Annotated in this window: 103 protein-coding genes, 4 tRNA genes and 2 pseudogenes (2 of these 109 only partly in view); 61 read left to right on the top strand and 48 right to left on the bottom strand. The window is 71.3% G+C overall.

The features are described 5' to 3' along the window. Positions 1-42, top strand: partial view of a DUF3151 domain-containing protein gene (locus F6W97_RS06110; protein ID WP_155369142.1) — the 3' end only. The gene continues 366 nt to the left of window position 1, outside the view; 42 of the gene's 408 nt are visible here — the last part of the coding sequence; its start codon lies beyond the left edge, outside the window; it ends in the stop codon at positions 40-42. Between the two features lie 10 nt (positions 43-52). Here F6W97_RS06110 and F6W97_RS06105 read toward each other — a convergent pair whose 3' ends face one another. The 3 genes from F6W97_RS06105 to F6W97_RS06095 form a co-directional block, all read right to left on the bottom strand. Beyond that, positions 53-1,453 carry a hypothetical protein gene (locus F6W97_RS06105; protein WP_155369141.1) on the bottom strand — a complete coding sequence of 467 codons (1,401 nt, stop codon included), beginning with the start codon at positions 1,451-1,453 and terminating at the stop codon, positions 53-55. 92 nt (positions 1,454-1,545) lie between these two features. Further along, positions 1,546-3,363: a MinD/ParA family ATP-binding protein gene (locus F6W97_RS40485; protein ID WP_230686447.1), complete on the bottom strand. Its 1,818-nt coding sequence runs from the start codon at positions 3,361-3,363 to the stop codon at positions 1,546-1,548. Between the two features lie 78 nt (positions 3,364-3,441). Further along, positions 3,442-4,401, bottom strand: a complete 960-nt coding sequence (locus tag F6W97_RS06095) for a diacylglycerol kinase family protein (RefSeq protein ID WP_155369140.1) — start codon at positions 4,399-4,401, stop codon at positions 3,442-3,444. Between the two features lie 126 nt (positions 4,402-4,527). Here F6W97_RS06095 and F6W97_RS06090 point away from each other — a divergent pair, with 126 nt between their 5' ends. The 3 genes from F6W97_RS06090 (at position 4,528) to purD (ending at position 8,327) form a co-directional block, all read left to right on the top strand. Further along, on the top strand, positions 4,528-5,820 hold the full coding sequence (locus F6W97_RS06090; protein ID WP_155369139.1) for an adenylosuccinate synthase: 1,293 nt from the start codon (positions 4,528-4,530) through the stop codon (positions 5,818-5,820). Positions 5,821-5,970: 150 nt separating this feature from the next. Beyond that, positions 5,971-6,912 (top strand): type IV toxin-antitoxin system AbiEi family antitoxin domain-containing protein, encoded by a 942-nt coding sequence (locus tag F6W97_RS06085; protein ID WP_230686446.1) that lies wholly within the window; start codon positions 5,971-5,973, stop codon positions 6,910-6,912. A gap of 167 nt (positions 6,913-7,079) precedes the next feature. Then, on the top strand, positions 7,080-8,327 hold the full coding sequence (purD, locus tag F6W97_RS06080; RefSeq protein ID WP_155369137.1) for a phosphoribosylamine--glycine ligase: 1,248 nt from the start codon (positions 7,080-7,082) through the stop codon (positions 8,325-8,327). Between the two features lie 193 nt (positions 8,328-8,520). Here purD and F6W97_RS06075 read toward each other — a convergent pair whose 3' ends face one another. The 3 genes from F6W97_RS06075 to F6W97_RS06065 form a co-directional block, all read right to left on the bottom strand. Next, a complete protein-coding gene (locus tag F6W97_RS06075) occupies positions 8,521-10,086 on the bottom strand; it encodes an AMP-binding protein (RefSeq protein WP_155369136.1) in 1,566 nt (521 codons plus the stop codon). Positions 10,087-10,404: 318 nt separating this feature from the next. After that, positions 10,405-11,616: an acyl-CoA dehydrogenase family protein gene (locus F6W97_RS06070; RefSeq protein ID WP_155369135.1), complete on the bottom strand. Its 1,212-nt coding sequence runs from the start codon at positions 11,614-11,616 to the stop codon at positions 10,405-10,407. Positions 11,617-11,666: 50 nt separating this feature from the next. Then, positions 11,667-12,119, bottom strand: coding sequence for an SCP2 sterol-binding domain-containing protein (locus tag F6W97_RS06065; RefSeq protein ID WP_155369134.1), 453 nt, complete (start codon positions 12,117-12,119; stop codon positions 11,667-11,669). Positions 12,120-12,288: 169 nt separating this feature from the next. Between F6W97_RS06065 and F6W97_RS06060 the strand changes: the two genes are divergently transcribed. Beyond that, positions 12,289-12,870 (top strand): TetR/AcrR family transcriptional regulator, encoded by a 582-nt coding sequence (locus tag F6W97_RS06060; RefSeq protein ID WP_155369556.1) that lies wholly within the window; start codon positions 12,289-12,291, stop codon positions 12,868-12,870. A gap of 140 nt (positions 12,871-13,010) precedes the next feature. Here the strand turns inward: F6W97_RS06060 and F6W97_RS06055 are convergent, their stop codons facing one another. After that, positions 13,011-13,583: a hypothetical protein gene (locus F6W97_RS06055; protein ID WP_155369133.1), complete on the bottom strand. Its 573-nt coding sequence runs from the start codon at positions 13,581-13,583 to the stop codon at positions 13,011-13,013. Between the two features lie 144 nt (positions 13,584-13,727). Between F6W97_RS06055 and F6W97_RS06050 the strand changes: the two genes are divergently transcribed. From F6W97_RS06050 to F6W97_RS06020, 7 genes are all read left to right on the top strand, one after another. After that, positions 13,728-15,029, top strand: a complete 1,302-nt coding sequence (locus F6W97_RS06050) for an efflux RND transporter periplasmic adaptor subunit (protein ID WP_155369132.1) — start codon at positions 13,728-13,730, stop codon at positions 15,027-15,029. Between the two features lie 128 nt (positions 15,030-15,157). After that, on the top strand, positions 15,158-15,895 hold the full coding sequence (locus F6W97_RS06045) for a response regulator transcription factor (RefSeq protein ID WP_155369131.1): 738 nt from the start codon (positions 15,158-15,160) through the stop codon (positions 15,893-15,895). Next, entirely contained in the window at positions 15,892-17,616 is a 1,725-nt protein-coding gene (locus tag F6W97_RS06040) for a sensor histidine kinase (RefSeq protein ID WP_230686445.1), read from the top strand. The genes F6W97_RS06045 and F6W97_RS06040 overlap by 4 nt, the downstream gene beginning before the upstream one ends. Before the next feature lie 199 nt (positions 17,617-17,815). Continuing rightward, complete coding sequence (locus tag F6W97_RS06035; protein WP_155369130.1) at positions 17,816-18,979, top strand: efflux RND transporter periplasmic adaptor subunit; 1,164 nt, start codon at positions 17,816-17,818, stop codon at positions 18,977-18,979. Next, the gene (locus F6W97_RS06030) at positions 18,976-19,713 is read left to right on the top strand and encodes an ABC transporter ATP-binding protein (protein ID WP_155369129.1); all 738 of its coding nucleotides are present in this window, start codon (positions 18,976-18,978) and stop codon (positions 19,711-19,713) included. The genes F6W97_RS06035 and F6W97_RS06030 overlap by 4 nt, the downstream gene beginning before the upstream one ends. Next, a complete protein-coding gene (locus tag F6W97_RS06025; protein WP_155369128.1) occupies positions 19,710-20,915 on the top strand; it encodes an ABC transporter permease in 1,206 nt (401 codons plus the stop codon). Before F6W97_RS06030 ends, F6W97_RS06025 begins: the two co-directional genes overlap by 4 nt. Before the next feature lie 14 nt (positions 20,916-20,929). Further along, a complete protein-coding gene (locus F6W97_RS06020) occupies positions 20,930-21,499 on the top strand; it encodes a hypothetical protein (RefSeq protein WP_155369127.1) in 570 nt (189 codons plus the stop codon). Between the two features lie 164 nt (positions 21,500-21,663). Here the strand turns inward: F6W97_RS06020 and F6W97_RS06015 are convergent, their stop codons facing one another. Both F6W97_RS06015 and F6W97_RS06010 read right to left on the bottom strand, forming a co-directional pair. Further along, the gene (locus F6W97_RS06015) at positions 21,664-22,791 is read right to left on the bottom strand and encodes a sensor histidine kinase (RefSeq protein ID WP_155369126.1); all 1,128 of its coding nucleotides are present in this window, start codon (positions 22,789-22,791) and stop codon (positions 21,664-21,666) included. After that, complete coding sequence (locus F6W97_RS06010) at positions 22,788-23,444, bottom strand: response regulator transcription factor (protein ID WP_196278995.1); 657 nt, start codon at positions 23,442-23,444, stop codon at positions 22,788-22,790. The genes F6W97_RS06015 and F6W97_RS06010 overlap by 4 nt, the downstream gene beginning before the upstream one ends. A gap of 95 nt (positions 23,445-23,539) precedes the next feature. Here F6W97_RS06010 and F6W97_RS06005 point away from each other — a divergent pair, with 95 nt between their 5' ends. From F6W97_RS06005 to F6W97_RS05990, 4 genes are read left to right on the top strand one after another with little or no spacing between them, the layout of a single operon-like run. Beyond that, on the top strand, positions 23,540-24,064 hold the full coding sequence (locus tag F6W97_RS06005; protein WP_155369125.1) for a hypothetical protein: 525 nt from the start codon (positions 23,540-23,542) through the stop codon (positions 24,062-24,064). After that, a complete protein-coding gene (locus F6W97_RS06000) occupies positions 24,061-25,110 on the top strand; it encodes an efflux RND transporter periplasmic adaptor subunit (protein WP_155369124.1) in 1,050 nt (349 codons plus the stop codon). Before F6W97_RS06005 ends, F6W97_RS06000 begins: the two co-directional genes overlap by 4 nt. 14 nt (positions 25,111-25,124) lie before the next feature. Beyond that, positions 25,125-25,790, top strand: coding sequence for an ABC transporter ATP-binding protein (locus F6W97_RS05995; RefSeq protein WP_155369552.1), 666 nt, complete (start codon positions 25,125-25,127; stop codon positions 25,788-25,790). Continuing rightward, positions 25,787-27,013 (top strand): ABC transporter permease, encoded by a 1,227-nt coding sequence (locus F6W97_RS05990; protein ID WP_407924546.1) that lies wholly within the window; start codon positions 25,787-25,789, stop codon positions 27,011-27,013. The genes F6W97_RS05995 and F6W97_RS05990 overlap by 4 nt, the downstream gene beginning before the upstream one ends. A 71-nt stretch (positions 27,014-27,084) precedes the next feature. On the opposite strand, the gene F6W97_RS05985 is transcribed toward F6W97_RS05990, so the two are convergent. Continuing rightward, positions 27,085-28,755 (bottom strand): DUF885 domain-containing protein, encoded by a 1,671-nt coding sequence (locus tag F6W97_RS05985; RefSeq protein ID WP_155369123.1) that lies wholly within the window; start codon positions 28,753-28,755, stop codon positions 27,085-27,087. 121 nt (positions 28,756-28,876) lie between these two features. On the opposite strand from F6W97_RS05985, the gene F6W97_RS05980 reads away from it, so the two are divergent. Next, on the top strand, positions 28,877-29,824 hold the full coding sequence (locus F6W97_RS05980) for a DMT family transporter (protein WP_230686444.1): 948 nt from the start codon (positions 28,877-28,879) through the stop codon (positions 29,822-29,824). Between the two features lie 37 nt (positions 29,825-29,861). Here F6W97_RS05980 and F6W97_RS05975 read toward each other — a convergent pair. Next, positions 29,862-30,644: pseudogene (locus F6W97_RS05975) on the bottom strand (PHP domain-containing protein); the annotation flags it as partial. Between the two features lie 167 nt (positions 30,645-30,811). On the opposite strand from F6W97_RS05975, the gene F6W97_RS05970 reads away from it, so the two are divergent. Continuing rightward, positions 30,812-32,662 (top strand): M48 family metalloprotease, encoded by a 1,851-nt coding sequence (locus F6W97_RS05970; RefSeq protein WP_155369121.1) that lies wholly within the window; start codon positions 30,812-30,814, stop codon positions 32,660-32,662. Between the two features lie 40 nt (positions 32,663-32,702). Continuing rightward, on the top strand, positions 32,703-33,695 hold the full coding sequence (locus F6W97_RS05965; protein WP_155369120.1) for a hypothetical protein: 993 nt from the start codon (positions 32,703-32,705) through the stop codon (positions 33,693-33,695). A 64-nt stretch (positions 33,696-33,759) separates the two neighbouring features. On the opposite strand, the gene F6W97_RS05960 is transcribed toward F6W97_RS05965, so the two are convergent. Further along, the gene (locus tag F6W97_RS05960; protein WP_155369119.1) at positions 33,760-34,917 is read right to left on the bottom strand and encodes a PQQ-binding-like beta-propeller repeat protein; all 1,158 of its coding nucleotides are present in this window, start codon (positions 34,915-34,917) and stop codon (positions 33,760-33,762) included. A 74-nt stretch (positions 34,918-34,991) separates the two neighbouring features. Here F6W97_RS05960 and F6W97_RS05955 point away from each other — a divergent pair, with 74 nt between their 5' ends. From F6W97_RS05955 to tadA, 4 genes are all read left to right on the top strand, one after another. Next, complete coding sequence (locus F6W97_RS05955) at positions 34,992-36,005, top strand: prephenate dehydrogenase/arogenate dehydrogenase family protein (protein WP_330164954.1); 1,014 nt, start codon at positions 34,992-34,994, stop codon at positions 36,003-36,005. Then, positions 36,002-36,310 (top strand): hypothetical protein, encoded by a 309-nt coding sequence (locus F6W97_RS05950; RefSeq protein WP_155369117.1) that lies wholly within the window; start codon positions 36,002-36,004, stop codon positions 36,308-36,310. Before F6W97_RS05955 ends, F6W97_RS05950 begins: the two co-directional genes overlap by 4 nt. Before the next feature lie 454 nt (positions 36,311-36,764). Further along, complete coding sequence (locus tag F6W97_RS05945; RefSeq protein ID WP_155369116.1) at positions 36,765-37,274, top strand: tRNA adenosine deaminase-associated protein; 510 nt, start codon at positions 36,765-36,767, stop codon at positions 37,272-37,274. After that, positions 37,271-37,756 carry a tRNA adenosine(34) deaminase TadA gene (tadA, locus tag F6W97_RS05940; RefSeq protein ID WP_269059666.1) on the top strand — a complete coding sequence of 162 codons (486 nt, stop codon included), beginning with the start codon at positions 37,271-37,273 and terminating at the stop codon, positions 37,754-37,756. Before F6W97_RS05945 ends, tadA begins: the two co-directional genes overlap by 4 nt. Before the next feature lie 116 nt (positions 37,757-37,872). Here tadA and F6W97_RS05935 read toward each other — a convergent pair whose 3' ends face one another. Continuing rightward, the gene (locus F6W97_RS05935) at positions 37,873-38,673 is read right to left on the bottom strand and encodes a MaoC family dehydratase (RefSeq protein ID WP_155369115.1); all 801 of its coding nucleotides are present in this window, start codon (positions 38,671-38,673) and stop codon (positions 37,873-37,875) included. Beyond that, a complete protein-coding gene (locus tag F6W97_RS05930; protein WP_155369114.1) occupies positions 38,673-39,974 on the bottom strand; it encodes a 3-oxoacyl-ACP reductase in 1,302 nt (433 codons plus the stop codon). Before F6W97_RS05930 ends, F6W97_RS05935 begins: the two co-directional genes overlap by 1 nt. 46 nt (positions 39,975-40,020) lie before the next feature. Between F6W97_RS05930 and F6W97_RS05925 the strand changes: the two genes are divergently transcribed. From F6W97_RS05925 to F6W97_RS05915, 3 genes are all read left to right on the top strand, one after another. After that, positions 40,021-41,283, top strand: coding sequence for an acetyl-CoA C-acetyltransferase (locus F6W97_RS05925; RefSeq protein WP_155369113.1), 1,263 nt, complete (start codon positions 40,021-40,023; stop codon positions 41,281-41,283). A gap of 158 nt (positions 41,284-41,441) precedes the next feature. Continuing rightward, the gene (locus F6W97_RS05920) at positions 41,442-41,939 is read left to right on the top strand and encodes a SigE family RNA polymerase sigma factor (RefSeq protein WP_155369112.1); all 498 of its coding nucleotides are present in this window, start codon (positions 41,442-41,444) and stop codon (positions 41,937-41,939) included. Further along, positions 41,936-42,694, top strand: coding sequence for a hypothetical protein (locus F6W97_RS05915; RefSeq protein ID WP_155369111.1), 759 nt, complete (start codon positions 41,936-41,938; stop codon positions 42,692-42,694). The genes F6W97_RS05920 and F6W97_RS05915 overlap by 4 nt, the downstream gene beginning before the upstream one ends. Here the strand turns inward: F6W97_RS05915 and F6W97_RS05910 are convergent. Both F6W97_RS05910 and F6W97_RS05905 read right to left on the bottom strand, forming a co-directional pair. After that, positions 42,691-43,113 carry a PIN domain nuclease gene (locus F6W97_RS05910; protein WP_155369110.1) on the bottom strand — a complete coding sequence of 141 codons (423 nt, stop codon included), beginning with the start codon at positions 43,111-43,113 and terminating at the stop codon, positions 42,691-42,693. The genes F6W97_RS05915 and F6W97_RS05910 overlap by 4 nt on opposite strands. Beyond that, the gene (locus F6W97_RS05905; RefSeq protein WP_196278994.1) at positions 43,110-43,325 is read right to left on the bottom strand and encodes a type II toxin-antitoxin system VapB family antitoxin; all 216 of its coding nucleotides are present in this window, start codon (positions 43,323-43,325) and stop codon (positions 43,110-43,112) included. Before F6W97_RS05905 ends, F6W97_RS05910 begins: the two co-directional genes overlap by 4 nt. Before the next feature lie 94 nt (positions 43,326-43,419). On the opposite strand from F6W97_RS05905, the gene purB reads away from it, so the two are divergent. The 7 genes from purB (at position 43,420) to F6W97_RS05870 (ending at position 51,030) form a co-directional block, all read left to right on the top strand. Then, a complete protein-coding gene (gene purB, locus F6W97_RS05900) occupies positions 43,420-44,862 on the top strand; it encodes an adenylosuccinate lyase (RefSeq protein WP_155369109.1) in 1,443 nt (480 codons plus the stop codon). Positions 44,863-45,037: 175 nt separating this feature from the next. Continuing rightward, positions 45,038-45,640, top strand: coding sequence for a TMEM165/GDT1 family protein (locus F6W97_RS05895; protein WP_155369108.1), 603 nt, complete (start codon positions 45,038-45,040; stop codon positions 45,638-45,640). 119 nt (positions 45,641-45,759) lie between these two features. After that, positions 45,760-46,002, top strand: coding sequence for a phosphoribosylformylglycinamidine synthase subunit PurS (gene purS / locus F6W97_RS05890; RefSeq protein WP_120317757.1), 243 nt, complete (start codon positions 45,760-45,762; stop codon positions 46,000-46,002). Then, entirely contained in the window at positions 45,999-46,685 is a 687-nt protein-coding gene (purQ, locus tag F6W97_RS05885) for a phosphoribosylformylglycinamidine synthase subunit PurQ (RefSeq protein WP_155369107.1), read from the top strand. Before purS ends, purQ begins: the two co-directional genes overlap by 4 nt. Then, positions 46,682-49,156: a phosphoribosylformylglycinamidine synthase subunit PurL gene (gene purL / locus F6W97_RS05880; RefSeq protein ID WP_155369106.1), complete on the top strand. Its 2,475-nt coding sequence runs from the start codon at positions 46,682-46,684 to the stop codon at positions 49,154-49,156. The genes purQ and purL overlap by 4 nt, the downstream gene beginning before the upstream one ends. Before the next feature lie 193 nt (positions 49,157-49,349). Further along, positions 49,350-49,868 (top strand): sigma-70 family RNA polymerase sigma factor, encoded by a 519-nt coding sequence (locus F6W97_RS05875; RefSeq protein WP_155369105.1) that lies wholly within the window; start codon positions 49,350-49,352, stop codon positions 49,866-49,868. Beyond that, positions 49,861-51,030 carry a hypothetical protein gene (locus F6W97_RS05870; protein ID WP_155369104.1) on the top strand — a complete coding sequence of 390 codons (1,170 nt, stop codon included), beginning with the start codon at positions 49,861-49,863 and terminating at the stop codon, positions 51,028-51,030. The genes F6W97_RS05875 and F6W97_RS05870 overlap by 8 nt, the downstream gene beginning before the upstream one ends. Positions 51,031-51,072: 42 nt before the next feature. Here F6W97_RS05870 and F6W97_RS05865 read toward each other — a convergent pair whose 3' ends face one another. After that, entirely contained in the window at positions 51,073-51,729 is a 657-nt protein-coding gene (locus F6W97_RS05865) for a transglycosylase domain-containing protein (protein WP_155369103.1), read from the bottom strand. 80 nt (positions 51,730-51,809) lie between these two features. After that, positions 51,810-52,247: a redox-sensitive transcriptional activator SoxR gene (gene soxR / locus F6W97_RS05860; RefSeq protein ID WP_155369102.1), complete on the bottom strand. Its 438-nt coding sequence runs from the start codon at positions 52,245-52,247 to the stop codon at positions 51,810-51,812. A 50-nt stretch (positions 52,248-52,297) separates the two neighbouring features. On the opposite strand from soxR, the gene F6W97_RS05855 reads away from it, so the two are divergent. Together F6W97_RS05855 and F6W97_RS05850 are read left to right on the top strand one after the other, a co-directional pair. Next, complete coding sequence (locus tag F6W97_RS05855) at positions 52,298-52,975, top strand: transketolase (RefSeq protein ID WP_155369101.1); 678 nt, start codon at positions 52,298-52,300, stop codon at positions 52,973-52,975. Between the two features lie 2 nt (positions 52,976-52,977). After that, the gene (locus F6W97_RS05850) at positions 52,978-53,853 is read left to right on the top strand and encodes a transketolase family protein (protein WP_155369100.1); all 876 of its coding nucleotides are present in this window, start codon (positions 52,978-52,980) and stop codon (positions 53,851-53,853) included. A 171-nt stretch (positions 53,854-54,024) separates the two neighbouring features. Here the strand turns inward: F6W97_RS05850 and purM are convergent, their stop codons facing one another. The 3 genes from purM to F6W97_RS39990 all read right to left on the bottom strand — a co-directional run bounded on the left by purM (position 54,025) and on the right by F6W97_RS39990 (position 57,302). Further along, positions 54,025-55,167: a phosphoribosylformylglycinamidine cyclo-ligase gene (gene purM / locus F6W97_RS05845; RefSeq protein WP_155369099.1), complete on the bottom strand. Its 1,143-nt coding sequence runs from the start codon at positions 55,165-55,167 to the stop codon at positions 54,025-54,027. A gap of 65 nt (positions 55,168-55,232) precedes the next feature. Further along, positions 55,233-56,753 (bottom strand): amidophosphoribosyltransferase, encoded by a 1,521-nt coding sequence (purF, locus tag F6W97_RS05840; RefSeq protein WP_155369098.1) that lies wholly within the window; start codon positions 56,751-56,753, stop codon positions 55,233-55,235. A 192-nt stretch (positions 56,754-56,945) separates the two neighbouring features. Then, positions 56,946-57,302: a sterol carrier family protein gene (locus tag F6W97_RS39990; RefSeq protein ID WP_196278993.1), complete on the bottom strand. Its 357-nt coding sequence runs from the start codon at positions 57,300-57,302 to the stop codon at positions 56,946-56,948. 326 nt (positions 57,303-57,628) lie between these two features. Here F6W97_RS39990 and F6W97_RS05835 point away from each other — a divergent pair, with 326 nt between their 5' ends. From F6W97_RS05835 to amcA, 3 genes are all read left to right on the top strand, one after another. Continuing rightward, the gene (locus tag F6W97_RS05835; protein ID WP_196278992.1) at positions 57,629-59,479 is read left to right on the top strand and encodes a carboxypeptidase-like regulatory domain-containing protein; all 1,851 of its coding nucleotides are present in this window, start codon (positions 57,629-57,631) and stop codon (positions 59,477-59,479) included. Positions 59,480-59,639: 160 nt separating this feature from the next. Beyond that, the gene (gene amcB / locus F6W97_RS05830; RefSeq protein ID WP_155369548.1) at positions 59,640-60,731 is read left to right on the top strand and encodes a cyclophane-forming radical SAM peptide maturase AmcB; all 1,092 of its coding nucleotides are present in this window, start codon (positions 59,640-59,642) and stop codon (positions 60,729-60,731) included. After that, entirely contained in the window at positions 60,712-60,897 is a 186-nt protein-coding gene (amcA, locus tag F6W97_RS05825; RefSeq protein WP_230686442.1) for a multiple cyclophane-containing RiPP AmcA, read from the top strand. Before amcB ends, amcA begins: the two co-directional genes overlap by 20 nt. Before the next feature lie 20 nt (positions 60,898-60,917). On the opposite strand, the gene F6W97_RS05820 is transcribed toward amcA, so the two are convergent. After that, positions 60,918-61,166: a DUF3073 domain-containing protein gene (locus tag F6W97_RS05820; protein ID WP_155369095.1), complete on the bottom strand. Its 249-nt coding sequence runs from the start codon at positions 61,164-61,166 to the stop codon at positions 60,918-60,920. 319 nt (positions 61,167-61,485) lie between these two features. Next, positions 61,486-62,547 (bottom strand): Glu/Leu/Phe/Val family dehydrogenase, encoded by a 1,062-nt coding sequence (locus F6W97_RS05815; RefSeq protein WP_196278991.1) that lies wholly within the window; start codon positions 62,545-62,547, stop codon positions 61,486-61,488. 124 nt (positions 62,548-62,671) lie between these two features. Between F6W97_RS05815 and F6W97_RS05810 the strand changes: the two genes are divergently transcribed. Both F6W97_RS05810 and F6W97_RS05805 read left to right on the top strand, forming a co-directional pair. Then, the gene (locus F6W97_RS05810) at positions 62,672-63,499 is read left to right on the top strand and encodes a hypothetical protein (RefSeq protein ID WP_155369093.1); all 828 of its coding nucleotides are present in this window, start codon (positions 62,672-62,674) and stop codon (positions 63,497-63,499) included. Positions 63,500-63,716: 217 nt separating this feature from the next. Beyond that, complete coding sequence (locus F6W97_RS05805; RefSeq protein WP_020522548.1) at positions 63,717-63,926, top strand: BldC family transcriptional regulator; 210 nt, start codon at positions 63,717-63,719, stop codon at positions 63,924-63,926. Positions 63,927-64,089: 163 nt separating this feature from the next. On the opposite strand, the gene F6W97_RS05800 is transcribed toward F6W97_RS05805, so the two are convergent. The 5 genes from F6W97_RS05800 to F6W97_RS05780 form a co-directional block, all read right to left on the bottom strand. Beyond that, positions 64,090-64,782: an ABC transporter ATP-binding protein gene (locus F6W97_RS05800; protein ID WP_155369092.1), complete on the bottom strand. Its 693-nt coding sequence runs from the start codon at positions 64,780-64,782 to the stop codon at positions 64,090-64,092. Further along, positions 64,760-65,719, bottom strand: a complete 960-nt coding sequence (locus tag F6W97_RS05795) for an ABC transporter ATP-binding protein (protein ID WP_155369091.1) — start codon at positions 65,717-65,719, stop codon at positions 64,760-64,762. The genes F6W97_RS05800 and F6W97_RS05795 overlap by 23 nt, the downstream gene beginning before the upstream one ends. Further along, positions 65,719-68,367, bottom strand: a complete 2,649-nt coding sequence (locus tag F6W97_RS05790; RefSeq protein ID WP_155369090.1) for an FtsX-like permease family protein — start codon at positions 68,365-68,367, stop codon at positions 65,719-65,721. Before F6W97_RS05790 ends, F6W97_RS05795 begins: the two co-directional genes overlap by 1 nt. Beyond that, positions 68,364-71,597: an FtsX-like permease family protein gene (locus F6W97_RS05785; RefSeq protein WP_155369089.1), complete on the bottom strand. Its 3,234-nt coding sequence runs from the start codon at positions 71,595-71,597 to the stop codon at positions 68,364-68,366. The genes F6W97_RS05790 and F6W97_RS05785 overlap by 4 nt, the downstream gene beginning before the upstream one ends. 119 nt (positions 71,598-71,716) lie before the next feature. Next, positions 71,717-72,319 carry an acyl-CoA-like ligand-binding transcription factor gene (locus F6W97_RS05780; RefSeq protein ID WP_155369088.1) on the bottom strand — a complete coding sequence of 201 codons (603 nt, stop codon included), beginning with the start codon at positions 72,317-72,319 and terminating at the stop codon, positions 71,717-71,719. 108 nt (positions 72,320-72,427) lie between these two features. Here F6W97_RS05780 and F6W97_RS05775 point away from each other — a divergent pair, with 108 nt between their 5' ends. Both F6W97_RS05775 and F6W97_RS05770 read left to right on the top strand, forming a co-directional pair. Then, positions 72,428-72,982 (top strand): hypothetical protein, encoded by a 555-nt coding sequence (locus F6W97_RS05775; protein WP_155369087.1) that lies wholly within the window; start codon positions 72,428-72,430, stop codon positions 72,980-72,982. Further along, positions 72,979-74,304 carry a PrsW family intramembrane metalloprotease gene (locus tag F6W97_RS05770; protein ID WP_155369086.1) on the top strand — a complete coding sequence of 442 codons (1,326 nt, stop codon included), beginning with the start codon at positions 72,979-72,981 and terminating at the stop codon, positions 74,302-74,304. The genes F6W97_RS05775 and F6W97_RS05770 overlap by 4 nt, the downstream gene beginning before the upstream one ends. Positions 74,305-74,433: 129 nt before the next feature. On the opposite strand, the gene F6W97_RS05765 is transcribed toward F6W97_RS05770, so the two are convergent. Both F6W97_RS05765 and F6W97_RS05760 read right to left on the bottom strand, forming a co-directional pair. Next, positions 74,434-74,670: a hypothetical protein gene (locus tag F6W97_RS05765; protein ID WP_155369085.1), complete on the bottom strand. Its 237-nt coding sequence runs from the start codon at positions 74,668-74,670 to the stop codon at positions 74,434-74,436. A 34-nt stretch (positions 74,671-74,704) separates the two neighbouring features. After that, a complete protein-coding gene (locus F6W97_RS05760; protein ID WP_155369084.1) occupies positions 74,705-76,033 on the bottom strand; it encodes an ABC transporter substrate-binding protein in 1,329 nt (442 codons plus the stop codon). 128 nt (positions 76,034-76,161) lie between these two features. On the opposite strand from F6W97_RS05760, the gene F6W97_RS05755 reads away from it, so the two are divergent. Next, on the top strand, positions 76,162-76,551 hold the full coding sequence (locus F6W97_RS05755; protein ID WP_155369083.1) for a hypothetical protein: 390 nt from the start codon (positions 76,162-76,164) through the stop codon (positions 76,549-76,551). Between the two features lie 15 nt (positions 76,552-76,566). Here F6W97_RS05755 and F6W97_RS05750 read toward each other — a convergent pair whose 3' ends face one another. The 13 genes and pseudogenes from F6W97_RS05750 to F6W97_RS05690 form a co-directional block, all read right to left on the bottom strand. Further along, positions 76,567-77,094 carry a GNAT family N-acetyltransferase gene (locus F6W97_RS05750; protein ID WP_155369082.1) on the bottom strand — a complete coding sequence of 176 codons (528 nt, stop codon included), beginning with the start codon at positions 77,092-77,094 and terminating at the stop codon, positions 76,567-76,569. Positions 77,095-77,152: 58 nt separating this feature from the next. Beyond that, entirely contained in the window at positions 77,153-77,851 is a 699-nt protein-coding gene (locus tag F6W97_RS05745) for a class I SAM-dependent DNA methyltransferase (protein ID WP_155369081.1), read from the bottom strand. 209 nt (positions 77,852-78,060) lie between these two features. Next, a complete protein-coding gene (locus F6W97_RS05740; protein WP_155369080.1) occupies positions 78,061-79,026 on the bottom strand; it encodes a hypothetical protein in 966 nt (321 codons plus the stop codon). A gap of 199 nt (positions 79,027-79,225) precedes the next feature. Continuing rightward, entirely contained in the window at positions 79,226-79,549 is a 324-nt protein-coding gene (locus F6W97_RS05735) for a hypothetical protein (RefSeq protein ID WP_155369079.1), read from the bottom strand. A gap of 72 nt (positions 79,550-79,621) precedes the next feature. Continuing rightward, a pseudogene (locus F6W97_RS05730) lies at positions 79,622-79,762 on the bottom strand (IS256 family transposase); the annotation flags it as partial. Between the two features lie 306 nt (positions 79,763-80,068). Beyond that, positions 80,069-80,145 (bottom strand) — tRNA-Phe (locus tag F6W97_RS05725). 27 nt (positions 80,146-80,172) lie between these two features. Beyond that, a tRNA-Asp gene (locus tag F6W97_RS05720) sits at positions 80,173-80,249 on the bottom strand. Between the two features lie 56 nt (positions 80,250-80,305). After that, positions 80,306-80,378, bottom strand: a tRNA-Glu gene (locus F6W97_RS05715). A 129-nt stretch (positions 80,379-80,507) separates the two neighbouring features. After that, on the bottom strand, positions 80,508-81,329 hold the full coding sequence (locus tag F6W97_RS05710; RefSeq protein ID WP_155369078.1) for a polysaccharide deacetylase family protein: 822 nt from the start codon (positions 81,327-81,329) through the stop codon (positions 80,508-80,510). Between the two features lie 86 nt (positions 81,330-81,415). Continuing rightward, positions 81,416-81,967, bottom strand: coding sequence for an isopentenyl-diphosphate Delta-isomerase (gene idi / locus F6W97_RS05705; RefSeq protein WP_155369077.1), 552 nt, complete (start codon positions 81,965-81,967; stop codon positions 81,416-81,418). Next, positions 81,964-83,391, bottom strand: coding sequence for a phytoene desaturase family protein (gene crtI, locus F6W97_RS05700; protein WP_155369076.1), 1,428 nt, complete (start codon positions 83,389-83,391; stop codon positions 81,964-81,966). The genes idi and crtI overlap by 4 nt, the downstream gene beginning before the upstream one ends. Positions 83,392-83,560: 169 nt before the next feature. Further along, positions 83,561-85,834, bottom strand: coding sequence for a WD40/YVTN/BNR-like repeat-containing protein (locus tag F6W97_RS05695; RefSeq protein WP_155369075.1), 2,274 nt, complete (start codon positions 85,832-85,834; stop codon positions 83,561-83,563). Positions 85,835-85,906: 72 nt separating this feature from the next. Beyond that, complete coding sequence (locus F6W97_RS05690; protein ID WP_155369074.1) at positions 85,907-88,648, bottom strand: cellulose binding domain-containing protein; 2,742 nt, start codon at positions 88,646-88,648, stop codon at positions 85,907-85,909. Between the two features lie 347 nt (positions 88,649-88,995). On the opposite strand from F6W97_RS05690, the gene F6W97_RS05685 reads away from it, so the two are divergent. Then, positions 88,996-89,541 carry a hypothetical protein gene (locus F6W97_RS05685; RefSeq protein WP_155369073.1) on the top strand — a complete coding sequence of 182 codons (546 nt, stop codon included), beginning with the start codon at positions 88,996-88,998 and terminating at the stop codon, positions 89,539-89,541. 75 nt (positions 89,542-89,616) lie between these two features. Here F6W97_RS05685 and F6W97_RS05680 read toward each other — a convergent pair whose 3' ends face one another. Both F6W97_RS05680 and F6W97_RS05675 read right to left on the bottom strand, forming a co-directional pair. Further along, positions 89,617-89,820, bottom strand: a complete 204-nt coding sequence (locus tag F6W97_RS05680; RefSeq protein WP_155369072.1) for a hypothetical protein — start codon at positions 89,818-89,820, stop codon at positions 89,617-89,619. Between the two features lie 96 nt (positions 89,821-89,916). Then, positions 89,917-90,906, bottom strand: coding sequence for a response regulator transcription factor (locus tag F6W97_RS05675; RefSeq protein WP_155369071.1), 990 nt, complete (start codon positions 90,904-90,906; stop codon positions 89,917-89,919). A 339-nt stretch (positions 90,907-91,245) separates the two neighbouring features. Here F6W97_RS05675 and F6W97_RS05670 point away from each other — a divergent pair, with 339 nt between their 5' ends. Then, entirely contained in the window at positions 91,246-91,968 is a 723-nt protein-coding gene (locus F6W97_RS05670) for a PP2C family protein-serine/threonine phosphatase (RefSeq protein ID WP_155369070.1), read from the top strand. Between the two features lie 3 nt (positions 91,969-91,971). Here the strand turns inward: F6W97_RS05670 and F6W97_RS05665 are convergent, their stop codons facing one another. Beyond that, a complete protein-coding gene (locus tag F6W97_RS05665) occupies positions 91,972-92,499 on the bottom strand; it encodes a hypothetical protein (protein WP_155369069.1) in 528 nt (175 codons plus the stop codon). 97 nt (positions 92,500-92,596) lie between these two features. Between F6W97_RS05665 and F6W97_RS05660 the strand changes: the two genes are divergently transcribed. Beyond that, positions 92,597-93,043: a hypothetical protein gene (locus tag F6W97_RS05660; protein ID WP_155369068.1), complete on the top strand. Its 447-nt coding sequence runs from the start codon at positions 92,597-92,599 to the stop codon at positions 93,041-93,043. 95 nt (positions 93,044-93,138) lie between these two features. Here F6W97_RS05660 and F6W97_RS05655 read toward each other — a convergent pair. Then, a tRNA-Lys gene (locus F6W97_RS05655) sits at positions 93,139-93,213 on the bottom strand. 594 nt (positions 93,214-93,807) lie between these two features. Between F6W97_RS05655 and F6W97_RS05650 the strand changes: the two genes are divergently transcribed. The 14 genes from F6W97_RS05650 (at position 93,808) to F6W97_RS05585 (ending at position 109,918) form a co-directional block, all read left to right on the top strand. Beyond that, positions 93,808-94,182 (top strand): PadR family transcriptional regulator, encoded by a 375-nt coding sequence (locus tag F6W97_RS05650; protein WP_155369067.1) that lies wholly within the window; start codon positions 93,808-93,810, stop codon positions 94,180-94,182. After that, entirely contained in the window at positions 94,179-95,117 is a 939-nt protein-coding gene (locus F6W97_RS05645) for a hypothetical protein (RefSeq protein WP_155369066.1), read from the top strand. The genes F6W97_RS05650 and F6W97_RS05645 overlap by 4 nt, the downstream gene beginning before the upstream one ends. A 699-nt stretch (positions 95,118-95,816) precedes the next feature. Continuing rightward, positions 95,817-96,188 carry a hypothetical protein gene (locus F6W97_RS05640; RefSeq protein WP_155369065.1) on the top strand — a complete coding sequence of 124 codons (372 nt, stop codon included), beginning with the start codon at positions 95,817-95,819 and terminating at the stop codon, positions 96,186-96,188. Between the two features lie 289 nt (positions 96,189-96,477). Then, complete coding sequence (locus tag F6W97_RS05635; RefSeq protein WP_155369064.1) at positions 96,478-97,377, top strand: hypothetical protein; 900 nt, start codon at positions 96,478-96,480, stop codon at positions 97,375-97,377. Then, positions 97,374-98,549: an efflux RND transporter periplasmic adaptor subunit gene (locus F6W97_RS05630; RefSeq protein WP_155369063.1), complete on the top strand. Its 1,176-nt coding sequence runs from the start codon at positions 97,374-97,376 to the stop codon at positions 98,547-98,549. The genes F6W97_RS05635 and F6W97_RS05630 overlap by 4 nt, the downstream gene beginning before the upstream one ends. A 7-nt stretch (positions 98,550-98,556) precedes the next feature. Next, positions 98,557-99,210, top strand: coding sequence for an ABC transporter ATP-binding protein (locus F6W97_RS05625; protein WP_230686441.1), 654 nt, complete (start codon positions 98,557-98,559; stop codon positions 99,208-99,210). An 88-nt stretch (positions 99,211-99,298) separates the two neighbouring features. Next, the gene (locus F6W97_RS05620) at positions 99,299-100,420 is read left to right on the top strand and encodes an ABC transporter permease (RefSeq protein ID WP_196278990.1); all 1,122 of its coding nucleotides are present in this window, start codon (positions 99,299-99,301) and stop codon (positions 100,418-100,420) included. 613 nt (positions 100,421-101,033) lie between these two features. Beyond that, entirely contained in the window at positions 101,034-102,890 is a 1,857-nt protein-coding gene (locus tag F6W97_RS05615; protein WP_155369060.1) for a glycoside hydrolase family 6 protein, read from the top strand. A gap of 686 nt (positions 102,891-103,576) precedes the next feature. Beyond that, entirely contained in the window at positions 103,577-103,945 is a 369-nt protein-coding gene (locus tag F6W97_RS05610) for a hypothetical protein (protein ID WP_155369059.1), read from the top strand. Positions 103,946-103,975: 30 nt separating this feature from the next. After that, on the top strand, positions 103,976-104,692 hold the full coding sequence (locus F6W97_RS05605; protein ID WP_155369058.1) for a Crp/Fnr family transcriptional regulator: 717 nt from the start codon (positions 103,976-103,978) through the stop codon (positions 104,690-104,692). A 166-nt stretch (positions 104,693-104,858) separates the two neighbouring features. Then, positions 104,859-105,515, top strand: a complete 657-nt coding sequence (locus tag F6W97_RS05600; RefSeq protein WP_155369057.1) for a hypothetical protein — start codon at positions 104,859-104,861, stop codon at positions 105,513-105,515. Further along, a complete protein-coding gene (locus F6W97_RS05595) occupies positions 105,512-107,563 on the top strand; it encodes a hypothetical protein (protein ID WP_155369056.1) in 2,052 nt (683 codons plus the stop codon). Before F6W97_RS05600 ends, F6W97_RS05595 begins: the two co-directional genes overlap by 4 nt. A gap of 29 nt (positions 107,564-107,592) precedes the next feature. Further along, a complete protein-coding gene (locus tag F6W97_RS05590; protein ID WP_155369055.1) occupies positions 107,593-108,585 on the top strand; it encodes a hypothetical protein in 993 nt (330 codons plus the stop codon). Further along, entirely contained in the window at positions 108,554-109,918 is a 1,365-nt protein-coding gene (locus tag F6W97_RS05585) for a DUF4407 domain-containing protein (RefSeq protein WP_196278989.1), read from the top strand. The genes F6W97_RS05590 and F6W97_RS05585 overlap by 32 nt, the downstream gene beginning before the upstream one ends. A gap of 75 nt (positions 109,919-109,993) precedes the next feature. Here F6W97_RS05585 and F6W97_RS05580 read toward each other — a convergent pair whose 3' ends face one another. Continuing rightward, entirely contained in the window at positions 109,994-112,135 is a 2,142-nt protein-coding gene (locus F6W97_RS05580; RefSeq protein ID WP_155369053.1) for a S9 family peptidase, read from the bottom strand. A 193-nt stretch (positions 112,136-112,328) separates the two neighbouring features. Here F6W97_RS05580 and F6W97_RS05575 point away from each other — a divergent pair, with 193 nt between their 5' ends. Further along, positions 112,329-113,261, top strand: the 5' portion of a protein-coding gene (locus F6W97_RS05575; protein ID WP_155369052.1) for an FAD-binding oxidoreductase. The gene runs 264 nt beyond the window's last position; the window shows 933 of its 1,197 coding nt (coding positions 1-933); its start codon is at positions 112,329-112,331; its stop codon lies off the right edge, out of view.

Here is a 113,261-nt window from a genome sequence, read left to right as displayed (position 1 = left end):
CGCGACTGCGACCCCTCGGCGTTCGACGCGCTGAACTCCTGACCGCTCAGGTTCAACCGGCGGCGGGTGTGGACTCCGGTGCGGCCGGACCCGCCCGCCGCCGTCTACGCAGGCGCTCCAGTGCCGTGTCCAGCGCTGCCGCCGCGATCAGCCACACCGCCACCCGGAACCAGATCGCCTCCTGGATGCCGAACCGTCCGTACTCCCCGGCCGCGAACAGCAGCTCGGCGAGGATCGCGGCGATGCTGACCAGCGCGAGCACCGCCCCGGTCGCGACGAGCAGGCGGCGGCGCCGCCACGCGCCGGTCGCGACCGCGGCGGCCAGGGCCAGCGCGAGGCCGCCGAACAGCCGGGGCAGCACCCGGGCGGGCTCGGCGGGGAAGGCGGCCCCGGTCACGGCCGGGGGCAGCAGGACCCCGCTGCGGCCGTACGTGGCGCCGCCGAGCGCCAGCGGCAGCGTGCGCATCGTCTCGCGGGCGTACAGGCCCGGCGCGGCCCGCGCGAACCGCCAGCCGGAACTGCGAGCGTTCTCCTTCCCCCACGCGACCAGCTCCGGGCAGGTCAGGTAGGCCGAGATGATCCGGGTCATCCGCCAGCCGCCCAGCTTCGCGGTCTCCTCCAGCGCGGTGCAGCGCGGCATGCCCAGCTGTTCCCGGTACACCGTGGCGATCTCGGGATTCGGCAGCACCTGCATCCGCAGGCGGTAGTTGAACGTCGCCTCCTCCAGCGTCAGCCCGAAGCTGCGGTCGGCGTACGTCTGGCTCATGGTGGGCGTGATCAGGTTGACCCAGGTGATCGCCACCAGCAGCGCCCCGTACGCCAGCGCCGGGGGCCGCCGGTGTGCCCGGTCCCGCCAGGCGCGCACCACCAGCACGAGCGCGACGACGGCGACCACGAGCCACAGCTCGGGCCGGACGAAGACGAGCCAGAAGGCGGTGGCGGTCAGCCCGACCAGAGCGGCCCGCGAGCCGGTGGCCAGCCACTGCAGCAGCAGCGCGAGGGTCGACACGCCGAGCGTGATCGACAGCGGCTCGGACAGGATGGTGAAGTCCCAGGCGGCGACCTGCGGCATCAGGGCCAGCAGCAGGATGCCTGCCGCGCCGACGATCTTGCCGGGCCCGGTGCGCAGGCGCGCGGCGACCACCCACGCCAGCAGCCCCCAGGCGAGGGTGCCCAGCGCCCACTGCGCGAAAACGCGTGCCGGGTCGCCGGGCAGCAGCGCGTACAGCAGGGGTGTGCCCCACAGCCGGGGCGCGTGGCCGGTCAGCGACAGCAGCGGTCCGCGGTCGAAGCCGCGCCCGCCGTGCCAGACGTAGGAGCCTGCGTCGTTGGTGACGAAGACCACGCCGCGGGACCAGATCACGAACCGCGCCACCAGGAACGCCCCGAGCAGCCCGGCGAGCACCCAGGCCACCGGACGTGACCTGCCGCCGGGCTGCGGACCGTCGCCCATCACCACTTCCGATCACGAGGCGCGGTGCCACCATATCGAGGCGGCGCCGGCCCTCGTGACCGTTTCACCAGGGGCTTACGGGCAGGTCCGGTTCAGAGTCCCTCGGCGACGGAGGCGGCGATACGCAGCCAGGCGTCCTGCGACTCCTCGGTGAGCCGGCCGTAGTCGATCGGCTCGCCGGAGTCGAGCATGCGCTCGTACGGCGCGATGAGCACGGCCCGGGTGCGCGCCGCGAAGTGCCGCTCGATGGCGGGGATGTCCAGCTCGCGGCGGCTCGGCGGCAGGGAGACGATGGTGACGGCCTGCCGGACCAGGCGGCTGCGGCCGGTCTGCTCCAGATGGTCGAGCATCCGGGCGGCGGTCTCCGCCGAGTCGTTGCGGGCGGACATGGTGACCACGAGCTGGTCGGTCGCGTCGATGGCGGCCTGCCAGTTCTCGGCCCGCACGTTGTTGCCGGTGTCCACCATGATCAGCTTGTAGAAGCGGCTGACCACCTCGCGGATCTCGGCGAAGGCGTGCGCGGTGAGCATCTCGCCCGCGGTCGCGGACTCGTCCGAAGCGAGCACCTCGAACATGCCGTCGCCCTGCGAGCGCACGTACTGCGACAGGTCGCCGACGCGGCTCTGCGAACCCTGGAACTGGTGCAGGTCGCGCATCAGATCGCGCACCGTACGCGAATGGAAGTCCTGCTGGGAACGCATACCGAGGGTGCCCTGGGTCTCGTTGTTGTCCCAGGCCAGCACGTACCCGCCGCGCTTGCGGCCGAAGGTCATCGCCAGCAGCAGCACGGCCACCGTCTTGCCCGCGCCGCCCTTCGGGTTGACCACGGTGATCTGCCGCAGGCCGCCGAAGTTGCGCCGGACCAGGTCGGTGGCGCGGCGGATCTCCTGCTCACGCTGGCCGGGGCTCAGGTTGAGCAGGCCGAACGTGGACTTGCGCAGCGCCGCCTGGATGCCCATGTGCGCGACCGGATCGGCGGGGCGGGTGGCGCGGCGGCGGGCGAACTCCTCGGCCGTCGGCAGGTAGACCTCACCCCCGCCGGAGCCGGGCTGCGGTGGGCCCGCGCCGAACTGGGGCGGCGCGGAGGCGGGCGTGGTAGGCAGCGGCGGGATGTGCGGGGTCGGCGACACCGGCCATACCCCCGGGGCGGTCTGCGGCGCAGGCACCGCCGTGACGGCCGGTCGCGGCGGAGGCACCGCGGCGGTCGCGGTATGGGGCCGGGCGCTCGCGTCCGGCTGGCTCGGCTCAGCGGGCGGGAACGGCACCGCGGCACGCGCTTCCGCCGGCGGGAAGGGAGCAGCGGCCCGCGCCTCGGCGGGCGGGAACGGCACCGCCGCGCGGGCCTCGACGGGCGGGAAGGGCGTGGTGGTCCGCGCCTCCGCGGGCGGCACCGGCACGGCGGCGCGGGCCTCGACGGGCGCCGCTGCGCGGGCCTCAGCGGCCAGGGTCGTCGCCGGGGCGCGGGTGTCGGTCGGCGGTGCGGGCACGGCAGGCCCGGCCTGCGGTGACACCTGCGCTGCCGGGGCCGTCGGTGGGGCGGGGACGGGCGGTGGCGGCGGGATCGGCGGGGCCGCCTGCTGCGGCGGCAGCGGGATCGGCGCGCTGTGCGGCTGCACCGGCACGGCGGTCGGCGGCAGCGGCACCGCGGTCCGCTCGCGCTGCGGCAGCGGCGGCACCTGCATGGTGCGGGTCAGGTCGGCGGCACCGGCCACGGGCTGCGGCGCCGCGAGCGGAATGCCCGCCTGCGGAGCCGGGACCGCGATCGGCACGCCGGCCATGGGCGCGCCCGACGTCGGCTCGGCCGGGCGCGGCACCGCGGCGGAGGCCCGCGCGCCCTGGCCACGGGTGATCTGCTTGCTGTCCTCGGCGGGGCCGCTGATCTCGTCCGGCGGCCACTCCCATTCCGTCATCGCCATCTCCCCAGTGCCGTCTGCCCCTGCAGCCTAGTCAGTGCGCACACCCCGCAGCAGGTCCCGTACGCCCGCCGCTCAGCGGATATAGACGGCCCACGCCGCAGGCTCCACCCACCAGGAGCGCTTACGGGTCAGCTCGCCGGATACCCCGTCGTCGGCGAACGGAACCTCGGTGTCGCGCGGAGTCACCGACACCGCCCGGCCACGCGCCCGGCGTACCTCGATCCGCAGCCGGGGCGCACCGAACAGCGGCTTGTGCCGGACCGGCACCGCCACCGCGACGTCGATCACGCCGTCGGCCGGGTCGACCGAGGTGAGCAGGGGCAGGCCGTCGAGCAGGGTCGCCCCGGAACCGTTGGCGACGGCGACCGCGAGCAGCGGTTCCGCGCCGTCGGTCAGCACCGCGTCGTCGACCTCCACCCGGCCCGCCCACTGCACCGGCTGGCCGTCCTCGGTGCTGCCGGCCAGCAGCACACCGTCGAGCGTCACCGAACCGCCGTCGTGGCGCAGCAGGTCCAGCCGCCGCGACCGGTCGCCCAGCACCGCCGCGGCCACCTCGGCCGGCTGCCGGGGCAGACCCAGCTGCGCGGCGAAGTCGGCCGCGCCCGCGTCGACGGGCAGCACCGCGACCGCGGGCAGGTCCGGCACGGTGCGTCCCGCGGGCAGCTCGGCGGGCCGCTTCGACGGGGCCGGGGCATACCGGCGCACCAGGCGGCGCAGCACGTGGCGCAGTTGCCCGTCGTCGGTGACCGCAATCACCAGCCGCGTCTTGCTGTCAGCGTCCGGCCAGGTCAGGCCGTCCTCGCGGGCAGGTCCGTCGAGCCGCGACAGCACCTGGTCGATCTCGGCGTCCGAGCACGCCACGACGGTCTCGACGCGGGCCCCGGCGGCGCGCAGCGCGTCCGCGCAGTGCAGCACCGGCACCCGCGGCCGCGGCGCGTCGCTGTGACCATCGCCATGGCCGTCGCCGCAGCCACCGGCACCGCAGCAGCCGCCTTCAGGCTCGGCCATGCTCAACAGCACCACGTCATACACAGCGCGTCGTCCTCTCGGGGTTCTGGCATTGCCCGGGCATGCGTGCCCGATCAAGCTGTTAGCCTGGCACCCCGGGGTCACCACAGCCGTGGGCGGCCCGCGGCTCGCCTAGGAGGCGAAGGAAAGATGCCAGCGATCGTGCTTCTCGGCGCCCAGTGGGGCGACGAGGGCAAAGGCAAGGTTACCGACCTGCTCGGATCACGAGTGGACTACGTCGTCCGCTTCTCCGGGGGCAACAACGCCGGCCATACCGTGGTCACTCCGGACGGCCAGAAGTTCGCCCTCCACCTGATGCCGAGCGGCGCGCTGCACCCCAACGCGGAGATCGTCCTCGGCAACGGCGTCGTGATCGATCCGAAGGTGCTGCTGGCCGAGATCGACGGTCTCGCCGAGCGCGGCGTGGACGTCTCCCGCCTGCTGATCTCCGCCGACGCGCACCTGGTCATGCCCCATCACCGGGCCCTGGACCGGGTCGTCGAGCGTTACCTGGGCACCGCCCGCATCGGCACCACGGGCCGCGGCATCGGCCCCGCCTACGGCGACAAGGTCGCCCGCATGGGCATCCGGGTGCAGGACCTGCTCGACCCGGGCATCCTCCGGCAGAAGCTGGAGCTGGTGCTGCGGGAGAAGAACCAGATCCTGTTCAAGGTCTACAACCGCAAGGGCTTCGACGTCGACGCCGTGGTCGAGGAGTACCTCACCTACGCCGAGCGGCTCAACCCGTTCATCGCCGACACCCGCCTGATCCTGAACAAGGCCCTGGAAGAGGGCAAGACCGTGTTCATGGAGGGCGCGCAGGCCACCCTGCTCGACCTCGACCACGGCACGTACCCGTTCGTGACCTCGTCGAACCCGACCGCGGGCGGCGCCTGCGTGGGGGCCGGCATCGCGCCGACCCGGATCAGCTCCGTGATCGGCGTCATCAAGGCGTACACCACGCGCGTCGGGGCGGGCCCGTTCCCGACCGAGCTGCACGACGACATGGGCGAGCACCTGCGCAAGACCGGCGGCGAGTACGGCACCACCACCGGCCGCCCCCGCCGCTGCGGCTGGTTCGACGCCGTCATCGCCCGGTACGCGGTCCGTGTCAACGGCATCACCGACCTCGTCGTCACCAAGCTCGACATCCTCTCCGGCCTCGACCAGGTCCCCGTCTGCGTGGGCTACGAGGTCGACGGCGAGCACCTCGACGAGATGCCCATGACCCAGACGGCCTTCCACCACGCGAAGCCCGTCTACGAGTACCTCCCCGGCTGGTTCGAGGACATCTCCAAGGCCCGCGACTTCGCCGAACTCCCCCACAACGCCCAGCGCTACATCGAACGCCTCGAAGAACTCTGCGGCACCCGCATCTCCATGATCGGCGTAGGCCCCGGCCGCGACGAAAACGTGGTCCGCCACGACATGCTGGCCCTGTAGCGCCCTTTCTGGTTGATCATGAACTTATGGCACGGCTCGACGGTGTGTCGCTGCCATAAGTTCATGATCAAGGCGGGCGTCGTCCTGGTTGTCCACAGGCGTTGTCCACAGGGGTTGTGAGCTGGGCAGGGGCGGCTCAGGCTGTCGGATGTGCTTGCTGTGCAACGACTTGCCGAGCGGCAGGACGGTCTGATCACCGCGGCCCAGTGCCGCGACCTGGAGTTATCCACCGCCTCTGTCAAGAGGTTCCTCCGGCAGGGGGTATGGCGGACGTTGAGCCGGGGCGTCTACCTGGTGGACGCCGACATGCGCGGTCAGCCGGACTCGCCGAAGGCGCTGGTGCGGGCCGCCGTGCTGACCGGCGGTCCGAACGCCGTCGCGGTGCTGGAGAGCGCGGCCGTCGTGCACGGGTTGCACGGGTTGCGGCCGCAGACCCGCCTGCACGTCAGCCTGCCGGGCAAGCTGGCGGTGCCGCGCCGGTCGGCCGAGGCGACGGTGGTGCCGCATCAGCTCACTCTCGCCGCCGGGGAGGTGACCGTGGTCGACGGCATCGCGGTGACCACGGTGCGGCGTACCGTCGCGGATCTGCTTCTCAAACTCGACCGCCTGGCCGCGGTGTCGGTGCTCGACTCGGCGCTCCACCAGGGATTGCTCTCCGAGGACGACCTCGCGGAGCTGCCGCGGCTCATGTTCGGTCGGCGTGGCGCCACGAAGGCGCGCGGCTGGATCGAGCAGGCGGATGGGCGGGCGGAGTCGCCGCTGGAAACGCGGGCGCGCCTGCGCTGCGCTGACGCGGGAGTGCCGCCCGACGAGTTGCAGGCGGTGATCCCCGACGCGTCCGGCCGCGTGCTCGCCCGCGTAGACATGCTCTGGCGCGCGGCGCGGCTGATCGGCGAGGCCGACGGCGGCGAGGTGCACGACCGCCCCGACGCCGTGTTCCGCGACCGTGAGCGCCAGAACGCCCTGGTCAACGCCGGCTACCGCATCATCCGCTTCACCTGGCCCGACACCCAGGACCCGCACCTCATCCCCCGAACCGTCCGCCGCGCCCTCGCTTTGACCGAGCCGGTTGATGCCGACCGGGCCGGCTGACGCGACCGGACCGCTGACGGCGACCGGACCGCTGACGGCGACCTACGGCTGGCCCGTCATGCCCTTGCCGGAGAGCCGGCTAGCTAGTTGATCATGAAGTTGTGGACATGAATCGCCGTCGACCCGTGCCATAAGTTCATGATCAACGGGGAGGGTAGGGTGGGGGCGTGCGGGTACTCGTGATCGGTGGTGGGGGGCGGGAGCACGCCCTGGTGCTGGGGTTGGCGCGGGATCCGGGGGTCAGCGCCGTGATCGCGGCGCCGGGGAGTCCGGGGATCGCGGAGGTGGCGTCGGAGCAGCGGGATGTGGACATCCTGTCGCCCGAGGCCGTGGCCGGGCTCGCGGTGGACGTCGAAGCCGACCTGGTCGTTGTGGGGCCCGAGGCGCCGCTGGTGGCGGGGGTCGCCGACGCGGTGCGGGCCAAGGGCATCCCGTGTTTCGGACCGTCCGGCAGCGCGGCGCAGCTGGAGGGGTCCAAGGACTTCGCGAAGCAGGTCATGACCGCTGCCAAGGTGCCGACAGCACGTGCCTTCACGTGCGGCACGGCGCAGGAGGCGGCGCGGGCGCTGGACACCTTCGGCGCGCCGTACGTGGTGAAGAACGACGGCCTGGCCGCGGGCAAGGGTGTCGTCGTCACCGATGACCGTGCCGCCGCGCTGGCCCACGCCGCCGAGTGCGGCCGCGTGGTCATCGAGGAGTACCTCGACGGGCCCGAGGTGTCGCTGTTCGTGGTCACCGACGGTGTGACCGCGGTGCCGCTGCTGCCCGCGCAGGACTTCAAGCGCATCTTCGACGGCGACGCAGGGCCGAACACCGGCGGCATGGGGGCGTACGCACCCCTGCCGTGGGCCCCGCCGAACCTGGTCGACCACGTCATGGCCACCGTAGCCCACCCGACGCTGCAGCAGATGCGCGACGCGGGCACCCCGTTCTCCGGCCTGCTCTACATCGGCCTGGCGATCACCGAGGGCGGCCCGAAGGTGATCGAGTTCAACGCGCGCTTCGGCGACCCGGAGACGCAGTCGGTGCTGGCGCTGCTGGACACCCCGCTGGGCGGCCTGCTGTACGCGGCGGCCACCGGCGAGCTGGCCGGCCACCCCGAGCTGCAGTGGAAGGATGCCTTCTCGGTGACCGTGGTGCTGGCGAGCGCCGGGTATCCGGCGAGCGCGCGTACCGGGGACGAGATCACCGGCGCGGCCGGGCTGATCCACGCGGGCACGAAGCGAGACGCGGACGGCGTGCTGCGTTCGGCCGGCGGCCGGGTGCTCTGCGCGACGGCGACGGGGCACGACCTGCACGCGGCGCGGGCGGCGGCGTACGAGCTGGTGTCGCACGTGGAGCTGGCGGGCGGCCAGTTCCGCACCGACATCGCCCTGGCGGCCGAGGAGGGCCGGGTCGTCTCCCCCTGGCGCTGACGCCGGTGCGCGGCCGCGGCCTGCGGTTCGGCCTGCGGTTCGGCTTGCGGTGCGGCCGTGACGCGCCGGTGCGCGGCGGGCAGCCGCACGAGATAGTGATCCACGCAGCGAGCTGACCAGTGGAAACGCGGATAGACCGTTAACAAGGGCACCTTCTACAACGCATAGCGTTGTGAAGGTGCCCTTGCTTTGCTCACATGGTGCGGAGGAGGCGGGGGATGACTTTGCCGGTGGCGGTGCGGGGGAGTTCGGGGACGAAGTGGACTTCGCGGGGGACGCTGAAGCGGGCCAGGTAGTGGCGGACGTACTCGCGTACCTCGTCGGTGTCGAGGTGCTGGCCGGGGTGCAGGACCAGGTACGCGGCGAGGCGCTGGCCGTACTCGGGGTCGGGGACGCCGATCACGGCTGCCTCGCGGACCTGCGGTAGCTGGGTGAGCAGTTCCTCGACGGGGCGGGGGAAGACGTTCTCGCCGCCGGAGACGACCATGTCGTCGGCGCGGCCGTCGACGTAGAGCAGGCCTTCGGCGTCGAGGTGGCCCAGGTCGCCGGTGCCGAGCATGCCGTCGGGGCGGTCGCCGGTCGGCGGCGGTGCGCCGGGGCCGCGGGTGTACCCCTCGAACAGCATCTCGTTGCCGACGTGGATCTCGCCTATCCGGCCGCGGGCCACGGGCAGCCCGGTCGGGTCGAGGATCGCGATCCGGGTGCCGTGCGGCGGGCGGCCCGCCGTGCCCGGGTCCAGGCGCAGGTCGGCGGGGGTGGCGATGGACGCCCAGGACGCCTCGGTGGAGCCGTACAGGTTGTAGAGGCAGTCGCCCCAGGTGTCCATGAACCGGGTCGCCAGGCCGCCGGGCAGGGCCGATCCGCTGACGGCGACGATGCGCGGCGGCTTCGCGGGCACGGCCCCCGCCTCGACCAGCCGCTGCAGCATCACCGGAACCGCGAACAGGGCGGTGCAGCCGTGCACGTCCACGGCGTGCGCGGTGGCCATCGGGTCGAACCGGCGCTGGAGCACCACCGTGGCCCGCATGGCCAGGGAGAGCTGCAGGGCGGCGTACCCCCAGGTGTGGAAGAGGGGCGCGGAGATCAGGATGCGCTCGCCGACGTTCAGCGGGATGCGGTCGATGATCGAGACCAGCGGGCCGAAGCCCGGCGGGGTGGGTCGCCGGGCGCCCTTGGGCGCGCCGGTGGTGCCCGAGGTGAGCACGATGGTGCGGCCCGCCCGGCTGACCTCGGACCAGCGCCCCTGCGGTGGGGTCTCGGCGAGCAGCGCGTCGACGCTGGACTCGTCGAGCCGCTCGCACGGCACGGCCGCGGCGACCGGCGCGAACTCGCGGTCGTGGATGAGCAGGCGCAGCTGCTGCTGCTCGGCCACGGCGGTGAGCTGCGGCGCGGACAGGGCCGTGTTGACCAGGACAGCGTCCGCGCCGAGCAGGGAGCAGGCGACCATGGCCTCGATCAGGCCGACGTGGTTGCGGCACATCAGCCCGACGCGTACGCCGGGCGCGACGCCCCGGGTGCCGCCGAGCGCGACGGCCAGGCGCTGGGCGCGGTGCAGGAGCTGGCGGTAGGTGATCGCCCCACGGTGCTCGTCGATGACGGCGGGACGGTGCGGGTCGCGTGCCTCGGCGGCACGCAGCTCGCCTGCGAGCGTGAAGCCCCACCGGCGCAGGGTGTTGAGCTGGTCGGCGACGCGGGTCGGGCTGCCGGGGCTGAGCAGCCCGCGGCGGGCCAGGGTACGGACAATGAAGAGCAGGTCCACGACGGTGAGGCCTCTCGTTCGATCGCCAGGGTTACCCGGATATTACTGAGCGGTAACTAAAATGTGAAGACGGCGGCCCACCTGAGTGGACCACCGTCTATGTTTCCGTGATGGCGGCGGCGAAGACCGCTGTTCGCTGCGAAGATCGCTGTTTGCGGTCAGAACCTGCGGTCTGACCGCACTTTCCGACCGCAAACAGCGATCTTCGCGGCAAGCCGAGCGCGCGAGCCGCCCGCCGCAGCCGCCCGCCGCAGCCGCCCGCCGCAGCCGCCTGCCGCAGCGGGCCTCCGCCGGCCGCCCGCGACGAGCCGGGTGCTGTCAGCGGAGTGAGGCGCCCGTGATGGCGCGGGCGATGACCAGGCGCTGGATCTCGCTGGTGCCCTCGAAGATGGTGTAGATCTTGGCGTCGCGGTACCAGCGCTCCACCGGGTGTTCGCGCAGGTAGCCCGCGCCGCCGAGGATCTGCAGCGCCTTCTCGGTCACGGAGACCGCGACCTCGCCGGCCTTGAGCTTGGACATCGAGCCCTCGCCCGCGGTGAAGGGCCGGCTGTTGCGGCCCATCCAGGCCGCCCGGTACACCAGCAGGCGCGCGGCGTCGATCTCCATGCGCATGTCGGCCAGCGCGAACGCGATCGCCTGGTTCTCCACGATGGGCTTGCCGAACTGCACCCGCGTCTTGGCGTACTCCAGCGCGTACTCGTACGCCGCCCGGGCGATGCCCAGCGCCTGCGCGCCGACCGCGGGCCGGGACAGCTCGAACGTGCGCATCGAGGCCTGCCCCGAGGAGCGCTGCCCGGAACGGGCCCGGGCCAGCCGCTCGTCGAGCTTCTCCTTGCCGCCGAGCACGCAGTTGCCGGGCACCCGGACCTCGTCCAGGAACACGTCGGCCGTGTGCGAGGCGCGGATGCCGAGTTTGCGCAGCTTGCGGGCGGTGTGCAGGCCCTTGCTGCCGGGCGGCACGATGAAGCCGGCCTGCCCGCGCGAGCCCAGCTCCGGGTCGACGACGGCGGTGACCACGTGCACGTTGGCGATGCCGCCGTTGGTGGCGTACGCCTTCTGCCCGGTGAGCACCCACTCGTCGGTGGCCTGGTCGTACACCGCGCGGGTGCGCATCGCGCCCACGTCGGAGCCGGCCTCGGGCTCGGTCGAGCAGAACGCGGCGACCTTCGGGTCCTCCTTGGTGCCGAAGCACTGCGGGACCCACTCGGCCATCTGCTCGGGGGTGCCGGAGCCGAAGATCCCGGCGACCGCGAGCGAGGTGCCCATGATGGCCAGGCCGATGCCGGCGTCGCCCCAGAACAGTTCCTCGCTGGCGATGCACATGGACAGGCCGCTCGGGTCCGCCCAGAGGTTCGCCAGGAACTCGAAGTCGTACAGGCCGATCTTGGCGGCTTCGGCGATGACGGGCCAGGGAGTCTCCTCCCGCTCGTCCCACTCCGCGGCGGCCGGGCGCACGACCTGCTCGGCGAAGCCGTGCACCCAGTCCCGCAGATCCCGCTGCTCCTCGTTCAGATCAAGCGAGAACTCCATGCTCACGCCCCCGGCTCCGGGGCGGTCCACCTGAGGGGGGTGGTCATGGGTCAGGCCTTGGGGATGTTGAAGAGGTTGGCGATGTTGGCCGCCAGTGCCAGGTCGCCCTTGGCCTTCAGCTTGCCGGTCATGAACATCATGACGGGGTTGCCGTTGCCGGAGACGACCTTGAGGAAGTCGGCGGGACCGACCGTCACGGCGAGCTTGGGCTCGTGGGACGGGGTCTCCGAGAGGGTGCACGCGCCGTTGGCGATGACCAGCTCGTAGGTGTCCGAACCGCCGTCGGCGGCGCCCGTGATGATCCAGTGGATGACCGCCTCGGTGTTGCCGGCGCGCTCCGGCCGGAACAGGCCGGGCATGCGGCGGAAGATCTCGTCCAGCACCTTCGTCCGCGTATCGCCGCTGAGCACCTCGTTCAGCTGGGCGTCAGACGCGTTCTTGACCAGCGACGCGAACTGCGCCGGGTCGAGAGAGCTGAAGTCAGACAGGTCGAAGTCGGCCATGATGTCCTCCATAACCATTGAAACTTACTCGTGCGTAACCTTACGACGGAGTAGGTAGGCTGGCAAGGTGCAGAGCCGACCGCTTCCTCCAGGTGACGACACGCCGCCTGCCCCGCGCGCCGGGGACACCCCGCGCGGCCGGGTGCCGCGCGCGGAGCGCGAGCAGCAGATGCTCGACGCCGCGGTGCTGGTGTTCTCCCGCCGCGGATTTCACCACGCCAACATGGACGAGATCGCCGAACTGTCCGGCGTGTCCAAGCCGATGGTGTACGCATACCTGGGCACCAAGGAGGAACTCTTCATCGCCTGCCTGCGCCGCGAGTCGGCGCGCCTGGTCAGCGGCCTGGCCGCGGCGGCCGATCCCACCCTCCCCCCGGACCAGCAACTGTGGCAGGGGCTCAAAGGTTTCTTCGAGTTCGTCGGCGCGCACCGCGACGGCTGGTCGGTGCTCTACCGGCAGGCCCGCACCCAGCAGCCGTTCTCGGTCGAGGTCGCGGCGATGCGGGTGTCGGTCGTCGAGGTGATCACCGACCGCCTCGACGCCGCGCTGCGCCACGAGGGCCGCCAGGTCAAACCCGACGACATCACCGCGATGGCGCTGACCCTGGTCGGCGCGAGCGAGTCGCTCGCCGACTGGCTCGCCGACCACCCTGACGAAGACCCCGGGCGTACGGCCACCCGCCTGATGAACGCCGTCTGGCTCGGCGCGGACCAGCTCATGCACGGCGTGGCCTGGCGTCCTCCGGCGTGACAGCACATTGAGAGAAGGGCCCGCTCACCCAGGTGAGCGGGCCCTTCGTCTGTGGGGAGCCGATCCGGCGGTGCTGCACGGGGGGACAGCACCGCCGAGACCGGCTCCGGTCCACCAGCCCGGCGGGCCGGGAGATGCGGTCAGCTCGCCGCCGGGCTCGGCGCGGCGGTGGGGCGAAGCACGGCACAGGCCTGCATCGCCGCCGCCACCTTCGGATCGGCGGTCGCGAGCTGCTGCCCGGGTGTGAACTCCACACCGCGTTCAGCGAGGCAGTTGCGGTACGCCGCGTTGGCCCCGTTGTCGCCCCGGTTGCCACCGAAGCCTCCACCGGGTCCGCCGCTGGGGCGCACCGCTACGCAAGCCTGCTGTGCCTGCTGCCATTTCTCGGCGCTCACGCCGTCCGGTGCCCGCATACCCCCGCCGGGACCGCCGAAACCTCCCGGTTGCCCACTGGGGCGTACGGTCGGCCGGGCGGTCGCCTGGTTCGTCGGGCGAGCCGTCGGCGCGCCCGACGGTCTGCCACCGCCCTGCCCGAAGTTGTCCGGCAAGGTGATCCCCTGCTCCTTCAGGCAAGCGGCGTACGCGGCGAACCCGTTCGTCTGTCCGGCGGAGGCGGGCTGGTCGGCGGTGTCGTCGCCGGAACCGCAGGCCGCGGCGAGGCCGAGCACGGCGATCGCGACGGCAGCGGTGAGGGCGGCGCGGGTCTGTCTCATCGGCGTCTTCACCTGCGCGAGCCTGCGCGCCCCGGCTCGGCGCTCGCTCGACCGCACCTCAGGATGGGCTGGGAGTGGCGGCTTTGAGGTGGCTCCGAGGTGAGCTGAAGCGATCACCGAGCGACGGCCGCGAGACTCCCGGCCATGACGTTCGTGGTGCGCGGAAAGCGACGCCGGTGGGTGGCCGCGGGCGCGGCGGTGCTCGTCGCCGTCGCGGTGGTGACGGTGGTCGCGGTGCAGGGCGGTGACCCGGCCCCGGCGGCCGCGGCGACGACGGCGGTGCAGCGGGGCGAGGTCACCTCGTCCGTCGCCGCATCGGGCAAGGTGTCCCCGGTCGCGAGCCGTGAGCTGGCCTTCTCCGTCGCGGGCACGCTGACCTCGGTACTGGTGAAGCCGGGTGACGAGGTGGTGGCCGGGCAGGATCTGGCGACGATCGACGACGCCGACGCGCAGGAGGCCCGCGACGACGCCGCCAACGCGCTGTCCGAGGCCGAGCAGGCCCTGGTCGACGCCCGAGCCGCCGCCACGGACGACACCGCGACGGGCTGCACGTCGGCGCGCAGCGCGGCGTACGGCACGACAGGCCAGGACGCGGTCACCGCCGGGTCGGCCGTCCTGCTGACCTACCAGGCCACGACGCCTCCCGCCGCGTCGACCACCGCGACCGCTACCGCCAGGACGTCGCCGACGCCGACGGGCAGCCCGACACCCTCGGCGTCGGCCTCCCCGAAGCCCTCGGCCTCGCCCTCCCGTACGCCCGCACCGAGCACCGGCTCCGGCTGCTCGTCCGGCGGTTCCTCCAACGGCTCCGGGGGTGCGACCGGTGGGCGGGGCAGTGGCGGGGACGCGATCTACTCCGCGGAGGTCGCGGTGAACAAGGCCGGGGCCGACCTGGCCAGAGCCGAGCGCGACCTGGCCGGCACCACCATCACGGCCCCCGTGGGGGCGAAGGTGCTCAGCGTCGGCGGCAAGGCCGGGGACGCGGTGAGCACCAGCACCTTCATCACGCTGGGCGTGGTCGCCACGATGATGGTCGAGGCCGAGTTCGCCGAGGCCGACGCGGTGAGCCTGGCGGTCGGCCAGCCGGCCACGGTGACCCTGGCCAACCGGCCCGACGAGACCCTCACCGCGACCATCGCCCAGGTCGCCGCCACCGGCACGGCCACCGGCACCCTGGTGCGCTACCACGTGCTGCTGGCATTCGACGGCACGCCGGAGGGCCTGCTGATCGGGCAGAGCGCCACCGCGGGCGTGGTGCTCGACCGGGCCGAGGGCCTGCTGCTGCCCCAATCCGCGGTCCGGGTGACCAGCGACACCACCGGCGAGGTGAAACTCCCCGACGGCACGCCCCGCACGATCGGCATCGGCCTGCGCGGCGACGGCGACGTCGAGGTCACCTCCGGGCTCGCCGAGGGTGACACGGTGCGCCTCAACGCCCGCTCCTGACCCACCCGCCCCGGACCGGACCATGGCGCGGGGACGTTCACGAGGTTCCGATCGTGCTCCCAGCCTGTTCCGAGGTAAGACGGATACAACGAGCTCACAGGCAGTGACGAGGTAGCAGGGAGCTGACGGTGACGCAGCAGCAGGAGCGGGCGAAGACCAGGGTGCTGGTCGTCGATGACGAGGCCAACATCTGCGCGCTGCTGTCGGCCACGCTGCGCCTGGTCGAGTTCGACGTGCGGGTGGCGAACAGCGGCCGGGAGGCGCTCATCGCGGCCGAGGAGTTCCAGCCCGACCTGGTCGTGCTCGACGTGATGCTGCCCGACCTGGACGGCTTCGAGGTCGCCCGGCAGCTGCGCGCCGACGGCCGGGGACCGGACAACGCCCTGGTGCCCGTGCTGTTCCTGACCGCGCGGCATTCGGTGGAGGACCGCATCTCCGGCCTGACCGTCGGCGCGGACGACTACGTCACCAAGCCGTTCAGCCTGGAGGAGGTCGTGCTGCGCATCCGGGCCATCCTGCGGCGCAGCCGGCCCGGCGGCGAGCAGGCCGACAGCGGCGTGCTCCGCTACGCCGACCTGGAGCTGCACGAGGACGCGCACGAGGTGCGCCGGGGCGGCAAGCTGGTCGACCTGTCCCCGACCGAGTTCAACCTGCTGCGCTACCTGCTCGTCAACGCGGGCCGGGTGGTCTCCAAGGCGCAGATCCTGGACCGGGTCTGGAGCTACGACTTCGGCGGCGACGGCCGCATCGTCGAGTCGTACGTCTACTACCTGCGCAAGAAGGTCGACAAGTGGGACCCGCCGCTGATCCACACGGTCCGCGGCGTCGGGTACGCGCTGCGCCTGCCCCGAGGTGGCCAGGAATGATCCGCCCACCGTGGCGGCGGTGGACCCTGCGTACCCGGATGGTGGTCGCGGTGGTCGCGCTCGCCGGGGTGGCCCTGCTCATCACCGACTTCGTCGCCGCCACGACGCTGCGCCACTACCTGTCGCAGCAGCTCGACGAGGACGTGCGACGCCTGAACGGATTCCGCAACGGGTTCGGGCCGGGCGGATTCGGCGGCCGACAGCCCGGCGCCGAGCCGAACCAGCAGCCGCCCGGCCAGTCCCGGCCGACGGCCACCGCGTCGCCGAGCCGAGCCGAGCCGGCCGCGTCGAATTCCGCTACCACCCCGCCGCCGACCCCCACCACTGCCGCGCAGCCGACTCCGGCGGCCACCGGGCAGCCGGGCGCGACCGGGTCGGCAGAGTGTGAAGGACCACCGAGCACCAACGGCTTCCGGTTCGCGCTGCCGCCGGGGCAGGGCGACACGATCATGCTCGTCTACGACGTGCAGGGGCAGCTCCTCTGGTGCGAGAGCAGTGGCATCACGCCCGCAGCGGGACCGCAGCTCACCTTTGGCCAGATCACTGCCCACGCCCACCCGGCGGGGTCGAAAGAGCCCCCCGCGCTGTTCACCGCGACCAGCGCGTCGGGCCAGGACTTCCGGGTCACGGTGAGCCAGGCGCCGGGCGGCTACCGCGTCTCGGCGATCTCGCTGGACCGGGTCGAGAGCACCGCGAACCTGGTACTGCTGCTCGGGCTGGGGGTGGGGGCGCTGGTGCTGCTGGGACTGGGCTTCGCGGCGTACACCGTGGTCCGGATCGGGCTGCGGCCACTGACCAACATGGAGCTTGCCGCGGCGCAGATCGCCGGTGGTGACCTGACCGCCCGGGTGCCCGACCCCGACCCGCACACCGAACCCGGCCGGCTCGGCCTGGCGCTCAACACGATGCTGTCGCGTATCGAGGCGGCGGTGACCGCGCGGGCCGCGTCCGAGCAGCGGCTGCGCCAGTTCCTCGCGGACGCCTCGCACGAGCTGCGCACCCCGCTCACCTCGATCCGCGGCTTCGCCGAGCTGTACCGGCGCGGCGGCGCGCCGCCCGGTCCGGAGCTGGACGAGACCATGTCCCGCATCGAGCAGGAGGCCGGCCGGATGGGCCTGCTGGTCGAGGACCTGCTGCTGCTGGCCGCGCTGGACGAGGAGCGCCCGCTGCAGCAGTCCCGGGTGGATCTGCTGGCGGTAGCGGCCGACACGGTCCGGGACGCGCACGTGCGCACCCCGGGCCGGAGCGTGGAGCTCGCCGGGTTCGAACCGGTCGGCGTGCAGGGCGACGAGCACCGGCTGCGCCAGGTGGTGACGAACCTGGTGGCCAACGCGCTCCAGCACACCCCGCCCGACGCCCGGGTGACGCTACGGGTCAGCCATCGCGGCGGCGAGCATGCCGACGAGCCGTTCGAGCTGCCGGTGGCCCGCGACAGCGGCCCGGTGGTCGCCGCGGTGGGCGCGGAGCTGGACCCGGACCTGCCGGTGGCCGTGGTCGAGGTCGAGGACACCGGACCGGGTGTGCCTCCCGAGCACGCTGCCCACATCTTCGAGCGGCTGTACCGCGCCGATCCGCACCGGGCCCGTACCCACGGGGGCGCGGGACTGGGCCTGGCCATCGCCTCGGCGATCGTCAAGGCCCACGGCGGCCGCATCGAACTGGCCACGTCTCCTGGGGTCGGCTCGACCTTCCGCGTCCTGCTGCCGCTCACCGACGACTGACCGCGCCGCCGCCGGGGCGGCCGCCGGGTGAAGTGTCTGCGACAGCCCACAACCCCTGTGTTGTATCCACAACTTCTGGGTTGTGGGCTGTGCAGGGCCACATGCTTGCGGCGGCTGCCGAAACCGAAGCCGACAGCTCCAAGCTCATTCCGAGGTTGGTGGGAGGTCGCGTCGAGGGCGGGTCGCGACGATGCGTGCCATGCGATTGCGGCGAGCCATCCCGCTCGGGCGGACCACACTGATCAACAGCGCTCTCGGGCTGCTGCTGGTCGGTGGCGGCACCTGGGCATACTTCATGATCAGCGGGGACGCGGAGCCGGCCCAGGCGAACACGACACGCACCGTGGCGGTGGCCCAGGGCACGGTGACCGCGACGGTCACCGCCGACGGGTCGATCGAGTCGGCGAACACCATGTCGGCCGACTTCGCCACCGGCGGCACCGTCACCGCGATCAAGGTGAAGGTCGGCGACAAGGTCGCCAAGGGTGCGGTGCTGGCCACCGTGGACGCGACAGAGGTCAAAGAGAGCCGCCAGACCGCCGCGCGCAACCTCGACGCGGCCCGCGACGCGCTGGACCGGGCCGAGGACGGCGGCGACGACAGCAGCATCGCCAACGCCGAGAACCAGGTGGCCCAGGCGGAGTCCACGCTCGCCGCGGCCAAGCGGGCGGTCGACGGCACGGTGCTCAAGGCCCCGATGGCCGGCACCGTGGTGGCGATCAGCGGCGCGGTCGGCGGCTCCTCGGGCGGCTCGTCCGGCGGAGGCAACGGCTCGTCGTCGTCCTCGTCCTCGAGCGGCTCCGGGTTCGTGCAGCTCGCCGACCTGACGAAGCTACAGGTGGCGGCGGGGGTCGCCGAGGCCGACGCGACACGGCTGAAGGCCGGACAGTCCGCGACCGTCACCTGGAACGCGCTGACCGGGGCGACCGCGACCGGCAAGGTGTCGGCGATCTCGCCGACCGCGTCCAGCGGCAACACGGTGACGTACCCGATCGAGGTGCTGCTGGACAGCATTCCGGAGGGCACCCGGCTCGGGCAGACGGTGAGCCTGTCGGTGACCGTCGACGAGGTGGCCGACGCGGTCTACGTCCCCGCGGCGGCGGTGCGCACGGCCGGCGGCCGGACCACGGTGACCGTGGTCGCCAACGGCGTGCAGGAGACCCGGGCGGTCGAGATCGGGCTCAGGGGCGACGCGTACACCGTGATCGTCTCCGGGGTGACCGTGGGTGAGCAGGTCGTGCTGGCCACCGTGACCAGCGGGACCGGCAACCAGCAGCAGTTCCCTGGCGGCGGGCCGGGCGGCTTCACCGGCGGCGGCTTCGGGGGCAACACCGGCAACCGGCCCGCGGGCGGCAACCGGTGACCGGGCCGTACGGCCGCGAGCAGCGGCCCGTCCTGGACGTCGTCGACCTGGTCAAGACGTACGGCGAGGGTGAGACGGCGGTGCACGCCCTGGCCGGGGTGTCGCTGACCGTCGCGCCCGGCGACTACGTGGCCATCATGGGCTCGTCGGGCTCGGGCAAGTCGACACTGATGAACATCGTCGGCTGCCTGGACGTGCCGACCTCGGGCACGTACCGGCTGGACGGGGTGGACGTCAGCGAGCTGAACGAGTCGCAGCTGGCCCTGGTGCGCAACCGCCGGATCGGCTTCGTGTTCCAGTCGTTCAACCTGATCGCCCGGACCAGCGCGCTGGCCAACGTGGAGCTGCCGCTCGCGTACGCCGGGATCAAACCGGCCGTGCGCCGCGAGCGGGCGCTCGCCGCGCTGGACATGGTGGGCCTGGCCAACCGGGCCGACCACGACCCGAACCAGCTCTCCGGCGGCCAGCAGCAGCGGGTGGCGGTGGCCCGCGCGCTGGTCAGCGAGCCGGCGCTGCTACTGGCCGACGAGCCGACCGGCAACCTGGACAGCCGCTCCACCGCCGACGTGCTGAGCATCCTGGACGGGCTGAACGCGCAGGGCCGCACCATCGTGCTGATCACGCACGAGGACGAGGTCGCGGCGCACGCCCACCGGACCATCCGCCTGGTCGACGGCCTGGTCGTCTCCGACGTGCGCCGTCGCGACATCACACCGGTGGGGGTCCCGGCATGAGCTTCTTCGAGATCTTCGGGTTCGCGCTGCGCGGGGTCGCGGCGAACAAGCTGCGGTCCGGGCTGACCGTGCTGGGCATCCTGATCGGTGTCGCGGCGGTGATCCTGCTGGTCGCGGTCGGCAACGGCTCGGCCAAGCAGGTCGAGGACAGCCTGGCCGCGCTCGGCACCAACACGCTGACCGTGCAGGGCGGCCGCGGCGGCGACACCGGCTACCGCACCGACCTGACCCTGGACATCGTCAAGGCGCTGCAGGACAGGGAGTCCGCGCCCGACGTCAAGAGCGTGTCGCCGGTGGTGAACAGCGCGCAGACGCTGACCTTCGGCGACGCGTCGTACGACGTCAACTCGGTGATCGGCACGTACCCGTCGTACTTCGGGGCGTCCAACAGCGTGATCGCGAGCGGTTCGGGGTTCACCGAGGAGGACGTCGACCAGGCCGCGCGGGTGGTGGTGCTCGGCCCGACCACCGCCGAGGAGCTGTTCGGCACCACCGTGGACCCGGTCGGGCAGCGCATCGGCATCGCCGGGCAGATCTACTCGGTGATCGGGGTGCTCGCGAAGAAGGGCTCGACCGGCTTCAACGACCCCGACGACGTGGCGATCGCGCCGCTGCCCGCGGTGCAGCGCTCGCTGACCGGGTACGGCCCCGTCTCCTCGATCACCATCGAGGCGGTGAACGCGGACGCGGTGGCCGCGGCGAAGGCCGAGATCACCGCGATCCTCAACGCGAAGATGCACGTCGCCGACGGCGCGAGCAGCACGCCGTACCAGGTCAGGGATGCCTCCCAGCTGCTGGAGACGCGCACCGCGACCGCCGAGACCTTCACCGTGCTGCTCGGCGCGGTCGCCGGGATCTCGCTGGTCGTCGGCGGCATCGGCATCACCAACATCATGATGGTCTCGGTGACCGAGCGGACCCGCGAGATCGGCATCCGCAAGGCGCTCGGCGCACCCCGCCGGGTCATCCTCACCCAGTTCCTGATCGAGGCGACGCTGCTCAGCCTGGCCGGCGGCGGGTTAGGGGTCGCCGCGGCGCTGATCGGCGCGAACTTCGAGATCGTCGGCATCAAACCGGTGGTCATGCCCGACTCGGTCGCGCTGGCGCTGGGCGTCTGCGTGGCGATCGGCCTGTTCTTCGGCAGCTACCCGGCCAGCCGGGCGGCCGGCCTGCGCCCCATCGACGCCCTGCGGTACGAGTAAGGAGCCTGACCTCTATGAAACACGCGATCCGTACCCGGGAGACGGACACCACCGGTGTCGTCTCGGACGCGCCGATGGACGACCTGGTGGCGGGCCTGGCCAGGGCCAAACGAGGCCCATGGCTTACCCGCAGCACAGGCGCCCTGCTCGCACTCGTGCTGACCTGCGGCGGCTTCCTCGCCGGAGTCCAGGTCCAGCAGCGCTTCGGCGCCTCCGGCACGGCCACGGCGGCCGGCGGGGCGACCGGCAACCGGCCGGGCGGCTTCCGTGGCGGCTACGGCCAGGCCGGCGGTTACGGCGGACTGCCCGGCGGCCAGCAGGGCGCGCTCCCCGGCGGCCAGCAGAGCGGCCAGCAACCGGCCGCCGCGCCGATCACCGGGAAGATCAAGCTGGTCGACGGCACCACCGTCTACCTGGAGACCGCCGACGGGCGGCTGCTCACCATCAAGACCGGCGACACCACCACGGTCCAGACCACCGACAAGATCGCCCTCAAGGACCTCACCGCCGGCACCGAGATCACCGTCCAGGGCACCACCTCCGACACCACCGTCACCGCCACCACCATCACCGCCACCGACTGACCCGCGCCGTCCCGACCCGCGCCGCCCCGACCCGCGCCGTCCCGACCCGCGCCGTCCCGACCCGCACCGCAACTCTTAAAGAGTCGCGGTCTCAGATCGCCTTGAGACCGCGACTCTTTAAGAGTTGCGCCAGGTGGGGGCGGGGGCGGGACGCCCGGCGGGGGTCAGAGGGTGGTGGTGAGGGTGAGGCCGCCGCCGGGGCGGGGGGTGGCGGTGACGGTGCCGTGGTGGGCCTGGGCGATGGCGCGGACGATGGACAGGCCGAGGCCGAGGCCGCGGGAGGGGCCGCCGACCCGCTCGCGGCCGAGGCGGCGGAAGGGCTGGAAGATCGATTCCATCTCGTACGCCGGCACGACCGGCCCGCTGTTCACCACCACCAGCCGGGCCCGCCCGTCGACGGTGGCGGTCTCCACCCGCAGCCACCCGTCGGGCACGTTGTGCCGGACCGCGTTCTCGACCAGGTTCTGCACCAGCCGCTCCAGCAGCACCGGGTCGCCGGTGACCGGAGCCGGGTCGAGCAGGCTCGTCACCGCGGGACCGCCCGCCGGCAGCGCCTCCAGCACGTACTCGGCGACGTCGGCCAGGTCGACCGGGGTCTGCTCGGTCAGCTCGCTCTCGCTGTCGGCGAGCATGAGCAGCCCGTCGATGAGCCGCTCGTGCCGCTCGTTGACCTTCAGCAGCGCCTCGCCGAGCTGCCGCGCGTCAGCGCTCGCCTCAGGCCGGGTGATGGCCAGCTCGACCAGCGCCCGGTTCAGCGCCAGCGGCGTACGCAGCTCGTGCGACGCGTTCGCCACGAACCGCCGCTGCCCGTCGAACGAGTGGTCGAGCCGGCTCACCATCGCGTCGAACGTGTCGGCGAGCTGCTTGACCTCGTCCTTCGGCCCGTTCAGCGCGATGCGCTCGTGCAGCCCGCGGCCGCCCGCGCCCGCCGCGATCCGCCCGGCGGTCGCCGTGATCCGGTGCAGCGGCTGTAGCGCCCGTCCCGCCAGGACCCAGGCCACGCCGGTCGCGGCGGCCAGCACCAGGGCGAGCGCGATGCCGCCCTGGGTGAGGATGGTGGTGAGGGTGGCGTTGTTCGCCTCTTCGGTCTTGGCCACCAGCAGCTCACGCAGCGCCTTGAGGTCGCCGCCGGTCTTGAGCAGGTCGGTGACGATCAGTTTGCTGTCGAACGGGTTGGTGTCCATCTGCCAGCGCACCAGGAAGTACGTGATGGTCAGCAGGGCCAGCCCGGCGACGGTGAACAGCACGACGTAGAGCAGGGTCAGCCGGGCCCGGATGGTCAGCCTGTTCACGGTATGCGGTACCCCACTCCGGCGACGGTCTCGATCGGCTGCGGCTCGCCGAGCTTGCGGCGCAGCTTCATCACGGTCACCCGTACCACGTTGGTGAACGGGTCGATGTGCTCGTCCCAGGCCCGTTCGAGCAGCTGCTCGGCGGAGACCACGGCCCCGTCGGCGCGCAGCAGCTCGGCGAGCACGGCGAACTCCTTGCGGGCCAGGCCGAGGTCGCGGCCGCCACGCTCGGCGGTGCGCCGGGCCGGGTCGAGCACGATGCCGGCCCGCTGCAGCACGGCCGGGTTGCGCAGCACCGCCCGGCGGGCCAGCGCGTGCACCCGCGCCGCCAGCTCGACCATCGCGAACGGCTTGACCAGGTAGTCGTCGGCGCCCAGCGCCAGCCCGGCGACCCGCTCGCGCACGGCCGCGGCAGCGGTCAGCATCAGCACCCGAGTTTGTGGCAGCCGGTCGGAGATCTCCCGGCACAGCTCGTCGCCCGGCCGCCCCGGCAGGTCACGGTCGAGGACCACCACGTCGTACGGGTGCACCGCGAGCCGTTCGTGTGCGGTGTCCCCGTCGTACGCCACGTCGACGGCGAACGCCTCGCGCCGCAGCCACTCGGCCACGGCGTCGGCCAGCACGTCCTCGTCCTCCACCACCAGCACTCGCACGCGGCAATGATGCCCGGTCGGCGATAACCCCCGCATAACCAAGATCAAGAACGCGGGTTACGCGGGGGTTATGCGGCAGCGGGTCTGATGGCGCCATGAGGACGAGACTGATGGCCGTGGCGGCGGTGCTGGCGTTCGTGCCGGTGCTGGCGGCGTGCGGTGGCACGAAGGACGAGGGTGTGGCGACGGCGGGCGGGGCCCGGCCGGGCGCGTCGGCGACGGCGGCCGCGCAGGACAAGCAGGAACAGGGGCGCAGGTTCGCCGCCTGCATGCGCGAGCACGGCGTGGACATGCCCGACCCCGGCGACGGCGAGCAGATGCGGGCCGACCTGGCGAAGGTCGACAAGGACAAGCTGGCCCCCGCGATGGAGGCCTGCAAGACGCTGCTGCCCAACGGCGGCGAGTCGGTGCAGCTCGACCCGCAGCAGGTGGAGAAGCTGCGCACCTTCGCCAAGTGCATGCGGGAGAACGGGGTGGAGGAGTTCCCGGAGCCCGACGACACCGGCAACCTGCGGCTGGAGGGCGCGCTCGACGGCTGGCGCACCAACCCCGAGTTCGCCAAGGCGCTGGAGAAGTGCCGGGCCATCGTCCCGGACTTCAAGGGCGGCGGCGCCAAGTGAGGGCTCGCCTCCTGGTCGGCGGCGTCGCCGTGTTCGCGCTCGCCGCGGCGGCGGGGCTGGCCGTGGGCCTGCCGAAACTGTCCGGCGACGAGCAGGCCGCCGCGGCCGGGCCGCCGGAGACGGCGACGGTGACCCGGCAGACGCTGGCCGACACCGAGACCAAGAGCGGCACGCTGGGCTACGGCACCGAGCACACCGTCGGGGCGCGCGGCGCGGGCACGGTCACCTGGCTGGCCGCCGAGCACGCGGTGATCAACCGCGGCAAGGCCCTGTTCCGCATCGACGACCAGCCGGTGGTGCTGCTGTACGGGGCGCTGCCCGCGTACCGGCAGCTGCGCAGCGGGGTCGAGGGCGCGGACGTGAAGCAGCTGGAGCAGAACCTCAAGGCGCTCGGCTATGACGGTTTCACGGTGGACCGCGAGTTCACCTCGTCGACGGCGAGCGCCGTCCGGGCCTGGCAGGAGGACCTGGGCCTGCCCGAGACGGGCGTGGTCGACCCGGGCCGGATCGTCTTCGCGAGCGGCCCGGTGCGCGTCGACGCGCTCAGCGCGGCCGTCGGCGACCTGGTGCAGCCCGGCACGCCGATCCTGACCCGCAGCGGGGTGGACCGGGCGGTCGTGGTGGAGCTGGAGGTCGCCGATGAGCGGCTGGCCGAGGTCGGCGCTGTGGTGCAGGTCGAGCTGCCCGACGGCAGACGGGTGCCGGGCAAGGTGAGCCGGGTGCAGACGGTCGTCGCCCCAGGGGTCAACGGGGGCGACCCGACCACGAACCTGGAGGTCACCGTCTCGCTGGCGGCGAAGGACGCGGTGCAGGGGTTCGACCAGGCCGCCGTGGACGTCGAATTCACCGCGGAGACGCGGGAGGGCGTGCTGACCGTGCCGGTGGCTGCGCTGCTCGCGCTGGCCGAGGGCGGGTACGGCGTGGAGGTCGTCGAGGGCGGCGGGAGCCGGATCGTCGCGGTCGAGACCGGGCTTTTCGCGGCCGGACGCGTCGAGGTCAGCGGCGACGGCCTGGCCGAGGGCGCGGTCGTCGGGATGCCGTCGTGACCGGCGTACCCCCGATGATCGAACTCACCGACGTCGCCAAGGTCTATCCGGGCGGGGTGACCGCCCTGGCCGGGGTGAGCCTGCGGATCGAGCGCGGCGAGCCGGCCGCGATCGTCGGCCCGTCCGGCTCGGGCAAGTCGACGATGCTGCACATGATCGGGGCGCTGGACCGGCCGTCCGCCGGCCGCGTCGAGATCGACGGGTACGACCTGGCCGACCTGTCGGACCGGCAGCTGTCGGCGTTGCGGGGCAGCCGGATCGGGTTCGTGTTCCAGCAGTTCCACCTTGCGCAGGGCACCTCCTGCCTGGACAACGTCGCGGACGGGCTGCTCTACGCCGGGGTGCCGCTGCGGGAGCGCCGGGAACGGGCCACGGCCGCGCTGGAGCGGGTGGGGCTGGCCCACCGGCTGACGCACCGGCCGCACGAGCTGTCCGGCGGTGAGCGGCAGCGGGTCGCGATCGCCCGCGCCGTGGTCGGCGACCCGCCGCTGCTGCTGGCCGACGAGCCCACCGGCAACCTGGACTCGCACTCCGGCGAGGTGGTGCTGGAGCTGCTGCGCGAACTGAACGGGGCCGGCACCACCCTGGTCGTGATCACCCACGACCGGGAGATCGCCGCGACCTTCCCCCGCGTGATCGCCCTGCGCGACGGCGCCCTGGCCACGGAGGTCCCCGCGTGACCGGCCGCGGCACCACCCCGCCCCCGGAACAACCGCTGGCCGCGCCGCGGCTGCGGTGGGCGGATCTGGTGCGGGTGGGGGCGATCGGGCTGCGTACCCGGCCGACCCGGGCGTTCCTGTCCGCGCTGGGCATCGCCATCGGGATCGCGGCGATGGTCGCCGTGGTCGGCATCTCCGCGTCGTCGCGGGCGGAGCTGGACCGGACGCTGGACCGGCTCGGCACCAACCTGCTCACCGTCGGGCCGGGCAGCAACCTGTTCGGGCAGGACGCGAAGCTGCCGCTGGAGGCGGCCACGATGATCGAGCGGATCGGCCCGGTCACCGACGTGTCCGCGGTGGGCCGGATCGACACGAAGGTCTACCGCACGGACCGGATTCCGAAGGCGGAGAGCGGCAGCCTGGGCGTACGCGCCGCCGACCTGGACCTGCCCGCCACGGTCGGCGCGCAACTGGCCGACGGCACGTGGCTGAACGCGACGACGGCGCGTTACCCCGCGACCGTGCTGGGGGCGACCGCGGCGAGCCGGCTGGGCGTCACCGGGGCCGGGCCGGACCGCCAGGTGTGGCTGGGCGGCCGCTGGTTCACCGTCGTCGGCATCCTGCGGCCGGTGCCGCTGGCCGCCGAGCTGGACACCGCCGCCCTGGTCGGCTGGCCCGCCGCCGAGTCCTATCTGGACTTCGACGGCCACGCCACGACGGTGTACACCCGGTCTGCCGAGTCCCAGGTGGAGGCGGTCAGCGACGTGCTCGCGGCGACCGCGAACCCGGAGGCGCCCAACGAGGTCAAGGTGTCCCGGCCGTCCGACGCGCTCGCCGCGCAACTGGCCACGGACAAGGCGTTCACCGGGCTGCTGCTCGGGCTGGGCGCGGTGGCGCTGCTGGTCGGCGGCGTCGGAGTGGCCAACACGATGGTCATCTCGGTGCTGGAGCGGCGCGCCGAGATCGGCCTGCGGCGCTCGCTCGGGGCCACCCGGGGTCAGGTGCGCGGTCAGTTCCTGACCGAGTCGCTGCTGCTGGCGGCGCTGGGCGGGGTCGGCGGGGTGCTGCTGGGCGGGCTGGTGACCACGGCGTACGCCCTGCTCCAGGGCTGGCCGGGCGTCGTGCCGGCCTGGGCGACCCTCGGCGGTGTGGGCGCGACTTTGGTGATCGGCGGTGTCGCCGGGCTCTACCCGGCGGTCCGCGCCTCGCGGCTGTCACCGACCGAGGCGCTCGCCACGCCCTGAGCGGGGCCGGCGACGGGAAGGGCGCCTTCTTATACGCACAGCGATAAGAAGGCGCCCTTCCTTCAGCTCGGTCAGAGGCGGGCGAGGGCCTTGCGGAGGGGATCGAGGCCGAGGGAGCCCAGGTCGAGCGCGTCGGAGTGGAACTGCCGCAGGTCGAACGCGGCGCCCTTGCGTGCCTTGGCGTCGTCGCGGGCCTGCAGCCAGATCCGCTCGCCGACCTTGTACGACGGGGCCTGACCCGGCCAGCCGAGGTAGCGGTTCAGCTCGAAGCGCAGCGCCTCGTCGCCGACGCGGCAGTGTGCGCGCAGGAACTCCCAGCCCAGCTCGGGGGTCCACCGCTCACCCGGGTGGAAGCCGAACGGGTTGTCCCGCGGGATCTCCAGCTCCAGGTGCATGCCGATGTCGACGATGACGCGGGCAGCCCGGAACGCCTGCCCGTCGAGCATGCCCAGCTTGTCGGCGGGGTCGGCCAGGTAGCCGAGATCGTCCATGAGGCGCTCGCTGTACAGCGCCCAGCCCTCGCCGTGGCCCGAGGACCAGCTCAGCAGCCGCTGCCAGCGGTTGAGCTTCTCGGCCTGGTACGCCGCCTGGGCGACCTGGAGGTGGTGGCCCGGAGCACCCTCGTGGTAGACCGTGGTCACCTCACGCCAGGTGGAGAAGTCGGTGACGCCCTGCGGCACCGCCCACCACATCCGGCCGGGACGGCTGAAGTCCTCGCTCGGGCCGGTGTAGTAGATGCCGCCGTCGCTGGTCGGGGCGAGGCAGCACTCGATGCGCCGGATCGCCTCGGGGATGTCGAAGTGGGTGCCGTTCAGGTCGCTGATGGCCTTCTCGGCCAGCTGCTGCATCCAGTCGCGGAACTGCTCCTTGCCCTGGATCTTGTACTTCGGGTCGGCGTCGAGCTTGGCGACGGCCTCGTCGATGGACGCGCCCGGACCGGCGATCGTCGCGGACACGGCCCGCATCTCGGTCTCCAGCCGGTGCAGCTCCTCGAAGCCCCAGGCGTACGTCTCGTCCAGGTCGACGCGGGCCCCGAGGAAGTACTGCGAGGCCAGCTCGTAGCGCTCGCGCCCGGCGGCCTCCTTCTCCCGGCCCAGCGGGGCCAGCTCGGCCCGCAGGAACTGCCCGAACTCGCGGGTCGCCTCGTTCGCGGCCGCCGCGCCGCGGTCCAGCTCGGCGCGCAGCGCGCCGTCGGCCTCGACCCGCCGGGCCAGCCCGAAGTAGAAGTCGTCACCGTCCGTGCTGGTCCAGATGTCGCACTGCTTGGCGACCTCCTCGATCTGGCGGCGCGCGCTGACCTTGCCGGAGCGGGCGGCGTCCAGCAGGGTCTGCCGGTACTGCGTGAGCGCGGCGGGGAAGGCGTTGAGCCGGGCGGCGATGTTCGCCACCGCCTCCTCGCCGTCGACGGGCATCAGGTCGAAGGTGCCCCGCAGCCCGTGCAGCGCACTGGAGATGACGTTGAGCTCGCTGGTCACCTCGCCCGCGTCGAATCGGGCGACCCCAAGCTCCATCCGCTCGATCATGGCTTCCCGGGCGACGAACTCGCGCTCGTCCGCGGGCTCGATCGTGCGCAGTTCCGCCAGCGTGCGGCGGTCCAGGTCGGCGGAGGCGGCGAAGCCGTCCGCGGAGAGGTCGTCCAGCTTGTCGTCATAGCCGCTGATACCGACATAGGTGGCGCCGGTGGGGCTCAGCGGCGCCCACTCGTCGACATAGCGATCGGCCAGGTCATCAACTCGTCCCATGCGTGGAAACCTAGCCGACGGGGCCGACCCGGCGCAGGCGACATAACAGTGGCGGGAATCGGCCGTTCGATGTCCGGAACTCGCTGGCTCCCGACCTGGGGACTCTGGCAGTGTGTCAGGGGTGACCACCGCGATTGCTCCTGACACCACCGCGTCCGGCACCAGGTCCGCCTGGCTGCCCGCGTTCGCGGCGAACGCCGTCATCTGGGGATCGAGCTTCATCTTCATCAAGATCGGCGTACGGGAGCTGCACCCCACCTGGGTCGCCGCCGGACGGATCGTCATCGGCGCGTTGACGCTGCTGGCGCTGCTGGTCATCGGTGGGCAGCGGCTGCCGGGCGACCGCCGGCTGTGGGGGCACATGCTGCTGCCGGGCGTGGTGGGCGTGGCACTGCCGTTCACCCTTTTCGCGTACGGCGAGGAGCAGGTCGACAGCCTGGTCGCCGGTATCTGGAACGCGACGACGGCGCTGTGGGTGCTGCCTTTCGCAGTGCTGGTGTACCGCACCGAGAAGTTCACCGCCCGCGCCGCGGTGGGCCTGCTGCTCGGGTTCGCGGGCGTGCTCATCGTGCTCGGCTTCTGGCACGACGCCGGGGCCTCCTCGGTGAGCGGCCAGCTCATGTGCGGGGCGGCGGCCGCCTGCTACGGCGTGTCGATCCCATATCTCAAGCGCTTCGTCACCGGCCGCGACTTCGGCGGCGTACGGCCGTCCGGGGTGTCGCTGGCGTTCGTGCAGACCGCGGTCGCGGCTCTCGCCTCGGTGCTGGCCGCGCTGCTGATCTCCGGTATGCCGCCGGCGGTGTCCGGGTTGTCCTGGCCGGTCATCGGCTCGGTGGTGGCGCTGGGCGTGTTCGGCAGCGGCATCGCGTTCGCGCTGAACATGCGGGTCATCGCGGCCGCGGGCGCGTCGACGGCCGCGTTCGTCACCTACCTGGTCCCCGTGGTGGCCACCCTGCTCGGCGTCCTGGTCCTGGACGAGTCCCTGCACTGGAACCAGCCCGTCGGCGCGCTGATCGTGCTGCTCGGCGTCGCCGTCGCCCAGGGCGCCCTCTCCCGCCGCCGCACCTGACCCGTCGTCGAGCGATCAGGGCCGCGGGGCGGAGCGGTCAGCGTGCGTGGCCGGCGGTCCAGGCGAGCAGGTCGTCGGCGGGCAGGGTGTTCACGATGCGGTCGGCGGTGAGGCCGGCGGCCTCGGCGCGGGCGCAGCCGTTGCTCAGCCAGTCGAGTTGCGCGACCGCGTGCGCGTCGGTGTTGATCGCGAAGCGCAGGCCGTCCACCTTCGCCGCCTTGCGCAGCAGGTTGGAGGGCGGGTCCAGGCGGTCCGGCCGGGAGTTGATCTCGATGGCCTTGTCGTGGCGGGCCGCCGCGGCGAACACCGCCTCCACGTCGAAACTGCTCGGCGCACGACGTCGCGGTGCGCCACCGCGGGACGCGTGCCGGGCGTCGGTGACGACCGGCAGCTTGCGGCCGGTGCAGTGGCCCAGGATGTCCAGGTGCGGGTCGGCCAGCGCGGTGATCATGCGCCGGGTCATCTTCGCCCGGTCCATGCGCAGCTCGCTGTGCACCGAGCCGACGACGACGTCCAGCAGCGCCAGCAGCTCCGGCTCCTGGTCGAGGCTGCCGTCGGGCGCGATGTCGACCTCGATGCCGGTCAGCACCCGGAAGCCGGTGCCCGCCAGTGCCTCGTTCACCGCCGCCACCGCGTCGAGCTGGCGGCGCAGCCGCTGCGGGGACAGCCCGTGCGCGATGGTCAGCCGTGGCGAGTGGTCGGTCAGCACCACGTAGTCGTGGCCCTGGGCTGCCGCCGCGGCGACCATCGCCTCCAGCGGGTCCCCGCCGTCGGACCAGTCGGTGTGCACGTGGCAGTCCCCGCGCAGCAGTTGCCGCAACCCACCTGATCCGCTCACCCCGCCAGGCTAGCCGCATGCCCGCAAACCCCAGGCGGGGAAGAGGATTGTCGCCGTCGGAGGGCCGCGATAAGGTCCGGCACGCCGCGTCGCGCGGCGAGCTGCCCGGCGCCGCAACGAACGGTCGGGCGTACGGGGAGGGAAGTGCCATGAAGGCGGGTATGCGCGCGCTGCTCAGCGTGGGAATGCTGGTCGGTTTCTTCGTGCTGGTCCTGGTCGAGTTCCTGGCCACGGTGGTGTTCGCCGTCTGGCTGGTCACCGTGGGCCCGGCGGCGCTGGCGGTGAAGGTGACCGCGCCGCTGTTCATCGCGATCGTCGGCGGCGTCGGCTGGGCGCTGTGGCAGGCGATCCGGTTCAAGAACGAGCCCATGCCCGGCGTGGTGGTCACGCCCGACCAGGCTCCGCAGCTGTGGGCCGAGGTGCGCCGGCTGGCCGAGGGCGTGGGCACCCGCGCCCCGGACGAGCTGCGCATCGTGCCCGAGGTCAACGCCGCGGTGTCCGAGCACGCCAAGCTGCTGGGCCTCATCCCGGGACGGCGCTACCTCTACCTCGGCCTGCCCGTGCTGCAGGCGACGAACGTCGACCAGCTGCGCGCCGTGCTCGCCCACGAGCTGGGCCACTACTCCGGCGCGCACACCCGGCTGGGCGCGGTCGCCTACCGCGGGCGCATCGCGATGGAGGGCGCCATCGGCCGGATCGGCAAGTGGAACGTGGCGGGCTGGCCGATCCGCCTGTACGCACGCGCCTACCTGCTGGTGGACAACGCGGTGTCGCGTCGCCAGGAGCTGGAGGCCGACGCCGCCTCGGTGCGGCTGGCCGGCAAGCAGGCGGCCGTCGCGGCGCTGACCGAGATCAAGGTCGTCGCCATGGCGTACGACTTCTACCTCGGCCGCTACGTCGCGCCCGGCGCCGAGCTGGGCCTGCTGCCGGACAACGTGTTCGCGGGGTTCGGCGACCTGCTGTCCGCGCGCGAGGAGGAGATCGCCGGGCTGCGTGCCGAGGCGGCACAGGGGGAGCGCAGGTCGCGCTGGAGCACCCACCCGCCGCTGTCCGTGCGCATCGCCGCCATCAACGCGCTGCCCGAGGGCATGCCCAGCAACGACCGCCGCCGCGCCACCGACCTGGTCCCCGACCTGTCCGCGATGAGCGCCCGGCTGCACCACCTCTCGGTGCGGACCGACGGGCGCGAGGTGCTGCCCTGGCCGCAGTTCACCGCGACGACCGCGACCCGGCAGCTGCAGGCGACCGCCGACAACATCTTCCGCGAGCTGGCCCGGCGCATGAACCGGCCGCTGGCGGGCCTGTACGAGGTGCTGGACGCGCTGGCCGCGGGCAGGGCGTCCGAGCTGGGCGCGGCGTTCTTCACCGATGTGACCCGCAAGGAGGCCGGCGTCCGCTTCGCCGAGCCGCTGGAGCTGCTCCTGATGCTGGCCGCGGTGCGCTCGGAGCGGGCGACCTGGCAGGCGTCCTGGACCGGGTCCGCCGAGCTGCTGGGCCTCGACGGCAAGCCGCTGGACCTCGCGCCGATCGCCGAGCTGGCCGTCGACCCGGCGACCACCGCGCTGGCCGTGGCCCGGCTGCGCGAACTCGGCATCGAGATCACCGCGGCGGTCGTGGTGGAGGCGACGGCCACCGCCCGCGGCGGCGAGGTCATCGCCGGTCTCGGCAACGTCACCTTCGACGGTGGCGAGGCCGATCTGCTGGTCCTCGACAACGGCCTGATCGTGGTGCCGACCAAGGGCGACAAGGACGAGGGCACCAAGCGGATGACGGCCATGATCGCGTCGACGCCGCTGACCAAGCTCGCCGAGACGCACCGCTTCCTGCCGTACGAGGAGGTCCGCAAGGTGACCATCGTCAAGCAGGTGCCGATCCGCGCGACGATCGAGCTCCACGATGGACGGAGCATCGAGCTCAAGGAGTCGTGGACCGGCGACGAGCTGCACAAGAAGAGCCGCGAGGTGCTGCACGAGGTCTTCGCGCAGTACGCCGGGGAGTGACCGCATGCCGGTGGAGCCGATGCCGACGGGAGAGTATCGCGTGATCCAGCAACGCCAGCCCGACCCGCAACACCCCGCCCCCGTGCCGGCGTCCCCGGCCGGCGGGCTCGTCGGGGCTTTCGACTACGCCGAGCACGAGCGTCACGCGGGGCAGGGCGGCGTCGTCGCGGCCGCGGCTGCCGCGCAGGCGCGGGAGGCGAGCACGTGGTCCATCGGCGACTTCCGGCTGCTGACCATGCTCATCGGCATGGCCGTCGGCAGCGGCATCGCGCTGACCAATGACGACAAGGACAAGATGATCTTTGTTGTCGTCGCGGCTCTGCTGGGCGCGGCTTCCGGCGAGGCGTTCGGCTTCGGCCTGTCCCGCTGGGCCGAGGTCCGCGCGATGCACCGGATCGTCAAGCGACGGGTCTGGTTCGCCGTGCTGACCGTGCTGGTGGTGGCGGGTGGGCTCATGTTCACCACGCCGCTGCTGCTGCCCGAGCTGGAAGGGGCCGAGTCGCTGACCGAGCGCGGCATCGCGATCTCGCTGCTGGCGATCGTCGGTGGCCTGCCCAGCGCGGCGACGCTGGCGGCGGTGAAGCAGGTGGCCGCGGACCCGCTGCCGGGCACTCCGGGTCAGCAACTGGACGCGCTGCTGCGGCTGCGCCGGATGTGCGCCCGGATGCTGAGCCAGCTCGGCATCCTGGTGCTGCTGGTGATGGGCGTCAACGCGGCGGCGCGCACCGTCGGCGATGAGCTGAACCCGGGCGTCGTCATCTTCTCGGGCGTCGTCGCGTCGTTCGTGGTCGGCACCATGTACGCGCCGACCGCCGCCACCCTGCGCCGGCGCGGCCAGCTCTACGTGGAACGGCACTTCTCGCTGGACCAGGTGCCCGTCGGCGAGCTGATCGAGGCTGCGGAGAACAAGGGCAAGCTGGAGAAGCTGCTCAGCCTCGACCAGACCACGTTCGGCGAGCTGAAGGCGGGCCTGGTGGTGCTCTCGCCGGTGGTCGCGGGCGCCGTCGCCCTGATGATCCAGAACATGAAGTAGCAGACCTGGAACGAGGCGAGGCCCCAGCCGTGCGGCTGGGGCCTCGCTGTCGTCCGGGACCGGATCACCAGCCGCTGTCCAGGAAACCCGGGCGGTTGACCAGGTTGAACAGCGCGAAGCGGCGCTGCGCGTTGCCGTTGATCGCGGTGTACGCCCCCGCGGCGACGAGCTGGCCCAGCTCCCGGTTGGCGCTCAGCGTGTTCACGCCGACCGAGCCGTTGCCGTTCGCCGTCCACGGCAGCAGCTCGCCGGACGTGGTCACCGCGGCGAGCTTGACCCGGCGGTTGGAGCCGTCGAGGCAGACGCCCTTGTTGCCGGTGTTGGCGCTCTTGCACACGTTGTCGAAGTGCCCGCCGAGGTAGACCGTGCCGTCGAGCACCGCGATCGCCTGCACGTCGCCGTCGGTGGTGATGGTCCACCGGGCGTTGCCGGCCAGGTCCATCGCGGTGGCCCGGCCGCCGCCGCCGTCGATCCCGGCGTACAGCGTGCCGCCGTCCAGGGCCAGGTCGTGCACCATCGCCGTGACGTGCGACCAGAAGCCCAGGTCGACCTCGCCCCGCGCCGGGTCGACCGCGGCCACCTTGCCGGTGCCCTTGAGCCAGTTCACCGCGTTGAAGCGCCCGCCGAGGTAGACCCGGTCGGAGGCGACCAGCACGGCCCGCACGATGTCGTTGACGTGCGGCCGCCAGTTCGGGTCCAGCACGCCCGAGCTCGCGTCGAACGCGGCGGCCCGGGTGCGCTCCTGCCCGTCGACGCTGGTGATGGACCCGCCCAGGTACACCCGGCCGTGCCCGACCGCGATGGCGTACGGCGTACCCGAGATCGAGTGCTTGAAGGTGCTCGCCACGGCGCCCGAGGAGCTGATCTTCGCCAGGTTGTCCCGGCTGACGCCGTTCACCTTGTGGAACGACCCGGCCGCGTAAACACCTCCGCTGTCCGCGGTCAGCGCGGTGACCCGGGCGTCCGCGCCGGGATTCCACGGCAGCAGCGCGCCGGTCCGCGCGTCGACGGCCGCCAGCCGCGCCCGGCCGACCGACTTGCCGTTGCTGGTGGCGGAAGTGAAGTCGCCCCCGACGTAGATGGTGTCGCCCCAGTACGTGGTGGCGAGCACCTCCCCGTTGAAGGTCACCGAGGGAGCCGGGTTCGGGTTCACCGGAGCGGCGAGGACGGCCGTGAAGGCCAGCGGTGAGATCAGCACGCCGAGTGCCGCGGTCACCGTCATATTGCGCAATGTTGAACATTTCAGCACGTCATGCCCAACGAGGCACCCACCGGGCCGACGCTCTCACGCTCAGGGTGTGGCAGGCTGCGCGTGTGAACATCGCGGTGATCGGACTCGGACTCATCGGCGGATCACTCATGCGTGCTCTGTCCGCCGCCGGGCACCGCGTGCTCGGGTTCGACGCGGACCCGGAGACCCGGGCCACGGCCCGCAGCGCGGCCGCCCGGGTGCCCGCGGCACAGCGCTGGCAGATCACCGCGACCATCCGCGACGCCGCGGCCGACGCCGAGCTGGTGGTGCTGGCGGTGCCGCTGCCGGCCCTGGACGACGTGCTCGATGCCCTGACGGCCTGCGGCTACCACGGCCTGATCACGGACGTGACCTCGGTGAAGGGGCCGGTGCGCGAGGCTGTCGCGGCGCGGCTGCGCCGGGCGGCCAATCCGCTCGCCGGGTTCGTCGGCGGGCACCCCATGGCGGGCAAGTCCGTCTCCGGCTTCGCCTCCGCCGACGCGGCGCTGTTCACCGGCTGCGCCTGGGTGCTGTGCCTGGACGAGCAGACCGGTCTGGACGACTGGCTCACCGTGGCCGGGCTGGTGACCGCGCTCGGCGCCCGGGTGGTGCCGTCGACCAGCGCCGAGCACGACCGCGCGGTGGCGGTGATCAGCCACGTGCCGCACCTGCTGGCGCTGGCCCTGGCGGCGACCGCCGCGAGCGACCCGCTGGCGCTGACCCTGGCCGCGGGCTCGTTCCGGGACGGCACCCGGGTCGCGGGCAGCCGGCCGGAGCTGGTCGCCGCGATGTGCGGGGGCAACGCCGCGGCTGTGCTGACCGCGCTCGGCGACGTGCAGGACCGGCTGGACGAGGCGGCCAAAGGGCTGGAGGGACGGGACCCGCTGCGCGCGGTGCGCGACTGGGCGAGGGACGGGCACGCCGCCCGGCAGGCGTGGCCGCCGGCCCCGGGCCGTCCCGAGCAGGTCCCGGTCCGGGCGGAGACGCTGCTGCGGCTGGGGCGTGCCGGCGGCTGGGTCACCGAGGTCGCGGCGGACCGCCGTACCGTGACGGCGTTCCTGCCTGTTGAAGGGGCGTGACCCAGACACGGACCCGCCCCACGCTGCGTGAACCCCATCCGGTACGGCCCTGGGCCGTGGTGGCCGGTGCGCTGGCGGCGGGGGTGTGGCTGCTGTCGTTCGGCATGTTCGGGGCGACCCTCGGCGGCTACGTCGGCTGGACCCTGGCGGCGGGTCTGCTCGCCTGGACGGCCGCGCTGGCCCTGCTCCGGTACGGCGACCGCGGGGTGGCGGCGGGCGTCTCCGCGGCGACCGGTGTCGCCTGGACCGCGGCAGCACTCTCCGTAGTCGCCGAATGGATCCGCCGAGGAGCCTGGCCACTGTGAGTGACCTTGTGTTAAACCCGCGAAACAAGGTTGCCGGCGGCACCGGGCTGAGAAGCACCGGTCACGAACGGTCACCGAACAACCGCGTTACCGGACTTGACGGAGGTCACACCGGCGCGGCACTCTCGGCTGTATGTGGACGCCGCAGCAGCCAGATCCGGACCGTTGTCGCCGGCGCCTGCAGCTGCTCGCCGAGCTGTCCGCAGGGGCGGGCCGCGAGCGCCAGCTACCTGCCATGGGCAGCCCCACCAGCACCGCACGTGCCGTCCGGGGGGCCGGCAGAGCGGTCGCGGCCGACAAACTCCGCGAGCTGATCGCGTTGCGTCGGCGACTGGCGGGCTGACTGGTCGTTGTCAGATCAGGGTCATCACTCGGCGGCACCGCCGGTTGGCGGCCGTCTCGCGGGTGACCTGTGGCTTACCCGTAGCCCATATCGACACCATTTGGGGGGACCGTGTCGTACTTCGCCGCCGCGGTGGTCCGGAGCCGGTCCGGCTGGGCCGCCAGCGAACTGAACCTGCATGACGCGGCAGACGTGGACGAGGTGGCCGACCTGCTACGCGAGGCCGACCCGGGTGCCGACGTCTCCTTGATGTTCGTCGAGTCCGACGACGCCTACCTGGTCGTCATGCGGCTCGACGAGGGTGAGGACCTGCGGATCTTCGGTTCCGACTCGGCCTTCGCCGATGAGTCCCGTCTCGGCAAGCTGCTGCTCGTCGACGTCGAGGTCCCGGTCGTGGAGATCGACGAGGTCGAGGCGGCCGACGACGACGAGGACCGCCCCGCCGCCGATCCCACCGCCGACCCGGTGGGTGACGCCGATCTGCTGGCCGACCTCGGCGTGTCCGCGCACAAGCTGCTGGCCCTGTGCGCCACCGACGGCCTGCTGCCCGCCGATGTCACTGCTGAGGTGTGCCAGGCGATCGGCTGCGGCGACGAGGTCGAGGAGCTGCGGGAGTCTTGAGACCCCGGCCGCGGCACGAGGAGTGGATGCGCCGCGCCCTCGACGTCGCGGCGGGCTGCGACGACAGCGCGGACGTGCCGGTCGGCGCGGTGGTGTACGCCGCCGACGGCACGGAGCTGGCGGTGGGCCGCAACGAGCGGGAGGCCGCCCACGACCCGACAGCCCACGCCGAGATCCTCGCGTTGCGGGCGGCCGCTGCCCGGCGGGGCGAGTGGCGGCTGGAGGGCTGCACCCTGGTGGTGACCCTGGAGCCGTGCACCATGTGCGCGGGCGCGATCGTGCTGGCCCGCGTCGCCACGGTGGTCTTCGGCGCGTGGGAGCCGAAGACCGGTGCGGCGGGTTCGCTGTGGGACGTGCTGCGCGACCGCCGCCTCAACCACCGCCCCGAGGTCTACTCCGGGGTGCTGGCCGACGAGTCGGCCGCCATGCTCCGGGCCTTCTTCGACCGCGACCCGGACGCCGCCGCCGAGCCCCGCCGCTGACCGGTGTGTGGTGTGCCGAACCCACAACTTCTGGGTTGTGGATACAACCCAGAAGTTGTGGACAGCGCGAGACATGCCACCTGGAGCGGCGGGAGCACCTGGGCGGGCAGCCCCGGTCAGCCGGTGATCGTGCCCGCGAGATGGGGCTTGCCGGTGCGGACGTCGCGCAGGGCGAACTCGCGGCCCGTGAAGGTGAACCCGACCGTGGCCGGCAGCAGGATCGGCAGCTTGAAGGACACCTCCACCGCGTACGCCGCGGGCAGCCGCCCGTCCAGCGCGGCCAGGCAGCGGGCCTTGCTCCACATGCCGTGCGCGATGGGTTTCGGGAAGCCGAACAGCCGCGCGCCCACCCACGAGGTGTGGATCGGGTTGTGGTCGCCGGACGCGTCGGCGTACGCGGTGCCGGTCGAGGTCGGCACCCGCCACGTCGCGTGCGGTGGCGACGCCGGGGCGGGGTCGCGCGCCGGGCGCTCGCCCTTCGGCTCGCCCGACGGCCCCTTGCGCAGGTAGGTCGACACGTCCCGCCACACCACCGCGCCGTCCACCGACGCCGTGGTGATCACGTCGTACTGCCGGCCGCGCGGATGCTCGCGCAGGTCCTGGGCGTGCACCGCGATGTCGAGCACGTCGCCTGCCGTGAGCTGCCGGTGCTGTTCGATCCGGTTGCCCACGTGCACCCCGCCGACGACCGGGAACGGGAAGTCGCGCCGGGTCATCAGGTCGAGCTGCAGACCGAAGCCCAGCACGTGCGGGTAGGTGACGGGCAGCCGGTCGCTCAGCCGGAACCCGCACACCCGCTGGTAGCGGGCCAGGTGCTCGGGGTCGACGGTGACCGTGGCGGTCAGCGTGTCCTCGGGCAGCGTGCTCGGCCGGGGGAACGGCACCACCGACAGCGCGGCGCGCAGCATGCTCGGCATCAGGCCCCCAGCAGCGACTGGCCGCAGACCCGGACCACGTTGCCGGTCACCGCGGCCGAGCCGGGCGCGGCGAACCAGGCCACCGTCTCGGCGACGTCGACCGGCAGGCCGCCCTGGGACAGGCTGTTCATGCGCCGGCCCACCTCGCGGATGAGCATCGGCATCTTCGCGGTCATCGCGGTCTCGATGAAGCCGGGGGCCACCGCGTTGACGGTGACGCCCTGGGCGGCGAGCACCGGCGCGAGCGCGCGCACCCAGCCGATCACGCCGGCCTTGCTGGCGGCGTAGTTGGTCTGCCCGCGGTTGCCGGCGATGCCCGCGATCGAGGCGACGCCGATGACGCGGCCGCCCGCCGGGATCAGTCCCGCGTCCAGCAGCACCTCGGTGACGTGCGCCGGGGCGATCAGGTTGACCTTGAGCACGCTGTCCCAGCGGGTGGTGTCCATGTTGGCCAGCGTCTTGTCGCGGGTGATGCCCGCGTTGTGCACGACCACGTCGAGCTTGCCGTGCCGCTCCCGCACGTGGTCGACCAGCCGCTGGGCCGCGTCGGTCGCGGTCAGGTCCAGCTGGTACGCCTCCCCGCGCACCTCGTTGGCGACCTTGGCCAGGTCGTCCCCGGCCGCCGGCACGTCCAGGCAGATCACGTGGGCCCCGTCGCGGGCCAGCACCCGGGCCATCGCCGCGCCGATGCCCCGCGCCGCCCCGGTCACCAGCGCGACCTTGCCGGTCAGGTCCTTCGTGTCGGGCGCGGGCGTGGCGTCCACCGTGATCGTCTGCCCGCTGACGTACGCCGACTTCGTCGAGAGCAGGAACTCCAGCGTCGAGCGCAGCGCCGCGACGTCGGCCTCCGGGTGCACCCGCACAAGCTGGGCGGTGGCGCCCCGGCCGAACTCCTTGCCGATGCTGCGCACGAAGCCGTCCAGCGCCTGCTGGGCCGCGGCCTGACCGGGATCGGCGGCGCTGCCCGGGGGCAGGCCCAGCACGATGACCCGCCCCGCCGGGGTGAGCGACCGCGCCACCGGGTGGAAGAAGTCGTAGAGCGCCCGCAGCCCGGCCGGCGTGGTGATGCCGGTGGCGTCGAAGACCAGCGCGTGGTGCTTCTCGCCTTCCTCGTTCGAGCCGAGCAGCTTGGCCAGGTCCTCGTAGCGGGGGCCGTCCGACGGCCCGACGAGCACCGGCCCGGGGATGAGCGCGTCGCCCGACCGGTAGCGCGGCAGCTTCGGCGGATCGGGCAGACCGAGCCGCTTGACTATCGCCCGCCCTGGCCCGGACCTTGCGAAACTTGTGTAACGGTCGCTCATGCGGTAGACCTTACTCGCGAGTAAGGTTTGACACCAGGAGGCTGTTGTGACTGCCGAAGTGCGCAAGGTCGCCGTCATCGGCGGCAACCGCATCCCGTTCGCCCGCTCCAACAGCCGCTATGCCCGCGCCTCCAACCAGGACATGCTCACCGCCGCGCTGGACGGCCTCATCGCGCGCCACGGCCTGGCCGGGCAGCGCCTCGGCGAGGTGGCCGCGGGCGCGGTGCTCAAGCACTCCCGCGACTTCAACCTCACCCGCGAAGCGGTGCTCGGCACCGGCCTCGACCCGGCCACCCCCGCGGTCGACCTGCAGCAGGCCTGCGGCACCGGCCTGCAGGCGATCACCTACCTCGCCAACAAGATCGCGCTCGGGCAGCTGGACTCCGGCATCGGCGGCGGCGTCGACACCACCTCCGACGCCCCGCTCGCCCTCAACGAGCAGTTCCGCCGCATCCTGCTGCGCCTCAACAACGCGAAGACCACCGGCGAGCGTGTCAAGGCCGCGATGGCGCTGCGCCCGCTCCAGCCGTTCAAGCCCGAGCTGCCGCGCAACGCCGAGCCGCGTACCGGCCTGTCCATGGGCGAGCACGCGGCGATCACCGCCGAGCGCTGGGGCGTCACCCGCGCCGACCAGGACGAGCTGGCGCTGGACTCGCACCGCAAGCTCGCCGCCGCGTACGAAGCGGGCTTCTTCGACGACCTGGTCACGCCGTACCTCGGCCTCACCCGCGACCAGAACCTGCGCCCGGACACCTCGCTGGACAAGCTCGGCGCGCTCAAGCCCGTCTACGGGCTGCGCGGCAAGAACCCCACCATGACCGCGGGCAATTCCACCCCGCTCACCGACGGGGCCGCCGTCGTGCTGCTCGGCACGGACGAGTGGGCCGCCGAGCGGCGGCTGCCGGTGCTGGCCCACTTCGTCACCGCGCAGACCGCGGCCGTCGACTTCGTGCACGGCGACCCGGAGCCCGAAGGCCTGCTCATGGCCCCCCTGTACGCGGTGCCGCAGCTGCTGTCCCGGCTCGACCTGAAGCTGCAGGACTTCGACTTCTACGAGATCCACGAGGCGTTCGCGTCGCAGGTGCTCGCGACCCTGGCCGCGTGGGAGTCCAACGGCCTGGGCGCCATCGACCGCTCGAAGCTGAACGTCAACGGCTCCTCGCTGGCGGCGGGCCACCCGTTCGCCGCGACCGGCGGCCGCATCGTCGCCACCGCCGCGAAGCTCCTCGCCCGCAAGGGCAGCGGCCGCGCCCTCGTCTCCATCTGCGCCGCCGGCGGCCAGGGCGTCGTGGCCGTCCTCGAACGCTGACCCGCCCACCCGCCTGACCTCGCCCGCAGTTTCCCGCAGTTTCCCGCAGTTTCGGGGAAACTGCGGGTTCTTCGTCGTGCGAGGGCGCAGTTTCCCCGAAACTGCGGGACGTGCAACCTCGTACCACGTGGGGCCGGTCGTGCGGGGGGAGGTGAGGGATGACGAAGTCTGAAGAGGAACGGTTCCGGGTGTTCGTCGCGGAGCGGATGGACCGCTGGCGGCGTACCGCGTATCTGCTCAGCAGGGACTGGCATACCGCGGACGACCTGGTGTCGGTCACCGTCGGCAAGTTGTACCGGCACTGGCGCAAGGTCCGGGCCGCCGGCAATCCCGACGCGTACGCCCAGCGGATCCTGACCCGGGCCTGGCTGGACGAGACCGTGCGCCCGTGGCGGCGCGAGCGGGTGACGGCCGAGCTGCCGGAGGTCGCGACGCAGCAGCCGGACGGCTTCCTCGACCGCGACGGCCTGAACCGGCTGCTGGGGTCGCTCGGTCCGCGGCAGCGCGCGGTGGTCGTGCTGCGCTACTACCTCGACTACTCGGTCGAGGAGACCGCCGAGGTGCTGGGCATCTCGGTCGGCACCGTGAAGAGCCAGTCCGCACGAGGTCTGGAGACGCTGCGTCGCCAGGCCGTCCCGATGGGGGGTATGTCATGACACAGCAGCTGTTCGACGAGGTCATCGGTGAGGTTCCGGCGCCGGCCGTGGACGTGGACGGGATCGTCCGCCGCGAGCGGCGCGGCGCGGCGGCGCGCCGGTTCGGCGTCGTCTCCACGGGCGGCCTGGCCCTGCTCGCGGTCGGAGCGCTGGTGCTGGGCCTGGGGCTGGGCGCCTCGCCGACCCCGATCGCGGTGCCGGCCACCAGCGACGTCCCGGGCGCACCGGTCGCCGCCGGCGGGTTCCGGCTGATGTACGGCACGCCCGAGGAGGCAGCCGAGACGGCTGAGCGGCTCAGCCAGGAGCTGGACCGGGCGGTCCTGGCCGCCGCCCCGGACCGGCAGTGGTTGTCCTTCCCGACCGCACCCGGCGACCCGCAGCAGCCGGACGGGCAGCCGATGCAGGTGAAGTTCGTGGACAAGCCGCTGATGGAAGGGGGGGAACTCGAAGTCTTCGCCGGCCGCAGCGGCATCGCGGCTGGCGGCCGGAAGGGCTCGCTGTCGCTCCACATCGTCCCGGTCGTCGCCGGCGGGTTGCGTGAGCCGCTGCCGACGCAGGACGTGCCCCAGCCTGGGTTCGCGTATGTCCGGCACGCGGTCAGCGTGCCGCTGGCCGACGGCAGGGTGCTGGTGCTGGCCTGCTACAACCGGTCGCACACCCGCAAGCTGGCACCCGCGTTCCAGGCCGAGACGCCGCTGAGCGTGGCGCAGCTGCAGGCGATCGCGGACGCGGTCGCGGCGAAGGTGCTCGCCTAGCGGATGGTGCCGGGGGGAGCGAGCCACTGGGCGGGCTGCCCGGTGGCTCGCTTGATCACGTCGAAGTCCCCGTCGTAGTGCAGCACCGTCATCCCACTCAGCTCCGCGGCCGCCGCCACCAGCAGATCGATCGGCCCCGCGCTACGGTGCTGGCCCTTCTGCGTCAGCAGATCCTGCACCTGCGCCGCACGCTGGTAGACGCCGTCGGGCATGGGCACCCAGGGGTAGGTCTCACCGAGCAACGCCACGATCTTCTGCCGGTCGGCATAGGAGCGAGCCGTGTGGAGGAACTCCAGCTCGGTGGCGGCGCAGATGCCGACAAGTCCCTGCTCAAGCTGCTGGTTCCAGCTTTGGGCCTCGGGCCCGCGCCGCAGCAGCCGCACGAGCGCGCTGGTGTCCACCAGATAGTCGGATGTCACGGCTTGGGACGATAGTTGTTCTTATCCAGCAGCTCGTCGAAGTATCCGGTATCTGCCATCTTCCGCAGCTCTTCGAGCGCACGTGCACGGCGGAGGCTGGCGGCCGACTCCCGCAGGGCGGTGTTGACCGTGTCCTTCTTGGTCTTGGTGCCGAAAACCTCGGCCGCGTCGGCGAGCAGTTCCTCGTCGACGTCGATCAGCATCTTCGCCATCGGCTCCCCCTCACACCGCGTATATACGCTTTGGCTCCCGAGTATATACGCGGGCTCACGGCCTCGCCAGGGTCGTCGATCGGTGCGTGCGAGAATGAGGCACGTGACAAAGCGCCCGCACGTTCCGAATGTCCTGGCCACCCGGTATGCCTCCGCCGAACTGGTGACGCTGTGGTCACCTGAGGAGAAGGTCCGCGCCGAGCGGCGGCTCTGGCTGGCCGTGCTCCGCGCGCAGCGCGATCTGGGCATCGCGCTGCCGGAAGGCGTCATCGAGGCGTACGAGCGGGTGCTGGACACCGTCGACCTGGACTCGATCGCCCAGCGCGAGCGGGTGACCCGGCACGACGTGAAGGCTCGCATCGAGGAGTTCAGCGCGCTGGCCGGGCACGAGCAGATCCACAAGGGCATGACGTCGCGCGACCTCACCGAGAACGTCGAGCAGCTGCAGATCCGCGACTCGCTGCTGCTGATCCGGGACCGGATCGTCGCCGCGCTGACCCGGATGGCCGCCCGCGCCGCCGAGTACGACAACCTGATCATGACGGGCCGCTCGCACAACGTCCCGGCGCAGGCCACGACGATGGGCAAGCGCTTCGCGAGCGCGGCGCAGGAGATGCTCATCGCGTACGAGCGCCTCGACGAGCTGATCGCCCGCTACCCGCTGCGCGGCATCAAGGGTCCGGTCGGCACCTCGGCCGACCAGCTCGACCTGTTCGACGGCGACGCCGCGAAGGTCGCCGAGCTGGAGCGCCGGGTCGCCGGGCACCTCGGCTTCCAACGCGTGCTGGACAGCGTCGGCCAGGTGTACCCGCGCTCGCTGGACTTCGACGTGCTCACCGCGCTGGCCCAGGCGGCGTCCGCGCCGTCGAGCCTGGCCACCACGATCCGGCTGATGGTGGGCCAGGAGCTGGCCACCGAGGGTTTCAAGCCCGGCCAGGTCGGCTCGTCGGCGATGCCGCACAAGATGAACACGCGCTCCAGCGAGCGGGTCAACGGCCTGGCCGTGATCGTCCGCGGGTACGCGAGCATGGCCGGCGAGCTGGCCGGCGACCAGTGGAACGAGGGCGACGTGTCCTGCTCGGTGGTGCGCCGGGTGGCCCTGCCGGACGCCTTCTTCGCCCTGGACGGCCTGTTCCAGACCTTTCTCACCGTGCTCGACGAGTTCGGCGCGTACCCGGCGGTCATCAACCGCGAGCTGGACCGCTACCTGCCCTTCCTGGCCACCACGAAGGTGCTGGTAGGCGCGGTGAAGAAGGGTGTCGGCCGGGAGACCGCGCACGAGGCGATCAAGGAGCACGCGGTCGGTGTGGCGCTGGCCATGCGCGAGCGCGGCCAGGCCGACAACGACCTGTTCGACCGCCTGGCCGCCGACACCCGCCTCGGCCTGTCCCGCGCCGAGATCGACGCCCTGGTCGCCGACCGCTCCGCCTTCGTGGGAGCTGCGTCCGCTCAGGTCGCCGCGATCGTCGCCCAGGTCGAGAAGATCGCCGCCCAGCACCCCGCCGCCGCTGCCTACACCCCCGCCGCCATCCTCTGACCAGCGCTTGGAACAAAGGAAGGGCACCTTCTTAACGCTCCGCGTTGTAGAAGGTGCCCTTCCTAACGCCTGACCTGCCGCAGGCTGCCGATCTGTCGGCGGGCCGGCGCGTCCATCGGCGGGCGCGGCGGCCGTCCACCCGTCCCGCGGGCTGCCGGGCTGGGAGGATCGGCACGTGGAGTTCCTCACCGCCCTGCTGGTGGCATTCGTCGCTATCGTTCCCGTCGAACTGCCGGACAAGACGTTCGTCGCGACGCTGGTGCTCAGCACCCGCTACCGCCCGCTCCCCACCTGGCTCGGGGTGGTTGCGGCGTTCGGCGTGCAGTGCGCGATCGCGGTGGCCTTCGGCACGCTGCTGACCAAGCTGCCGACCCGGCCGGTGCAGCTGGTGGCCGCGCTGCTGTTCGCGGTCGGGGCGTTCGTCCTGGCCCGGGGTGCGAAGAAGGCCGACGCGGAGGAGAAGGAGCAGGAGGCCGAGTTCGAGGCCAAGGCCGTCGAGCCGAAGCAGGGCTGGCGGGCGGCGGCCGCGAGTTTCGCGGTCCTGTTCACGGCCGAATGGGGCGATCTGTCACAACTGCTGTTGGCGGGTCTGGTCGCCAGCGGGCGGCCGATGCTGCCGACTTTTCTGGGCGGCTGGCTCGGTCTGGCGACGGTTTCCGGACTCGCGGTGCTTCTCGGCCGATGGCTGTTGAAACGAGTGAAGCTGGCAGTCATCCGTTACGTCGGGGCGGGGGTCTGTACCGTCCTCGCGGTCGTGACCTTGCTCTCAGCACTGTGAAAGCAGTCAACTCGTGGGACTTATGCCGCTCCCCAGAATCAGGGCCGACATTGCGGACCGGTAATCTGGTGCTGCCCGTGGCGGACAGGCAGACATAGAAAAAAGTCAGGAGTTTCCCCGTGGCTCGCGTCGTGGTTGACGTCATGCTTAAGCCCGAGATCCTCGACCCGCAGGGGCAGGCCGTCGCGAACGCGCTGCCCCGCCTGGGCGTCAATGACGTCGCCTCAGTGCGTATCGGTCGTCGTGTGGAGATCGATTTCGCTGGAGATGCCGACCTGGAGAGGGCTCGCGAGATCGCGGACAAGCTCCTCGCCAACCCGGTCATCGAGGACTACGAGATCCGGGTAGTCGAAGCAGCATGAGCAAGATCGGTGTGGTGACCTTCCCCGGTTCGCTGGACGACGGGGACGCGGCCCGTGCCGCACGTATCTCCGGAGCCGAGGTCGTACGGCTCTGGCACGCCGACCCGGACCTGCACGGCGTCGACGCCGTGGTGCTCCCGGGCGGCTTCTCCTACGGTGACTACCTGCGCTGCGGCGCGATCGCCCGGTTCGCGCCGGTGATGGAGACGATCGCCGACGCCGCCCGCGGTGGCATGCCGGTCCTGGGCATCTGCAACGGCTTCCAGATCCTCTGCGAGGCCCACCTGCTGCCCGGCGCGCTGACCCGCAACCAGCACCTGCACTTCCGCAACCGCGACCAGTGGCTGCGGATGGAGAACTCCTCGACGGCCTGGACGAGCCACTTCACCGAGGGGCAGGAGATCCTGATCCCGGTGAAGAACGGCGAGGGCTGCTACGTCGCCGACCAGCGCACCCTGGACGAGCTCGAGGCAGGCGGCCAGATCGTCGCGCGCTACATCCGCGGCAACCCGAACGGGTCGGTTCGCGACATCGCGGCGATCCGCAACGAGGCCGGCAACGTGCTGGGCATCATGCCCCACCCGGAGCACGCGGTCGAAGCGCTGACCGGCCCGTCGCTGGACGGCCTCGGATTCTTCTCGTCGGTGCTCAAGCACCTGGCCGACGCTAAGGCGGCAGCATGAACCTCGAATCGATCACCGTGGACACGGTGAAGGACGCCGAGTCCACCCCTGACGAGCTGCAGCCCTACCTGGAGCTGGGTCTCAAGGACGACGAGTACCAGCGGATCAAGCAGATCCTGGGCCGCCGGCCGACCCAGTCCGAGCTGGCCATGTACTCGATCATGTGGAGCGAGCACTGCTCGTACAAGTCGAGCAAGGTGCACCTGCGCCAGTTCGGCGAGAAGGCCCCGCCGTCGGACCGGATGCTGGCCGGCATGGGCGAGAACGCCGGTGTCATCCAGATCAACGAGAAGATCGCGGTCACCTTCAAGGTCGAGTCGCACAACCACCCGTCGTTCGTCGAGCCCTACCAGGGTGCGGCGACCGGTGTCGGCGGCATCGTGCGCGACATCCTCGCCATGGGCGCCCGCCCGATCCTGGTGATGGACTCGCTGCGCTTCGGCGCCGCGGACCACCCGGACACCCAGCGGGTGCTGCCCGGCGTGGTGGCCGGCGTCGGCGGCTACGGCAACTGCCTGGGCCTGCCCAACGTCGGCGGCGAGGTCTTCTTCGACGAGTGCTACCAGGGCAACCCGCTGGTCAACGCGCTCAGCCTGGGCGTGCTGCCGGTCGACGGACTGCAGCGCAAGGAGGCCGACGGCCCCGGCAACATCGTGGTGCTGATGGGCGCGAAGACCGGCCGTGACGGCATCGGCGGCGTGTCCGTGCTGGCCAGCGCGACCTTCGACGACGAGTCGCAGCAGCGCCGTCCGGCCGTGCAGGTGGGCGACCCGTTCACCGAGAAGCTGCTCATCGAGTCGTGCCTGGAGCTGTACGCGGCCAAGCTGATCGTCGGTGTGCAGGACCTCGGCGGCGCCGGCCTGACCTGCGCGCTCACCGAGACCGCCGCGTCGGCGGGCACCGGCATGGACATCCAGCTGGAGAAGGTCCACCTGCGTGAGGCCTCGATGGAGCCGCAGGAGATCCTGGCCAGCGAGTCGCAGGAGCGGATGCTCTTCATCGTGGAGCCGGGCAAGCTGGACGCGGTGCTCGGCATCGCCCAGCTGTGGGGCGTCATCGCCACCCCGATCGGCGTCGTCACCGACACCGGCCGGGTCCGGATCACGTTCCACGGCGAGACCGTGGTGGACGTGCCCCCGGGCAGCCTCGCCGACGACGGCCCGGTGTACGCCCGGCCGCTGCGGGAGCCAGCGGACCTGATCCTGCTGCAGGCCGACCGCGCGGAGACGCTGCCCCGCCCGCACCACGACTTCCAGCTCAAGGACACGCTGCTCAAGTTGGCCGCGTCGCCGAACCTGTGCGACCGCAGCTGGGTGACCGAGCAGTACGACCGCTACGTGCTGGGCAACACCGTGCTGGCGCAGCCGGAGGACTCCGGCATCGTCCGCCTCGACGAGCAGTCGGGTCTCGGCGTCGCGCTGTCGCTGGACTGCAACTCCCGCTTCGCCCGCCTCGACCCGTACGAGGGCGCGAAGCTGGCCCTGGCCGAGGCGTACCGCAACGTGGCCGTCACCGGCGCGGAGCCGGTCGCGGTCACGGACTGCCTCAACTTCGGCTCGCCGGAGGACCCGTCGGTCATGTGGCAGTTCGCCGAGGCCGTACGCGGCATCGCGGACGGCTGCCAGGAGCTGGGCATCCCGGTGACCGGCGGCAACGTCAGCTTCTACAACCAGACCGGGGCGGTGGCGATCCACCCGACCCCGGTCGTGGGCGTGCTCGGCGTGCTGGAGAACGTGGCGCAGCGCATCCCGATGGGCTTCAGCCACACCGGTGACGTGCTGGTGCTGCTGGGCGAGACCAGCCTGGAGCTGTCCGGCTCCGAGTGGGCCTGGGTGGCGCACCAGCACCTCGGCGGCCGCCCGCCGAAGGTCGACTTCGCCCGGGAGCAGGCCATCGCCGGCTTCATGCAGCGGGCCGCCGAGACCGGCCTGGTCCGCTCGGCGCACGACCTGTCCGATGGCGGTCTGGCGCAGGCGCTGGTCGAGTCGGTGCTGCGCAAGGGCCTCGGCGCGACGGTGACCCTGCCCGTGGACATCGAGCCGTTCGTGTCGCTGTTCAGCGAGTCGGCCGGCCGGGTGCTGATCAGCGTTCCGGTGGGCCACCGCCAGGCGTTCGAGTCGCTGCTGGCCGAGCACGAGCTGCCGGCGACCATCCTGGGCCAGGTCGACGACGAGGGCGCGGACCTGACGGTCATCGGCCACGGCGAGGCGGGCCGCTTCACGGTGTCGCAGGCCGAGCTGCGGGAGGCCTTCTCCAGCACGCTGCCGCGGATGTTCGGCGCGGGCGAGCCCGGTGCGGACGCCCCCGCGCCGGTGGTCGAGACCCTGGCGGTCGTCGAGACCGTCGAGGTCACCGAGACCGTCCTGGTCGAGGCGGAGACCCCGGCGGCGCTGCCGGCCGAGGGCGAGCCGGCGGAGCAGCCCGGCGAGGTCGCGCAGGCCGACGACGAGGGCCGGCGCACCGAGGGCTGACCCACGCATCACCTGATCCGGGTGCCGTTCCGCTGTCCGCAGCGGGGCGGCGCCCGTTTCGTTTCCCGCCGTCCGGGGCGGGGCGCCGCGACCGTGTCGTTTCGGGAAAGATCTTCGCAACCTCCGGGTGGCGTGCGGCGTGATGTCGCGACGGGCCGACGGGGCCCGCCACGACAGGGGAGAACGGGGAGTGATGGCCCCTTACCGCGACGACGGATCGGTCCGCCGGGCCGACTTCGAGGAGTGTTACGCCGCGCATTTCCACAGCCTCACCCTGCAGCTCAACGCCTACCTGGGGAATCTGACCGAGGCGCAGGACATGGTGCAGGAGGCGTTCGTCCGGGCGCTGGCCCGATGGGACACGATCGCCCGCTACAACGACCCGCCCGCGTGGGTGCGCCGGGTCGCCTGGAACCTCGCGACCAGCGGTTGGCGCAGGCGGCGTACGGCGCTGAACTTCCTGCGCCGCCAGCGCGATGAACACGTGCCCGCCCCGGGGCCGGACCGGGTGGCGCTCACCCGTGCCCTGGCCACGCTGCCGGACGTGCAGCGGCGTGCGTGCGTGCTGTTCTACATCGCCCAGCTCACCATCGCGGAGATCGCCGCGCAGGAGGACGTCGCCGAGGGCACCGTGAAGTCCTGGCTGCATCGCGGCCGGACCGCGCTCGCCGCCCAGCTCACCGAGGCCTGGAAGGAGCACGACCATGTCTGACTTCGAGCAGGACGACGTCCTGTGGTCCGCGGTGGACGCGTACCGCGCCGACACCGATCCGCTGATCCGGCCGACGGGCAGCGGGGCGGCGTACACCGCGGTGCGGCACCGCAAGCGGGTCCGTTCCGTCGGGGTCGCGGCGAGCGCGCTGGCCGCGGCTCTGGCCGGTGGTGTCGTGTTCACCACGCTGGGCGGGCCGGGGCCGACGGTGCCGACGCCCGGCGGGACCGCTGGGGTGAGCCCGACGGCCAGCCCGGTGCGCAGCGCCTCACCGCTCCCGGTCGTCACCACCGGCCCGCGGCACGGGCTGGCCGAGGCGACGCTGGACCTGCCCGCGCGCACGGTTGGCGGGCAGGACTGCCCGACCGGGCCGACCCGCTTCCGCGCCGGCAAGGTCGGCACGCAGACCTGGATCGACAGCGCGGTGGAGACGGACCTCGACGAGGACGGCACGCCAGAGCAGGTGGCCCTGATCTACTGCCGTCCCGGCGAGATCCCGCTGGGCCAGGTGGTCGCGTTCCGGCGCAGCGGCGACGGGTTCAGCACGCTCGGGGTGGTCGCGCAGGTCGAGCCGCCGCATACCGCGGCGACGGGCACGCCGGACGCGGTGGAACGGATCACGAAGCTGGCTGCGGACACTTCGGGCGAGATCCAGGTCGAGGTCGGCAACCACGAGACGACGTACAGCGACCTGTCCGGCGGGCCGATCGGGCTCTACCAGTGGCGTGACTTCCGCTGGAACGGCGCGGCGTTCAGCCGGTCGGGCGGCGCGCCGTCGTTCGTCGCCGATCCGGCGGTGGTGCGGATCACGGTCGACGTGGCCCGGCCGAACGTGCGCGACGCGGAAGGCGGGCGCCGAAAGGTGGAGGTGCCGGTCACCATCAGGGTGCAGGACCAGCTGCCGGCGGACACCCCGGTGACGGTGCTGCTGTCGGTGGGGACCGTCCCAGGTGCCACGGTGGTGCGGGCCCCATGCGAGGGCGCACAGCAGTGGGTGCGGTGCCGACGGGACGAAACGTGGCCGGGCACCTGGCAGGTCATTTTCGAACTGGAGCTTCCCGGGGCGCCGGACGCGCCCGACGTGCGTAACGACCTGGGGCCCCACTCGGTGTACGTCCGAATCGGCGACCAGGAGTTCGGACGCTACTCGATGAGGTACTGAACGGTCGGCGGCTGCGGTCACGGGGCCGCGGCCGCCGCCGGTTCACCGCTGGACCGTCTTCGGGAGCACCAGCCCGGTGCGTTCGGTGGTGCTCAGCCAGCCGCGTTCGACCATGGTGTCGAGTACCCGGTTCCAGGCGGCCGGCACGTCGCCCGGGGCCGGGTCGAGGTGCGCCGCGAGCAGCGCCCCCTCGGCGATGCTGAGGTCCCGAGGATGCTTGTCGAAGTACAGCGTCGCGGCTGCTCCCAGCCCGGTCACGCCCTCGCCGTATAACGCCGTGTTGAGGTAGAAGTCGAGTAGCTGGTTCTTCGTGAACCAGCCCTCCAGCTTGTGCGCGCCGACGCGTACCCGCCAGCTGTCCAGGTCTTCGGCGGACATGCCCATCGCGACCACCGCGTACCGCTTGGCGATCTCCGAGGAGGGCCAGATGAGTTCGCCAGACTGCTCGTAGAAGTCGGGATCGACGGCCGCGACGATGGTGTTGGCGACACCGGGGCGCAGGTTCTCCGCCCGCACCGCATGTCCGCCGGTCTTGTCGCGCGGGATGGGCACGCTCGCGTAGTAGTACTCGGCCAGGCCGAAGGCGACGCCCGCGAGGAGCACGAGCGCCACCGCGGCCCCGACCAGCCGGCGCAGGGCGCGCCGCCGTGGTGGGGGCATGGCGGCCGCCGCGGACTTCGGGAGTTCGACAAGGGTCATTCCGATACGGTAAACGCATCGATGATCGTTCGCAGTCCTGAAGCGACTCCGCGTTGCGGGCGAGCGCCGCGGCCTGCGGCTCAGCGCAGCAGTTTGCGCGGGCCAGGGCCCTGGACGGCAAGCTCGTCGCCCGGGTTGTAGAGCCGGCAGGACTGCAGGGACAGGCAGCCGCAGCCGATGCACCCGTCGAGCGTGTCGCGCAGGCGTTGCATCAACGCGATCCGGTCGTCGAGTTCGGACCGCCAGCGCGCGGACAGCCGGGTCCAGTCGGCCTTGGTGGGCGTACGCCCCTCGGGCAGTTCCTTCAGCGCGTCGCTGATCCGTTCCAGGGACACCCCGACCTGCTGTGCGATCCGGATGAACGAGACGCGGCGCAGCTCGCTGCGCTCGTACCGCCGCTGGTTGCCGCTGGTGCGGGTGGAGTGGATCAGCCCGCGCTCCTCGTAGAACCGCAGCGCCGACGGCGCGACCCCGCTGCGGGCCGACAATTCGCCGATGGTGAGCGTCACCGATTTCACCCGTCCCCCGTACTTGAGTTCAAGTGCACTTTAACTTGCAGGCTACTCATATGACAGTGCTGGAGGTTGAGCCGCTGATCACGCGGCTGACGGGGGACGAGAAGCACGCACCGAGCGCGTTCTCGACCCTCGACGTGCTCTGGGTGCTCTACGACCGGGTGCTGCGCGTGGACCCGCGCCGGCTCGACGACCCCGACCGGGACCGGTTCCTGCTCTCCAAAGGGCACGGGCCGGCCGCCTACTACGCGGTGCTGGCGGCGAAGGGTTTCCTGCCGCACGAATGGCTCGACGATCTCGCCGGCGCGGAAAGCCCGCTCGGGCACCACCCGGACCGGCTGCGGGTGCCCGGCGTGGAGATCAGCTCGGGTTCGCTCGGGCACGGGCTGGGCCTGGGCGTGGGCACCGCGCTCGGGCTGCGGGCCCAAGGGAGGCTGGAGCCGCGGGTGTACGTGCTGCTCGGCGACGCGGAGCTGGACGAGGGCAGCAACCACGAGGCGATCGCGTACGCGGGCGCCACCGGCCTGGACTCGGTCACCGCCGTGGTGATCGACAACCGGAGCGCGTCGCACGGCTGGCCGGGCGGGATCGCCTCCCGGTTCGCGGTGCACGGGTGGACCGCGGTGACCGTCGACGGGCGCGACCACGACGCCGTCGAGGCCGGGCTGCGGCAGGCGGCCGAGGGCGCACCGCACGTGGTCGTGGCGGTCGTCGAGACGAAAGGGAGCTGATCATGAGGCAGGCGTTCATCGACACCGCGACCGCGCTGATCGACGAGGATCCGCGTACCGCACTGGTGCTGGCCGACATCTCCGCCGCGGCCTTCGAGCAGGCGGCGTTCAAACATCCCGACCGGGTGCTCAACGTCGGCATCCGCGAGCAGCTCATGATCGGAGTGGCGGGCGGGCTGGCGCTGACCGGGCTGCGGCCCATCGCGCACAGCTACGCCACGTTCCTGGTCGACCGGGCCTACGAGCAGATCAAGCTGGACCTGGGCCACCAGGGCGTCGGCGCGATCCTGGTCAGCGTGGGCGCGTCCTACGACGGCTCGTCCGCGGGCTACACCCACATGTCCCCGATGGACGTGCAGCTCATCGACACCCTGCCCGGCTGGACCATCCACGTGCCCGGCCACCCCGGCGAGGTCGCGCCGCTGCTCACCGCGGCCGCCGCCCACGACGATCCGGTCTACCTGCGGTTGTCGACCCAGACCAACGACATCGCGTACGCCGACGCGGCGCTGCTGCGTCCCGTGCGCCACGGCACGAAGGCCCTGGTCGTGGCGGTCGGCCCGATGCTCGCCCCGGTCCTTGAGGCGACCCGCGGCCTGGACGTGACGGTGGCGTACACCCACACGCCCCGCCCCTTCGACACCACCGGCCTGCGCGAACTCGCCGCCTCCGGCAACGTGGCCCTGGTCGAGCCCTACCTCGCCGGCACCTCAGTCCACGTGATCTCCCAGGCCCTCGCCGACCGCCCCCACCGCCTTCTCAGCCTCGGCGTCACCCACCAGGACCTGCACGCCTACGGCACCCCGGCGGACCACGCCCGCCGCCACGGCCTGGACCCCGCCGGCCTCCGCGCCTCCCTGACCACCTGGCTCCCCTGACCACTCCCCACCCCACCCCACCCCACCCCACCCCACCCCGCAGGTCCGTGGACAAAGCAAGATCGCGACGATCTTGCGTGAACTGTTAGGGATATGCCCTATTGGGGCGTGTCATCCCCACAGTCCGTGCAAGATCGTCGCGATCTTGGTGTGGCCGGGTGAAGAGGGCGGTTAGCCGCGGGTGTGGGAGCCGAGCATGTGGACCTGGCCGGTGCCTTCGATGATGTCGCCGACGTGCCAGCATTCGACGCCGCGGCCGGTCAGCAGCGCCATGGCGCGGTCGGCGTCGGCGGCGGAGACGACGGCGAACATGCCCACGCCCATGTTGAAGGTCGATTCGAGGTCGTGCTGGTCGATGCGGCCCTTGCGCTGGATCAGGTCGAAGATGGGCTGGGGGGCCCAGGTGGAGCGGTTGACCGTCGCGTCCAGGTGCTTGGGGAGGACGCGGACCAGGTTGCCGGGGATGCCGCCGCCGGTGACGTGGCAGAGCGCGTGCACGTCGCACTCGGCGATCAGGCTGAGGCAGTCCTTGGCGTAGATCTTGGTGGGGGTCAGCAGCTCCTCGCCGAGGGTGCGCTGGTCGCCCAGGTCCTCGATGACCGAGTCGAGCTTCAGGCGGGCCTGGCCGAGCAGCACGTGGCGGACCAGCGAGTAGCCGTTGGAGTGCAGGCCGGAGGAGCGCATGGCGATGACCACGTCACCGGGCTGCACCCGCTCCGCGCCGAGGATCAGGTCCTCCTCGACGACGCCGACACCGTTGGCCGACAGGTCGTACTCGTCCGGGCGCATCAGGCCGGGGTGCTCGGCGGTCTCGCCACCCAGCAGCGCGCAGCCGGCGTACCGGCAGCCGTCGGCGATACCCGCGCCGATCTCGGCGATCCGGTCCGGCACGACCTCGCCGCAGGCGATGTAGTCGAGCAGGAACAGCGGCTCCGCGCCGCACGCGACCAGGTCGTCGACGACCATCGCGACCAGGTCGATGCCGACCGTGTCGTGGATGTTCATCTGCTGCGCGATGGCGAGCTTGGTGCCCACGCCGTCGGTGGAGGAGGCCAGCACCGGGCTCTTGTACTTCGAGGTGTCGAGCTTGAACAGGCCGGAGAAGCCACCGAGCCCGCCCAGCACCTCGGGCCGGTGCGTCCGCGCGACCTTGTCCTTCAGCATCTCCACGGCCCTGTCACCGGCGTGGATCGACACGCCCGCGTCGGCGTAGGTGACGGTGCGGCGGCGGTTGGTGCTGCCCTCCGCCGTCCACAGCTGACGGTCTCCGTTCTCCGGTTGCCCGGACACGGGGCGCTCGGTCACGTGGGTCACGGTATTTCTCCTCTTTGTGCGCGGCGCCGCTCTGGGAAGGGTCGGCGGTGCCGTGACGAGTGGTACTAAGACCTGCTCAGTTCCGTGGCCGGAGCTGACGACTGGTCGCCGCTGCGCTCATCCGAGCCGACCCGGCGGCCGACCCCTTCGAGCACGTGTTTGCCGATCAGGTTGTCTGCGGGCAGCTTGATCGGGTACTCGCCGTCGAAGCAGGCCCGGCACAGGCGGTTCTTCGGCTGCTCGGTGGCGGCGATGAGCCCCTCGAGCGACACGTAGCCGAGCGAGTCGGCGCCGATGGAGCGGCGGATGCCCTCCATGTCCATGCCGTTCGCCAGCAGTTCGGCGCCGGTCGCGAAGTCGATGCCGTAGAAACACGGCCACTTCACCGGCGGAGAGGAGATGCGCACGTGCACCTCCAGCGCGCCCGCCTCGCGCAGCATGCGCACGATGGCGCGCTGGGTGGTGCCGCGCACGATGGAGTCGTCGACCACGACGAGGCGCTTGCCCCGCACGTTGTCGCGCAGCGGGTTGAGCTTGAGGCGTACGCCGAGCGCGCGGATGGTCTGCGACGGCTGGATGAAGGTGCGCCCGACGTAGGCGTTCTTCATCAGGCCCTGGCCGTAGGGGATGCCGGAGGCCTCGGCGTAGCCGATCGCGCCCGGGGTGCCCGACTCGGGCACGGGGATGACCAGGTCGGCCTCGACCGGGTGCTCGGCGGCCAGCTTGCGGCCGATCGCCACCCGGGTCGAGTACATGTTGCGGCCGTTGATGGTCGCGTCGGGGCGGGCCAGGTAGACGTACTCGAACAGGCAGCCCTTGGGGTCCGGCGCGGCGAAGCGCGACGAGCGCAGGCCGTGCTCGTCGATGGCGATCAGCTCGCCGGGCTCGACCTCGCGGACCACGGAAGCCCCGACGATGTCCAGCGCCGCCTGCTCGCTCGCGACGACCCAGCCGCGCTCCAGCCGGCCCAGCACCAGGGGGCGTACGCCATGGTGGTCGCGGGCCGCGTAGAGGGTGTTCTCGTCCATGAAGACGAAGCTGAACGCGCCCTCGACGGTCGGCAGCACCTTCATCGCGGCGCCCTCGACGGACAGGTCCGGGTGGCCGGCCAGCAGCATCGTCACCAGGCTGGTGTCGTTGGTGGAGCCGCGGCTGTCCATGCCGAGCTCCTTGGCGCGGCGGGCCAGGTCGGCGGTGTTCACCAGGTTGCCGTTGTGGGCCAGCGCGATCGTGGTGCCACCGGTGGTCGACTGCAGGGTGGGCTGGGAGTTCTCCCAGGTCGAGTCGCCGGTGGTGGAGTAGCGGGCGTGCCCGATGGCGAGATGCCCGCGCAGGCTGGCCAGCGTCGGCTCGTCGAAGACCTGGGCGACCAGGCCGACGTCCTTGTAGACCACGACACCGGAACCGTCGCTCACCGCGATGCCGGCGGCCTCCTGGCCGCGGTGCTGCAGCGCGTACAGGCCGAAGTAGGTGAGTTTGGCAACCTCTTCACCAGGGGCCCAGACACCGAAGACGCCGCATGCGTCTTGCGGGCCTGGCCGGTGGGGGTCGAGTTCGTGGCTCAACCGGCCGTCGCCTCGGGGCACCCTGTTGCTCCTTGCGCTTGTCGCTTCAGTAGCTGCCTAGATGCCCTGCTCAGTAAGCCGGCATCGGTGGTGTGTGTCGGCGTCCGGCGGCGATCGCCGCCGCAGCTCAGTGTACGTGACCCGGCAGGGCGGGCACCCCGGTGGCCGGGCTGTGTGCTACGTGACTGAATGCGGACCACCCGTGCGGGCGGCCTAGACAATCGGGAAAAGAGTGCTGATATCGGAACGAATCCCGCTTGCACGAATCCGCCCATCCGCCACCGCGACCGACCAATCCACCCGACCGGCGGCGAGCTGAAGGAAGGTGACCGGATCGGTCTCGACGAGGTTCGGTGGCGTGCCTCTCGTATGCCGCGGACCCTCGACGCACTGAATCGCGCCGTATGGAGGAATGCGTACCTCCACCGAACGGCCAGGGGCCGTGGCCGCTAGATGTGCCAACAATGCCCTAACCGCATCGCGGAGCGTCAAACGTTCCGGAGCCTGGCCGGTGGCCAGGCAGTCCAGAGCGGCGCGCACGGCTGGGGAGATATCCGGCGAGGGGGGCATAAGCGGACGATACAAGATGACTTCCGCTCAGTTTGTGACGGCCCTGGGTCGCGCAACCCTTGCTTCGCAAGGCATAGTTGCGGTCGGTGTATTCCCGCAGCGCCCCCCACACCCCGATCGCTGTGGGATATCGAGGAGCTTGGAAGGCGGTGGCCGTGACTACCCAGCGACGGTCCTGGTTGGCACGCGTCGGAGTGGTAGCGATGGTGTCACTCGGCACACTCGTTGGCGTTTCCGCACCCGCATCAGCGGCGGCCGCGAAGGTCGACATCGACTCGTTCCCCTCGTCGGCCAAAAAAGGCGACACGATCACCATCAAGGGAACGGTGACGAATAACGCCACAGCCGGCCTCGGTGCGATCAACGCGAGCGACAACAGCTCCAAGGTCGAGTGCACGCAGTGCAATGTCGCGGCGGATGCCTCCGTGGCGGCCGACGCGTCGAAGCCGTTCGAGATCAAGCTCACCGTCTCCGGCGACCCCACGCAGGGCGAGAAGGTGACGGTCACCGTCACGGTGGACGGCCAGCAGGACACTGCGGTGATCAACCTGCAGGCGGCTGTTCAGCAGGCCGAGTCCACCGGCAAGATCTCGGGTGTGGTCCGGGATCAGAAGACCGGTGACCCGATCAGCGGCGCGATCGTGCAGCTCTCCGACGGTGACGACAAGCAGCACCCGAGCAAGCAGACGGGTTCGGCGGGCACCTTCAACTTCACGCCCACCGCGTCCAACCCGATCGCTCCCGGCCTCATCGTGATCACGGTCCAGAAGGACCCGTACACGCTGAAGAACATCACGCTGAACCTGAACGCCGGGCAGTCGAAGACCGACGTGAGCGTCTCGATGGTCGACGTGAGCGCCACCGCTTCGCCGACCGCCGAGGTCACGCCGACCGCCGAGGAGAGCCCGCTCGTCGAGGAGTCCGGCGACACGAGCGGCGAAGCCGTGGAGACCGATCCCGCCTCGAACAACGAGGACGATGGTCTGGGCACGATGACCTGGGTCATGATCATCCTGGGCGGCCTGCTGGTCGCGCTGGGCATCGGTGCGATCGTCCTGCTCGTGATGAAGCGCGGCGGCGATGACGACGATGACGATGACGATGATGACGACGATGACGACGACGACGAGCCGGTCCGCGGCCGTCCGGTGCGCCCCGCGGCCCAGCAGCCCGTTCGTGCGGGCGCGGGAGCCGGCGCCTACGGCGGCGGTGGTGCGTACGGCCGCCCCGCCGACCCGACCATGGTGGCCCGCCCGGGTGCCGACGCGACGGTGATGCACCGCCCCGGCGAGTACGGCGGCGTGCCCGCCCAGCGCGGCCCGCAGCAGCCCTACGGCGCCCCCGCCCAGCCGACCCAGCAGTACGGCGGCTACGGCTCGCCCGCGCAGCCGACCCAGCAGTACGGCGGCTACGACGCTCCGGCCGGCGGCGGCTACGGCGGCTCCCCGGTCGCGCCGACCAGCGGCTACGGCAGCCCGGCCCCGACGTCCGGCTACGGCAACCCGGCCCCGACCTCGGGTTACGGCAGCCCGGCGCCCACCAGCGGCTACGGCAGCCCGGCGCCGACCTCCGGCTACGGCAGCCCCGCGCCGACCTCCGGCTACGGCGGCAACCCGGCGGACGCCTACGGCTCGACCACCCCGACCTCCGGCTACAGCGGGGGCCAGCCCAGCTACGACCAGGGCTACGGCCAGCAGGCCGGCTACGGGCAGCAGCAGGGCTACGGGCAGCAGCCCGGCTACGGGCAGCAGGGCTACCAGGGCCAGTACGACGAGCCCACGCACTACGCGGGCCCGACGTCCGGCGGCAGCTCCTACGGCCAGCAGCCCGGCGGCTACGGCCAGCAGCAGCCGGCCTACGGCCAGGAGTCCTACGGCCAGCAGCCCGCCTACGGCCAGCAGGACCCGTACGGCGCACCGCAGTCCGGCGGCGGGTACGGCCAGCAGCAGCAGCCCGGCTACGGCCAGCAGGACCCGTACGGCCAGCAGCAGCCGGGCTACGGGCAGCAGGGCGGCTACGGCCAGCAGCAGGACCCGTACGGCACGCCCCCGGCCGCCGGCTACGGCCAGCAGGACCCGTACGGCGCCGAGGGCGGCTACGGCCAGCAGGGCGGCGGCTACAACGACGACCGCCGCAGCAACCGGGACAACCGCCGTCTCGACTGGCTGGACGACTGAGCGGCAAGCACTCGTGACGGACAGACGCCCCCCGGAGTTCCCCGGGGGGCGTCTGCGTCTGCGGGGACTCTCCTGCGGCGTGTCGGGGCGCACGGCGCGGGAGAGGGGAGACAGGAGACCGCGCGTTTGCTGGAATGGTGGGGTGGCCACCGTCAACGGCATGCGCGGGGTGTCCCGGGTGCCGGCATACGTGGTGATGCAGCCCACGACCCTGTGCAACTTGGACTGCGTCTACTGCTACCTGCCCCTGCGCGCCCAGGACCGGCGGATGCCGGTCGAGGTGGCGCGGGCGGTGGCGGCCGATGCGAACGCCTGGGCGGCCCTCGGCCGCTTCTCGGTGGTCTGGCACGGGGGTGAGCCGCTCGCGGCCGGCAGGGACCATCTGGGGGCGCTGATGGCCCCCTTCGACGCTGCGGTCGAGCAGCACGTGCAGACCAACGCGACGCTGCTGGACGACGCCTGGTGCGAGTTCTTCGCCGCCCGCGGGGTGCGGGTGAGCGTCAGCGTGGACGGGCCGGAGGACCTCAACGCGGAGCGGGTCTCGCGCGCGGGGCGGCCCGCGTACGACCGGATCGTCAAGGGGATCGGGGCGCTGCGGCGGCACGGCCAGTCGTTCGCGGCGCTGTGCGTGGTGGGCGACCCGCGGCCGGGCGTGGCGTCGCGGCTCTACGAGTACTTCCTGGAGCTGGGCTGCGACACGCTCGGCGTCAACATCGAGGAGCGCGAGGGGGTCAACGAGCGTGCCAACGCCCATGACCCGGATGCGGTGCGGGCCTTCTGGGCGGAGCTGGTCGGGGCCTGGCGGGCCGACCCGCGGATTCACGTCCGCGAGCTGGAGTGGAGCCTGCGCTACCTCGGCGCGGTGCTCGACGGCACGTCGGACGACCTGCTGCCGCGTGAGCTGGACCCCATCCCGACCGTCGGCCATGACGGGGCTGTGGTGCTGCTCTCGCCGGAGCTGGCGGGTTTCCACGACGCGGTGCACGGCGACTTCAGCAGCGGCAACGTGCTGCACGCACCGCTGTCGTCGCTGCTGGCCGAGCCACGGCACACCAGCTGGGTGCCGGAGTTCCTCGCCGGGGTGGAGGCCTGCCGGGACACCTGCGCGTACTTCGGCTTCTGCGGCGGCGGGCACGCCGCCAACCGGTACTTCGAGCACGGGCGGTTCGACGGCACGCAGACCGAGCACTGCCGCAACAGCAAGATCAACCTACTGGATGGAGTGCTCGACCATGTCCGACGCGCTGGCTGACCGGATCCGCGACGCACGCGGCGAGTTGACTCCGCTGCTGGAGGAGGCTCGGCTCGCGCGGCTGGCCCGTTCGGAAGTGCCAGGCGCAGACAGCACCGCCGTCTGCGCCTGGAACCACTTCGAGAACATCCCGACCTTCTTCAACTGGAACAACCGGCCGCGCTGAGGCGGCGGTCGTTCAGGAAGTCAGCGGCGGGGGGTCCAGTCCTTACCGTCGTCGTCTTCGTCGTCGTCGTCGGCGTAGTTCCCGTACGGGTCGTACGGGTCCGGCTCGTCGTCGTCGCGCTGATCCTCGACAACAGCACTGCCGCTGCCGCTGCTGAGCTCGCTACCGGCAAGCTCGCGCTGCAAGGCGGCGAGGTCGGTGTTCGGGGAGTGGTACTTCAACTCCCGGGCCACCTTAGTCTGCTTGGCCTTAGCTCGGCCGCGCCCCATGGCCGACCCCCTCGCACATGAATGACGGGGCTACCCGAAGGCGGGCCCCGATGACGTCAGACATCTCTCGTGGGTCATACGGTACATGGGAGGAGGCCACTTCGGCATCTCGGGTTACCGGGTGTCTGGCAGCACATCGGAACCTGTCCGTTTTATTACTGGTAAGGAGTATATCGCTCCCCAGTAATGACGGCACCCGCACGCGACCAGCGCCTTGATACGTCCTTGATCGCGGAAGTTGCCTGGCAATCGGGCGAATGACTGCTCAAGATACGCACGATTGCCAGGCAACTTGAATGATCTAGATCCGGGCGTGGCGCTAGATCCGGATGGTGCGCAGGCGGCCGACCTCGGCCATGCGCTGCTCCGCGAGGCGGTCGGCGGCGCTCGCCGGGGAGATGCCCTCGGTGTCGGCCAGCTCCAGGATCCGCTTGGTGGTGTCGTAGATCTTGGTGGCGCGCAGCTTGGCCCGGTCGAAGTTGAAGCCGTCGATCTCGTCGGCGACCTGGATCACACCGCCCGAGTTGACCAGGTAGTCGGGCGCGTACAGGATGCCGCGGTCGAGCAGCAGCTTCTCGATGCCCGAGTGGGCGAGCTGGTTGTTGGCCGCGCCGGCGACGATCTGCGCCCGCAGCGCGGGCACCGTGTCGTCGTTGAGCGCGCCGCCCAGCGCGCAGGGCGCGTACACGTCGATGTCGCTGGTGATCAGCGCGGTCGCGTCGGCCACCAGGCTCACCTGCGGGTACGTCGCCTTGGCCCACTCCAGGGCCTTCGGGTGGACGTCGGTGGCCACGACCTCGGCGCCGTCCTCGACGAGGTGGGCCACGAGGTACTTGCCGACCTTGCCCAGGCCGGCCACGCCGACCCGCTTGCCCTTCAGCGAGGGCGTGCCCCAGCGGTGCTCGGCCGCGGCGCGCATGCCCTGGAAGACGCCCCAGGCGGTGAGGATCGAGGAGTCGCCGGCGCCGCCGTACTCCACGCTGCGGCCGGTGACGAACTGCGTCTCCCGGGCCACGACGTCCATGTCCTGCACGTACGTGCCGACGTCGCAGGCGGTGTAGTAGCGCCCGTTCAGGGACTGCACGAATCGGCCGTACGCCCGCAGCAGCTGCTCGGACTTGATCTGGTCCGGGTCGCCCCAGATGACGGCCTTGCCGCCGCCCAGGTCGAGCCCGGCGAGGGCGTTCTTGTACGCCATGCCGCGGGACAGGTCCAGCACGTCGTGCAGGGCCTCCTCCTCCGAGGCGTAGGGGTAGAAGCGCGTGCCGCCCAGGGCGGGGCCCAGCGCGGTCGAGTAGATGCCGATGATCGCTTTCAGGCCGCTGGCCCGGTCCTGGCAGAACACGACCTGCTCGTGACTGCCGTCGGTGAATACGCCCACTGCTGGCTCCAAGGTGACGTCGATGGCCCTTGTGAGGCCCATCCTGCTCGGTCTTTCCGAGGGGTCGGGCGACGCCGCGGTAGCGACGCTCCCGCTGACAGCCTAATCGTGGGAGGATCGCGAGGTGCCGTCACAGTTCGCCGCGTACCTGAGGGTCTACGAGCCGCTCACCGCGTTCGCGCCGGAACGTGAGCGTTTCTGGCGTCGCTATGTCGACGAGGGGCGCGCCGTCGGGCTGTCCGACGGGCCCGGCCGGCAGCGGGCGACGGTGCTCGAGGCGCTCGGCGCGGGCTGGTCGCGCCTGCCCGACCTGCCCGATGAGGCGTATGTCATGCAGGGCCTGACCGGCCAGACCGACGTGACCCTGGTCTGCCCCTGGAACCTGCGGGTGCGGGTGGCCGAGGCGGCCCTGCAGGCGCGGGACGGGGTGCCGCAGGTGCTGGCCGACGCGTTCGTGCCGCCGGTGCTGGTGGACCTGGCGCAGACGGTGGTCGAGCAGACCCGGGCCGAGGACCGCATGCACGAGCAGGTCGCCACCTGGGGCGTGCCGCTGCGCTGGTTCGTGCTGGTCTCCCCAGCCGAGCGGGACATGGTGCTGGAGCCGGCCCGCCGGGTGCTGCGCTACCGCACCGAGATCGGCAAGGCCCGGCAGCGGGCCCACAAGGGGCTGCGCGTGCTGCGCCGGACCCTGGGCGACGTGCCCATCACCGACTCGCTGCGGGAGACCGCCCGCTGGCTGGAGTCGTTCCACCCCGGCTCGGTGGTGGAGCTGGACTACGGCGGCCTCACCGGGCTGCTCTCCGAGGACGCGCTGCGCGACGACGACTCCGTGGAGCTGGTCGCCACGGGTCTGGCCGGGCTGGAGCGCGAGGACGGCGACGCGGCCACGGCGGCATACGAGCAGCTCGTGCAGCGGTGGCGGGCGATCCAATTGATGGAGCGCAGCAACTGACGGTGAGTAGTTTTCAGGTCACCTGCAGTGATCGAAAGCTATGAAATTACTGTCTTCATCCGCTAAAAGCAGACATGTCGTTCATTCATCATCCGTCCATCCACGGACCTTCACCCGTTCGGCCCATGTCGGACATCGGGGACTAGCCGGACTATGGGTAACGCGTTGGCCGGCGGGACCCCGGCCTACGTCTATAGGTACTTGTGGAGGAGACCGCATGGCGTCGCGTACGCACGAACCAGAACCCCTGCTCACCCCGGCAGAGGTCGCATCGATGTTCCGCGTCGACCCGAAGACGGTGACCCGGTGGGCCAAGGCGGGCAAGCTCAGTGCGATTCGCACGCTGGGCGGCCACCGTCGCTACCGTGAGTCGGAGGTGCGTGCTCTGCTCCAGGGTCAGATCCCGCACCAGCGTCAGGGCGACTGAGCTGTACAACCGGAGGGCTGACGCCCTCCTACAACGCTAGTGGCTCATCCCTGCGGCCCGCCTGGACGGCGGGCCACCGAGGACTCCCCACCAGCGATACCCCCCATGGCCAAAGCTCCGCCACGCTGCCCCCGCAGCGGGACGGAGCTTTGGTCATTCCAGGTCAGGGGACGAGCGCGCCGTCGCGCAGCGTGACGACCCGGTCGGCCATCTCCATCAGCGCCGCGTCGTGCGTGGCGACCAGGGCGGTCATGCCCCGGGCGTGCACCAGGGCGCGCAGCAGGTCCATGATCTGACGGCCGGTCTCCGAGTCGAGCTGACCGGTCGGCTCGTCCGCGATGAGCAGCTGCGGGTCGTTGGCCAGCGCACGGGCCACCGCGACACGCTGCTGCTGACCGCCGGACAGCTCGTACGGCCGCTGGTTGGCGTGCGCGCCCACGCCGACCAGCTCCAGCAGCACCGACACCCGCTGGTCCCGCTCGGCCGGCGGCACCTTGGCCAGCCGTAGCGGCACGCCCACGTTCTCCGCGGCGGACAGGATCGGCACCAGCCCGAACGACTGGAACACGAAGCCGATCACGTCCCGGCGCAGGGCGACCAGCTGCTGCTCGGCCGCCGAGGTGACCTCCTGCCCGGCGATGAAGACCTTGCCGGAGGTCGGCCGGTCCAGCCCGCCGATGATGTTGAGCAGGGTCGTCTTGCCCGCGCCGGAGCGCCCGCGCACCGCGACCAGCTCGCCGCGCGCGGCGGTGAACGACACGTCGCGCACCGCGTGCACGACCTTGCCGCCCCGGCCGAAGTCGCGGCAAATGTTCTCCACCCTGACCAGCTCGTCAGCCACGGCGCACCTCCACATGGTCGGACTCCAGGTTCAGCTTCACCCGGTCCTTGAGTTCCAGTTCCTGCACGAACGACTGGGGCAGCTGCATGCGGCCCGCCCGGTCCAGCACGGCGTACTCCTCGCTGACCAGCTCCGTGCCGCCGTCGGCGGTGGCCCGCGAGCTGCGGCGCACCTCCGAGGCCAGCCGGCCGTCGCGGATGGCCACGGTACGCCGCACCTGCGTGGACACGTTCGGGTCGTGCGTCACCACCACCACGGTCACGCCCAGCTCGGCGTTGATCGTCTGCAGCGCCGTGAACACGTCCGCCGCGGTCGACTCGTCCAGCTCACCGGTCGGCTCGTCGGCGAACAGCACCTCGGGGTCGTTGGCCACGGCCAGCGCCACCGCGCAGCGCTGCTGCTCACCGCCGGACATCTGATCCGGCCGCCGATCCGCGCAGTAGCCGACCCCGACCATCTCCAGCAGCTCCATCGCCCGGTCGCGCGCCTTGCGGCCCGAGCGCGTGCCCGCCAGCCGCATCGGCGTGATCACGTTCTCCAGCGCGGTCAGGTACGGCAGCAGGTTGCGGCCGGTCTGCTGCCACACGAAGCCGACCATGTGCCGCCGGTACGACAGCCGCCGTCCCGCCTTCATGGTGAGCAGGTCGTACTCGCCCACCCGGGCGATGCCCGCGGTCGGCACGTCGAGCCCGGAGAGGATGTTCAGCAGCGTCGACTTGCCCGAGCCGGACGCGCCGACGATGGCCAGCAGCTCGCCGCGGTCCACCACCAGGTCGAGGCCCTGCAGGGCGACCACCTCGACGCCCTCGGTCTTGTAGATGCGCACCAGCCCGTCACAGACCAGGTGGCCGCGCAGGCGGTCCGCGCCGCCGGCCCGGTCGGCGGCCCGCTGCGCGGCGCGTGCCTGCAGCGTGGCCAGGTCCGGCGGGGCCATCTCATTCGTCGTCGACATCAGCTCTCTCCCGCGTCGAAGGAACCAAGCCGCAGCACCTCGCCGAGGCGCAACCGGCGGTTGAACAGGGTCTCCACCGCAAGCGCGGTCAACATACCCACCAGCACCAGCGCCAGCGAGGCGCCGATGACCAGCGGGTCGAACGTGACGCCCACCGTCAGGCCGTCGGTGAACTTCGACAGGCCCAGGGCGGGGGCGATCAGATGCGGCACCGCCATGCCCACCACCGCGCCGGTCAGCACCGCCACGGTCACCACCGGCATCAGCTCCACCAGCAGCAGGCGGCGGCCCTGGCCCCGGGACAGGCCCATGGTGCGCAGCCGGGACAGCACCGTCCCGCGGCCCCGGGCTCCGGCGACCACCGCGAAGGCGATGGCCAGCAGCGCCAGCGCCACCCCGGCGCCCGCGCCGATGGCGTACGCGAAGGTCACCACGGCGTTGATGCTCGCCTTGTCCAGCTCCTCGCGCTCCTGCTCCCAGGTGGTCACGTTGGTGACCTCCTCGTACGCCCGCGGCCGGAAGCCCTCACTCGCCCAGCGCTGCTGCCCGGCGTCACCGACCTCGCGCAGGCGCTGCGGGTCGGGGTCGCCGGCGATCAGGTACCCGTTCGGGTTGAGCGCCTGCTGCGCCTCGGCCGGGATGGCCTGCCACGGCACGACGACGAAGTTCGACGCGCCGTTGGCGATCGGCGGGAACCCCTCGATCACGGCGGCGACGTGGAAGTCGTAGTTCCGGCCGCGCAGCGCGACGGTGCCGTGGTCGCCGCCCAGCTGCCGGGCGACGCCCGGGGAGACCAGCACAGGCACCGGCGAACCGGGCTGGGCTGCGGTGAACACCTGCGGCGGGGTGAACTCGACCCCCGACGCCGTCAGCACCCGCGCGTACGCGGCCCCGTCCAGCACCAGCGTGTAGACCGTGCCGAGCCGCTTCTGGTCGACGATGAGGTCGCTCGCCCCGTCGACCATGTACTGGGTCACCGCCTCGACGCCGGGCACCGCGGCCAGCTCGGCCTGCGTCCGGTCGTCGAAGAAGTAGCCGTCGACCTTCACGTCGGCGGCCATCCGCAGGTCGGTGGCCCGGTCCCGGCCTTCGTCGATGGTGCTCGCCACGGCCACGCTGAACACGGCCGTGCTGACCGCGACCACCAGCACCGCGACCGGCCCGATGACCGCGCCCGCGGTGCGTCCGGCCCGGGACAGGCCGAGGAAGTTCACCGCGCCCCGCCCGCGGGCGGCCAGCCGGCCCAGCCGGGAGACCACCGGCGGCACCAGGCGCACCATCGCCACCGCCGCACCGGCGGCCAGCAGGGCCGGCACCGCGGCGAGGTAGACGTCGACACCGACGGAGGTGCTCAGCCCGCGGTTGCGCAGCAGCCACACGCCCAGCCCGGCCAGCACCAGCAGGCTCAGCTCCGCGGTGCGCCGCTTCACGCCGACCCGGGCCGAGGCCATGTCGGCGCGCTCGCCGGAGAAGGACGGGTCATAGGCCGACCGCATGGTCATCACCGGCACCGCGAACGTCGCCAGCGCGGCGAAAGCGGCCAGCACCGGCCAGGTGGTCGTGGGCCGCCCTGTCAGGGCCGCGCCCAGCAGCCCGCCGACGACCGCCGCGGGCACCACCAGCAGCGACTCCAGCAGCGTGTACGCGCCGATGGTGACGATGGCACCGCCGCGCGCCCGCAGCAGCGCGAACTCGGCCCGCCGCCGGGCCACCGCGACCCGGGCCGCGAGCAGCACCAGGCCGGCCAGCGTGAGCAGCGTGCCGACCTGCACCACGGCCAGCAGCGCCGCCCCGGCGCGGGCCCGGTCGGCGAACTTCGCCAGCTGCGAGTCCAGGCTGGTCAGCAGGGTGGTGTTCAGCCCCTGCCGGCGGGCCACGGTGACCGCCTCGACGACCTCGGGCAGCACGCCCATGTCGAGCTTGGCCATGTCGATCCGGTAGCGCCACTCGTAGACGATCTCGCTCAGGTTCTTCACCTTGTCGAGGCCGTACTCGTCGGAGAAGACGACCGCCCGGTACGGGTCGCCGTCGTCGTTGGGCAGGTAGGCCCGCAGCCCGAAGGGCATCGGTTCCCAGAACGTGCCGTTCTCGTCGTGCGGCGCGACGATGCCGACGACCTCCATCGGCACCTTGTCCTGGAACCGGAACGTGCTGCCGACGTGCAGCGCCAGCTTCTCGGAGTTCCACTTGGTGAGCACGACCTCGATCGCGCTGTCGGCGCCTCCCCCCGACTTCGGGAAGCGGCCCTCGACCAGGTCGACCTGCTCCTCCAGGCCGCTGCCGGCCCACACGCTGAACCGGACCTTGCCCGGCAGGCCCGTCCCGGTGATCCCGGACTGGTCGAGCGGCGTGGACGCCGCCCACCAGGACTGCTCGACCCGCTCCCGCAGCGCCGGGTAGAACACGGCCCGCTGCTGCGTCAGCCTGCTGTCGGGCGCCCAGCTGTCACCCAGGTCCTTGTGCCCGCGATAGGTCAGGTCCCGCGCGGTGTAACCGAGCTGGGAGATGTCGTTGCGCAGGCCCTCGTCGGTCAGCCGGTTGGCGACCCGGGGCGCGCCGACCACGAGCACCCCGGCCAGCACGGTGAGCATGCCGAGCAGCGCCAGCGGCCCGGCTGTGGCCCGTACCCGGGCGATCCAACCCTTCACCGGTCAGCTCCGATCCGCAGCTGGGCCGCGGCCAGCCGCTGCCGCATCGAGGTGGCCACCAGCCCGGCCATCACCAGGGTGAGGGCGAGCAGGGCGGCGGCGGTGCCCAGTACGGGCAGCCAGTCCGTCGTGGTGAGCGCGGGCGGCACGGGCCGGCTCGCGCTCGGGGTGAGGATGACCAGCGACCCGGTCGTCCGGGCGACGAGCATGCCCACCACCAGCCCGACCGCCACGCCCAGGCCGGCCAGGAACGCCTGCTCGATCATGAGAGCGCGGGCGAGCAGGCGTGAGGTGGCGCCGAGCGTGTTGAGCACGGCCAGCTCGGCGACCCGCCGCCGGGCGGTCGCCCGCACGTCCACCGCCACGCCGACCAGGGCCAGCGCGATCGCGCCGAAGGCGGCGATGAACAGGGCGATGCGCGCGCCGACGCCGAACGGGTCGTCGGCCGCGTGCACGGCCAGCGCCTTGCGGTCGATGGTCTGCAGGTTGGGCAGCGGGGCGGCCGCCGCGGCGGCCTCCGTGTGCCGGGCCGGGTCGGTCTGCACCCACCACTCGGTGAGGTTGGGCGGCCGCCAGCCTGCCTGCTGGAAGTGGGCGCTGAGGGAGGGCATGTCGACCAGCAGCGCGGCCGGGTCCACCCCGCCGGGCAGCGCGGCGAGCTGCCCGACGATGTGCACGGAGACGGTGGTGCCCCACAGCGGGATGGCGAGCGTCGCGCCGACCTGGGTGTGCAGTGACGCGAGCAACTCGGGGGTGGCCAGCGCGGGGACGGTGGGCGGGGCGCTCCCCAGGCGCAGGTTGAACGCGTACCGCGGGACGTCGTCGAAGCCGCCGAGGTTGATCAGCTGGAGCCGGAGCGAGTTCCCCTCGACCCGCACCTTCGTGTCCATCTTGCTGGTGGGCAGGCCCCAGGCGGCGTCGCCGCCGTCGAGGTTCAGCGGTGCGGCCGTGCCGCCCGACCCGACCGCGGTCAGGCCGTCCAGCTGCCACACGATCGGGACGCCGCCCGGCATGGACGGCCCGTCCACGGCGAAGCCGGTCAGCCGCAGCCCGGGGCTGTGCGGCACGGACACCTCGAAGGTGCGGGCGTCCGCACCTTCGCCGCCGGCCAGTGACACCTGGTGGATCGCGCCGTGCAGGTCGGTGAGCACCAGGGCTGTCACGTCGCGCGGCCGGTCGAGCCACTCGCCGCCCGGGTCGCTGATGCGCAGGGTGCCGCGCACCGCCGTGGTGCCCTCGGGCAGGTCCACGCCCGGCTGGCGGCGGCTGTCCGCGGCCGCGGCGGCCAGCAGCGTGGGCGCGTCGCCGAGGTCGGAGCGCAGCCGCAGCACGCCGCCGGCGTCCTTGGTGTCGAGCGCCAGGATCGTGGTGGGGGTGGCCTTCTCGCCCGTGTCCATACGGGTCCGCCAGGCGGGCAGGGCTGCGGTGATCCCGGGCAGCGCCGCGATCTGGTCCACCCGCGCGGGCGGCACCGACCAGGCCGTCTCGACCAGCCGCAGGTCCGCGCCCACGGAGTGGTCGGCCTGGTCGACCTGGGACTGCCGGGCGGTCGCGGCGAGCGTCCAGGCCAGCGTGCTGACCGCGACACTCAGGGCCAGCAGCAGCACCGGGCCGGCGTGCGGGCGGCGTCCGGCCTGCCAGACGCCCAGCTGCGCGGCGAACCACGGCCGGCGGTCCACCCGCCGTTCCAGCAGCCGGGTCAGCGGCGGGAGCAGGCGCAGCGCGAGCACGGCGCCGGCGAGCACGCCGAGCGGCCCGGCCGCGGCCAGCAGCGGGTCGATGCCGAGCTGCCCGGCGACGCCGGACAGCGGCGAGTCGTACTGCTGCAGCTGGAACCAGGCCAGCCCGGCGAAGCCGATGAGCGCGAGGTCCAGGCCGGTGCGCTGAGCGGCGGCGGCGCGGCTGGGCCGTGAGCGGGCCGCCAGGTCCGCGACGTAGGTGCCGCCACCGCGCAGCGCGGGCAGCAGGATCGCCAGTACGCAGCCCAGCCCGGCGGCGACGGCGACGGCGACGGTCGTCGGCGTGATCCCGGCCTCCAGCCGCAGGCTCACCGCGCTCAGCGCGGGCAGCCGCTCGACGAGGCCGAGCAGCGGGGCGACCAGCAGCGGGGCGAGCACGGCGGCGGGACCGGCGATGAGCAGCGCCTCCCGGGCCGCCAGGCCGGCCAGCTGGCCGCGGGACGCGCCGCGGGCGCGCAGCAGTGCGGTCTCCGCCCGGCGGCCCTCGGTCAGCAGCGCGGCGAGCAGCAGCAGCGCGTACCCGCCGAGGATCGAGATGAGCAGCATCGGGGTGAGCAGGTCCGACCGGCCGACGAGGCTGGCCTGCTGGATCCGGTCGACCAGCCGCTCCAGGTGCGTGCCCGCCTGGCCGCCCTCGCCGTAACCGAGCTCCTCGGTCACCTCCGGCAGGGTCTGCACCGCGCTGCGGGCGGCGACCAGCTGCGACAGCTCGGCCCGGGACAGGTCCGGGGTCACCACCCAGCCGCTGTTGCCGAGGTAGGACCAGCCGTTGAAGAAGTCCTCGCGGGGCAGCACGAGCGGCCCGTACGTGCTCCGCCCGGCCTCGACGCCCTCGGCCATCTCGGGCACCAGCAGCCAGTACGGGTCGTCGGCGTGCTGGGCGGCGAAGACGCCGCTGACGGTGACCCGCTGCTCCTTCTTGGTGATGCCGTTGGCGAAGACCACCTCGGAGCCGACCTTCAGGCCGAGCGCCTGCGCGGCGGCCTCGCCGACCACGACCTGCGGCGGGTTCGAGCCGGCCACGGGCCAGCTGCCGGAGACCAGCCGGGCGTGCTCGGCCAGCTCCTCCAGGAACATGACCCGGGCATACACCACGCCGTAGCTGTCGGGCGCGGCGTCACCGGTGTCGCTGGTGAACTTCAGGCCGCTGGCGTAACCGGCGGAATCCACCGCGAGGTCGGTGCCGCTGAACCGGTCGGCGAAGGACTCGCGCAGCTTCCTGTCGGTCTCCGCCCAGGACTGCGCCGAGAAGGATTTGTCGACCTCGCCGCTGCTGGTGGACCAGCCGCTGCCACCGGTGCGGGAGGGCAGGCGCACCTGCACGGCACGCTCGTCCGGCGGGGCCGCGGCCACGGCCGCGCGGGCGCCCGCCTCGATCACCGCCCCGCTGTAGCTCGCCAAGCCCACCAGGAGCGTCGTCGAGATCAGCGCTGCCGCCGCGGCGGCAGTCAACAGGCCCTTCGCGCTGTAGGCCCGCCGACGTGCCAGCATGACGCCTCCCTGATCGTTTGCGCTTCAACTTCTGTATGAGTTGAGACGACAGGGTGCCGGTTCGCAGGCTGTGAGGGCTGTTACCCGAATGTGATGACCAACGGGGCGGTATGCCCCTTTCACCCCGGAGGGCGAATACCGAGAGTGAGCTGCGCGAACGCCGAGCGGCGTACGCCGGCCAGGTCGGGGCTGTGTCCGCCGGCCCAGGACCAGAGCGCGCTGTCCCAGGCCGCCTGGGCCGCACCGGCGACCAGCAGCGGGTACGGATGCGCCTCGGGCACCCCGCAGCGTGCCGCGACGAAGCAGCTCACCAGCCGGCGCAGCTCCTCGCTGATCACCAGGTACGTGCTCAGCAGCGACGGCTGCTCGGTGAGCAGGCTCAGCCGGGACCGGATCTGCGCGAGTTCGGCCTCGCCGGTGATGTCGGCGCCGTCCAGCACCGCCCGGACGGACTCCAGGGGCGGCTCCCCGTCCGGGCGGGCCGCGAAGGCGGCGCGCAGCTGCTCCACCCGTTCGTGGCCCACGTCGCCGAAGAGCGCATGCTGCTTGGACGAGTAGTAGCGGAAGAACGTGCGCACCGAGACCCCGGCCTCGGCGGCGATCTCCTCCACCGTGGTCTGCTCGTAGCCCTGGCGGGCGAACAGCGCCAGCGCCGCGTCCTCCAGAGCCACGCGGGTGTGCTGTTTGTGCTGTTCCCGCCGGTTGATCACCCGTCCGGTCATTCACTCATCCTGAAGGGGTCGGTGCGGACCGTCAAAGTCCCGGTGTGCCTGAGGCAGGGTTGGTCGATATAGCAGCATTCAAGTTCTATGCACCGCTACGGTCGGACCATGGTCGCCCATCGGCTGGTGCGGAACCTGCTGGGTGGGGCAGCGGTGCTCGCTGCCCTGCTGCTCGTCGTGTTCGGGCTGCCTGCCCTCAACCGGGCCGTGCCGACCGACCGCTCCCTGGCCGGGCGGCTCTACGAGGTGGGGGCCGGGGTCAGCGTGCAGCCGCCGCCCGGGGCCCGGGTCGACGCCAGCAAGACCCGCCCCGGCGACGAGCGGGCCACCGTGCTGTTCCTGGTCGGCGACGTGCGCTACGCGATCGTGGTGCAGCCGTTCGGCGGGCAGATCGCCGAGGCGGCCGACAAGCTCCGTACGAAGATCAAGGCGACCCAGGGCTACCAGGTCACCGGCGACGAGGGGGCCGTCGACACGGCCAGCGGCCTCACCGGTCTGGCCGGCGGGTACACCGCGCCCGGCCGGTGCGGCCGGTACGCCGTGTTCCTCGCCGACGGCCGCTCCATCGAGGTCACCGTCAGCGGCGCCCAGCTCGAACTGCAGCGCGAACTCGCCGGCATCGACGACTCGATCAGCTCCATCCGGTACGGCGGTGGCCGGTGACGGTCGCGGGCCGCTCCGGTGGGCGGCGCTGGCGGTTCTCCGTACGCCCGACGCCCCGGGCGGCGCGGGCGCTCAAGTCGCTGCAGTTGCCGGCGTTCTGGCTGCTCGGCCTGATCATGCTGGCCGGGCTGGTGCGCCTGCTGGAGATCCTGCGCACCGACCTGGCCCGGTTCCCCGTCGCCACCACCTCGGCGGTGCTCCTGTTCGCCCTGTACGCGGTGCCGTTCTGGCTGTTCATCGCGTCCATGGACTTCCTCGAACGCGAACCGCCGCTGCTCATGGCCACGGCGTTCGCCTGGGGCGGGGCGGTGGCCACCACCGCGGCCATCCCCGGCACCCAAGCCGTGCACGACCTGGTCGCCAAGCTCATCTCGCCCGCCTTCGCCGCGACCTGGGGGTCGGCCATCGCCGGGCCGACCATCGAGGAACTGCTCAAAGCGCTCGGCGTGGTGATGATCGTGCTGGTGGCCCGCAAACAGATCAACAGCGTGCTCGACGGCATGGTCTACGGGGCGCTGATCGGGCTGGGCTACCAGGTGGTCGAGGACATCGTCTTCGCCGTCAACGCGGTCGCGCTGCGCGGACAGGGCGACGGCGTGGGACCCGTGATCGCCACGTTCTTCCTGCGCGGCTTCCTCGCCGGCCTGTGGAGCCACACCCTGTTCACCGCGCTCGCCGGCGCCGGCATCGCCTGGTTCGTGGTGCGTACGGACAAGCCCATGTGGTGGCGGCTCGGCGGCCTGAGCCTGGGCCTGGGGCTGGCCTGGCTCACCCACTTCGTGTGGAACTCGCCCCTGTTCGCCGACGGCCTCGGCTCGGGGGCCGCCGGGGTGCTGCTCGGCATGCTCGGCAAGGGGCTGCCCGCGCTGGCCATGGTGCTGGCCCTGCTGTGGGTGGCCCGGCACCGCGAGGCCCACTACTACGTCGCACAGCTCGCCCGGCTGCACGAGCCGAAGATCGCCACCCCCGGCGAGCTGCAGATCATGGGCCACGGCCACCTGCGGGCCGACGCCCGCCGCTACGGCCGGGCCCGCTGCGGCCGGGCCGGTGAGCGGGCGGTACGCGGCCTGCAGACCGCGCAGGCCAGGTTCGCCGTGGAGCTGAGCCGGGTCGACCACATCGCGCCCGGGGACGCCCTGCTGGTGCACTGCCGCGACGAGGTGCTCGCCCAGCGGCAGCGTCTGGTGAACCTCGGCCACCCCGAGGCGATCGTCTCGCCCATGCGCCCCGCCGTGCCCCGCGTCGTGGTCCTCGGCGCCCTCTTCGCCGTAGCCCTCTTCCTCCTCATCTGGCAAGCCCTCCGCCACCTCAACGCCGCCTGACCGCCCGCCCCGCCCGCCCCGCCCCGCCCGCCCCGGGCGGCCCGACCCGAGGCGCAACTCTTAAAAAGTCGCGCCCTCCGGGAGCTCCGGAGGGCGCGACTTTTTAAGAGTTGCGGAAGGAAACGGGCGTCAGTTGGGGGCGTGGCCGCCGTCGCCGTCGACCGTGATCTCCGGCGTGCCGTCCTGGTCCAGGTCGACCAGGGTGATGTCGACCTCGCCGTCGTGGTCGGTGTCGAACTGGAACAGGTCGGCCTTGCCGTCGCCGTCGGTGTCCGACACCCACACGTCGGTGCGGCCGTCGCCGTCGGTGTCGCCCTTGATCAGGTCGCGGCGGTCGTCGCCGCGGGTCTCCACGGACTCGCTCATGACTTCTCCTTAACGGGGGTCGTACCGCAACACGTTAGTGGCGGATGGTGGCACCGGCGGCAGCGAGCGCCTTGATCGCTCCGGCGGACTCGGAGTAGCCGATGACGAGCACTCCGTCCGGCCTCGTCGGGATGACCTGGTTGGCGATCTTCGTGAGCTCGGCCTGGTCCTTGACCTCGCCGCCGTCGGTGATCTGGTAGACGTACGTCTGCACGTTGACCTCGGTGACGCCGGCCCGGACCAGTTCCTTGGTGACTCCCTCGGCGAGCTTCTTGCCGTAGTTGTCGCTGTGCGTGACGATCGCGATCTTCTGCAGGCCGTCACGCAGCATCACGTCGGCCAGCGCCCGCGCCTGCAGCACGTCCGAGGGCGCGGTACGGAAGTAAAGGCCCTTGTCGTCGTAGCCGGTCAGGTCGGGCGAGGTGTTGCACGGCGAGAACATGACCATGCCGTACCCGATCGACTCCTCCAGCGAGGCGAGCGCGACACCGGACGCGCCGGGCCCGATCAGCACCTGGACGCCGGCCGCGTGGTGGCTGGCGATGGTGGCCTTGGCCTTCACCGGCGAGGTGCCGTCGTCGCCGTCGATCCACTTGACCTTCTTGCCGAGCACGCCGCCCTCGTCGTTGATCTCCGCGATGGCCAGCAGGGCGCCCGCCTCCATGGGCGGGGTCGTGTAGGCCAGGGCGCCGGTCTTCGGCAGCAGGCCACCGAAGATCAGCTGCTTGTCGGTGGTGCCGCCCTTGACCGGTGCCGGCGGCTTCTGCCCGGTCACGTCGCGCTCGTTGCCGGTGCCGAGGTACTCGGTCTTGCCGTTGTCGAGCTGGTTGGCGGAGTCGAAGTGCACGGTGCCGTAGCTGGTGGTCGCGGGCTCACCGGCCTCGGCGAAGCCGTAGCGCACGGTGACGCCCCGGTAGGAGATCGCCTTGCCGGTCTTGGCCAGGTTGAGGCACTGCTTGATGGACCGGCAGATGTTGCCGCCGACGGTCACCGCGTTGATGTACTTGGCGATCTTGTCGGGCTCGGTGCTGCCGGCCTGCTGCGCAGCCAGCGCGCTGATCACGACCGCGTCGTACGCCTCGCCGGCGAACAGCAGGTCCTTCAGGCCCGGCTTGACCGACCTCAGCCGCTGCAGGAACGATTCGTCCAGCTCGGTCAGCGGCATCGTGCCCTTCATGCCGTTGAGCAGGCCAGGCTGCTCCTTGAAGATCGCGCCGAACTCGTTCGCCATGTTGCCGTCGGTGCCGTAGAGGTACGCCCCCTGGTACGCCGGGTTCTGGGAATCGTCCGGCCCCGAGCTGCAGGCAGACAGGGTGAGCAGCGAGGCGCAGGCAGCGGCGATGACAGCTCGCGAGAAACGCATGAGGGTGCCTCCATGGCGATGGTCCAACGGGCACCTTAGCGTCGTTCCCTGAATTGGGCGAGAGGCCAATACGCCCGATGGGCGTCGAGTGCTCCGGTACGGTTGCCGCCGCCCGTTAGGCTCCCACCGTGACCGTCGATCCAGACCACTCCTTCGAGGACGCCGCTCTTGTACTTGACCAGGCACTTGCCGGAGACGGCAGAGCGGTGGCGGGCACCCTCGACCAAGTGGTGAAGCGCGACGGCAGTTCGGGCGCCTACAACGTCGCCTGGTGCCTCGCGGGTGAGCTGGCCGGCGACGGCGTCCGGGCCGGCGCCTGGGCGCTGGAGTTCCCCGGCATAGACGAGGCCGCTTACGACGCCCGCTGGGTGGCCCGCTTCGTCAGCGCCTACGTCAACCGCGACGAGCCGACCGGCGAGGCCCTCATCGGGGCCGCGCTCGCCGACGGCCAGCTGCCCCAGTGCCTGCTGACCCTCGCCGGCTCCACCGTCGCCACCAAACGCCGCCGCGAGTCCTGAACCCCTGACCGGACGCTAGCCCAGCTCGATCCAGTAGCGGCGGGTCCGGCCCAGGGTGGTGTCGCGCACGTCCTCGAGCACGCCGCCGTTGCGCTCGATGGTGCGCGCCGAGGCGGCGTTGGCGTCGTCACAGGTGATCAGGACCCGGTCGATTCCCCGCTCCCCCGCGCGCGCCAGCACCTGCCCCACCGCCCAGGTGGCCAGGCCCCGCTTGCGCGCCGACGGGCGTACCGAGTAGCCGATGTGGCCGCCCGCGTGCAGCAGGAAGTCGTTCAGCCGGTGCCGCAGCGAGATCGAGCCGACGACCTCGCCGTCCTCGACCATCCACCAGAACGTCGCGTGCACTAGGTCCTCGCCGACAGGCAGGGTCTCGTCCGAGAGGGTGTTCAGCCGGTGTACCCAGGCGGCGAACTCCTCGGCCGTGTCCACGTCGCCGGTGAGGTGCAGCCCGCTGCCGTGCTGCACGGTGTCGCGGCCCCACTCGTCGCGGGCGTCGAGCCACGCGCGGTGCAGCAGCACGTTCGGGGCGACCAGGTCAACCATGCGGCGACCCTAGTGCGGGCGGCGTCGGCGCAGCCAGGGATTTACCGGTGGCGGCCGGTCAGGGCCGGCGGGTGGCGAACAGGACCGCGCCGGGGAAGCCCTGGTCGAGGTTGAGCAGCAACTGCGCCTTGACCGTGAACCCGGCCTCGGTCAGCCAGTCCGCGACGCGGTCAGGCCTGCGCCGGTGGACGTGGACCCGCATCGGATGGCCGCCGTAGCCCTCCGTCTTCAACCGGGACTCGTCGCCGACGTGGAAGCCGACCAGCAGCGGCCCGCCGGGGCGCAGGACCCGGTGGAAGTGGCCGAGCACCGCCGGGACCGCGTGGTCAGGGATGTGGATCAGCGACCAGAAGGCGAGCAGTGCGGCGACCGAGGCGTCGCCGAGCGGCAGGTCCGTCATCGAGCCCACCTCGAATCGCAGGTAGGGGTGGTCCCGCCGGGCTACGTCGATCATTGCGGGGGACAGGTCGATGCCGAACGTGTCGACGCCCAGCTCGTGGAGGTGGGCCGTGACGTTCCCCGGCCCGCAGCCGACGTCGGCCACCGGCCCGCCGCCCGCGGTGTGAACCTGCTCGGCGAACAGCGACAGCGCCGCGCGCAGGTACGGCTGGCCGGTCAGGGCGTCGCGCATGAGGTCGGCATAACTCTCGGCGACCGTGTCGTAGGAGGTCCGGGCGTCGGCCAGCCAGCCGTCGGCGTCCTCGCCCGGGGACCCGAGCGAGGGAAGGGCCTCCGGCGCTGCTCCGGTCTGCGTCATCGGGAACCTCTGGCGAGGGCTGCTGTCGGCGTCATGGACGCGAGCATAGGTCCGCGGGTCCGACCGTGCCGCGCTCGCGGCGATGATCGCTGTTGCGGTCAGAACCCGTGGTTGAACCGCAGATTCCGACCCGGAACAGTGATCATCGCCGCGAGCCGCGAGCCGCGAGCCGGCCCGGAGCGCGGATTGTGGCCGCGGGGCGTTTCGGGTCAGTCCTCTTGGTGGGCGTACTTGCGCAGCCGGAGGAACCGCTCCGTGGAGTTCCACGGGCCGGGGCGCAACCAGTCCTCCCCGATGGCCTCGTACAGCGGCCGGGCCGCCTCCAGGTGGTCGGCGAGGGTCAGGGTCATCGCGAAATGGTTCCAGGCGACCGGCTCCAGCAGCGTCGCACTGCGATCGTCGTGCCACACGGACGCGTAGGCGGCCGCCACGAGCTCCTCGCCCACCTCGTCGCGGTCGAAGTAGTCCCGCAGGTTGTCGGAGTGGTGGCGCCTGGCGTACTCGAGGTGGGCCATGGAGACGAGGACCGGGATGAGCGTGCCGGGGTTGGCCGCCGCGCGGGTCCGGGCGAAGTCGAACATCTTCTCGTCGCTGCCGCTCCACTTGGCCATCAGCCCGTGCAGCATCTGCTCGTGTCCGAACAGGTGGTGCCGGTCGGCAGCCACCAGTCCTTCGAAACGCCGCCAGCGCTCCTCCGACGGCAGCTGCCGCGCCCGGCTCAGCGTGATCAGGTAGTGCCAGGCCTCGACGCAGCCGGGATCGATCGACACGACCTCGTCCAGGCAGTCCTCGGCGATGACGAGCCGCTTGAACCAGACCTTCCAGGCATCCCGGGAGACCGTGTCGGCCGTCCCGCCGCCGCGCGCCTCCCACGCCCAGTGCACGGCGTGCGCGCCGCGTACCAGCAGCGGCCACACCGTGCGCGGTTCGTCGCGGATCGGCCCCTCGATCCATTCCTGGACTCCGGGCGTATCCGCGGCGATCTCCACGTAGAGCGACAGCGTGTCACTGTCTTCGGCCCCGATCAGCAGGTCTCGGGCGGTCGGCCAGTCCCGGGCGAGCAGCGCCTGGCTCAGCCGGGCCGCGCCGTCGTCATGGAAGAACGGGTCGATCGTGATGGTCGGTTCGGACGCGGCAGGCGACCTGCCCTGCTTCAGCTTGCTGAACAACCCCATGGGTGGGCAGCCTAGGGCCGGCGGCCCGGCACGGGAGCCGATCATCCGGCCGGACCGTGCCCGACCGGTCGGGCAGATACGCCACATCCGGACATGGAAAGCCCCCGAGCCGCGGCCCGATTTTGCAGGCGCAGGTCGGGGCTACAAAGCCTTTGGCAGCCAGGGGCGGGGGTCGAACCGCCGATGGATCAGTGGACCTTCAACTCGGCTCGCGGGTGAGTAGGACGAGCGCGTCGACGGAGCTGAGCGCGGCGTCCAGCGTCGTGTCCCGGTGCGGTCCGGTTACGAGCAGGAGCGTGCGAGCCTCGGGGTGGTCGGGGTCGTAGAGGTCGTTCTCGTCGTCGTCCCCGGGGATCGCGTTGGGCTGAACTTCGAGCTCGTAGGGCGGGGCGTCGGCGAGGAAGTAGCTACCGCGGTAGTAGCTGTCGCGTTCGACCAAGGTCAGGTCGAGGTGGTCGGCGATGATCCGGGCCAGGTCGGCGGGGGTGTGGGTACGCGTGCCGTAGGTGTCGTGGACGACCATCGGTTAGGCCGCCATGTCGATGCGTTCGATCAGCCGGCCGTTGTGGAAGGTCGCGCCGGCGGGGACCGGGGCGTTGTCGGTCTTGCGGATCCAGCCGCGCTGCTCACGGGTCTTGGGAGACACCTCCCGCAGCGCGGCCCAGAACCCCGGCGCGCCGTCACTGACCGCCAGCACCGGAGCGCGCTTGCCGCGGCGGTGACAGTCGCGCAGCACCGCCGCAAGGCCCGCTTCCTGGGTGATGGCAGCCAGTGTCATGGAGGCGAGTTTAAGTTGAGTGACGGACCGTGGACCCGCCTGAGATCGCCAGAAGCGCCGAACGGGTGAGCAGGTGGCAAACAGGCATAGCTCAGTTGCTGATCTTGCGTGCGCTCCACGTGCGATCAGCCCGGCGATCCAGGGGAGAGTGCGGTGCATCACGGCCACTCGAACGTGGCGGCTGGACCCGGATACGAAAAAGCCCCGAGCCGCGGCCCGATTTCTCAGGCGCAGGTCGGGGCTACAAAGCCCGGCGAAGAGCTTTGGTGGCCAGGGGCGGGGTCGAACCGCCGACCTTCCGATTTTCAGTCGGACGCTCGTACCAACTGAGCTACCTGGCCGAAACCACCCGGGGGTGGCCGATCATTTGGCGGTCCTGACGGGACTTGAACCCGCGACCTCCGCCTTGACAGGGCGGCGAGCACTCCAACTGCTCCACAGGACCTTGCACTTGCACTTGCTCTTCCTTGCTACCGGGAGACCTTATCAGGTCCCGGTTCGTGCCCCCAACGGGATTCGAACCCGTGCTACCGCCTTGAAAGGGCGGCGTCCTAGGCCGCTAGACGATGAGGGCGGCCGAACCATCATCGCACACAGCTGCTCAAAGCTTGCAGCTGCCTTCAATGGTGGCTGTTGCTCCCATCCGGCCCCGCCGGAGGCTCGGAAAGCATATGTGACCAGCGGCCGTTGCGCCAAATCGGGGTCAGAACGTGTCGGGCAGCCGGATCAGGCGGTACTTCGTGCGCAGGCCGGAGATGATGCCGGGCAGTGCGGCCAGGGTCTGGGAGCGGTCTCCGCCGGCGTCGTGGAGCAGCACCACGCCCCCGGCCCGGGTGTTCTTGAGGACCCGGGCGGAGATGGCGGAGGCGCCGGGGCGGCGCCAGTCCTGCGGGTCGACGGACCAGTGCAGGGGGCTCATGCCCAGGCCCCGGGCGACCCGTACGGCGGCTGCTGTCCAGTTTCCGCCGGGGTGCCGGAAATAGCGGATCGGTACGCCGGGCACGGCTTCGTGGATCGCGTTGTTGGTGGCCCGCAGATTCGAGCTGATCTTGGCGTCGGACCAGGTGCCGAGCTTGAACTCGTGGTTCCAGCTGTGGTTGCACAGGGTGTGGCCCTCGGCCACGATCCGCCGGACCAGGGCCGGGTGTCCCTTGACCTGGGTGCCGACCAGGCAGAAGGTCGCTTTGACGCCCCTGGCGCGCAGCGCGTCGAGCACTCGTGGGGTCCAGGTGGGGTGCGGCCCGTCGTCGAAGGTCAGCGCGACGCCGGACGAGCCGCTGGTGCGCTGCAGGACGTACGACTTCTCGGTGGTGGGCCGTGTGGTCGGCGTCTTGCTCGGCGTGGGGCCGAGCGACGGGCTCGGACTCGGGCTGGGACTCGGCGACGGGCTAGGGGAGGCTGAGGGCGAGGCCGATGGGGATGCCGACGCGGTGGCCGTCGGTGATTTGCCGCCGCAGCCTGCCGCCAGCAAGAGTGTGAAACCGGTCACCACGGCGACGAGGCCGTGGGCGCGCCGCAGCGTCATCGCCGCTCCCCCAGGTCGGTCCACCCCCGTGGAGACCTCAGGGTGCCACAGTCAGGCTCGTGGCGAAACGGTGCGGCAGAACAGGTTCAGGACACCTCACCGAGCGCGGGGACCGCCACCGCGGTGACCCCGGCGAGCCAGGGGGCGAAGTCGTCGGGCCGCTCGTCCAGCCAGCCGAGCAGGTCGGCGGGGTGGACCCAGCGCAGTGCGGCCACCTCGGTCGGGTCGGGGCGCGGGAGCTCCGCACCGGGGCCCAGGATGCCGAGCAGCACGTGGTCGTACTCGTCCTCGACGCGGTCGGTCGACGGGTCGACGGCGCGGTAGGCGTACACCCCGATCTCGGTGAGCGCGACGCCGCGTACGCCGATCTCCTCGGCCAGGCGGCGGGAGGCGGCGGTGACCAGGTCCTCGCCGGGGCCGGGGTGGCCGCAGGTCGCGTTGGCCCAGCGCAGCGCGAACCGGGTCTTCACCGCGGCCCGCTGCTGGAGCAGCAGCCGGCCCTGCGCGTCGAGCAGGTGCACCGAGAAGGCGCGGTGCCGGATGCCGGGGCTGGTGTGCGCGTGGGCGACGGTGGCCTTGCCGCAGGGCGCGCCGTTCTCGTCGACCAGCTCGACCAGATCCTCTTCCCGAGACCTCATGCGCGCGCTCCGACCACTCGGCGGGCCGCGGCTCGGCCCGAGATCAGCACCATGGGCACGCCGACGCCGGGCCGGGTGCCGGACCCGGTGAAGACGACGTTACTCAGGGTTGGATGAAGGTTACCCGGTCGCAGGGGGCCGGTCTGCCGCAGCGTGTGCGCGCTGGCGAACGGGGTGCCGTGGGTCATGCCCTGGCGGGCCCAGTCGTCGGGGGTCACCACATAGGACAGCGCGAGATCCGCGCCGATGTCGAGATAGCCCCGGGCCTCCAGCGTCGCCATCAGCTCCCCGGCGTACCGGCGGCCCACCGGCCCGTCCCAGCGCACCGGGGCGGTCCGCAGGTTCGGCACGGGCGCGACCACCTGGTAGGTCTGGCGTCCCGCGGGGGCTGCCGTCGGGTCGGTCCGGCTCGGGTTGGTGACCAGGATCGACGGGTCGCTCATCAGCTCGCCGCGGTTGACCACCTCGTCGAAGGTCTGCCGCCAGGAGCGGCCGAAGTGCAGGTTGTGGTGGGCGATGCGCTGGTAGCCGCCCCGGTCGTCGCGGGTGCCCAGGTGCAGCACCACGCAGGACGGCGACGGGGTGAGCCGGCGCAGCCGGGCCGGGGGCAGGCCGGGCAGCAGGCCGTACGCCGCGGGCAGGTCGGGGTTGAGCACGATGGTGTCGGCGGTGAGGCGTTCGCCGTCGGCGGTGTGCACCGCCACGGCCCGCCCGGCCCGGGTCTCCACCGAGGTGACCTGGGTGTGGTAGCGGAAGTTCACGCCGTGCTTCTCGGCGGCCGCCGCCAGCGCCCGGGGCACCGCGTTCATGCCGCCGCGCGGGTACCAGACCTCGGTGACCGTGTCCAGGTAGGACGCGGACTGGTGGTCGCGGCCGGTGAACAGGTTGCGGAACGAGAACAGCCGCTGGGTGCGCGGGTCGTCGAAGAACTCGGTGAGCCGCCGCCGGGCCCCCTCGGTGGCCAGGGTGCGCCAGTGGCCGGACGGGTCGCGGCGCTCGAACTGCTGCAGCCGCCGGGCCCAGCGCAGGAAGCGCAGGTAGCCCGCGGCCTCCTTGCCGCCGCACAGCTTCGCGATGGCCGCCACCATCCGGTCCGTGTCGGCGTGCACGTCCAGCGTGGTGCCGTCGGGGAAGTGGGCGCGGTAGGCCGGGTCGAGCCGGATCAGCTCGATCCAGTCGTGCAGGTGCTCGCCGACCGCGGCCAGCGGTTCGGCCAGCAGGTCCGGAGCGGTGATCATCGTGGGGCCGGTGTCGAACCGGTGCCCGTCGAGTTCCAGCACGCCGACCTGGCCGCCGGGGTTGCCGGAACGCTCGATGACGGTCACCTCGCGGCCTGCCCCGACGAGGTGCAGCGCGCAGGAGAGCCCGCCCAGTCCTGCGCCGACGACAATCACATGATTTGTCGGCCCCATTACGCTTCGCACGAAATCATGGTGGCACGTTCGGCCGGACTGACACGCCAAACAGCTGGCGATGTGTGCCGTTTGCCCGATATCTGACAAGTCGGAAAAGGCCCGCCACCGCACGCGGATCGATGCGATACCGGCCACGACGGCCGGCGATCCGCGTACGGTGGCGAGGTATTCATGCAGGTCAGCGCGGTTCGCCGACGATGATGCCGCGACCGTTGGTGCCCACGTAGACCCGGCCGTGCACCCGGGGGTCGCCGATGACGACCGCCCCGGTCCACGCCCACTGGTGGCGGTCGTCGTTCAGCCGGGTCCAGTGGCGTCCGCCGTCGTCGGAGCGGAAGATGCCGCGGACCCCGCGGACCTTGGCGCTGGTGTAGACCGCCGGGTAGGAGCGGCGCGCAGCGGCCTTGCCGAAGCCCACGTTGTCGGCCTCGTCCACGACCGCGAGCTGCGTGAACGTGCTGCCGCCGTCGGTGGAGCGCCACATCCCGTACGCCCCGCCGGTCTTGCCGCCCGCCAGCCAGACGTCCCCGGCGACCCCGGGCACCGCCTGGAAGCGCACGTCGCCCTCGGCCGGCAGGCCGGTCGCCGCGGCCGTGAACGTGGCCCCGCGGTCGGTGCTGACGTAGAAGGTCCCGGCGGCGAAGGCGTACAGCCGGGCCGGGTCGACCCGGTCGGACTCCACCCGCGCCCCGGCCGGCACACCCGAGCTGGGCGTCCAGGTCGCGCCGCCGTCGGCCGAGTGGAACACCGCGGCGCCGTCGGGCGACCAGAGCACGTGCGTGCCGTCCGCGTTCACCGCGACCCGGCCGCCGCCCGAGATGCCCTCCGGCTGCGACGCCCCGGGAGTCCAGGTCGCCCCGCCGTCGTACGAGATGCCGAAGCGCTCCCCGCCCGTCGGGTTGCCCACCCGCACCACCGTGCCCGGCACGAGCGCGGCGAAGTCCAGGCCGGTGGTGCTGCCGTGGGTCGGGTCGGCGAACATCAGGCCCGGGTTGGCGAAGTCGTGGTGCACGAAGCCGCCCACGTCCCCGAGCGCCGAGATCAGGTGCGCGCCCACCGGCGGGCTGACGAGGTCGAGCACCGCCGTCTCCTCCAGGCCCCGGGCGCGCACCTCGATGTGCACCGTGCCGCCGGTGTCCCAGTCGGTGAGGTTGTCCGTCGCGTAGATCGTCGCGCCGGTGCCGTAGAGCAGCCGGTCCGAGTCGAACGGGTCGATCTCCAGGGACTCCGTCATCCAGCCCAGCTTCGGCGCCTCCTCCGGCAGGGCCGGAGTCGCGTTCCAGGTCAGCCACGGGGCGTCGGTGATGTCGAGGTCGTAGCGCTTGACCCGGTTCGGCCAGTCGCCCCAGTCCCAGGACCGGGTCCAGGTCGCGCCGCCGTCGGTGCTGCGGAAGAACACCACGTCCGGCCACCAGGCGATCTGCGTGGCCACCAGCAGCGTGCCCGGCCGCTGCCGGTCGACGGTCAGGCCGGAGTAGCCCCAGCCGCCGTTCTCCGGGGTGACGTCGGTCCAGGTGTCGGTCGCGGTGTCGAGCTTCCAGACCTTGCCCGAACCGCCGTCGTACGGCCCACCGGTGTCACTGGTGGCCAGGTAGAGGAACCCGCCCACGTGGTCGAGCACGCCCTTGTGCGGCACGTGCCCGGTCGGCGCGCCCGGCACGGCGGCCCAGCTCTCGCCGCCGTCGGTGGACCGGTAGAGCGGGTTGTCCTTGTCTGCCACGCCTACGTAGATCGTCTGGGTGCGCCGCCTGCGGCCGCCGGTGCGCGGGTCGAACACGATCCAGACCACGCCCTGCAGGTCGTTGGAGTAGCCGCTGGTGTCGTTCGGGTCGGCGCGGTAGGTGCCCGGGTTCGGGAACGCGGTGACCTGTGCCCAGTGCTCGCCGTGGTCAGCGCTGCGCCACAGCCCGTGTCCGCTGGGCGTGCCCAGGTACAGGGTGTCGTTGCGGTTCGGGTCGATCGCCAGCCGCTCGCCCATGCCCCGGCCGGGCATGTTGCCGCCGAGCTTGAACGGCAGCTCGGTGACCTTCCAGGTGCGGCCCCGGTCGCGCGAGCGCAGGATCGCCCCGTTGTTCGGGTCCCAGTCGTTGGTGTAGGTCCCGACGGCGGCGTACACCCGGTCCGGGTCGCGGGCGTCGGTGGCCAGGCTGGCCACCCCCGACCAGCCCCACTTCTCCCAGCCCACCCAGTCCAGCAGCGGCACCCACCGGTTCGTGGACGGCTGCCAGCGGTATGCGCCGCCGATGTCGGTGCGGGCGTACACCAGGCCGGGTTCGGACTGGTTGAACACGATCCCGGGGACGAAGCCGCCCCCGACGATCTCGACGTTGTCCCAGCGGTAGCTCTGGCCGCCGGCCAGCGCCGGAGCGCCGAGCATGGCGGCCCCGGCAGCCGCGCCGACGGCGCCCGCCGCGCCCAGCAGGCCGCGCCGGGAGATCCGTGCCTCGTTCATCTGCTTCCTCTCCACGCACAAGCGAGGCGTCCCTCCCGCTGTGGGAGGGACGCCTCGGTTCTCAGGGGGCGATCACAGCGCGGTGCAGGTCACCGGCGACGGGATCGGGTTGGAGCTGTTGTTCCAGGAGGCGTTGAAGCCCGCCGTCGTGCTGGCGGCGGGCGCGAGCGCCCCGTTGTAGCCCTCGTTGACGGCCTGCACCGCGGACCCGGTCTGGGTCTTGACGCCGCCCCACATCTGCGAGATCACCTGTCCGGCGGTGAAGGTGAAGTTGACCCGCCAGCCGGTCGTGGCGACCGTGCCGGTGCTGGTCACCTTCAGCTCGCCGGTGAACCCGCCGGGCCACGAGTTGAGCACCTTGTACGTCGCCGTGCACGCCTTGCCACCCGGCCCGGACGGGCTGGGCGACGGCGACGGCGACGGCGAGGCGGACGCGCTCGGCGACGGGCTGGGCGAGGCCGACGAGGACGGCGACGGCGACGCGGAGGTCGACGCCGACGGGCTCGCGGGCGGGCTCGACGGGGTAACCGTGGCGTCGCCGTAGATGATGCCGCGGCCGTTGGTGCCCAGGTAGACGCGGCCGTAGGTGCGCGGGTCGCCGGTGATCGCGTCGCCGGCGTTGCCGTACTGGTGCGCCGCGTCGTTGATGCGGACCCAGGTGGCCCCGACGTCGTTGGAGCGGTACACGCCGCGTACGCCGTCGATGGTGGCCATGGTGTAGACCGCCATGTTGGTGCGCCCCGGGGCGGCCTTGCCGAAGCCGATGCCGACCCCGCTGGCCGACGCCGCGAACTTGGTGAACGACGTCCCGGAGTTCGTCGACCGGTACACGCCGGTCTCCCCGGCCAGCCACAGCTCGCCCTCCACGCCCGGCATCGCCTTGAAGTTGCCGGTCGCGCCCAGCCCGGTGGCGGTGCTGGTGAAGCTCTGCCCGCCGTTGGTGCTCACGTAGAACGTGCCGTTGTACAGGGCGTAGAACTTGTTCGGGTTGACCCGGTCGGACTCGACCTTCGCCGTGGCGGGCACGCCGCTGCTCTGGCTGAAGCCGCCGCCGAAGCTTGTGGCGTAGAAGACGCCGTTGGCCTCGGTGCTCCAGACCACGCGGGTGCCGTTGGCGTTCAGCGCGACGGTGCCGCCCTGCGCGCCGCTCGGCGAGCTGCCGGACCACCAGTTCGCGCCGCCGTCGGACGAGACGCCGATGTTGGTCTGCCCGTTGGCGGTGCGCGCGCCCTTGCCGACCCGGACCACGTAGCTCGGGTTCAGCTCGGCGTAGTCGAGGCTGTTCGTGCTGCCGAAGTACGGCATGTCGAACATGTCCGGGACCACGTCCAGGCTGGTGTGCCGGAAGCCGCCGATGTCGCCGACTCCCGAGATCAGCGGCGAGGTGCCGGTGGGCGGGCTGATCAGGTCCAGCACCGCGGTCTCCTCCAGGCCCTTGATGAACGGGCTCAGCGCGACCGTGCCGCCGGTGTCCAGCGCGGTGAGGTTGGTGGTGCCGTAGATCGTCGCACCGGTGCCGAACAGCATGCGGTTGGCGTTGAACGGGTCGATCTCCAGCGCCTCGGTCATCCAGCCCAGCTTCGGCGACTGCTCGGGCGCCGACTTCTGCTCGTTGAAGTCCAGCCACGGCACGCCGGAGATGTTGAGGGTGTAGCGGTTGGTCCGGTTCGGCCAGGCGTAGTCGTAGAACTGCCGCCAGGTCGCGCCGCCGTCGGTGCTGCGCCAGATGAAGGTGTCCGGGTACCAGGAGCTGTAGCCGGTGACCATCAGCGTGTTCGGGTTCTGCTTGTCGACCGACAGGCCCGAGTACCCGAAATAGTTGTTGTTCGTGTCGCTGGACGGGACCGGGCTGATCTGGGTCCAGGCGCCGGTGGACAGCTGCATCTTCCACACGTCGCCGTGGCCGCCGTCGTACGGGCCGCCCTTGTCGCTGGTGGTGATGTAGAGGTAGCCGCCCGCGATCTCACCCTGGTGCGCCAGGTAGCCGGTGGGCTGGCCCGCGACGCGCTCCCAGCTGGTGCCGCCGTTGAGGCTGCGGTACACGGTGTTCTGCAGGTCCGCGACGCCCACGTAGATCGTCTGCGTGGTGTTGCCCGCGGTGCCGGTGGACTTGTCGAACGCCACCCAGCCGATGCCCTGGCTGAAGTTCAGGTAGTTGTTGGTGTCGGCCGGGTCCTGCACGTAGTTGCCGGCGTTCGGGAAGTTGGTGACCTTCGCCCAGGTCACGCCCGAGTCGGTGCTGCGCCACAGGCCGTTGCCGGCCTCCGCGCCGAAGTAGAGGGTGCTGTTGCGGTTCGGGTCGATGGCCAGGCGCTCGCCCATGCCGCGGCCGGGCATGTTGCCGCCGACCTTGAACGGCAGCGTGGTGGCGGCCCAGGTCGCGCCCTTGTCGGAGGAGCGCAGGATGGCGCCGTTGTTCGGGTCCCAGCTATTGAGGTACATGCCGACCGCGGCGTACACCTTGCTGGTCTGCACCGGGTCGGTGGCGATGCTGAGCACGCCGTTGTAGTTCCAGTGGTCCCAGCCGGCGAAGTCCAGCAGCGGGATCCAGCTGCTCGTGGACTGGTTCCAGCGGTACGCGCCGCCGATGTCGGTGCGGGCGTAGATCAGGTTCTGCTCGGTCGGGTTGAAGACGATGCCGGGCACGAACCCGCCGCCGTCGATACGGACGTTCTTCCAGGTATACGGCTCGGACGCGGCCGCCGCGGCCGGGGTGCCCCCGGCCAGCTGGGTGACGACCGCCAGCGCGCCCGCGGTCAGCGTGGCGGCGAGGGTCCCGGCGAGGGTGCGGGTTCTTCGGGCACGGGGTTGCATCTGTGGCACTCCAGTGGGGGACGGTGCCGCTGACGCACAGGTAGCGGGGCGGGCCCGGGGCAGTGTTCACCGCCGCACCGCCTGTGCCGGCAACGGCGACAGAACGTGCGAATGCGTGGCGCGGGACTGCCCTCGGTTGCGCGCACCGGTCCCGTGGAGAGGTTCACACGCCCGTCACAGGCATGTCAATAGTTTGATGTGCCAACGAACTACCGTCCGATGTGCCCGATCTACGGCCGTCGGGGAGTCGGTCGGGCTCAGATCACATAGGAGACAATGGTTAGGTGCGGCTTGCCCGGGCGTTGTAAGGTCTGCCCGCGATCCCTCAACCTCTCCGGAGCTCGATCATGAGTGAATACACCCCTCAGGTGAACCTGGTCAGCCGCACCGGCGCCGGCGTGGTCGGCGGTGTCGCCGGCGGCCTGTTCCTGGCCCTCGCGCTGCAGATCACCAGCCACATCAAGCCGTATGCCCAGCTCGTCGGCGAGGTCGAGGCCTCGACCGCATGGGTCATGGTGCTGATGGTCGCGGGCGCGGCCGGCGGCCTGTTCGGCGCGTTCGTGGGCAAGTTCATCCGCGGCCAGATCATCCCCGCGGTCGGTGTCGGCCTGGTCTGGGGCATGATCACCTGGCTGGTGCTGGCCATGCTGATCCTGCCGCTGTTCGGCGACGGCGGCGTCTTCGGCATCAAGGACGCCGGCGGCATCGTCATCCTCGGCGTCTACGTGGTCTTCGGCGTCATCACGTCGATCGTGTACGCCATCGCCGGCCCGCGCCGCCGCCACTACTACCGCCGCCGCCGCGAAGTCGGCTTCGTGATGGCGATGCCCTCGCTCCGCCGCCGTCGCCGCCGCCGCGCCGACGAAGACCTCGTCGAGGAACTCGAAGACTGACCCGACCAAAGGAAGGGCACCTTCTTAACGCTCCGCGTTATGGAAGGTGCCCTTCTTAACGTTCGGACGAGTTTCTCAGAGGTGGCGGGCTATCTCGGCGAGCACGTCGGAGGGAACCTCGACGACGGTCTCGTGGGCCGGGATGTCGAGCTGGCCCAGGGCCTCCGGGTCGGTGACCCGCCACCCCTGGACGACGAAGGTGTCCCGGTCGGTGCGGTACAGCGACGGGCAGTTGGTGTCACCGGACAGCACTGTCTTGCGGATGAACGTGAGCTGCACTGGTCCCCCTGGCTAGACGGCACGGGCGCGTCGTCAGCTTAGCGAAGAGAATGGTGCAAATCGCGTAACCCGGACGTCTCGTGTCCAGCCGGCAGCTCAGCCCCGGCGCACCGCCCACAGCGCCGCCTCGGTCCGCGACGCCGAACCCGTCTTGCGCAGCAGGTTGGACACGTGCACCGCGACCGTGCGGATGGAGATGTCCAGGGTGCGGGCCATCTGCTTGTTGGACATGCCGGCCGCCAGGCAGCTCAGCACCTCCTGCTCGCGCGCGGTCAGCTCGGCCGCCTCCGGTGCGGCGGCCGGCCGCAGGTGGCCCGGCAGCGGCTCGTCGAGCAGCGCCTGCGGCCCCCGCCCGGCCGTCGCCGCGAGCAGTTCCACCAGCCAGTACGGGTTGCCGCCGGTCCGCTCGCAGACCGCCCCGGCCAGGTGCTCGGGGATCGTGCCGTGCACCTGCGTGACGATCTCCGCGACGTCGGACGGCCCCAGCGGGCCCAGGTGCTGGCGGATCGCACCCGGCGCGCCGGACAGCCGGGCCAGGGTCCGCGCCACCAGCTCCGGCGAGTCCGCGGCGTCCGGCGGGCGGCTGGTCACCAGCAGCAGCGCCGGCAGGTCCGGCGCGGCGGCCAGCTCGCCGACGAGATTGAGGCTGGCCGGGTCCAGCGCGTGCAGATCCTCCACCACCAGCACGGCCGGCCCGGTGCCGACCAGCGCCCGCACCGTGCGCACCGCGAGCCGCAGCAGCGCGCCGGGCGCATAACGCTCCTGGGGCGCGTGCGGGTCCTGCGCCAGCCAGGCCAGGCCGTCGGCGGGCACCGGCAGGTCATGGGTGTCCCGACCGCTGAGCACGGCGGCCAGCCAGTCGTACGGGGCCGGCGTGTGCAGCCGCGCCACGCCGTACAGCACCACTGCGGGAGACGGCGCGAGCGCCGCGAGCGCGCTCGTGACCAGCCGTGACTTGCCGATTCCGGCAGCTCCTGTGATCGACACCACCGCCGCCGGGGTCGGCCCGCCGCCGCGGACGTGCGACCACCGCCGGACGAGCTCAGCCAGCTCGGCCGCGCGTCCCACCATCGGCACCGGCGTCATCGGTTCACCATACGTACCAACGTCACGGGCACTCCCGCTGACCTGCACGCGGAAGCGCCGGACGGTCCGCCGCAGCCGCCTCGCCGCACCGGTGCCGTCTCCGCGCCCGCCGGTGGGCACGCGGACAGGTGTCCTCGGACACGCCGAGGCCGCCGTCTCCGGACAGAACCGAACCGGATCGGACCCCCCACCGGTGGCCGTCGACCGGCAAAGAAGCAGCTCAGAGTGGATCAGCGCGGCTCCGGCCGGGATGCGGAGAGGACCTGGCGGTCGGCATTCGGCAGGGATAAGTACTACTGCTTAAAGACAAACCGCGTCTCAGTAGGCAGGCTATGCACCATGACCCTGAGCCTGCACGCCGTCGCCCGCACCGATGCCGGACTCGTCCGTGAGAACAACGAGGACTCGGCATTCGCGGGCAGGCGTTTCGTGGCGGTGGCCGACGGTGTCGGCGGCTCCCCGTCAGGCGAGGTGGCCAGCCGGATCGTCATCGAGACCCTGGCCCCGCTGGAGCAGGACGGCACCCGACACGGAGCGGACGTGCTGCTGGCCGAGCTGGCCGTGGCCAACCGCCGCATCCGCGAGGCCATCGAGGCCGAACCCGCGATCGACGGTATGGGCACAACCCTCACCGCGGTGCTGCTCGGCCCGGACAACGCGACGCTGCTGCACGTCGGCGACTCCCGGGGCTACCTGGTCCGCGGTGGCAGGCTGCGCCAGCTCACCGTGGACGACACGCTGGTCCAGGCGATGGTCGAGCGCGGGCTGCTCGCCCCGGAGGAGGTGCGGCACCACCCGCACCGCTCGATCATCACCCAGGCGGTGCAGGGGCGGGAGTTCACGCCGACGGTCACCACGCTGACGCTGGAGATCGGGGACCGGCTGCTGCTGTGCAGCGACGGCCTCTCCGACATCGTCACCGACGAGGCGCTGGCCGAGGTGCTGGGCGGGTACACCGACGCGGAGGCCATCGCGGACCGGCTGATCAAGCTGGCGCTCGCCGCCGGGGCACCGGACAACGTGACCGTGGTCGTCGCGGACGTCACGGCGTACGCGTTCTGACAGTCACACGGGCTCAGGCGGAAAGACACCCTGCTCAGGCAACCACTCCTCAAGTTGTTCGTCGGTGGCGTCGGCAGGCGGACCGTAGTCGAAGTAGGCCCTGGGTGCGATCGACACGCCCTCGACGATGCGACGGTCGTCGTCCTCGCCGGCGTCGGGGTCCAGGTCGAGCGCCCACAGCGACGACATGGAGAAGATGGCAAATCCCGGTTCGAACGCGAACCCGATGTCGAACGGCGTCGCGTGGTGGCCCAGCGCTGCAAGATCGGCTACGACGTCATCCATGAACCGGTAGGTGAGTCGCACACCGCTGAAGAAGACCTCGTCGCCTCCGTGATGACCGCTGTAGCCGACCTCGACCAGCTCTACGAGGTCGTCTGGGCCGTACGAGACGACCAGCATCGGGTCCGACTCGTAGACGGCTCGTAGACCTCGGCCGGGATGGACCGGCGAGCCGAGTCGCCGCTCGACCTCATCCCGCGGGTCACCGATCTTCACCATCTGAACGCCTACGCCGGCAATGATCTCCACAGCCCAGATTCTGGGCTGAGCCGTGCCCAGTGGCCAGCTGCGGTCGGGTAGCCGGCGGGGGTACGCGAGGCCGGCTCGTGATCAGTACCATCGCGCGGTGATTCACACGTGGCGGCCGTCGCTGCCGGCCAGGATCGTCGCTGTCTTCGTGGTGCTGCCTGCTGCCGGCTTCTGCTTCCACGCCGCCTACTGGCACGTCAGCGCAGATCCCAACCTGTTCCGGCAGATCGAGCTGCTGGTGCTCGGATTCGGCTACACGCTCTGGGCGATCTCGTCGATGCGGCGGTTGGTCACGCTGACGGACGAGGAGGTGATCGTGCAGAACCTCTTCCGGCGTCACCGGTTGCCGCTCGGTGAGGTGGTCGAGGCAACGGCCGGTGATCTCGGCCTGCGGCTGTCGGTGACGAACGGCAGAACGGTCTCTCCCGGCGCTGCCGGCCCGCCAATCTGGCGCAGGGCACGTCGGCACCGCCGGAATGATGAGATCGCGAAGATCATCAACGATCGGTTGAACCGGCACCGGAGGTTGCACTCGCGTACATGACCTTGCCGCAGCGAGGGCGTTGCTGTGCTTCGCTGCTGCAGCGAAGATCAAAAGGCCCTCGCCGGTGCTCCGGGAGGGCCTTTGACGTGGGGCGTTGGTGGGCCGCCAGGGACTCGAACCCTGAACCTACGGATTAAAAGTCCGCAGCTCTGCCATTGAGCTAGCAGCCCGGTCCCTGACAGGCTACCGGATCGCTCAGTGCTGGTCGTGGGGGTATCTGTCGCGGCGGCATCGTACGGACGCCACTGCCCGTTGCCGTTGACCTGGCTGCTGTAGGCCGAGACTATGACATGCCCGCCGCCGTCCGGCCACGTCCGGTGCCCATCCGCAGCCGACGCGACTGAGACCGACCCGGCCGCTCGTACACCTCGGCTGACCAGCGCAAGGCCTGCGCAGGCGAAGAAGCTCTCTCATCTATGGATGCCTGCCCGAATCGGGCACGGCGATCCACGAATCGGCACTTCCGCACCGTTGTCACCCCCGTGATTGGATGCTCCGATTGGTGCACGTGCCTAAGCCAGTCAAGATTTTGTGGGAGCTCGAACGCGGAAGACGCCGAACTCCGTCGCTCGACCCTGTGTGCCGGCGCTGGCGACGATGTCGTTGGTCTGCTCAGTGCATCGGTTCGTCCTGCTGTGGGTGCCCGTCGGCGGCCGTCGGCTGGTCGGCCTCAAACTCGCCCACCGGGCCGCGCATCGCGCCCGGGGCAAGATTCCGTAATATCTTCGTCGCGAAGATATTCTTTATCGGGTAGGTTCCAGCACATGAAGACTCCGCTACAGGAGCCCACGTTCCTGATCCTGACCGCCTTGGCGGAGGGACCCATGCACGGCTACGGACTGATCCTGAAGGTGGCCGAGTTGTCGCAGGGCCGCTTGTCACTTCGACCCGGTACGCTGTACGGCTCTCTCGACCGGCTCGCCGACGACGGACTGGTGACAGTGGATCGGAACGAGATTGTCGATGGCCGCGCCCGCAAGTACTACCGGCTCACCAACGAGGGGATCTCGCTGCTGCGTGCCGAGACGGAACGCATGCGCCGGGCCGTCGAGGCGGCGACCAGTCGCCTCAATGGTCATGGGGCAGCCCGACCGCTGCTTGCGCCGCTCAGCGCGAATCTCGTCGGTGGTGTCGCGTGACATCCGTGTTGCGTCATCGCTACACCAGACTCCTGCGCTGGTACCCCGCCGCCGAACGCTGCGACCAGGGTGTCGAGATCGTCGATACGTACATGGAACTCTCGCCTGCCGGACAGCGCTGGCCGCGTCCCGGTGATGTCGCCGACCTCGTGGCCGGCGGACTGCGCCAACGCCTGCGGGCTCGCAACGCCCTCGGCCTCGCCGACGCCCTGCCGCTCACCGGCACCATCGCACTGGTCGTGGCCATGATGATGGCCACGGTGGGATTGATCCTCACGGAAGCTTTCCCAGATCCCGAAAAGTACGGCGCCGCGGCCCCGATGCTGGGGCCGTTCCACACTTTCGGCGCGCTGGCGTGGCTCGCCTGGATGCTCGTGCTGCCGGCCGGAGTCGCCGGAGTCGGCCGATGGGCGGTCGCGATCGCGACCGCCGTGACGATCGGCGTGACCGTGGCTGTCGCGGTGGTCCCCGCAGCGGAGTTGACCTCTCTTCAGGAGCCGAGCTTGTTCGTGCTCGTGCCTCAGCTCGCGCTCGGTGTGTTGGCGCTGGCGGTGCCCGGCCGCCATGGTCTCCGCCGCACCGCGGTCATCACCGCTTTCGTCGTCGCGACTGCGGCGACGATGGTGCTGGCTGGGGTGCGCTACAACCTGCGGTACGACGCACTTCTCGGCGTGATGCTGTTCCTGGCGCTCATCGTCACCGGGGTGGTCCTCACCGCCCGGCGAGACCGGCGTGCCTGGTGGCCTGCGATCTGGCTACTCGGGCCGGCGCTGCTGCTCGGGCCGAAGATCGGCATGGCGGCCATGCACGACAGCAGGCGAGGGGCCCTCGCGTGGTCCGCGATGTCACTGCTGGTCGCGGTGGCTGCGCTGCTGGTCGCGGTGAGATGGCAGACCCAGCGCGTCCAGCGGCGGGCGGCGCAGATCGAACAGTAGAACCACCGGGTCGCCTTGGCCCGACGTCGGCGGTCAGGTCGCAAGTTGGGGGCCGCAGTCCGCAGCGGACGGAGTAGAACCTCAGTTCTGCTTTGAGGGCTGCGGAACCAAGCACGGGCATCGGCCCCGTTTCATGGCCGTCAGCGACGTTACTGGCGGCTATGGCCCGCAGGCTGCTCGACCGGCGCGAAGACATCCTGCGGTTCGCCGACGACATGCGGGTTCCGTTCGAAACAACGGTTCCGAGCAGTCGATACGCATGGTCGAACTCGGGCAGAAGAGCTCCGGGACCATGCGGGCAACCCAAGGCGCGCAAAGACTTCGTCACGATCCGGTTCTGTCTGCAGACAACCGCCACAGGGTCAGAACGTCCTGCACATACTCATTGCTTCTTCGAGGTATGTCACTGGCTGACAGCAGCCAGCTGACCTTTCGAATGTAATCAACGTCACAAGCATATGGAACGTATCAGACAATTTAGTATTACCAATCCAGCGAAAGAGACATTCGAGCGTTATCGATCGACCTGACGGGGCAGCACGAGAAGTTGACGAACGCTAATCTCGCATTGCTTCGAAGCAATTCAATTAGTCGGTCTGTCGATGGCGCGCCGCGCGGGATCGGGCAGGGACCTGCAGGCCTGCTGGTCGCTTGCGCGACTCAATATCGGTGGACTCAGTCGCGGGGAGGAAATGCAGAATGAAGGTAGGACGAACCCTGGCCATAGGGATCCTGGCAGCCGCATTTGCGACGGTCGGGATGGCCTCGCCGGCGCAGGCCGTGGACCGGAACTGCTATGACGGCTACTTCTGCGTCTACAAGGACTCGAACTTCAGCACCAACAACTCGATGTACCGGTTCAACTACAGCAACAACTGGTGGAACAACAGCCAGCCGGAGATCTTCCGCGCTGACAGCTCGTGGCGGAACTTCTACTCGCTGACGGCGCACGTGTGCGACTACGGCACCTGGTCCGACACCACGATGGCTGTGCTGGGTGACGGGTGGGAGCTGAGCTACGCCGCGGGTTGGAACGACAAGGGCGAGGGCCATGAATGGAGCACTTGCTAACTTGCGGCAAGTGACAGCCTCGGCCAGCTGAGGTTCTGTTCGCTCAAGTTGACGGCGTGGTCGAGTTTCCTGCTGCGCCTTGCGACTCCGGCAGTGCCGGAGACCCGCTCTTCTTTTTACACTGATCGTCTTCTGTGCGGGCGACATCCGGCGCTTGCGGTTTCAGGAAGCGGTCCCGGCGTCCCGCTTACGCGGGGTATTCTCCGCGAAAGCGGGACGCCGTCCTGTTCGGACAACAGTCAGTAAGGAATGCTGGGTAATCGCGATGGGACGACGTCGAGCGCTGTGTGTGGCGGCAATGCTGTTGGTAGGTCTCAGCGGATGCGGTGGTGACTCCGACTCGCCGGATACAAAGGCGGCCGCTGCTCGGGCGCAAATGGCCTGGGACTCTGCTCAACAGCAGTTCAAACAGGTCGAAGACATCGAGCGCAGGCTTGTTCGGCGCTGCTTGACGAAGAAGGGTTTCAAAATCTTCCCGGAAGAGGCTCCGGTAGGGGATGAGTCGAAGGGGCGTCAGCCTATTTCGCCCGATCCCGCCGATGCTGCCCGCGTCGGATACGGTCTCGACCCCCGTCAGCTACCAGAGCCTCCGCAGCCGGATGAGAAATCGGCCTATGCGCGGACGCCTGACTCGTACAAGAGCAGCCTCACCACCGCGAAGTACGGGCCGGAGGAGGAACGGGTCACCTTCAATGCCCCAGACGGCGCCAAAGTAGCGATTCCCCGCGCCGGTTGTCTCGGCGAGGTCCGCTCAGGCTTGTTCGGTGACCTGAATGAGTACCTTCGGCTCTCGTTCACGTCGGCCAACCTCGTTCGACAGGGCACGACACGTGAGGTCGAGAGTGACCCGAAGGTGTTGGCCGCCATGGACAGCTGGAAGGCATGCGTCGAAAAGGCGGGCTATACGGGTGTCACGAGATTTGCCGACATGAAGGACAAGGCGCGGCAGCTCTACAAGGGCATCGACCGCGCCGACAACAAGGCCCTCGATGCTGCTGTGGCGGCTGAAATCAAGATCGCGACAGCTGAGACGACCTGCACCAGGTCGGTGGGTCTTGACGAAGCGGTCGCGGTCGCCCGGGCGGAGGGGTCGGTCGAAACGCTGGCCAAGTACGAGGCCGATGTGGTCGCGTGGAACGCGATGGTGCGGGAGGCGTTGAAGAAGGGTCAGGAGATGTTGAAGGCATGACGGTCGGTAAGCGCAGAGCAGTGACCATTGCGGCGATCATGGTTGCGGTCATCGCGGCGACACTGTCCGTCTGGGCCGTCGCGTCCCGCGCGCGGACGCCCGCCCAGCGAGCGGCGGAGGCGGGACCGCCTCCGCCGTCCGTGCTGACCGCCGTCGTGGAGGAGGGACCCCTCTCCGACGGGTTCGTCCTTGAAGGCAGGCTCAGCCGCCAGTCGCGGTCGTCCGTGCAGGGACCCACGGTCTCCGGCGGTAGGTCGGTCGTCACCGATCTACCGGTGAAGCGGGGTGGCCAGGTGCGCAACCGCCAGCTGGTCGCGGTGGTGTCCGGAAGACCGCTCATCGCGCTGGAGGGGAAGTTCGCCAGCTATCGCGATCTCCGTCTCGGCGACGAAGGGCCCGACATCCGCCAGTTGCGGCTGGCCCTCGGTCTGCGGGGTAACGGCGTCTACGATCGCGCCACCGCCGGGAAGGTCGCTCGTCTCTACAAGGACGTCGGTTATCCGGTGCCTACCGACACAGCGCCCGCTCCTACGGTGCCAGCTCCTACGGCGTCGCCCGCTCTTACGGCACCGCCTGCCGCGGTCCTCGGCGGGCTGCTGCCCATGAACGAGGTCGTGTTCCTTCCCGCATTGCCGGCGACCGTGGTGGAGGTCAACGCCGCGGTCGGCGACAAGGGCGACCAGGTCCTCCTCACGCTGGCGTCGGGCGGGTGGCAGGTGGTGACGACACTCAGCGAGGATGAACGAGCAGAGCTCGGAGAGCTGCCTGCCGGCCTCGACATTTCGATCAGTGGGGGGCCTGCTGAAGGAAAAGCGATCACCCTCGCAGGGGTCAAGACGGTCACGTCGGCCGAGCAGAACGAGACGACCTACGAGGCGACGTTCAAGATTGCCGTCAACTCTGGCGAAGGGCTGACCGAGGGCATGCCGATGTCGGTTCGGGTCGTTTTGCGGGAGAGTCCTCGTGAGGCCGTCATCGTCCCGGTGTCGGCCCTGTGGACCAAGCCGGGCGGCCAGGTCGAAGTTCGCCTGTGGTCGGCGTCCGGTCTGACGGCCGTCCCGGTGGACGTCCTGTTCATCGTGGACGGGCGCGCAGCGGTGACCGGCCCGGCCGAGCTCACCGCCGGCGCACGTGTGGCGGTCGGCTCCCGCAACGGTGGCTCCGTTGGGTGACGCCGTAGTGCAGCTGACGGACGTCACCAAGACGTTTGCAGGAGCCGCGGCCGTATCGGCCCTGCGCGGAGTGAACCTCGAGATCCGGCGCGGCGAGATGACGGCCATCGTCGGACCGTCGGGCGCCGGAAAGTCCACCCTGCTCAATATCCTTGGCTTGCTCGACGTGCCGACATCCGGGCGGTACCTGCTGGACGGCACCGACACCTCGATGCTGAGGGAGCGCGAACTGACCTCTCTGCGCGCTGTCTCGCTCGGGTTCGTGTTTCAAGCCTTCCACCTCGTTGCGCACCTGAACTGCGTGGGCAATGTGATGCTGCCGCTGGTCCATCAGGGATGGCCGCGCCGTGAGCGGGCCCGACTGGCGACGGACGCGCTCGTCCAGGTCGGGCTGGGCCACCGGCTCGATGCCCGGCCCGCGACACTCTCAGGCGGAGAACGGCAGCGTGTCGCGGTGGCGCGGGCGATCGTGCACTCGCCGTCGGTGATTCTGTGTGACGAACCCACCGGAAACCTCGACCGGGAGAACTCGACGCATGTCATGGATCTGCTCCGGCGCCTGGTCACCCCAGAGCGGTCACTGATCGTGGTGACCCACGACGACACTGTGTCGGCATGCGCCGATCGGGTCGTGAAGGTGGTCGACGGTGCCGTCTGCTGACCAGTCAGGGCCCTCCCGGGCCACCACTCCGGCCCGGGACGTCGTCGCGCAAGCCCTGCAGGCCATGGGTGGGCGTCGCGGACGCGCCATGCTCACCGCCTTGGGTGTCGCGTTCGGCATCTGCGCGGCCGTTGCCACGCTGGGAATCACCGCCAGCGCCGCCCAGGCGGTCAACGCCAAGTTCGATGAACTCACCGCTACCGAGGTGCGGGTGAGATTCCCGGTGCTCGATTCGAGTGCGCGCGTCGCCCGACCGGAGGTCGACCAGCGCCTGCGGGTGACGGAGCTGAACGGCGTCCGGGACGCGGGCTTGGTGGCCCAGGCAGACGGGCACCCCGCGATCTCGAACATCCGTCACGACGACGCGCCGTGGAGCGAGGCGACAGTGCTGGCGGCCCAGGACGGTGGCCTGACGGCCGCCGGCGCGACGATGCTCAGCGGCCGGATGTTCGACGTCGGGCACGAGAACCGGCACGACCGGGTTGCTCTGGTGGACTCGGTGGCCGCGACGCGACTCTTCGGCGAGGCAGGTGCGGGGCCCGGCGCAATGGTGTTCGTGGCTGACGTGCCGTACGTGGTTCTGGGTGTCTATCAGGCGCCCGCCGGCAACGCGGGTATAACTGGCGCGGTGGTGCTGCCGTACTGGGCCGCGAGCGGGCAACCCGGGCTGCGGTTCTCCGTTTCGGAGATGGTCGTCAGAACCCAACTCGGGGCAGCGGACCAGGTGGCGCGCGAGCTGCCGTTCGTCATCGCCCCCCAGGCGCCCGACGACCTCGCGGTCCTGGTGCCGCCGGACCTGCGTTCGCTGCGTGCAGGCGTCGAGCGGGAGACGCAGGCGCTCTTTCTCGGTCTCGCGCTGGTCTCGTTGGTGATCGGCGCGCTGGGCGTCAGCAATGTCTCGTACGTGTCAGTGCTCGAGCGCAGAGCGGAGATCGGCCTTCGTCGTGCCGTGGGAGCGTCCCGCCGTGCCGTCGCGGCGCAGTTCTGCCTGGAGACTGCGGGACTCGGGCTGGTCGGCGGCGTGGTGGGAACCATCGCCGGCATACACGTCACCGCCGCGACCAGCCTGGCGAAGTCCTGGCTCGTCATCCTCGATCCGATGGTGCTCGGCGGTGGTCCGGTGGTCGGCATGGTCACCGGGCTGCTGGCAGGTGTCTACCCGGCGATCGCGGCGTCCCGGGTTCAGCCGGCAGACGCCCTGCGCTCCTGACCGGGCGCGTCGCCTCGATCACGCTGCTCGTCGGCATGATGGGGGGCGCCTCGAGCGTGTCATCCCGCGACGTCTGCGGGGCGAGCTGGAGGCTCACCGCCGCGCCGGGGCTCGGCGCCTGGACGACGCCGGTCCGGTCCGACCACGAGAAGCGGTGGCGGTAGGACACGACGTCCGGGTCGCCCTGGGCGTCGAAGGTGAACGTGCCTGGGAGGCCGGGGCCGCCCCATGGGTGCTCCCCGTTGTCGGTGTAGTCGTTCGACGAGACCAGCGGAGCCTGCGCGGGCGGGGTCCCGTCCAACGGGTCGCGTCGTCAGCAGTCGATGGGAGCGCTTCCAGATTAATCGACGGAAGTGTTGTGTGCGCGTTACGACTGTGCAAACATAAGGCCGTTCGCGTTTGGGAGCGCGCCCACGCGATCTTGCCGCCGAGGGCACCCGGGTCACCGGGACGGCGGAGGTACCACCGGAGCGATCCGGTCGATCATTTCGCGCCCGCCGGGCCGGGCGTACGTACCACCTGCGACCCTCTGCGCGGCCATCCCCTTCTCGGCCGTGCCCGCGGGTCGACACCGTGCCCTGACCGGGCCACGGTCACCGCCCAAGGAGATGGCATGAAATTCCCGATCCGGCTGTCCGGAAGGCGCAAAGTCATCGCGCTGACCGGCGCGAGCACCCTCGTCTTCGCCGGCCTTGTCACGATTCCCGCGACCATGGCGCACGCCGCCCCCGGCTGCGACATCACGTACACCACGAACGACTGGAGTGAGGGCGCCGGCACCGGCGGCTTCACCGGCACCGTGGTCGTCAAGAACACCGGTGACGCGATCACCAGCTGGTCCCTGAAGTTCGCCTTCCCGAGCGGGCAGACGTTCACCCAGGGCTGGTCGGCGAACTGGACCGCCTCCGGCGCGAACGTCACCGCCACCAACCTGTCCTGGAACGGCGGCCTGGGCACCGGCGCGTCGACCAGCATCGGCTTCAACGGCCGGTGGACCGGCAGCAACCCGAAGCCGACGGCGTTCACTCTGAACAACGTCGCGTGCACCGTCGGCGGAGTCACCCCGACCGCGAGCCCCAGCACGCCCACCAGCCCGAGCGCGTCGCCGAGCACTCCGGCGAGCCCCAGCGCCAGCCCGAGCGCGCCGGCCAGCCCGAGCGCCTCGCCGAGCGCGCCGCCCAGCCCGAGCACCAGCCCGACCGTGCCCGGCGTGAAGGTGGACAACCCGTATTCGGGCGCCCGCGGCTACGTCAACCCGGAGTGGAGCGCGAAGGCGGCCTCCGTCTCGGGCGGCAGCCGCGTGTCGAACGTGTCCACCGCCGTCTGGCTGGACCGGATCGCGGCCATCGCGGGCACGTCGGGCAGCAGCTCGAACGGCTCGATGGGCCTGGCCGACCACCTGGACGAGGCGCTGCGGCAGTACAACGCCGGCAGCGGCCCGCTGACCGTGCAGTTCGTGATCTACAACCTGCCCGGCCGTGACTGCGCCGCCCTCGCCTCCAACGGCGAGCTGGGCGTGGACGACCTGCCGCGGTACAAGACCGAGTACATCGACCCGATCGCCGCGATCATGGGCCAGTCGAAGTACGCGCCGCTGCGCATCGTGACGATCGTCGAGATCGACTCGCTGCCGAACCTGGTGACGAACCTGAACATCGCCAAGTGCGCGACGATGAACTCCAACGGCGGCTACGTCAAGGGCATCGGGTATGCGCTGAACAAGCTGGGCGCGATCTCCAACGTCTACAACTACATCGACGCCGCCCACCACGGCTGGATCGGCTGGGACACCAACTTCGGCCCGTCGGCGCTGAAGTTCAAGGAGGCGGCGACCGCCGAGGGCAGCACCGTCGACAAGGTGCACGGCTTCATCGCGAACACCGCCAACTACTCGGCCCTGGTCGAGCCGTTCTTCACCATCGGCAGCTCCGTGAACGGCACCTCGGTGCGGCAGAGCAAGTGGGTGGACTGGAACCAGTACGTCGACGAGCAGTCGTTCGCGCAGGCGTTCCGCACCCGGCTGGTGTCGGAGGGCTTCCCGTCGAACATCGGCATGCTGATCGACACCTCGCGCAACGGCTGGGGCGGTTCGGCGCGGCCGACCGCGGCGAGCACCTCGACGGTGGTCGACACCTTCATCAACCAGTCGCGCATCGACCGCCGCATCCACGCGGGCAACTGGTGCAACCAGTCCGGCGCGGGTCTGGGCGAGCGTCCCCGGGCCAACCCGGCGACCGGCATCGACGCGTACGTGTGGGTGAAGCCCCCGGGCGAGTCCGACGGTTCGTCGTCGCTCATCCCGAACAACGAGGGCAAGGGCTTCGACCGGATGTGCGACCCGACCTACACCGGTAACGGCCTCAACGGCAACAACCTGACCGGCGCCCTGCCCAACGCCCCGATCTCGGGCGCGTGGTTCTCGGCCCAGTTCGCCGAGCTGATGGCGAACGCCTACCCGCCGCTCTCCTGATGGTGTGAGCTGAACAGACGGCCTCCTCCCGGCGACTGTCGGGAGGAGGCCGTTCTTGTCAGGCGATCGATGGTGGCGCTGGACCGCACCGGGCGGTGGCATGTCAGAGGAATGTGGACACGACAGCAGTCATCGATGAAACAACCATTCAGAAAGATAAGTTGCGCATTATCTGCCGAATAGTGCCGATCGAGCAAAATGCACTAATTGGCGATGCTAAGAAGACAAACATGCCAATCGGACGTGCTGTGGCCCGGAGGCGTGTGCCTCCCTAAGTCTAATGTCGACGTCAGCGTCTCCCTCTCGCCGAACGCGAGTTGGACGTAAAGGTGGCAAAGTGTGCGGCTGCGAATACGAAGCCATAGTGTACAAACCATGCTCTAAACCCTGAAAATTGAGCAAATCAGACTGATCATAATACATCAATGCAGTCAAAACGGCATGGGTCATGTTGACGGCCTCGCGCCCCTCTGCTCCTGTCATGAATCATCCGCTACTGTCCGAATGGCCGAAAACGGCTGGGACGTAATGAGCGGTACTGTCCGGTTGTCCGGCGGGCCGTGGCCGTTGTGGTGATGAATGGAACTCTCATGGGGAGATTCCGGGTGTCTCGCACGTCGGGCATGCGCCGAAAGGTCCTGACGTGGAGCGACTCTGGCGACATGCATGTCCGAATCGGGTAGTTCGTGGTGCGGCTGACCCGTGCTTTGATGGACGCCATGTCCATCGATCTATCGCTGCTCGCGGAGTCCGCCGCGGGCACTCTCGCGGCACTGGCCGCCACCGAGGCCTGGCAGACGGCGCGCGACCGAGTCAAGCGCCTGTTCGGCGGAGACGCCGCCGCGGAGCAGGTCGTGTCGGCGGCCGAGGATCCACGACACCCGGCGCTGAAGGAACTGGTCGAAGCGCGGCTGCGCCAGGACGAGGCGCTCGCCGCGCGGCTGGTCCCGTTGTTGAACGAGCTGAGGCCGGGTGCCGGCCCCGTGATCCAGACGGCCTCGGCGGATCACGGCGCCGTCGTGATCCAGGCCGGTCGGGACGTCAACCGGATCTGAGCCTTCGCGGGCACAGGTGAGGAGGCGCAGATGGCGGACCATGCGGACTGGCCGTACGGCAGCCTGCTCGGCAACCTGCCGGTGCGGAGTCGGACGGCGCTGCTCGATGCCGGCCAGCCTGCCTTGTTCCGTGCCGAGCGACCGCTGATGCTCCAGGGTGAGGCCGGCAACTGCGCACACCTGCTGCTCGCCGGATGCGTGCGGGTCGTGGCGACGACTGCGTCCGGCCAGGAGGCCTTCCTGGCCGTTCGGATCCGAGGCAGCCTGCTCGGCGAGATGGCCTGCCTGAATGATCAACCGCGCACGGCTTCGGTGGTCGCGGTCGGCGACGTGGAGACCCGCCGGGTGGGGCGAGCGGCGCTGCTCGCGGTGATGCGTGAGCACCCCGAGGTCGCCCTCGAGATCAACCGGATGCTCAGCGCACGCCTGCGCTGGGCGAACGAACGGCGGATCGACCTCGTCGCCCGCAAGGCGCCGGTCCGGTTCTGCCGGCTGCTCGTGCATCTCGTGGAGGAGTACGGGCACCGCACGGAGGCGGGCTGGGAGCTGGATCTCGCACTCACCCAGGCGGAACTGGCGTCACTGGCGGGCGTCGTGCGCCGAACGGTGGAGAAGCTGCTGGGCCGGCTCCGTCAGGAGGACATCGTCAGATCGTCCTACCGGCATCTGATCGTCATCGACATGGACCGACTACGCGCTGTCGCTGAGATGACATCGGAGATTCCGAACCAGACCGGAGTCTTCTAGGTCCGTGAGTCGCACAGTGTGAGGGCCAAGCTGCCCACACTGTCATGGAAGGAACTTCGCAGTGCCTCAACGCGAGCATTTCGGAAGACGACTCTGCCTGTACGTGGATGCGGAGAGTTACAGCAAGCGTACGGAGCCGGATCAGGCGACGCTTCAGGAGCACCTCGTGCGGGTGCTCGCCAGCGCTGCCGCCTCCGCGCGGCTCAGCCGGGACGATTGGGAGATCCAGCAGGAGGGCGACGGCCAGCTGGCGCTGGTGCCGCTCGACGAAACCGAACCGCGGTTCGTGGACGAGTTCATGCAGCATCTCGACAACGAGCTGGCCAGGCACAACCGTCAGCTGGTGCCGGAGGCACGGCTGCGGCTGCGGGTGGCGCTGCACCACGGGGTCGCCTACGCGGCGGACAACGGCTTCGCCGGCGACGCCGTCATCACCGTCAGCCGGCTGATCAACTCCCAGGTGTGCCGCCGTGCCCTGGCCGAGAGCGACTCCAACCTGGTGCTTCTGCTCTCGGAGGAGATGTACAAGGACGTCGTGGTCGCCGAGCACACGACCCGGCTGGCCGGGGAATTCCAGCAGGTGACGATCGACGAGGAGAAGGTCTTCACCGAAGCCTGGCTGTGGACGCCCGGCACGGTGCGTCCGGACTCCCTCCAGCAGGCGACCGCGAACCGGCGCGGCACCGTGACGCAGGCCCGGCGGGACGTCAACTCGACGTTCAACCAGCAGGCGCAGTCCATCCAGAACGTGTACGGCGGCGCTCATGCCGAGACGATCAACTTCGGGACGGTCCAGGCCGCCCCGCCCGAGGGGTCGTCATGACGGATACGGCCTCCTCGGCCGGCCCGCCGCCCGAAGCCGCACGCCGCCCGGATCCGCCGGATCCGGGCAACTCGGCACGGGACGAGACCGAGGACGCGGGGCAGCTGCGCTTCGAAGCGCAGACCATCACCAACATCTTCGGCGGGGTGCACGCCGGCGCCGCGAACTTCGGCGGGGCGCACCAGACCGGCTGGGCACGCACCACGGGGCCGGTGGACTCGGCCCAGATGGATGCGATCCTGCGCGATTTCGTCCGCCCGGGGCCGTACGAGCAGGCGCTGAAGGTGCTCCACCGGGCGGGGCTGGTCGTTCTGGTGGGTGAGGAGGGCATCGGCAAACGGGCCGGTGCACTCGCCCTGCTGCGCGACGCGGCATCCGGGCAGGATTCGGTCCTCGCGCTGTCGCCGTCGTACGACTTCGCGCAACTCGCCGCGTATCCCCACCTCAAGCCGGGTCGCGGCTATCTGGTGCAGGACATGCGGGGCGACGGCCGGTCGAGCCCGGAACAGCGGTTCGAGATCGAGCGCCTGACGCGGGTGCTGCAGGCGAAGCAGCTGCGGCTCGTGATCACGGCCCAGCCGCGCAGCCTGTCCCGTACGGACCTCGGCGACCTGGTGGTGGACTGGGACCCGCCGGATCTCGTCGACCTCTTCCAGCGGTTGCTGCGCCGCAGCGGGCTGAAGCTCAGCCCCGCGGACGAACGGCGGGCCAGGGCGCATCTCGACACGTTGTGCCAGCCGCGCCAGGTGGCTGAGTTCGTCGACCGGTTGCCGCAAGGCGTCGAGGCGGCGATGCGGTCGCAGTCGGAGCAGGCGCGTCAGGAGGCGAGCGCCTGGCTGGAGGACAGCACTCGTACGGATGCCGAGGTGCTGGTGGCCGCGGCGGCCTGCTTCCTGTCCGACCTGCCTGAGCGGCTGTTCGAGCAGGGGGTGGCGCGCCTTCAGCAGATCGTCCGCGAGCACGTGGGCTTCGACGGCCCGGCGGCCAGGGGCGAGCCGGTGACGTCGGAGCAGCGACTGCCGCAGTCCCGGCGGCTCTGGGCGGGCAGGACCGGCCTGGTCGTCACAGCCGGGGCCGGCACGTCCACCGACGAGCGACGAGTGGCGTTCCGGGTGCCTGAGTTGCGCGCGCACACGATCGCCGAGATCTGGGCGAGGTACGGGCACGAGCTGCTCGAGCCGCTCCGCCGATGGATCAGGGAGCTGGCCCAGGACCCGTCGGTGGAGATCCGGGCACAGGTCGCGTACGGCCTCTCGCTGCTCGCCAAGGTCAACTGGTCTGAGGTCCGGGAGTCGTTCCTGACGCAGCTGTCCGACGGCGTCGCCGCCGAGCGGGTCACCGCAGCCTTCACGCTGTCGATGATGTGCGCCGACGAGGATCTCGCATCCATCGCGCTGGAGACCGCGCTCGGCTGGTCGGAGAACAGCGGCCAGCGCCGGGCGATGACTTCCGCGATCGCCTGCGGCGGCCCGATGGGAGTGAGCCATCTCGGCAAGGCGTTCGAGCAGCTCTGGTACATGACGACGCGGGGTGCCCAGATCGCGAGGGTGGCCCGGACCTCGCTGTCGCTGCTGACGAGCGGGGCCGAGGAAGCCGGGCGGGCGATGGCGGTGCTGCGTACCACCGTGGACGCCCTGCACTGGGTCATCCGCAACGGCGGCGCCCTCAAGCGCAGAGAGGCGCTGTGGACCGTGCTCGAGATCCTGGCGGCCGAGAGCTTCGCCGCGGAGGAACTGGTCATCGTCCGGCTGATGCGCGACCGGGACGACGCCTACCCGGCGGTCGGGACCCTGCTGGCCGCGGTGCTGGAGAGCGGTCCGCACCGGCACGGCGCCGTCAACGTGCTGCGCCGCATCATCACCACGCTGAGCGGCTACGACCAAGGCCATCTCATCGCCGGCCGGCTCGGCGACGCCGTATTCGCCCACTGGCCGTCCCATGACCTGCTGCGCCAGCAGATCAGGCGGGAACTCGCGCTCTCCGCCAAGGAGGCCGAAACGGCACGGCTTGTCGTCCACCACTTCCTGACCGGCCTGCGTGCCGTCTGACCCCGACGAGAATCAGGAGACAGCAAACAATGTCCGTTCAGTTTCCCGTGCTCGAGGAGAGATCCCTGGGCCGTGCCGAGAGCCGCCTTTTCCGGCCGGCCAAGCGGCGGCTGTCCGACCTTCCCGCCCGCCCGCCGGGCAGCGTCTACGTGTTCCAGGTGGGTCAGCGGTACAAGCTCTACCAGGACGGCGCCCATCTGAGGGGGACCGAGGGCGACCTGGTCGATGCGATGTCCGTGAGCGTGGTGCAGACACGCCCCCTGGAGATTGCCGCCGACCTGGCCATTCCCTCGGCGAGCGCCGCAGACGACTTCACCGTCAGGAGCTGGTTCTGGTGCGAGGTGACCTCCCCGACGACCGTCGCCGAACGGGGCCTGCGTGACGTCCCCGCGCAGCTGGTGAACTTCCTGCGCCGGGACGTCGGCATGCAGAAGCTGGGCACGTCGGTGTCCATCAACGACATCAACGAGATGCGGGTGCGCGCCGACGCCCGAGTCCGTGCCTTCTGCGAGGTCAGGCAGCTCGAGATTCCTGGCATGTCGGTCCAGCTGACTTCGGTTGAGGTGCTCACACCGGACACTCTGCGCAGCCATCACACCAAGATGCGGGACACCGTGTGGGCGGCCGAGATCTCGGGCGCGCTGTCGCAGCACGAGGACTCCGAGATCCAGCGGCTCGCGGCGTACCTGGGCCAGCCTGAGTACGCGGCGGCGCTGGCAACCGTGCGGGACAAGATGAACCTCGCCCAGATCGTCGAGGGCGCGTACGCCGACCGCCGGACCCGTGATGCGAACATCCTGGAGCTGCTGAAACTACTCGAGAAGAACGGCCAGCTCGACCGAATCCCGGTCGACGGCCGGCGGCTTGTGGACGCGCTCTCCAACCGGGTGGCCGGCATCGAGACGCTGACGCTCGCCGAAGGCGTCGACACCAGCGGGGCCGACAAGGTCGCCGCTGCCGGCCCCGCGATCGACGCGAAGGAGGCGCGCTTTGTCCCCGACGAAGATCGTCTCGCAGAATAGGCGGTACGCCGACGCCGACCAGGCGCCGCGGCCGGTCCGTCCCTGGCCGGGACCGGAAGCGCGCCGGCGGCCGGAGCCCGTCGACCTCAGCACGGTCGGCAGGTGGCTGCGGTACCTGGCCGGCGTGAACGAGAAGCTGCTCGACCAGGTCCACTACGAGCGGACCTGGTACGCGGCGCTCGGCGGGGTGATCCTCGGCACCGCCACCATCGCGGCGTTCTCGATGTGGTTCGCCGTCAATCAGGCGGTCGGCATCGCGCACCTCGGGATCGTGGTGCCGGTTCTCATCTGGTTCCTGTTCATCCTGAACCTCGACCGGTGGCTGGTCGCCAGCCGCCCCACCCGCGGCTGGCCGAAGTTCTGGCTGGTGGCGACGCGGGTCGTGCTGGCTGTCCTGTTCGGCGTCGTCATCGCCGAACCGCTGGTGATGCGGATCTTCGAGACGAAGATCATCGAGAACGTGCGGGCGGACCGTGCCGACCATCTGGCGACCTTCGAGGGTCGGCTCACCGCGTGCAACCCTGATCTGACCGTGCCTGGTGCGACGGTGCCGAATGACTGCTCGGCCAAGGAGAAGATGTCACTCGGCGACCCGCGTAAGCAGTCTGACGAGCTGACGGCATTGCGTGAGGACGCGGCCGGCCTGCAGAAGTCGATCGACGACTTCAACGCCAAACACCAGCAGCGGCAGGTGAAGGCGAATGCGGAGTGCGTCGGGACCTCAGGGCCGGGACTCACCGGCAGGCGAGGTGAAGGGCCGCGCTGCGAGCGGCTGACCCAGGAAGCGGACGACTTCGCCGCGCAGTATCCCCTGGTGGCCAACACGACCAGGCTGGCCGAGATGAAAGCCGACATCGCAGTGATGGAGGGAGATCTCACCGACGCCCGCGCCGCCCTCGAGAACGCACGGACGGCGGAGATCAAGGCTCGGCTCGCCAAGGAGGTCCAGGTAGACGCCCCGATCGGGCTGCTGGAGCGGATGCAGGCACTGCATGTCCTGGGCGACGAGAACTCCGCACTGTGGTGGGGCATCCTCATGGTCCGGCTGCTGTTCATCGCCGTGGACTGCTCGCCGGTGCTGCTGAAGATGGCGAACAGCCGCACCGCGTACGACCGGTTGGTCGAAGCCGAGCTCGACGAGGCGGTCAGCACGCACATCGGGGGCATCGAGAAGTCCCGGCGCGGGCGTGAGGTCGAGGACCAGCTCGATCGCGAGGAGCACACGCTGGCCGAGCGCGAGCGGGAGGCGGATCTCAGCATCCGTTACGCCGACGCGGTGGACAACCTGGCCAAGGCGTACGAGAAGCGGGCTCGTGCGGAGGCGGCATCGTAGCGGCCCCGGGGCACACGTTGTCATGGCAGGGGCGTGTCCGGACCGGACACGCCCCTGCGTCACGCCGTGTTCAGGCTAGGCCGCCGGGTCCTGTCGCAGGCCCGCCAGGCCGACCCGGTCCAGGATCCACGCCGCCACGAACGCCTCTTCCTTCCAGGCGTCGTAGCGCCCCGACGGGCCGCCGTGACCGGCCCCCATCTCGGTCTTGAGCAGGTACTCGCCGCGTGGGGCGGTGTGCCGCAGGGCCGCGACCCACTTGGCCGGCTCGCTGTAGCGCACGCGGGTGTCGTTCAGGCTGGTCACCGCGAGGATCGGCGGGTACTCCAGGTCGGCGACGTTCTCGTACGGCGAGTACGCCTTCATGTAGGCGTACACCTCGGGGGATTCGAGGGGGTTGCCCCACTCCTCCCATTCGGTGACGGTCAGCGGCAGCGACGGGTCGAGGATCGACGACAGCGGGTCGACGAACGGCACCTGCGCCACGATGCCCGCGAACGCCTCCGGGGCGATGTTGGCGACCGCGCCCATCAGCAGGCCGCCGGCCGAGCCGCCGCGCGCGATGATGCGGTCGGAGCTGGTCCAGCCGCTCTTGGCCAGGTGCCGGGCGCACGCCACGAAGTCGGTGAACGTGTTGCGCTTGGCCAGCAGCTTGCCGTCGTCGTACCAGTGCCGGCCCAGCTCACCGCCGCCGCGCACGTGCGCGACCGCGAAGACCACGCCCCGGTCGAGCAGGGACAGCCGCGGGATGGAGAACCACGGGTCCATGCTCGACTCGTACGAGCCGTACCCGTAGAGCACCAGCGGCGCGCTGCCGTCGACAGGCGTGCCCGCCTTGCAGACCAGCGAGATCGGCACGCCGGTGTTGTCGTCGGCAGTCGCCCACACCCGATGCTGGGAGTAGCGGGCCGGGTCGAACGGCTCGCCGTCCGGGCCGGGCAGCACGGGCTTGCGCTTGCGCAGCAGCAGCTCGCCGGTGGCCACCACGTAGTCGAAGACCGAGTCCGGGGTGACCATCGAGGTGTAGGACAGGCGCAGCTGGGCGGTCTGGTAGTCGGGGTTGCCGGACAGCCCGACCGTGTAGAGCGGCTCCGGGAAGGTGATGTCCCGCGGCTTCGACGTCGGCTCGCCCGCGGTCGGGAACAGGCGCAGGCCGGTGAGGCCTTCCTGGCGCAGTGACACCACGTACATGTCGGCGAACGCGTCCACGCCCTCCAGGCGTACCCCGTGGGTGTGGCCGATCAGCTCCTGCCAGTCGGCCGGGTCGGACACCGGGGCCTGGGCGAGCGTGAAGTCCTCGGCGTCGCGGTTGTGCAGGATGAGCAGCCGGTCGCCCTGCGGCTCGACGGAGTACTCCAGGCCCTGCACGCGCGGCGTGACCACGGTCGGCGCGGTGGTGGGCGCGTCGGCCGGGATCAGCCAGACCTCGCTGGTGATCTTGCTGTGGATGTCGATCTGGATGAAGCGCTGCGAGCGGGTCAGCTCGACGCCGATCCAGAAGCGCTCGTCCGCCTCCTCCAGCACCAGCGTGTCGTCGCCGGTCGAGCCGACCGCGTGCCGCCACACCTGGTGCGGGCGCCAGGCCTCGTCCACGGTCAGGTAGAACAGCTGCGTGCCGTCCACCGACCAGGCGCTGCCGTAGAACGCCCCCTCGATCCGGTCGGGCAGGATCTGGCCGGTGGCCAGGTCCTTGACCTGGAGCGTGAAGCGCTCCTCGCCGGTGTGGTCGGTGGAGTAGGCCAGCAGCCGCCCGTCCGGGCTCACGTCGAGCGTGCCCAGCGCGAAGAAGTCGTGCCCGGCGGCCAGCTCGTTCCCGTCGAGCAGGATCTCCTCGTCGGCCGGGGCGGCGCCGTCGCCCGGGGCCGGTGGGGCGGTCTCGCCGGGCGCGACCGGGCGGCGGCACTGGATGCCGTACTGCTTGCCGGCCTCGGTGCGGGCGTAGTACCAGTAGGCGCCCTTGCGGACCGGCACCGACAGGTCGGTCTCCTGGGTGCGGCCCTTGATCTCGCCGAACAGCGTCTCGCGCAGCCCGGCCAGGTGCGCGGTGGCGTGCTCGGTCCAGGCGTTCTCCGCCTCCAGGTACGCGGTGACCGCAGGGTCGTCCTTCGTCTCCAGCCAGGCGTACTCGTCGATGACGTCGTCGCCGTGATGGCTGCGAGTGCTGGCGATCCGCGGTGCGACGGGGGCCGTGGCCGGCCCGGTGGGGAGATCGGAAGTCATGACGGTAACGCTACCGGCAGGGCGGGTGGCGGGGCAGCGGTGATTGCCGGAACGGTGGCGGATGACTAGTATCGAACATACGTACGAATGAGCTTTGTGCGCTGCGTGAAGATTTCCGTCTCACGTGTCGCCAGCCCGCCCTGCGCGGGGTGAACTGTCAGGAGCGGCACCTTCCATTCGGTTGGAGCGAGGGATGACGGCACCGGTGCGTGAGGAATCCGAGCTGGACGGGATGCGTCTGGGCTGTCCCGTGCGCCCGGCGGGTGTGCTGGACGCGGTCGACGGCGCGCTGGTGCGCTGGGTCGCCGCACCGCGCGACCTCGCCGAGGCCGCCGCCCTGATGCGCCGGGCCCACGAGCTGGGCCTGACCGTGCTGCCGCGCGGCTGCGGGTCGAAGGCCGGCTGGCTGGACCCGCCGCCGGTGGTCGACCTGCTGGTCGACCTCTCCGACCTGGCCTCGCTGCGCTACGACCCCAGCTCCGAGCAGCTCACCGTCGGCGCGGGCGCGGGGGTCGCGGCGGCACAGGACGTGCTCGCCCGCGCGGGACGCCGACTGGCACTGGACCCGCCGTCGGCGCGCGCGACGTTCGGCGGGGTGCTGGCGGCGGCCGAGTTCGGTCCGCTGACGCACCTCTACGGGCCGCCCGCGGTGCAGGTGGTGGACGCGACGGTGGTGCTGCCCGACGGCACCGTGACGACCGTGGCCGACCGTGCCCGGCTGCTCGGCTCCAGCATCTTCGACCTGCGCTGGACGCATCCCGGCGGGCTGCACCCGGCCAGCCTGATCGTCGAGGTGACGCTGCGGACCTACCCGCTGGCTCCCGCCGCGGCCTGGGTGGTCTGCCCGGTGCTGCAGCCGCTGCAGGTGGCCACGCTGCGCGACGACGTGCTGGCCGCCAACCTGGCCCCGGCCGCGATCGAGCTGGACATGCCGGGGGTGCGCCGCACCCCGCAGGCCGGCGGGCGGCGCGACGCCACCGGGGTGATGGCGGTGCTGCTGGAGGGCTCGGCGGTCAGCCTGGCCGACCGCGGCCGCCTGCTGGTGCGCCGCCTCGGCGGGCACGCCTACCTGACCACGCAGGCCCCGCTGTGGTGGGGCAAGTACCCGTTCCGCCCCGACGAGGTC

It is taken from the genome of Catellatospora vulcania, from assembly GCF_009720385.1.
In the GTDB taxonomy this organism is placed as follows: Bacteria; Actinomycetota; Actinomycetes; order Mycobacteriales; family Micromonosporaceae; genus Catellatospora; species Catellatospora vulcania.
Note: the sequence above shows the minus strand (reverse complement) of the source record. Positions and strands in the feature narration are given on the sequence as shown.

Excerpts from the sequence above, each read along its gene's own strand:
- F6W97_RS06105 (WP_155369141.1), bottom strand. The coding sequence starts at position 1,453 with ATGGGCGACGGTCCGCAGCCCGGCGGCAGGTCACGTCCGGTGGCCTGG.
- F6W97_RS40485 (WP_230686447.1), bottom strand. The coding sequence starts at position 3,363 with ATGACGGAATGGGAGTGGCCGCCGGACGAGATCAGCGGCCCCGCCGAG.
- F6W97_RS06090 (WP_155369139.1), top strand. The coding sequence starts at position 4,528 with ATGCCAGCGATCGTGCTTCTCGGCGCCCAGTGGGGCGACGAGGGCAAA.
- F6W97_RS06070 (WP_155369135.1), bottom strand. The coding sequence starts at position 11,616 with ATGGAGTTCTCGCTTGATCTGAACGAGGAGCAGCGGGATCTGCGGGAC.
- F6W97_RS06065 (WP_155369134.1), bottom strand. The coding sequence starts at position 12,119 with ATGGCCGACTTCGACCTGTCTGACTTCAGCTCTCTCGACCCGGCGCAG.
- F6W97_RS06060 (WP_155369556.1), top strand. The coding sequence starts at position 12,289 with ATGCTCGACGCCGCGGTGCTGGTGTTCTCCCGCCGCGGATTTCACCAC.
- F6W97_RS06055 (WP_155369133.1), bottom strand. The coding sequence starts at position 13,583 with ATGAGACAGACCCGCGCCGCCCTCACCGCTGCCGTCGCGATCGCCGTG.
- F6W97_RS06050 (WP_155369132.1), top strand. The coding sequence starts at position 13,728 with ATGACGTTCGTGGTGCGCGGAAAGCGACGCCGGTGGGTGGCCGCGGGC.
- F6W97_RS06040 (WP_230686445.1), top strand. The coding sequence starts at position 15,892 with ATGATCCGCCCACCGTGGCGGCGGTGGACCCTGCGTACCCGGATGGTG.
- F6W97_RS06035 (WP_155369130.1), top strand. The coding sequence starts at position 17,816 with ATGCGATTGCGGCGAGCCATCCCGCTCGGGCGGACCACACTGATCAAC.
- F6W97_RS06025 (WP_155369128.1), top strand. The coding sequence starts at position 19,710 with ATGAGCTTCTTCGAGATCTTCGGGTTCGCGCTGCGCGGGGTCGCGGCG.
- F6W97_RS06020 (WP_155369127.1), top strand. The coding sequence starts at position 20,930 with ATGAAACACGCGATCCGTACCCGGGAGACGGACACCACCGGTGTCGTC.
- F6W97_RS06005 (WP_155369125.1), top strand. The coding sequence starts at position 23,540 with ATGAGGACGAGACTGATGGCCGTGGCGGCGGTGCTGGCGTTCGTGCCG.
- F6W97_RS05995 (WP_155369552.1), top strand. The coding sequence starts at position 25,125 with ATGATCGAACTCACCGACGTCGCCAAGGTCTATCCGGGCGGGGTGACC.
- F6W97_RS05985 (WP_155369123.1), bottom strand. The coding sequence starts at position 28,755 with ATGGGACGAGTTGATGACCTGGCCGATCGCTATGTCGACGAGTGGGCG.
- F6W97_RS05970 (WP_155369121.1), top strand. The coding sequence starts at position 30,812 with ATGAAGGCGGGTATGCGCGCGCTGCTCAGCGTGGGAATGCTGGTCGGT.
- F6W97_RS05960 (WP_155369119.1), bottom strand. The coding sequence starts at position 34,917 with ATGACGGTGACCGCGGCACTCGGCGTGCTGATCTCACCGCTGGCCTTC.
- F6W97_RS05935 (WP_155369115.1), bottom strand. The coding sequence starts at position 38,673 with ATGCCGAGCATGCTGCGCGCCGCGCTGTCGGTGGTGCCGTTCCCCCGG.
- F6W97_RS05930 (WP_155369114.1), bottom strand. The coding sequence starts at position 39,974 with ATGAGCGACCGTTACACAAGTTTCGCAAGGTCCGGGCCAGGGCGGGCG.
- F6W97_RS05920 (WP_155369112.1), top strand. The coding sequence starts at position 41,442 with ATGACGAAGTCTGAAGAGGAACGGTTCCGGGTGTTCGTCGCGGAGCGG.
- F6W97_RS05915 (WP_155369111.1), top strand. The coding sequence starts at position 41,936 with ATGACACAGCAGCTGTTCGACGAGGTCATCGGTGAGGTTCCGGCGCCG.
- F6W97_RS05905 (WP_196278994.1), bottom strand. The coding sequence starts at position 43,325 with ATGGCGAAGATGCTGATCGACGTCGACGAGGAACTGCTCGCCGACGCG.
- purB (WP_155369109.1), top strand. The coding sequence starts at position 43,420 with ATGAGGCACGTGACAAAGCGCCCGCACGTTCCGAATGTCCTGGCCACC.
- purQ (WP_155369107.1), top strand. The coding sequence starts at position 45,999 with ATGAGCAAGATCGGTGTGGTGACCTTCCCCGGTTCGCTGGACGACGGG.
- purL (WP_155369106.1), top strand. The coding sequence starts at position 46,682 with ATGAACCTCGAATCGATCACCGTGGACACGGTGAAGGACGCCGAGTCC.
- F6W97_RS05875 (WP_155369105.1), top strand. The coding sequence starts at position 49,350 with ATGGCCCCTTACCGCGACGACGGATCGGTCCGCCGGGCCGACTTCGAG.
- F6W97_RS05870 (WP_155369104.1), top strand. The coding sequence starts at position 49,861 with ATGTCTGACTTCGAGCAGGACGACGTCCTGTGGTCCGCGGTGGACGCG.
- F6W97_RS05865 (WP_155369103.1), bottom strand. The coding sequence starts at position 51,729 with ATGACCCTTGTCGAACTCCCGAAGTCCGCGGCGGCCGCCATGCCCCCA.
- F6W97_RS05855 (WP_155369101.1), top strand. The coding sequence starts at position 52,298 with ATGACAGTGCTGGAGGTTGAGCCGCTGATCACGCGGCTGACGGGGGAC.
- F6W97_RS05850 (WP_155369100.1), top strand. The coding sequence starts at position 52,978 with ATGAGGCAGGCGTTCATCGACACCGCGACCGCGCTGATCGACGAGGAT.
- F6W97_RS39990 (WP_196278993.1), bottom strand. The coding sequence starts at position 57,302 with ATGCCCCCCTCGCCGGATATCTCCCCAGCCGTGCGCGCCGCTCTGGAC.
- amcB (WP_155369548.1), top strand. The coding sequence starts at position 59,640 with ATGCGCGGGGTGTCCCGGGTGCCGGCATACGTGGTGATGCAGCCCACG.
- amcA (WP_230686442.1), top strand. The coding sequence starts at position 60,712 with ATGTCCGACGCGCTGGCTGACCGGATCCGCGACGCACGCGGCGAGTTG.
- F6W97_RS05820 (WP_155369095.1), bottom strand. The coding sequence starts at position 61,166 with ATGGGGCGCGGCCGAGCTAAGGCCAAGCAGACTAAGGTGGCCCGGGAG.
- F6W97_RS05805 (WP_020522548.1), top strand. The coding sequence starts at position 63,717 with ATGGCGTCGCGTACGCACGAACCAGAACCCCTGCTCACCCCGGCAGAG.
- F6W97_RS05800 (WP_155369092.1), bottom strand. The coding sequence starts at position 64,782 with ATGTGGAGGTGCGCCGTGGCTGACGAGCTGGTCAGGGTGGAGAACATT.
- F6W97_RS05795 (WP_155369091.1), bottom strand. The coding sequence starts at position 65,719 with ATGTCGACGACGAATGAGATGGCCCCGCCGGACCTGGCCACGCTGCAG.
- F6W97_RS05785 (WP_155369089.1), bottom strand. The coding sequence starts at position 71,597 with ATGCTGGCACGTCGGCGGGCCTACAGCGCGAAGGGCCTGTTGACTGCC.
- F6W97_RS05780 (WP_155369088.1), bottom strand. The coding sequence starts at position 72,319 with ATGACCGGACGGGTGATCAACCGGCGGGAACAGCACAAACAGCACACC.
- F6W97_RS05775 (WP_155369087.1), top strand. The coding sequence starts at position 72,428 with ATGGTCGCCCATCGGCTGGTGCGGAACCTGCTGGGTGGGGCAGCGGTG.
- F6W97_RS05765 (WP_155369085.1), bottom strand. The coding sequence starts at position 74,670 with ATGAGCGAGTCCGTGGAGACCCGCGGCGACGACCGCCGCGACCTGATC.
- F6W97_RS05760 (WP_155369084.1), bottom strand. The coding sequence starts at position 76,033 with ATGCGTTTCTCGCGAGCTGTCATCGCCGCTGCCTGCGCCTCGCTGCTC.
- F6W97_RS05750 (WP_155369082.1), bottom strand. The coding sequence starts at position 77,094 with ATGGTTGACCTGGTCGCCCCGAACGTGCTGCTGCACCGCGCGTGGCTC.
- F6W97_RS05745 (WP_155369081.1), bottom strand. The coding sequence starts at position 77,851 with ATGACGCAGACCGGAGCAGCGCCGGAGGCCCTTCCCTCGCTCGGGTCC.
- F6W97_RS05740 (WP_155369080.1), bottom strand. The coding sequence starts at position 79,026 with ATGGGGTTGTTCAGCAAGCTGAAGCAGGGCAGGTCGCCTGCCGCGTCC.
- F6W97_RS05735 (WP_155369079.1), bottom strand. The coding sequence starts at position 79,549 with ATGGTCGTCCACGACACCTACGGCACGCGTACCCACACCCCCGCCGAC.
- F6W97_RS05710 (WP_155369078.1), bottom strand. The coding sequence starts at position 81,329 with ATGACGCTGCGGCGCGCCCACGGCCTCGTCGCCGTGGTGACCGGTTTC.
- idi (WP_155369077.1), bottom strand. The coding sequence starts at position 81,967 with ATGAGGTCTCGGGAAGAGGATCTGGTCGAGCTGGTCGACGAGAACGGC.
- F6W97_RS05695 (WP_155369075.1), bottom strand. The coding sequence starts at position 85,834 with ATGAACGAGGCACGGATCTCCCGGCGCGGCCTGCTGGGCGCGGCGGGC.
- F6W97_RS05690 (WP_155369074.1), bottom strand. The coding sequence starts at position 88,648 with ATGCAACCCCGTGCCCGAAGAACCCGCACCCTCGCCGGGACCCTCGCC.
- F6W97_RS05685 (WP_155369073.1), top strand. The coding sequence starts at position 88,996 with ATGAGTGAATACACCCCTCAGGTGAACCTGGTCAGCCGCACCGGCGCC.
- F6W97_RS05675 (WP_155369071.1), bottom strand. The coding sequence starts at position 90,906 with ATGACGCCGGTGCCGATGGTGGGACGCGCGGCCGAGCTGGCTGAGCTC.
- F6W97_RS05670 (WP_155369070.1), top strand. The coding sequence starts at position 91,246 with ATGACCCTGAGCCTGCACGCCGTCGCCCGCACCGATGCCGGACTCGTC.
- F6W97_RS05650 (WP_155369067.1), top strand. The coding sequence starts at position 93,808 with ATGAAGACTCCGCTACAGGAGCCCACGTTCCTGATCCTGACCGCCTTG.
- F6W97_RS05640 (WP_155369065.1), top strand. The coding sequence starts at position 95,817 with ATGAAGGTAGGACGAACCCTGGCCATAGGGATCCTGGCAGCCGCATTT.
- F6W97_RS05630 (WP_155369063.1), top strand. The coding sequence starts at position 97,374 with ATGACGGTCGGTAAGCGCAGAGCAGTGACCATTGCGGCGATCATGGTT.
- F6W97_RS05620 (WP_196278990.1), top strand. The coding sequence starts at position 99,299 with ATGCTCACCGCCTTGGGTGTCGCGTTCGGCATCTGCGCGGCCGTTGCC.
- F6W97_RS05615 (WP_155369060.1), top strand. The coding sequence starts at position 101,034 with ATGAAATTCCCGATCCGGCTGTCCGGAAGGCGCAAAGTCATCGCGCTG.
- F6W97_RS05605 (WP_155369058.1), top strand. The coding sequence starts at position 103,976 with ATGGCGGACCATGCGGACTGGCCGTACGGCAGCCTGCTCGGCAACCTG.
- F6W97_RS05595 (WP_155369056.1), top strand. The coding sequence starts at position 105,512 with ATGACGGATACGGCCTCCTCGGCCGGCCCGCCGCCCGAAGCCGCACGC.
- F6W97_RS05590 (WP_155369055.1), top strand. The coding sequence starts at position 107,593 with ATGTCCGTTCAGTTTCCCGTGCTCGAGGAGAGATCCCTGGGCCGTGCC.
- F6W97_RS05580 (WP_155369053.1), bottom strand. The coding sequence starts at position 112,135 with ATGACTTCCGATCTCCCCACCGGGCCGGCCACGGCCCCCGTCGCACCG.